The organism is Methylosinus sp. Sm6, assembly GCF_019802345.1.
Taxonomy (GTDB): Bacteria; Pseudomonadota; Alphaproteobacteria; order Rhizobiales; family Beijerinckiaceae; genus Methylosinus.
On sequence record NZ_JAINDZ010000008.1, the window covers coordinates 56,256 to 152,736 of the forward strand.

The 96,481-nt window shown below is 67.5% G+C and carries 86 protein-coding genes, 1 pseudogene and 2 riboswitches (1 of these 89 running past the window's edge); of the genes and pseudogenes, 36 read left to right on the forward strand and 51 right to left on the reverse strand.

Annotated features, from left to right (window positions below; genetic code table 11):
• Positions 1–360, reverse strand: the 5' portion of a protein-coding gene (locus tag K3F48_RS07530) for an RluA family pseudouridine synthase (RefSeq protein WP_222574807.1). The gene continues 345 nt to the left of window position 1, outside the view; 360 of the gene's 705 nt are visible here — the first part of the coding sequence; it begins with the start codon at positions 358–360; the stop codon falls past the left edge of the window.
• A gap of 147 nt (positions 361–507) precedes the next feature.
• On the opposite strand from K3F48_RS07530, the gene K3F48_RS07535 reads away from it, so the two are divergent.
• The gene (locus tag K3F48_RS07535; protein WP_222574808.1) at positions 508–690 is read left to right on the forward strand and encodes a hypothetical protein; all 183 of its coding nucleotides are present in this window, start codon (positions 508–510) and stop codon (positions 688–690) included.
• A gap of 49 nt (positions 691–739) precedes the next feature.
• On the opposite strand, the gene K3F48_RS07540 is transcribed toward K3F48_RS07535, so the two are convergent.
• On the reverse strand, positions 740–1,849 hold the full coding sequence (locus K3F48_RS07540; RefSeq protein ID WP_222574809.1) for a HupE/UreJ family protein: 1,110 nt from the start codon (positions 1,847–1,849) through the stop codon (positions 740–742).
• Between the two features lie 170 nt (positions 1,850–2,019).
• On the opposite strand from K3F48_RS07540, the gene nikR reads away from it, so the two are divergent.
• The 10 genes from nikR to serA all read left to right on the forward strand — a co-directional run bounded on the left by nikR (position 2,020) and on the right by serA (position 15,072).
• Positions 2,020–2,475 carry a nickel-responsive transcriptional regulator NikR gene (nikR, locus tag K3F48_RS07545; protein ID WP_222574810.1) on the forward strand — a complete coding sequence of 152 codons (456 nt, stop codon included), beginning with the start codon at positions 2,020–2,022 and terminating at the stop codon, positions 2,473–2,475.
• Positions 2,476–2,590: 115 nt separating this feature from the next.
• Complete coding sequence (locus K3F48_RS07550) at positions 2,591–4,864, forward strand: TonB-dependent receptor domain-containing protein (protein WP_222574811.1); 2,274 nt, start codon at positions 2,591–2,593, stop codon at positions 4,862–4,864.
• A 186-nt stretch (positions 4,865–5,050) separates the two neighbouring features.
• Positions 5,051–6,145 carry a choloylglycine hydrolase family protein gene (locus tag K3F48_RS07555; protein ID WP_222574812.1) on the forward strand — a complete coding sequence of 365 codons (1,095 nt, stop codon included), beginning with the start codon at positions 5,051–5,053 and terminating at the stop codon, positions 6,143–6,145.
• A gap of 161 nt (positions 6,146–6,306) precedes the next feature.
• Positions 6,307–7,293, forward strand: coding sequence for a GDP-mannose 4,6-dehydratase (gene gmd, locus K3F48_RS07560; RefSeq protein WP_222574813.1), 987 nt, complete (start codon positions 6,307–6,309; stop codon positions 7,291–7,293).
• Positions 7,293–8,309, forward strand: coding sequence for a GDP-mannose 4,6-dehydratase (locus K3F48_RS07565; RefSeq protein WP_222574814.1), 1,017 nt, complete (start codon positions 7,293–7,295; stop codon positions 8,307–8,309). Before gmd ends, K3F48_RS07565 begins: the two co-directional genes overlap by 1 nt.
• 264 nt (positions 8,310–8,573) lie before the next feature.
• Positions 8,574–10,046 carry a glycosyltransferase family 1 protein gene (locus K3F48_RS07570; protein ID WP_255608598.1) on the forward strand — a complete coding sequence of 491 codons (1,473 nt, stop codon included), beginning with the start codon at positions 8,574–8,576 and terminating at the stop codon, positions 10,044–10,046.
• 259 nt (positions 10,047–10,305) lie between these two features.
• Positions 10,306–10,857, forward strand: coding sequence for a hypothetical protein (locus K3F48_RS07575; protein WP_222574815.1), 552 nt, complete (start codon positions 10,306–10,308; stop codon positions 10,855–10,857).
• Between the two features lie 133 nt (positions 10,858–10,990).
• Positions 10,991–11,929 carry an outer membrane protein gene (locus tag K3F48_RS07580; RefSeq protein WP_222574816.1) on the forward strand — a complete coding sequence of 313 codons (939 nt, stop codon included), beginning with the start codon at positions 10,991–10,993 and terminating at the stop codon, positions 11,927–11,929.
• Positions 11,930–12,240: 311 nt separating this feature from the next.
• The gene (locus K3F48_RS07585; RefSeq protein WP_222574817.1) at positions 12,241–13,413 is read left to right on the forward strand and encodes a phosphoserine transaminase; all 1,173 of its coding nucleotides are present in this window, start codon (positions 12,241–12,243) and stop codon (positions 13,411–13,413) included.
• A gap of 72 nt (positions 13,414–13,485) precedes the next feature.
• Positions 13,486–15,072 (forward strand): phosphoglycerate dehydrogenase, encoded by a 1,587-nt coding sequence (gene serA, locus K3F48_RS07590; RefSeq protein WP_222574818.1) that lies wholly within the window; start codon positions 13,486–13,488, stop codon positions 15,070–15,072.
• A gap of 239 nt (positions 15,073–15,311) precedes the next feature.
• On the opposite strand, the gene K3F48_RS07595 is transcribed toward serA, so the two are convergent.
• Positions 15,312–15,494, reverse strand: a complete 183-nt coding sequence (locus tag K3F48_RS07595; protein ID WP_222574819.1) for a hypothetical protein — start codon at positions 15,492–15,494, stop codon at positions 15,312–15,314.
• A 215-nt stretch (positions 15,495–15,709) separates the two neighbouring features.
• Complete coding sequence (locus K3F48_RS07600) at positions 15,710–16,594, reverse strand: tetratricopeptide repeat protein (protein WP_222574820.1); 885 nt, start codon at positions 16,592–16,594, stop codon at positions 15,710–15,712.
• 476 nt (positions 16,595–17,070) lie between these two features.
• Here K3F48_RS07600 and K3F48_RS07605 point away from each other — a divergent pair, with 476 nt between their 5' ends.
• Together K3F48_RS07605 and K3F48_RS07610 are read left to right on the forward strand one after the other, a co-directional pair.
• Positions 17,071–18,405: an Nramp family divalent metal transporter gene (locus K3F48_RS07605; protein ID WP_222574821.1), complete on the forward strand. Its 1,335-nt coding sequence runs from the start codon at positions 17,071–17,073 to the stop codon at positions 18,403–18,405.
• A gap of 75 nt (positions 18,406–18,480) precedes the next feature.
• The gene (locus K3F48_RS07610) at positions 18,481–18,648 is read left to right on the forward strand and encodes a hypothetical protein (protein ID WP_222574822.1); all 168 of its coding nucleotides are present in this window, start codon (positions 18,481–18,483) and stop codon (positions 18,646–18,648) included.
• A 125-nt stretch (positions 18,649–18,773) separates the two neighbouring features.
• On the opposite strand, the gene thrS is transcribed toward K3F48_RS07610, so the two are convergent.
• Positions 18,774–20,705 (reverse strand): threonine--tRNA ligase, encoded by a 1,932-nt coding sequence (gene thrS, locus K3F48_RS07615; protein WP_222574823.1) that lies wholly within the window; start codon positions 20,703–20,705, stop codon positions 18,774–18,776.
• Between the two features lie 285 nt (positions 20,706–20,990).
• Between thrS and K3F48_RS07620 the strand changes: the two genes are divergently transcribed.
• Entirely contained in the window at positions 20,991–21,668 is a 678-nt protein-coding gene (locus K3F48_RS07620; RefSeq protein ID WP_222574824.1) for a Spy/CpxP family protein refolding chaperone, read from the forward strand.
• Positions 21,669–21,720: 52 nt separating this feature from the next.
• On the opposite strand, the gene phoB is transcribed toward K3F48_RS07620, so the two are convergent.
• The 10 genes from phoB to K3F48_RS24250 form a co-directional block, all read right to left on the reverse strand.
• Positions 21,721–22,464, reverse strand: coding sequence for a phosphate regulon transcriptional regulator PhoB (gene phoB, locus K3F48_RS07625; RefSeq protein ID WP_222574825.1), 744 nt, complete (start codon positions 22,462–22,464; stop codon positions 21,721–21,723).
• On the reverse strand, positions 22,461–23,183 hold the full coding sequence (gene phoU, locus K3F48_RS07630; RefSeq protein ID WP_222574826.1) for a phosphate signaling complex protein PhoU: 723 nt from the start codon (positions 23,181–23,183) through the stop codon (positions 22,461–22,463). Before phoU ends, phoB begins: the two co-directional genes overlap by 4 nt.
• Positions 23,184–23,216: 33 nt before the next feature.
• Positions 23,217–24,002 (reverse strand): phosphate ABC transporter ATP-binding protein PstB, encoded by a 786-nt coding sequence (pstB, locus tag K3F48_RS07635; protein WP_222574827.1) that lies wholly within the window; start codon positions 24,000–24,002, stop codon positions 23,217–23,219.
• Positions 23,999–24,838, reverse strand: a complete 840-nt coding sequence (pstA, locus tag K3F48_RS07640) for a phosphate ABC transporter permease PstA (RefSeq protein WP_222574828.1) — start codon at positions 24,836–24,838, stop codon at positions 23,999–24,001. The genes pstB and pstA overlap by 4 nt, the downstream gene beginning before the upstream one ends.
• 3 nt (positions 24,839–24,841) lie before the next feature.
• Positions 24,842–25,762: a phosphate ABC transporter permease subunit PstC gene (gene pstC, locus K3F48_RS07645; RefSeq protein WP_370631375.1), complete on the reverse strand. Its 921-nt coding sequence runs from the start codon at positions 25,760–25,762 to the stop codon at positions 24,842–24,844.
• Positions 25,763–26,039: 277 nt separating this feature from the next.
• On the reverse strand, positions 26,040–27,086 hold the full coding sequence (gene pstS / locus K3F48_RS07650) for a phosphate ABC transporter substrate-binding protein PstS (protein ID WP_222574830.1): 1,047 nt from the start codon (positions 27,084–27,086) through the stop codon (positions 26,040–26,042).
• A gap of 159 nt (positions 27,087–27,245) precedes the next feature.
• Entirely contained in the window at positions 27,246–28,304 is a 1,059-nt protein-coding gene (locus tag K3F48_RS07655) for an ATP-binding protein (RefSeq protein WP_222574831.1), read from the reverse strand.
• A gap of 102 nt (positions 28,305–28,406) precedes the next feature.
• Entirely contained in the window at positions 28,407–29,606 is a 1,200-nt protein-coding gene (locus K3F48_RS07660) for a lysylphosphatidylglycerol synthase domain-containing protein (protein ID WP_222574832.1), read from the reverse strand.
• 142 nt (positions 29,607–29,748) lie between these two features.
• Positions 29,749–31,305, reverse strand: coding sequence for a DNA polymerase Y family protein (locus tag K3F48_RS07665; protein ID WP_222574833.1), 1,557 nt, complete (start codon positions 31,303–31,305; stop codon positions 29,749–29,751).
• Positions 31,235–32,221, reverse strand: a complete 987-nt coding sequence (locus K3F48_RS24250; protein WP_255608608.1) for a hypothetical protein — start codon at positions 32,219–32,221, stop codon at positions 31,235–31,237. Before K3F48_RS24250 ends, K3F48_RS07665 begins: the two co-directional genes overlap by 71 nt.
• Before the next feature lie 163 nt (positions 32,222–32,384).
• Between K3F48_RS24250 and K3F48_RS07680 the strand changes: the two genes are divergently transcribed.
• The gene (locus K3F48_RS07680; protein WP_222574834.1) at positions 32,385–33,059 is read left to right on the forward strand and encodes a helix-turn-helix domain-containing protein; all 675 of its coding nucleotides are present in this window, start codon (positions 32,385–32,387) and stop codon (positions 33,057–33,059) included.
• Here the strand turns inward: K3F48_RS07680 and K3F48_RS07685 are convergent.
• Both K3F48_RS07685 and K3F48_RS07690 read right to left on the reverse strand, forming a co-directional pair.
• Positions 33,050–33,481: a phasin family protein gene (locus tag K3F48_RS07685; protein ID WP_222574835.1), complete on the reverse strand. Its 432-nt coding sequence runs from the start codon at positions 33,479–33,481 to the stop codon at positions 33,050–33,052. The genes K3F48_RS07680 and K3F48_RS07685 overlap by 10 nt on opposite strands.
• A 124-nt stretch (positions 33,482–33,605) precedes the next feature.
• The gene (locus tag K3F48_RS07690) at positions 33,606–35,555 is read right to left on the reverse strand and encodes a potassium transporter Kup (RefSeq protein ID WP_222574836.1); all 1,950 of its coding nucleotides are present in this window, start codon (positions 35,553–35,555) and stop codon (positions 33,606–33,608) included.
• A gap of 286 nt (positions 35,556–35,841) precedes the next feature.
• Between K3F48_RS07690 and K3F48_RS07695 the strand changes: the two genes are divergently transcribed.
• Genes K3F48_RS07695 through hpnE form a run of 4 tightly spaced genes read left to right on the forward strand, consistent with a single transcriptional unit; the run spans position 35,842 to position 40,013 of the window.
• On the forward strand, positions 35,842–36,993 hold the full coding sequence (locus K3F48_RS07695; RefSeq protein ID WP_222574837.1) for a glycosyltransferase: 1,152 nt from the start codon (positions 35,842–35,844) through the stop codon (positions 36,991–36,993).
• Positions 36,994–37,012: 19 nt separating this feature from the next.
• Entirely contained in the window at positions 37,013–37,894 is an 882-nt protein-coding gene (gene hpnC, locus K3F48_RS07700) for a squalene synthase HpnC (protein ID WP_222574838.1), read from the forward strand.
• Positions 37,891–38,772 (forward strand): presqualene diphosphate synthase HpnD, encoded by an 882-nt coding sequence (gene hpnD / locus K3F48_RS07705; protein ID WP_222574839.1) that lies wholly within the window; start codon positions 37,891–37,893, stop codon positions 38,770–38,772. Before hpnC ends, hpnD begins: the two co-directional genes overlap by 4 nt.
• Complete coding sequence (hpnE, locus tag K3F48_RS07710; protein ID WP_222574840.1) at positions 38,769–40,013, forward strand: hydroxysqualene dehydroxylase HpnE; 1,245 nt, start codon at positions 38,769–38,771, stop codon at positions 40,011–40,013. The genes hpnD and hpnE overlap by 4 nt, the downstream gene beginning before the upstream one ends.
• 23 nt (positions 40,014–40,036) lie before the next feature.
• Here the strand turns inward: hpnE and K3F48_RS07715 are convergent, their stop codons facing one another.
• From K3F48_RS07715 to cbiE, 8 genes are all read right to left on the reverse strand, one after another.
• Entirely contained in the window at positions 40,037–40,654 is a 618-nt protein-coding gene (locus K3F48_RS07715) for a histidine phosphatase family protein (protein ID WP_370631371.1), read from the reverse strand.
• The gene (locus tag K3F48_RS07720) at positions 40,651–41,364 is read right to left on the reverse strand and encodes a CbtA family protein (RefSeq protein WP_222574841.1); all 714 of its coding nucleotides are present in this window, start codon (positions 41,362–41,364) and stop codon (positions 40,651–40,653) included. The genes K3F48_RS07715 and K3F48_RS07720 overlap by 4 nt, the downstream gene beginning before the upstream one ends.
• A 16-nt stretch (positions 41,365–41,380) precedes the next feature.
• Positions 41,381–41,569: a CbtB domain-containing protein gene (locus tag K3F48_RS07725; RefSeq protein WP_222574842.1), complete on the reverse strand. Its 189-nt coding sequence runs from the start codon at positions 41,567–41,569 to the stop codon at positions 41,381–41,383.
• A gap of 31 nt (positions 41,570–41,600) precedes the next feature.
• Positions 41,601–41,733: riboswitch (cobalamin riboswitch) on the reverse strand.
• A 70-nt stretch (positions 41,734–41,803) separates the two neighbouring features.
• Positions 41,804–42,595: a precorrin-6A synthase (deacetylating) gene (cobF, locus tag K3F48_RS07730; RefSeq protein ID WP_222574843.1), complete on the reverse strand. Its 792-nt coding sequence runs from the start codon at positions 42,593–42,595 to the stop codon at positions 41,804–41,806.
• Positions 42,592–43,908 carry a cobyrinate a,c-diamide synthase gene (locus K3F48_RS07735; protein WP_222574844.1) on the reverse strand — a complete coding sequence of 439 codons (1,317 nt, stop codon included), beginning with the start codon at positions 43,906–43,908 and terminating at the stop codon, positions 42,592–42,594. The genes cobF and K3F48_RS07735 overlap by 4 nt, the downstream gene beginning before the upstream one ends.
• Positions 43,905–44,687 (reverse strand): precorrin-4 C(11)-methyltransferase, encoded by a 783-nt coding sequence (cobM, locus tag K3F48_RS07740; RefSeq protein WP_222574845.1) that lies wholly within the window; start codon positions 44,685–44,687, stop codon positions 43,905–43,907. The genes K3F48_RS07735 and cobM overlap by 4 nt, the downstream gene beginning before the upstream one ends.
• Positions 44,684–45,058, reverse strand: coding sequence for a cobalamin biosynthesis protein (locus tag K3F48_RS07745; RefSeq protein WP_222574846.1), 375 nt, complete (start codon positions 45,056–45,058; stop codon positions 44,684–44,686). The genes cobM and K3F48_RS07745 overlap by 4 nt, the downstream gene beginning before the upstream one ends.
• Positions 45,055–46,248 (reverse strand): precorrin-6y C5,15-methyltransferase (decarboxylating) subunit CbiE, encoded by a 1,194-nt coding sequence (gene cbiE / locus K3F48_RS07750; protein ID WP_370631372.1) that lies wholly within the window; start codon positions 46,246–46,248, stop codon positions 45,055–45,057. Before cbiE ends, K3F48_RS07745 begins: the two co-directional genes overlap by 4 nt.
• On the opposite strand from cbiE, the gene K3F48_RS07755 reads away from it, so the two are divergent.
• On the forward strand, positions 46,241–46,984 hold the full coding sequence (locus K3F48_RS07755; protein ID WP_222574848.1) for a cobalt-precorrin-6A reductase: 744 nt from the start codon (positions 46,241–46,243) through the stop codon (positions 46,982–46,984). The two genes, cbiE and K3F48_RS07755, sit on opposite strands and share 8 nt — an antisense overlap.
• Here K3F48_RS07755 and cobJ read toward each other — a convergent pair.
• The 4 genes from cobJ to K3F48_RS07775 form a co-directional block, all read right to left on the reverse strand.
• Positions 46,960–47,694, reverse strand: a complete 735-nt coding sequence (gene cobJ, locus K3F48_RS07760) for a precorrin-3B C(17)-methyltransferase (RefSeq protein WP_222574849.1) — start codon at positions 47,692–47,694, stop codon at positions 46,960–46,962. The genes K3F48_RS07755 and cobJ overlap by 25 nt on opposite strands.
• Positions 47,691–48,422, reverse strand: a complete 732-nt coding sequence (gene cobI, locus K3F48_RS07765) for a precorrin-2 C(20)-methyltransferase (RefSeq protein ID WP_222574850.1) — start codon at positions 48,420–48,422, stop codon at positions 47,691–47,693. Before cobI ends, cobJ begins: the two co-directional genes overlap by 4 nt.
• Positions 48,422–49,051 carry a precorrin-8X methylmutase gene (locus tag K3F48_RS07770; RefSeq protein ID WP_222574851.1) on the reverse strand — a complete coding sequence of 210 codons (630 nt, stop codon included), beginning with the start codon at positions 49,049–49,051 and terminating at the stop codon, positions 48,422–48,424. The genes cobI and K3F48_RS07770 overlap by 1 nt, the downstream gene beginning before the upstream one ends.
• Positions 49,048–50,364 (reverse strand): precorrin-3B synthase, encoded by a 1,317-nt coding sequence (locus tag K3F48_RS07775; RefSeq protein WP_370631373.1) that lies wholly within the window; start codon positions 50,362–50,364, stop codon positions 49,048–49,050. Before K3F48_RS07775 ends, K3F48_RS07770 begins: the two co-directional genes overlap by 4 nt.
• Positions 50,328–50,544, reverse strand: a riboswitch (cobalamin riboswitch). (Overlaps the previous gene by 37 nt.)
• Before the next feature lie 51 nt (positions 50,545–50,595).
• On the opposite strand from K3F48_RS07775, the gene K3F48_RS07780 reads away from it, so the two are divergent.
• Both K3F48_RS07780 and K3F48_RS07785 read left to right on the forward strand, forming a co-directional pair.
• Positions 50,596–51,102, forward strand: coding sequence for a carboxymuconolactone decarboxylase family protein (locus K3F48_RS07780; protein WP_255608611.1), 507 nt, complete (start codon positions 50,596–50,598; stop codon positions 51,100–51,102).
• Between the two features lie 99 nt (positions 51,103–51,201).
• A complete protein-coding gene (locus tag K3F48_RS07785) occupies positions 51,202–52,254 on the forward strand; it encodes an acyltransferase family protein (protein WP_222574852.1) in 1,053 nt (350 codons plus the stop codon).
• A gap of 203 nt (positions 52,255–52,457) precedes the next feature.
• On the opposite strand, the gene K3F48_RS07790 is transcribed toward K3F48_RS07785, so the two are convergent.
• Entirely contained in the window at positions 52,458–53,336 is an 879-nt protein-coding gene (locus K3F48_RS07790; RefSeq protein ID WP_222574853.1) for a hypothetical protein, read from the reverse strand.
• A 151-nt stretch (positions 53,337–53,487) separates the two neighbouring features.
• Here K3F48_RS07790 and K3F48_RS07795 point away from each other — a divergent pair, with 151 nt between their 5' ends.
• Positions 53,488–56,343, forward strand: a complete 2,856-nt coding sequence (locus tag K3F48_RS07795) for an AMP-binding protein (protein WP_222574854.1) — start codon at positions 53,488–53,490, stop codon at positions 56,341–56,343.
• 38 nt (positions 56,344–56,381) lie between these two features.
• On the opposite strand, the gene K3F48_RS07800 is transcribed toward K3F48_RS07795, so the two are convergent.
• The 5 genes from K3F48_RS07800 to K3F48_RS07820 all read right to left on the reverse strand — a co-directional run bounded on the left by K3F48_RS07800 (position 56,382) and on the right by K3F48_RS07820 (position 60,325).
• Positions 56,382–56,696 carry an HPr family phosphocarrier protein gene (locus K3F48_RS07800; RefSeq protein WP_222574855.1) on the reverse strand — a complete coding sequence of 105 codons (315 nt, stop codon included), beginning with the start codon at positions 56,694–56,696 and terminating at the stop codon, positions 56,382–56,384.
• On the reverse strand, positions 56,693–57,094 hold the full coding sequence (locus K3F48_RS07805; RefSeq protein WP_222574856.1) for a PTS sugar transporter subunit IIA: 402 nt from the start codon (positions 57,092–57,094) through the stop codon (positions 56,693–56,695). Before K3F48_RS07805 ends, K3F48_RS07800 begins: the two co-directional genes overlap by 4 nt.
• Before the next feature lie 185 nt (positions 57,095–57,279).
• On the reverse strand, positions 57,280–57,777 hold the full coding sequence (locus tag K3F48_RS07810) for an HPr kinase/phosphorylase (RefSeq protein WP_222574857.1): 498 nt from the start codon (positions 57,775–57,777) through the stop codon (positions 57,280–57,282).
• A complete protein-coding gene (locus tag K3F48_RS07815) occupies positions 57,774–59,609 on the reverse strand; it encodes a sensor histidine kinase (RefSeq protein ID WP_222574858.1) in 1,836 nt (611 codons plus the stop codon). Before K3F48_RS07815 ends, K3F48_RS07810 begins: the two co-directional genes overlap by 4 nt.
• A gap of 17 nt (positions 59,610–59,626) precedes the next feature.
• On the reverse strand, positions 59,627–60,325 hold the full coding sequence (locus tag K3F48_RS07820) for a response regulator transcription factor (RefSeq protein WP_222574859.1): 699 nt from the start codon (positions 60,323–60,325) through the stop codon (positions 59,627–59,629).
• Positions 60,326–60,956: 631 nt separating this feature from the next.
• Here K3F48_RS07820 and K3F48_RS07825 point away from each other — a divergent pair.
• Entirely contained in the window at positions 60,957–62,672 is a 1,716-nt protein-coding gene (locus K3F48_RS07825) for a hypothetical protein (protein WP_222574860.1), read from the forward strand.
• Positions 62,673–62,689: 17 nt separating this feature from the next.
• Here K3F48_RS07825 and glpK read toward each other — a convergent pair whose 3' ends face one another.
• Positions 62,690–64,171, reverse strand: a complete 1,482-nt coding sequence (gene glpK, locus K3F48_RS07830) for a glycerol kinase GlpK (protein WP_222574861.1) — start codon at positions 64,169–64,171, stop codon at positions 62,690–62,692.
• 100 nt (positions 64,172–64,271) lie between these two features.
• Entirely contained in the window at positions 64,272–64,589 is a 318-nt protein-coding gene (locus K3F48_RS07835; protein WP_222574862.1) for a hypothetical protein, read from the reverse strand.
• A gap of 226 nt (positions 64,590–64,815) precedes the next feature.
• Between K3F48_RS07835 and K3F48_RS07840 the strand changes: the two genes are divergently transcribed.
• The 5 genes from K3F48_RS07840 to K3F48_RS07860 all read left to right on the forward strand — a co-directional run bounded on the left by K3F48_RS07840 (position 64,816) and on the right by K3F48_RS07860 (position 71,617).
• Positions 64,816–66,432, forward strand: coding sequence for a SagB/ThcOx family dehydrogenase (locus K3F48_RS07840; protein ID WP_222574863.1), 1,617 nt, complete (start codon positions 64,816–64,818; stop codon positions 66,430–66,432).
• A complete protein-coding gene (locus K3F48_RS07845) occupies positions 66,429–68,147 on the forward strand; it encodes an ATP-binding protein (RefSeq protein WP_222574864.1) in 1,719 nt (572 codons plus the stop codon). The genes K3F48_RS07840 and K3F48_RS07845 overlap by 4 nt, the downstream gene beginning before the upstream one ends.
• Before the next feature lie 196 nt (positions 68,148–68,343).
• On the forward strand, positions 68,344–70,128 hold the full coding sequence (locus tag K3F48_RS07850) for a glucan ABC transporter ATP-binding protein/ permease (protein ID WP_222574865.1): 1,785 nt from the start codon (positions 68,344–68,346) through the stop codon (positions 70,126–70,128).
• 155 nt (positions 70,129–70,283) lie between these two features.
• Positions 70,284–71,141 (forward strand): 2,3,4,5-tetrahydropyridine-2,6-dicarboxylate N-succinyltransferase, encoded by an 858-nt coding sequence (gene dapD / locus K3F48_RS07855; protein ID WP_222574866.1) that lies wholly within the window; start codon positions 70,284–70,286, stop codon positions 71,139–71,141.
• Positions 71,141–71,617 carry a hypothetical protein gene (locus K3F48_RS07860; protein WP_222574867.1) on the forward strand — a complete coding sequence of 159 codons (477 nt, stop codon included), beginning with the start codon at positions 71,141–71,143 and terminating at the stop codon, positions 71,615–71,617. The genes dapD and K3F48_RS07860 overlap by 1 nt, the downstream gene beginning before the upstream one ends.
• Positions 71,618–71,622: 5 nt before the next feature.
• Here the strand turns inward: K3F48_RS07860 and K3F48_RS07865 are convergent, their stop codons facing one another.
• Complete coding sequence (locus K3F48_RS07865) at positions 71,623–71,862, reverse strand: zinc ribbon domain-containing protein (RefSeq protein WP_222574868.1); 240 nt, start codon at positions 71,860–71,862, stop codon at positions 71,623–71,625.
• Positions 71,863–72,021: 159 nt separating this feature from the next.
• Here K3F48_RS07865 and K3F48_RS07870 point away from each other — a divergent pair, with 159 nt between their 5' ends.
• Positions 72,022–73,224 carry a GNAT family N-acetyltransferase gene (locus K3F48_RS07870; protein ID WP_222574869.1) on the forward strand — a complete coding sequence of 401 codons (1,203 nt, stop codon included), beginning with the start codon at positions 72,022–72,024 and terminating at the stop codon, positions 73,222–73,224.
• An 81-nt stretch (positions 73,225–73,305) separates the two neighbouring features.
• Here K3F48_RS07870 and K3F48_RS07875 read toward each other — a convergent pair whose 3' ends face one another.
• Both K3F48_RS07875 and galE read right to left on the reverse strand, forming a co-directional pair.
• Positions 73,306–74,805, reverse strand: a complete 1,500-nt coding sequence (locus tag K3F48_RS07875; RefSeq protein WP_222574870.1) for a phosphomannomutase/phosphoglucomutase — start codon at positions 74,803–74,805, stop codon at positions 73,306–73,308.
• 264 nt (positions 74,806–75,069) lie between these two features.
• Complete coding sequence (gene galE / locus K3F48_RS07880) at positions 75,070–76,059, reverse strand: UDP-glucose 4-epimerase GalE (RefSeq protein ID WP_222574871.1); 990 nt, start codon at positions 76,057–76,059, stop codon at positions 75,070–75,072.
• 125 nt (positions 76,060–76,184) lie between these two features.
• On the opposite strand from galE, the gene K3F48_RS07885 reads away from it, so the two are divergent.
• A complete protein-coding gene (locus K3F48_RS07885; RefSeq protein ID WP_222574872.1) occupies positions 76,185–77,066 on the forward strand; it encodes a UTP--glucose-1-phosphate uridylyltransferase in 882 nt (293 codons plus the stop codon).
• A 319-nt stretch (positions 77,067–77,385) separates the two neighbouring features.
• On the opposite strand, the gene irrA is transcribed toward K3F48_RS07885, so the two are convergent.
• Positions 77,386–77,877, reverse strand: a complete 492-nt coding sequence (gene irrA / locus K3F48_RS07890; RefSeq protein WP_255608614.1) for an iron response transcriptional regulator IrrA — start codon at positions 77,875–77,877, stop codon at positions 77,386–77,388.
• Positions 77,878–78,081: 204 nt separating this feature from the next.
• Here irrA and K3F48_RS07895 point away from each other — a divergent pair, with 204 nt between their 5' ends.
• The gene (locus K3F48_RS07895) at positions 78,082–79,251 is read left to right on the forward strand and encodes a lytic murein transglycosylase (protein ID WP_370631376.1); all 1,170 of its coding nucleotides are present in this window, start codon (positions 78,082–78,084) and stop codon (positions 79,249–79,251) included.
• A 70-nt stretch (positions 79,252–79,321) separates the two neighbouring features.
• On the opposite strand, the gene K3F48_RS07900 is transcribed toward K3F48_RS07895, so the two are convergent.
• From K3F48_RS07900 to K3F48_RS07925, 6 genes are all read right to left on the reverse strand, one after another.
• The gene (locus tag K3F48_RS07900) at positions 79,322–79,543 is read right to left on the reverse strand and encodes a formate dehydrogenase subunit delta (protein WP_222574873.1); all 222 of its coding nucleotides are present in this window, start codon (positions 79,541–79,543) and stop codon (positions 79,322–79,324) included.
• Positions 79,533–80,363 (reverse strand): formate dehydrogenase accessory sulfurtransferase FdhD, encoded by an 831-nt coding sequence (gene fdhD, locus K3F48_RS07905; protein WP_222574874.1) that lies wholly within the window; start codon positions 80,361–80,363, stop codon positions 79,533–79,535. The genes K3F48_RS07900 and fdhD overlap by 11 nt, the downstream gene beginning before the upstream one ends.
• 216 nt (positions 80,364–80,579) lie before the next feature.
• Entirely contained in the window at positions 80,580–83,450 is a 2,871-nt protein-coding gene (gene fdhF, locus K3F48_RS07910; RefSeq protein WP_222574875.1) for a formate dehydrogenase subunit alpha, read from the reverse strand.
• A 12-nt stretch (positions 83,451–83,462) separates the two neighbouring features.
• Entirely contained in the window at positions 83,463–85,016 is a 1,554-nt protein-coding gene (locus K3F48_RS07915) for an NADH-quinone oxidoreductase subunit NuoF (protein WP_222574876.1), read from the reverse strand.
• Positions 85,013–85,489 carry a formate dehydrogenase subunit gamma gene (locus K3F48_RS07920; protein ID WP_222574877.1) on the reverse strand — a complete coding sequence of 159 codons (477 nt, stop codon included), beginning with the start codon at positions 85,487–85,489 and terminating at the stop codon, positions 85,013–85,015. Before K3F48_RS07920 ends, K3F48_RS07915 begins: the two co-directional genes overlap by 4 nt.
• A 126-nt stretch (positions 85,490–85,615) precedes the next feature.
• Positions 85,616–86,518: a LysR family transcriptional regulator gene (locus K3F48_RS07925; RefSeq protein ID WP_222574878.1), complete on the reverse strand. Its 903-nt coding sequence runs from the start codon at positions 86,516–86,518 to the stop codon at positions 85,616–85,618.
• A 143-nt stretch (positions 86,519–86,661) separates the two neighbouring features.
• On the opposite strand from K3F48_RS07925, the gene K3F48_RS07930 reads away from it, so the two are divergent.
• The 4 genes and pseudogenes from K3F48_RS07930 (at position 86,662) to K3F48_RS07945 (ending at position 89,901) form a co-directional block, all read left to right on the forward strand.
• The gene (locus K3F48_RS07930; RefSeq protein ID WP_222574879.1) at positions 86,662–87,114 is read left to right on the forward strand and encodes a DUF29 domain-containing protein; all 453 of its coding nucleotides are present in this window, start codon (positions 86,662–86,664) and stop codon (positions 87,112–87,114) included.
• Between the two features lie 72 nt (positions 87,115–87,186).
• Positions 87,187–87,615, forward strand: a pseudogene (locus K3F48_RS07935) (DUF29 domain-containing protein).
• 121 nt (positions 87,616–87,736) lie between these two features.
• Positions 87,737–89,281, forward strand: a complete 1,545-nt coding sequence (proS, locus tag K3F48_RS07940; RefSeq protein ID WP_222574880.1) for a proline--tRNA ligase — start codon at positions 87,737–87,739, stop codon at positions 89,279–89,281.
• Positions 89,282–89,520: 239 nt separating this feature from the next.
• A complete protein-coding gene (locus tag K3F48_RS07945) occupies positions 89,521–89,901 on the forward strand; it encodes a hypothetical protein (RefSeq protein WP_222574881.1) in 381 nt (126 codons plus the stop codon).
• Positions 89,902–89,911: 10 nt separating this feature from the next.
• Here the strand turns inward: K3F48_RS07945 and K3F48_RS07950 are convergent, their stop codons facing one another.
• The 4 genes from K3F48_RS07950 to K3F48_RS07965 form a co-directional block, all read right to left on the reverse strand.
• Positions 89,912–91,135 (reverse strand): dicarboxylate/amino acid:cation symporter, encoded by a 1,224-nt coding sequence (locus tag K3F48_RS07950; protein WP_222574882.1) that lies wholly within the window; start codon positions 91,133–91,135, stop codon positions 89,912–89,914.
• Positions 91,136–91,196: 61 nt separating this feature from the next.
• Positions 91,197–94,718: a transcription-repair coupling factor gene (mfd, locus tag K3F48_RS07955; RefSeq protein WP_222574883.1), complete on the reverse strand. Its 3,522-nt coding sequence runs from the start codon at positions 94,716–94,718 to the stop codon at positions 91,197–91,199.
• A complete protein-coding gene (locus tag K3F48_RS07960) occupies positions 94,715–95,008 on the reverse strand; it encodes a succinate dehydrogenase assembly factor 2 (protein WP_222574884.1) in 294 nt (97 codons plus the stop codon). The genes mfd and K3F48_RS07960 overlap by 4 nt, the downstream gene beginning before the upstream one ends.
• A gap of 275 nt (positions 95,009–95,283) precedes the next feature.
• Entirely contained in the window at positions 95,284–96,096 is an 813-nt protein-coding gene (locus K3F48_RS07965) for an alpha/beta fold hydrolase (RefSeq protein ID WP_222574885.1), read from the reverse strand.
• Between the last annotated feature and the right edge of the window lie 385 nt (positions 96,097–96,481).

Sequence of the window (96,481 nt, forward strand, 5' to 3'; positions counted from 1 at the left end):
CCAGCCGCGCGTCGAATCGAGGTGGCCGAGCGCCATGTCGATCTCGCCCTCCTCCGCCTGCGGCGCGCCCTCCACCACCGCCCAATAGGTTTTCTCGATGCGCCCGTCGCGAAACAGCTTGCCGAGCCGCTCCAGCGACTTGCGGTGCCGCCCGAGCACCAGGCAGCCGGAGGTGTCGCGGTCGAGCCGATGCGCGAGCGCGGGCGGACGCGGCAGGCCGAAGCGCAGCGCGTCGAAATAATCCTCGAGATTCTCGCCGCCCTTGGGGCCGCGATGCACGGGAAGGCCGGCCGGCTTGTCGACGACGAGCATCAGTCCGTCCCGATAGAGAAGGCGAGAGAGCATGTCTTCTGGCGTCATGGCGCGCCGATCCTATGCGAAGAGCGAAGCGATTTCTTCCCCTTGGGCATGCGCCGCCCTTGCCGCCGCGGCGGGCGCGCTAGCTAGAGTCCGACGGCGGCCTCGTTGCGAAGGGCTCGCCTCGGAGAACCAACAGGGAGAGCAACCATGGCGGACGAAGACCAGGTCGACCGCATGATGTCGGCGAATGCGTATATATTCGGCGGCGTGGGCGCTGTGCTCGGCGCTCTCACGGGAGCCGCCGTCGTGGGATTTCCCGCCGCGATCGGCGCGGTCGTCATCGGCGGCCTGCTCGGCGGAATCCTCGGCTCGTTCATCCCGGGCAAATGACATCGCTCGGGAGCGGGGCCGGAGTGGGCCTCGCTCCTCGAACCGAACCTCAACCGCCGAGGCCGACCATAGCAAGAAGGCCGACCCGCTCCAGCAGCCAATAGGTCCCGAACAGCGCGATCACGGTCGAAGCGGCGTAGACGAGCCGCTTGTCGCGCTTGCCGCCCGTCTGCTTGTCGATGACGAGCAGCGTCGGCACGAGCAGCAGCACGATGGCCACCTGTCCGAGCTCGACGCCGATGTTGAAGGAGGCGAGCGCCGGGACGATGGCGTTTTGCGGGACGCCCAGCTCCTTCAGGCTGCTGGCGAAGCCGAAGCCGTGGATGAAGCCGAACAGGAATGTGTCGCGCCAGCGGCCGTCGACTCGCCGCGAGAAGAAATTTTCGACCGCGACATAGATGATCGAGGCGGCGATCGCCGCCTCCACCCATTGCGAGGGCAGAGTGACGATGTCGAGCGTCGCCAGCGACAAGGTCACCGAATGCGAGACGGTGAAGGCCGTGACGATCTTCACCACTGGCCAGACGCGCGTCGCCCACAGCAAAATCGCGATCAGGAAGCAGAGGTGGTCATAGCCAGTGAGGATGTGCTCGACGCCGGCCATCACGAATTTGCCCATCAGCTGCCAGATCGTCTCCAGCGGCTTGGAGAGATCGAGCGGCGGATCGGACGGGTAGAGCATGGTCTGCCCCGCGTCGGCGCCCTCGCCGAGCGTGACGAGATGCTTGCCCTTGGTCCCCTGCGCGGCGAGCAGCCTGGTCGCGTCGTAGAACAGGTTGCCGGGCGCGCCGGAGCAATCGAAGCGCAGAGTGACGAGGGCGCTGTCGGCGTTGGTCGGGTCCTCGCCGGCAAAGGCGACGCGGCTCGCGCATTCGCGTCCCTCTGCGTCGCGCATCGCGACCCGGCGCTGAATCAGGCGGCCGATCTCCGTCTCCAGCACGCCCGGCTGCGACAGCTCGGCGCCGGAGCGCTCCGACATGGTCTCGGAGAAGATGCGCTCGAGATCGGTCGCGAGAAAGCCGACGTCGACGCGATAGGCGCGATCCTGTTCCGGAACGATCTTGCCCGTCGAAATATCCGCCGTATGGGCGAAGGCCGGCGCGAGGAGGGTGAGCGTCCAGGCCAAGAGGATCGCCAGCCGTTTGATCGAGCGTTTCATTTTTTGTCCCTCGGGGCGCCTCGCATCGAGGCGCGCACAATGCCCGATGACGCCAAAATGGACAAGATCATGTCCAGGGCCGATTGCGGCGTCGCTGCAGCCTCGCTAGAACAATGAGATAGGAGCCGTCACCCGACGCGGCTGCCGCTGTCACGGGGAGCTATTTCATTATGCAGCGCGTCACCCTGACGATAGACGACGACCTCATGGCCCGCCTCGACCGTTACATGGAGGCCGGCGGACATCAAAATCGCTCGGAAGCGGTGCGGGACCTCGTGCGCGCCGGCCTGCTCGAACGACCGCGCAGCGAGGACGCCGATCGTCCCTGCATCGGCGCCCTCGTCTATCTCTACGACCACGACACGCGGCAATTGTCGAAGCGGCTGACGAGCGACCATCACAGCCACGCCGACCTCTCCATCGCCGCTCTGCATGTGCATGTCGACGCCGAGACCTGCCTCGAGGTTTCGCTGCTGCGCGGGCGCAAATCCGAGGTCGAGCATTTCGCCCAGCATGTGATCGGCGAGCGCGGCGTGCGCTACGGCCAGCTGGTCGTCGCCCCGGCCGAAGCGCATGCGCCTTCGCGCCATCATGTGGAGCACGGCCGCGGCCACGGCCACGGCTGAGCGAATGCGCGACTGTTGCGGATGCGCAACATCTGCGGCAATTTCTTACGTGGGCTTGACGAGACGCTCGTTCGTATGATGAAAATAAGAAAAAAACATACGACCGGGGGGATCGATGGGCGTCGGGCTTCGCACAGGCATTTCGGCGCTGGCCTTGGCGGCCGCGCTTCTCGAGGGCTCGGCCATCGCTCACGAGGCTCTGCCCGATATCGACATCGCGGCGCCGATCGCTGCGGCGACTCCCGCCGCGGCCGCGAGACGGGCCGAAGCCGAGAAGAAGGAGCAGCCGCGGATCGAGGCGGCCAGCGAGACGGTCTATAGCGGCCAGGCCATCAACGCCGTTCCCTTCTCGCGCCCGGGCGAGGCGCTCGAGGTCGTCCCCGGCCTCTCGGTGACCCAGCACAGCGGCGAAGGCAAGGCCAATCAATATTACCTGCGCGGGTTCCAGCTCGACCACGGCACCGATTTCTCGCTGACGCTGGACGGCATGCCGATCAACATGCGCACCCATGGCCATGGCCAGGGCTACGCCGACGCCAATTTTCTCATTCCCGAGCTCCTATCGTCCGTGGTCGCGCGAAAGGGCCCCTATTACGCGGACAAGGGGGACTTCTCCTCCGCCGGCGCCGTCGACATGCAATATATCGACAAGCTCGATTCCGGCCTGATCCGGGCGACGGGCGGCAGCTTCTCCTACGCGCGCCTGCTCGGCGCCAAATCCTTCGAGGTTCACGGCGGCAACCTGCTGGCGGCGGTGGAGTCGAGCGTCTATGACGGCCCCTGGACGCGGCCGGACGAGGTCCGCAAGATCAATTCGGTGCTGCGCTGGTCGCGCGGCACGCAGGAAGACGGCGTCTCCATCACCGCGATGGCCTACGCCAACCGCTGGTATTCGTCCGACCAGATTCCGTCTCGCGCCGTTTCTAGCGGCGTGCTTCCGCTATGGGGCAATGTCGATCGCACCGACGGCGGCGATGCGTCGCGCTTCAGCCTCTCGGCGCGCTGGAGCCAGGTCGAGGGACCGCACTCTTCGCGCGTGGAGGCCTTCGCCATCCGCTCCACGCTCGATCTCTACAACAACTTCACCTATTTCCTGTCGAATCCCGATCTCGGCGACCAGTTCCGCCAGTTCGACCGCCGCACCGTGCTCGGCGTCAATGCGCAGCACGCCTATAAATACGAGCTCGCCGGCCTGCCGATCGAATCGCGCATCGGACTGCAGAGCCGCTATGACAATATCCGGGTCGGCCTGCAGGACAGCTATCAGCGCCAGCCCTATGACACGCTCACCAACAGCCATGTGGCGGAAGGCAGCGTCGGCCTTTGGGCCGACACCACGGTCCGCTGGACCCCCTGGCTGCGCACCACCGGCGGCGTGCGCTTCGATTATTTCGCCGCCAGCGTCGGCAGCCTGCAGGGCCCGCTGTCGGGCCCGCTCGACGACAATGGCAATCCGATCTGGACGGGGCCATGGAACACCGGCTCCAAGAGCGGGACGATGGGCAGCCCGAAGTTCGGCCTCGTCCTCGGTCCGTTCGAGCAGACGGAGCTCTTCCTCAACTACGGCGAAGGCTTCCATTCGACCGATGCGCGCGGCACGGTCACTCGTCTCAGCCCCGCCGACGGCTCGGCGCTCTCGCCGGTTCCGCTGCTCGTCAAGCAGCGCGGCGCCGAGGTCGGCGTCCGCACCACGCGCATCCTCGAAGGGCTCGAATCCCAGGTCGCCTTCTGGTGGCTCGACTCCGATTCGGAGAATATGTTCGAAGGCGATTCCGGCAACACGACCTTCGGTCGTCCGAGCCGACGCTATGGCGTGGAGCTGATAAACCATTACGCGCCCACCTCCTGGCTGCGCGTCGAGGGCAATGTGTCGCTCTCGCATGCGCGTTTCCGCGGCTATGACTGGGAAACCGCGGCCAGCTACGCCGAGCTCGTCGCCGCCAACGCCGGCGCCTATGGGGCGCTGATCGGCAACGCCCCCGGCAATTACCTCACCGACGCGCCCAATATCGTGGCTATGGGCTCGGTCGAGGTCGGCGAGGCGATAGGGCTTTTCGCGGCGCTGCGCTACCGCTATTTCGGCGAGCGGCCGCTCTCTGAGGACGGCCAGATCAAATCGCCGGCGACCGGCACGCTGAACCTGCGCCTCGGCTACCGCTTCGACAATGGCTGGAGCATTCAGGCCGACGCCTTCAACATCACCAATTCCCGTTCGGACATGATCACCTATGGCTATGGCTCGCTGCTTCCGTCCGACAAGCTCTATGGCCTCTGCCAGGCGGGCGCCGCGCCGAGCAAAGTCTGCGAGGTCGGCGTGATGGGCCGGCACTTCAAGCCGATGGAGCCCCCGGCCGTGCGTGTGACGGTGAGCGGCCCGCTGCCGTTCTGAGCGTCCTTCGGGGGAACGCTGCTTCGACTGGGATCGTCTCGCGGGCCGTCGCCCGCTTTTGACGAAAATCGCGCCCTTTGCGGCCACTCCGCATCAATCGCGTCGCTGAAGAGTCTTCACGCGCCGCCGCCACACGGCGCGGCGCGCCCCAGATGTCGCTTCGGAACTCTTTCGGAGACGACGCTCGTGACGTTCCGAACTCGCCGCCTCGCCGGGGTCCTCGCCGCGCTTCTCGGCTGCCTCGCTCTCTCGCCGGCTTCGGCCTGCACCAGCTTCCTGCTGAAGGCGGCCGACGGCTCGCGCGTCTACGGCCGCACGCTCGAATTCGGCTTTCCGCTCGAGTCGCAGGCCGTCGTCATGCCGCGCCATTTCGCTTCGCACGCCACGGGCGCGAATGGAAAGTCGAGCTGGAGCTGGACGTCGCGCTATGCGATCGCCGGCATGAACGCCTTCGGCCTGCCGATCCTCGTCGACGGCGTCAATGAGAAAGGCCTCGCCGGCGGCATTCTCTATTTTCCGGGCTTTGCCGCCTATGCCGATTCGGCTCGGGCCGATCCCGGCCATTCCCTCGCGCCCTGGGAGCTGCTCACCTGGGCGCTCGGCAATTTCGCGAGCGTCGCCGAGGTCCGCGCCGCGCTCGCGTCGATCGTCGTCATCGACGTGGTCCAGCCGACGCTCGGCATCGTCCCGCCCTTCCATTACACGCTGCACGACGCGAGCGGCGCGTCGATCGTCGTCGAGCCGATCGGCGGGACGCTGAAGATCGCCGACAATCCGCTCGGCGTCCTCACCAACGCTCCGCCCTTCGATTGGCATCTCACCAATCTGCGCAATTATGTGAAGCTCTCGCCGACGGAGGCGCCGCCGCTCGAGATCGGCGGCGCGAGCTTCGCGCCGCTCGGCTCGGGCTCCGGCATGCTGGGCGTTCCGGGCGATCCGACGCCGCCCTCGCGCTTCGTGCGCGCGCTCGGCCTCGTGCTGTCCGCCGCGCCGCAGAAGGATGCGGCCGAGACGGTGCGGCTCGCCGAGCATCTGCTCAATAATTTCGACATTCCGATGGGCCTCGTGCGGCCGTCCCCGCATGAGACGGCGCGCTTCGAATTCACCCAATGGTCGTCGATCGCCGATCTCTCGAGGGGAATCTATTACGTGAAGAGCTACGAGGATCAGGTTTTGCGCAGCATCGATCTGTCGAAATTCGATCCCGACGCGCGCGGCCTGCGGATCGCGCCGCTGCGGCCCTCGCCGCGCCCGCCCACGCTCGAGTTTCCGCGTCGCTGACGGCCGCGGACGCGCAAACCCCCCGCAGGAGCGCGCAGCAGGAGCACGCTCTTGCCAGCCGAGCGGCCTTTGGGTAAGCCCCACGAAGCGAGAACTCGCCCACGCGCCGGCGGGCGTCCGTGGGGTTTTCCCGGCGCGCGGTTTTCAAGGGGAATTCGTCGATGACGAGACGTGCGCTGCTGACGGGGATTACCGGACAGGACGGAGCCTATCTCGCACAATTGTTGCTGGGCAAAGGATATGAAGTTTGCGGCGTCATTCGCCGCTCGTCGCATCGCGGCGTCGAGGATCATCGACTGCGCTGGCTCGGCGTCGCCGACAAGGTGCGGCTGATCGACGGCGATCTCGCCGATCTGTCGAGCCTGCTGCGCATCGTCCAGGAGGTGCAGCCGCACGAGATCTATAATCTCGCGGCGCAATCCTTCGTCGCCTCGTCCTGGCGCCAGCCGGTCCTCACCGCCAACATCACCGCGGTCGGCGTCGCCAATATGCTCGAGGCGACGCGCATCGCCGCGCCGCAGGCGCGCTTCTATCAAGCGTCCTCCTCCGAGATGTTCGGCCTCATCCAGGAGCCGATGCAGAGCGAGAAGACGCCGTTCTATCCACGCAGCCCCTATGCCGTCGCCAAGCTCTACGGACATTGGATCACGGTGAACTATCGCGAGAGCTTCGGCCTGCACGCCTCCTCGGGCATTCTCTTCAATCACGAGAGCCCGCTGCGCGGCGTCGAGTTCGTCACGCGCAAGGTGAGCGACGGCGTCGCGCGCATCAAGCTCGGCAAGGCCAAGGAGCTGCGCCTCGGCAATATCGACGCCAAGCGCGACTGGGGTCATGCGCGCGACTATGTGCGCGCCATGTGGATGATGCTGCAGCAGGAGACGCCCGACGATTATGTCGTCGCCACCGGACGCACGACCACGGTGCGCGACATGTGCCGCATCGCCTTCGCCCATGCGGAGCTCGATATGGACGCGCATGTGGTGATCGATCCGGCGTTCTACCGCCCGGCCGAGGTGGACATTCTGCTCGGCGACGCGACCAAGGCGCGCGCCAGCCTCGGATGGGAGCCGCAGGTCCGCCTCGAGGAGCTGATTTGCGAAATGGTCGACGCCGATCTGGCGCGCGTCGCGCGCGAGTCGGAGAGCTGATGTCGCCGGCGCCCGACGCGACGCCGCAAGTCGAGGGAAGCGGCTATTCGCGCATTCTGCTGACCGGGGGCACCGGCTTCGTCGGTCCCTATCTGCGGAATGCGCTGGCCCGCGCCTATCCCCGAGCGCAGCGCTTCGCGCTGGTGCGGCCGGGCGAGACGTGTGCGGACGCGGCATGGCGGCCGCTCGTCGGCGACATCGTCGACGCGGAAGCGATGGAGCGCGCGATCGACGCCACGCGGCCCGATCTCGTGCTGCATCTCGCCGCGCAAGCCTCGGCCGCGCAGTCGCTGCGCGCCGCGGAGGCGACATGGCGCGTCAATTTTCTCGGCTCCTTTCATCTGGCGGCGGCCCTCGCCCGCCACGCGCCGACAGCGGTCGTGCTGTTCGTCTCCACCGCCGACGTGTACGGATCGCATCTCGGCGAGAGCCCGGCGAACGAAGACACGCCGGCAAGCCCCCTCAGCGCCTATGCGCGATCGAAGATCGCCGCAGAAGCGATGCTGACGGATGTGCTGCCGTCCTCGTCGCGGCTCGTCGTGGCGCGACCGTTCAATCACGCAGGGCCGGGACAGGATTTGCGCTTCGCTCTGTCGTCCTTCGCCGCGCAAATCGCGGCGATCGAGGCGGGACGCCTCGCGCCGCGAATCGACGTCGGCGATCTTTCGGTGCGGCGCGACTTCCTCGACGTGCGCGACGTCGTCGACGCCTATGTGCGGCTCGTCGCGGCCGCGCCCGGCCTGCCGCCGCGCAGCGTCTTCAACATCGCTTCGGGCGCGCCGCGCTCGCTGTCCTATATGCTCGACGCGCTGCGCGCCTGCGCGACGCGAAATTTCGACGTTGTCGTCGATCCGGCGCGGCTGCGCCCGGCCGATATTCCGGTCGCGGCCGGCGACGCCTCGAAGCTGCGCGCCGCGACCGGCTGGCGTCCCTCTCATTCCATCGAGGACACGCTCCGCGCCTTGCTCGACCATTGGCGCGCGCAGGAGTCGCCGGCCAAAGACGCCGCGCGCTAGTGGTCTGCTTCATCCGAATGAATGCTCGAAGGCCCCTCCCTCTCCCGCGAAGCGCGGGAGGGCTGGGGCGTGGACACATTCACTTTCATCGACGAGAGACCACTCTGCTCGCTCGTCCGCGCGCCATCGTAATCTCACGGATCGGGTCTTACGAATTGTGCGGGCGATCCGCTCACGGGCAGGATCGGCGCGTTCCGTCGAAGACCGAACGCCTCACGACGGAGACTGCGCGGCGTCGCCGCGCCCCAGCAATGGAGCCGTCGATTGTCCATCACGCCCGCGCTGCAATCGAATCTACGCGAGCGCGAAAGCGCGCCGTCGTCGCTTTCCGTCGAGGAGCGCTCCCTGCTGGAAGCGCATGTGAGGCTGCTCGAGCATCAGCTCGATTATGTGCGCGCCGAGATGCTGCATCTCGTGCATGAGCGCGATCTCATGACCTATTCGGCCGCCGGAAAGATCTATAAGCCTCTGCGACGCCTCGAGGCGCGGCTCGTCGACGGCTTTCAGGCCTTGCGCGGCGCGCGCCCCGAGCGCGCCGCCGCCACGGAGAACGCGCGCGCCAATGTCTCGCGCATCGCTCCCGCGGTCCGCCGCCTCGATGCGCGCCGGCTGCTCGTCGATGTCACCGCCACCGCCAAATATGACGCCGGCACCGGCATTCAGCGCGTCGCCAAGAAGGTCACGCAGGCGCTCTATCGCGACGACGCGCTGCCCATTCCCGCCCTCGCCGTGCGCTGCGAAGGCGGGCGGCTCTTCACCTGCCGGCGCTTCGTCGCCTCGCTCTGCGGCGGCGGCGCCGCGGAGGACGAGGAGGTCCGCATCGAGCCGGGCGATCGCTTCCTCACTCTCGCCGACAGCTGGAACGTGTTCGACGAATATGCCGGCGTCTTCGATCGCATTCATGAGGGCGGCGGCGCCGTCGTCTCCTGCATCTTCGATCTCATTCCGGCGCTGCATCCCTACGCCTGCCACGAGACCACGCCGCCGCGCTACAACGCCTGGCTCGCCCGCGCGCTCGTCGAGAGCGACGCCTTCCTCGCCATCTCGCGCACGGTCGCGCAGGAGCTCGCCGATTTCGTCGAGAGGCGCGGCGCGCCGCATCGGCGCGGGCTGAAGATCGGCTCCTTCGAGCTCGGCTCGGATATTTGCTCGGGTCCGGCTGCGGCGCCGCGCGAGAAGATCGCCGCGGCAGTGGGCGCGGCGCCTGTGTTCCTCTGCGTCGGGACGATCGAGCCGCGCAAGGGGCAGCGGGTGGCGCTGCGCGCCTTCGAGACGCTGTGGCGGGAAGGGCGCGACGCGCGGCTGGTTTTCGTCGGGCGGCGCGGCTGGTTCGATGAGGCGGTGATCGCCGAGATCACGGGCCATGCGGAGTTCGGCCGCCGGCTGTTCTGGTTCGAGGACGCGAGCGACGACGAGCTCGCCTTTCTCTACGATCACGCGACGGCGGCGCTGGCGCCCTCTTTCGCGGAAGGCTTCGGCCTGCCGATCGCGGAGGCGGCGCGGCGCGGCCGGCCGACGATCTGCAGCGATATTCCGGTGTTTCGCGAGGTGGGCGGCGAGGGCGCGCTCTATTTCGCGGTCAATGAGCCGCCCGCGCTGGCGTCCCGCATCGCCGACCTTTTGGACGGGCGCGCGAGCGGCGACCCGACGGCGACGAGCCGCTCCTCCTGGTCCGAGACCGCCCGCCGCATCGTCTCGGTGATCGCCGAGGACGGCTGGAGTCACAGCCTCTCCTGATCTTCAGGGTTCGACGAGGAAGATCCGCGCTCGATCTCCCCCTTTCTAGCGGACTCGAGAGCGGCGCCTCTCCGGCGCCGCTCTCGTTCGCCCGATGGCGCCGCGCGGCTCGCTGTTCCGTCGCGCCCCGAACCATGGTAGAGACGGGCGCAGCGTCAGCGACGCCTGCCCGAATGGCCGGCGACCCGAGCCTCGCGCGCTGCGACGGAAGAACCCTCGCGTTCTTTCGGCCGCGCTCCAACCAAGAATAGGCCGCCACATGTCGCTCTCTCTGCCCACGCTCAGCCTGCCGCCCGTGCCGAAGGCCGTCATCGACATCATGCGGCTCGAGGCCGGCCCCGCCGCCCTGCCGACCTCTCGGCTCTTCCTCGCCGCGAGCCTCGTCGCTTATACGGCGGGCGAGATCGGCCAGCAGCTCGTGAGCCAGGATATTCTTCCGGCGATCGCCTACGGCCTCGCCAGCGTGGTTCTGCTCGTCGGGGCGACCTTCATCGCTCTGCTGCTGGCCGGCGCCCGCGATCGCCTGTTCCAGACGCTCGCCGCGCTGGCGACCATCGGCGTGGTGCTCGCCGTCGTCGTCGTCGTCCTGCACTCCATCGTCGCCCAAGTGTTCCCGCCGCCGCTGCCGACGGCGCGGCTGGTCAACTTCCTGCTGTTCCCGCTGGTGTTGTGGAAGGTGACGCTGTTCATGTGGATCTATCGCCACGCGTCGCTGCGCTTCGTCCCGTCGCTCGCGGTGTCGGTCCTCTATGTCGGCTTCACCGTGTTCGTCCTCGCGCCGCTGCTGGCCCGCGCCTTCTCCTTCCTCTAACGGGAGAAGCGCGCTCCGAGAGAGGGAAGCTCGGGCGGCGGCATTAAGCCGCCATTAAGTATGATCCCTCATCCTTTGTTCATCTTCGCGCGAAACGCCGAGCGGTCGGCCGGCGCGAAGCGAGGATGAGCAGATGAAATTTCCCGCTTTCCGCGCCCTGCTGTGTTGCGCAGCGCTCGGCGTCGCCGCCGGCCCGGCGCGCGCCGCGGACATGCCTTTCTTTTCTCCTCCCGATGCGCCCATCGACGCGCAGGCCGAGCTCGGGACGGGCTGGTATCTGCGCGGGGACGTGGGCTACGCCAACATCACCTCCCCGCAGGTCATCGCCGACATCATCAACGCGACCGCGCGCACCGGCTCGATCTCCGGGTCGATCGGCGCCGGCTATCAATATAATTCCTGGCTTCGCACCGAAATCGCGCTCGACCGCTCGGTGATCCGGCCCAACGCCACCGGCAATCCGATCTGGTGTCCCTACACGGCGCGTCCGTTGAATTCGCCGACGATATACGATAGCGACACTGGCGAGGTGAAAATTCCGAGCCATCCGGCAGGCTACTCTTACGACCCGAACGAGACCTGTCAGGCGCGCACCACCGGAAACATGAGCCGGATCACGGGCCTCTTCAACGCCTATATCGATCTCGGCAGTTGGTTCGGTTTCACGCCCTATGTCGGCGCGGGCCTCGGCGCGAGCTATGTGCGGACGAGTGGGGCAGTTAGTTACTACAAGACCTCGGACGGTAGCCCCTACGCCGCCGATCTGTCTCCCACCGATGGCTATCCACTCGCCTGGATCAATCTCCAGAACGGCAACTATGAGAATCCCAACTTGGCCTGGGCGCCGCAAAACTGGAACCGCAATGTCAGCAAGAGCAGCTGGAAATTCGCCTGGGCGCTGTTCGCGGGCGCGAGCTACGACCTTTCGGAGAATTTCAAGATCGACATCGGCTATCGTTTCTTGAACTCCGGAAAATATACCGGGCTCGCGGGCTTCAGCGGCGCGACCCCGAAGAGCTATGACCTGATTTCGCACGAGGTGCGGCTCGGCGTGCGCGTCACCACCGACTGACCGGCCGGCCGCGACGCTCGCGGCGGCGCGGGTTTTGCCGGGTAATCGGGAGAAGGACTAAACACCCATCACCCTCGTCCTGAGGGGCCCGCGAAGCGGGCGTCTCGAAGGACGGCGACGGGGAGAAACCTTTGATTTCGCCCTGCGGCCGTCCTTCGAGACGCCGCCTCCGCCGGCTCCTCAGGACGAGGGTTGGGGATTTTATCCTTCACCCGATAGCCCCGGCGGGTTTTGCCCTCCGGCTTGACGCGAAGGCGTGTTGCGCGTAGCGCAGGCTCGAAAAATTATGCGCCCCGGGAGGCAACACCGAGATGTCGATCCAGAAGCCCGGCGTGAAGCCGGCCAATCCGCGTTTTTCTTCCGGCCCCTGCGCGAAGCATCCGGGCTGGTCGCTGGATAATCTCGCCGACGCGGCGCTGGGCCGGTCGCATCGCGCCCCGGCCGGCAAGGGCAAGCTTCGCCAAGCGATCGATCTCACCCGTGAGGTGCTGCGCGTCCCGGCCGACCACCGCATCGCCATCGTCCCCGCGTCCGACACCGGCGCGGTGGAGATGGCGCTGTGGTCGCTGATCGGCGCGCGCGGCGTCGACGTCGCCGCCTGGGAGAGCTTCAGCTCCGACTGGGTGACCGACGTCGTCGAGCAATTGAAGCCCGGCGCGGCGCGCAGCTTCGTCGCGCCGTTCGGCGAATTGCCCGATCTGTCGAAGATCGACTTCGACAATGATTTCGTCTTCGCCTGGAACGGCACCACCGCCGGCGTGCGCGTGCCGAACGCCGATTTCATCCCGGCCGATCGCAAGGGCCTCACCATTTGCGACGCGACCTCGGCCGCTTTCGCGCAGCCCCTGGATTTCGCCAAGCTCGATGTCGTCACCTATTCCTGGCAGAAGGTGCTGGGCGGCGAAGCGGCGCACGGGATGCTGATCCTCTCGCCGCGCGCGGTCGAGCGCCTCGAGAGCTACACGCCCGCCTGGCCGCTGCCGAAGATTTTCCGGCTGACCAAGAACGGCAGGCTCAATGAGGGCATTTTCGAGGGCGAGACGATCAATACGCCTTCGCTGCTCTGCGTCGAAGATTATCTCGACGCGCTGCAATGGGCTCAGTCGATCGGCGGCCTCGACGCGCTGTTCGCGCGGGCGAACGCCAATGCCGCCGCGGTTTCCGCCTGGGTGGAGACGACGCCCTATTTCGCGCATCTCGCCAAGGACCCGGCGACCCGCTCCAACACCGGCGTCTGCCTCGTCTTCGGCGATCCGGCGGTGGCCGCGCTCTCGCGCGAGGCGCAATGGACGCTGGCCAAGCAGGTCGTCGCCCTGGTCGAGAAGGAGGGGGCGGGCTTCGACTTCGGCGCCTATCGCGACGCTCCCCCCGGCCTGCGCATCTGGTGCGGCGCGACGGTCGACGCCGGCGATGTCGCGGCGCTGACCCGCTGGATCGACTGGGCCTATGCCGAGGCGCGCTCGCAAATGGCCAAGGCGGCTTGAAAGCGGGCGGCAGGATCGCGATTTCTAAACGTGGGGACGAAGCGGGTCTGACGCTCGCCGCAGGAGGCTGCGATGCCGCCGCGCGTGCTCATATCCGATTCGCTCTCGCCTTCCGCGGTGCAGATTTTCGCCGCGCGCGGCTTGGATGCGGATTTCCGGCCCGATCTCGGCCGGGACCGCGAGACGCTGCTGCAGATCATTCGCGACTATGACGCGCTGGCGATTCGGTCGGCGACGCGGGTCGACGCCGGTCTGCTCGCGCGGGCCGGCCGGCTGAAGGCGGTCGGCCGCGCCGGCGTCGGCGTCGACAATGTCGATGTCGCGGCGGCGACGGCGCGCGGCGTCGTCGTCATGAACACGCCCTATGGCAATTCGATCACCACCGCCGAGCACACGATCGCGCTGATGATGGCGCTCGCCCGGCAGATCCCTGCCGCCGACGCCTCCACGCGCGCGGGAAAATGGGAGAAGAGCCGCTTCATGGGCGTCGAGCTCGCGGGCAAGACGCTCGGCGTGATCGGCTGCGGCAATGTCGGCGCCAATGTCGCGACGCGGGCGCTCGGCCTTTCTATGCGCGTCATCGCCTATGATCCGTTTCTCACGCCCGAGCGCGCCGAGGAGCTCGGCGTCGAGCCGGTGGCGCTGGACGCGCTGCTCGCCCGCGCCGATGTCGTCACGCTGCATACGCCGCTGACGACGAAGACCCGCCATATTCTGAACGCCGAGAGCATCGCGGCCATGAAGCCCGGCGCGCGCATCGTGAATTGCGCGCGCGGCGGACTCGTCGATGAGGCGGCGCTCGCCGCGGCGCTCGATTCGGGCCGCGTGGCGGGCGCCGCGCTCGATGTGTTCGAGTCCGAGCCGGCGCGCGACAACCCGCTCTTCTCGCGCGCCAATGTCGTCTGCACGCCGCATCTCGGCGCGTCGACGCTCGAGGCCCAAGAGAAGGTCGCGCTGCAGATCGCCGAGCGCATCAGCGATTTTCTCACCCGAGGCGAAATCGTCGACGCGGTGAATTTCCCCTCCGTCGGCGCCGAGGAGGCGCCGCGGCTCGCGCCTTACATCGTGCTCTCCGAGCGGCTCGGCTCTTTCCTCGGCCAGTCCGCGCGTGGCCCGTGCGAGCGCGTCTCCATCCTCTATGAGGGCGCCGCCGCCGAGCGAAATGTGAAGGCGCTCACCGCTGCGGCGCTCGCCGGCCTGCTGCGGCCGATTCTCACCGAGGCGAACATGGTCTCCGCGCCGGCGCTCGCCAAACAGCGCGGCATGATCGTCGACGAGGTGACGCGCAGCGCCAGCGGCGACCATGAAGCGCTGATAACGCTGACCGCCTGGACGAAAGAAGGAGAGCGCTCGCTCACGGGAACCGTGTTCCAGCATGGCGAGCCCCGCATCGTCGCGATCGACGGCGTCAGGCTGGAGACGGCCTTTTCGCCGCGCATGATCTTCGTGTCCAGCGAGGACAAGCCGGGATTCATGGGGCGCTTCGCCGGCCTGCTGGGCGAGGCGGGAGTGAATATCGCGACCTGCGCTCTGGGGCGGGATCGGCCGGGCGGCTCGGCTCGCGCGATCGTAGGGATAGACGAGCCGGCGCCGGAAAATGCGATTGCGCGGATCGCCGCCCTGCCGGGCGTGCGCTTCGCCGCCCGTCTCGAATTCTAGCAGATCGGGGAGCGCTTTGGAGAGCGAGCCTGCAGGCTCGCGGTCCGACCGAGGCCCAGGACGCGAGCCTGCAGGCTCGCACCGGGGAAAACGTCTTCCTCCTCACTCCGCCCCGCTGTCGCGACAACGAGGCGGAGGAGGCGGATCGAGTAGCGACTTTTCTTTAAAAAAAGTCGGCGATCAACGCCAAGCCGCGAGCTTCCGAAGAGAGCCGCAGTCGGATGGGCGAAGGATCGTCGTTACTGAATCATCTTCACAGTGCGGCCGACGCCGGCATCCGGGCCGTTGCCCGTGCCGTTGGTGCCAGCCGGAGAAATCCAGTCCGGAACCTTCGTCAGCATGATGATGACAAAGGCGACAATCCCGACCAGCCACAGGACGGTCTTGCCGATCTCCGAGCTGTTGTGTCCGATGGTTGACATGTGACGATCCTCCGAATTTGCTGTGTTATTTTGTTGTACTTGATGCGCCGCATCGGCTATCAGCCTACACCAACTCTCCGGGGGATACAATGTGGCATGAGGGCGCGCGACGAGATTTCACAGGGTGGGCTTCGGCGCGAGCGCAGCGCGCGACAGCTTGCTCCGAAACGGCGCAGAGGGCACGGGTCGGGCGGCTTTCATCATGGAAACCGGGCTCAGTCGCGGTGGGCGAGGTAGAATTCGAGCAGAGCGACAGCCGCCTTGCGGTCGGCTTCGCTGGCCCGCGCCAGGGCGCTCGCGTGCAGATCGACGATCCATTGGTCGGATTGCCGATCACCCGCGGTCTCGCGCGCCAGCGTGAGATACATGAGGCCGCGGGCGCGCTGCGGCGGGCCGCCGGCCTCGCCGTTGAACAGCAGATGTCCGAGCAGCGCTTGCGACGGGGCGTGGCCCTTGCGGGCCGAGAGATCGAGCCAGTTCGCCGCCTGGCGCGCATCCTTAACGACGCCATTGCCGTCCAGATACATGCGCGCGAGGTTATATTGCGCGTCGGCGTTGCCGAAATAGGTGGCCGCATAGCGGAACAAATCGAAGGCGCGGCTGATGTCGGGCGCGACCTGCGCCGAGGCGATGCCCTCGAGATAATAGACGCCGACGGCGACGAAGGCGCCGGCCGCCATCAGCCGCTCGCGCGGGCTCGGCTCGTCCTCGGCGAAATGCTCGACGAGCTTGGAGAAATAGGAATAGGCCTTGGCGTCGTCGCGCGCGACGCCGTCGCCGTCCGCATACATGCGGCCGAGCTTCCATTGCGCGAGCGATTCTCCGCCGTCCGCCGCATAGCGCAGCGCCTCCAGCGACTTCTTCGTATTGCCGGCGTGATAATTCTCGAGGCCGATGCGCAGCGCCGCGCGCGGGTCCTTGAACATCGGCAACGGCGCGGTCACCGCGGCGACATTGCGCTGCTCGGACGCGTCGAAGGCCGACGCGCGAGGCCCGACGAGAAACAGGCTGGCGACGCAGCAGCCGAGCGCGATCCCGCGCTTTCCGCGACGCCCGCCGGGCCGCATCGTCGACGCAATCCGATGAAGAAACGCCATCATATCCGGCTTCGACTTTCTGACACGGCAGCCGCCCGCAGACGACCCACTCGAACGCTTTTCCAGGGCGCCGCGTCCCGAAACGGGGCGCGGCGGACATCGAAGCGAACGCGCCCATCCCTCCGTTGCGATGAGCGCCCCGGAAGTCGTCTACGTGTCCTCGATGACCTTGTGACGGCGCCGAGATTAGCGCAGCGTTTATGGCTGAAAAGGGGCGTCTGGCTGTTATCGCCGCGTGCGAAAACTTATCTCGGCGACTGTTGCAACAAGGTCACAAATTTCACGGCGGCGCCGCATGTTTTCGCTTCCGTCCTGCGCTCGCGGCTACGCGTTGCGCCGCCCCCCGACGCCGAGTGTCCGCCCTTGCGTGCTCGAGTTGCTGGCGCTCACGGCGCGGGCGACCTATATGATCGCGCCAGATCGCGGAGGCGCCCGGCCGAGCCGAGACGAGCCGCGCGCGTCCGTCGGAGCCGAGCACGATGCGATCCGCAGCCGCCACCCCTGCTCTCGACAAAACATTCGCCGCGGCGAGAGGCGACATGCGCCGCTCCGTGAGCGTGCCGTCCGATTCCGCCGGGCTGCGCCGCCTGTTCATTTTTCTCGGCCCCGGCTATCTGGTCGCCACCGGCTATATGGACCCGGGCAATTGGGCGACCGCGCTGGCCGGCGGATCGAAATTCGGAACGGCGCTGCTGTTCGTCGCCGTGCTGTCGAGCCTGATGGCGATCGTGCTGCAATCGCTGACGGCGCGGCTCGGCCTCGGCGCCGGGCTCGATCTCGCCTCCGCCTGCCGCGCGCGCTTTCCGCGCCGCGTGACCTTCGTGCTGTGGCTGCTCGCCGAGGCCGGCATTCTCGCCACCGACCTCGCCGAGGTGATCGGCACGGCGATCGGCCTGCAATTGCTGTTCGGCCTGCCGCTCGCCGCCGGCGTCGTGGTGACGCTGCTCGATACTTTCCTCGTTCTCGCCTTCGAGCGGGCGGGCTTCCGCATGATCGAGCTGTTCGTCGTGGCGATGCTCGGCGTCATCGCCCTCTCCTTCGGCGCGCAGCTGGCGCTCGCCGAGCCCAGTCTCACGGAGATCGCGGAAGGGCTCGTCCCGACGCGGGCCTTCTTCGAAAATCCCGAGATGCTCTATATCGGCCTCGGCATTCTCGGCGCGACGGTGATGCCGCACAATCTCTTCCTGCATTCTTATATCGTGCAGACCCGCGCGGTCGGCGCCTCGCTCGCGGAGAAGCGCGAGGCCATCGATTTCGCCGTCGTCGACAGCACCCTCGCCTTGATGATCGCGCTCGTCATCAACGGCTCGATCCTCGTGCTGGCGGCGGCGGCCTTCCACGCCGCCGGCCATACCGAGGTCGCCGAGCTCGGCGAGGCCTATCGGCTCCTCGCGCCGCTGCTCGGCGCGCCGATCGCCGCCAAGCTGTTCGCCGTGGCGCTGATCGCCTGCGGCCTGAACTCCACGGTGACGGCGACCCTCGCCGGGCAGATCGTGATGGAGGGCTTCGTCCATATTCGCATGAGGCCGGCCCTGCGCCGACTGGCGACACGGCTCATCGCGCTCCTGCCCGCCGTCGCCGTGACGATCGTCGCCGGCGAAACGGCCACCGCCCGGCTGCTGGTGCTGAGCCAAGTGGCGCTGAGCCTCACTCTGCCCTTTGCGGTCGCGCCGCTCGTCTGGTTCACGGCTTCGCGGCGCATGATGGGCGAGCTGACCGCGCCACGCGCGACCACCGCCGTCGCCGCGATCATCGCGGCCGCGATCATCGCGCTCAACGGAAAGCTGCTGCTGGACGCGGCGACGGGGCGATAGGCGACGCATCTCCCGGCCGCCGCTCTGGCGCCCGCTTCGCATGTCGCCCGATCATCCTGTGACGAAGGCGGTCAGATGACAGTGGCGCAACTGCTCGAAGCTCTCAAAGACATGCCGGCCGACGCCGTGGTCGTGCTGGAAGGCGACGGGGCCTTCGCCCGCCTCGCGCGCATCAATTTCGAGAAGAGCCCGATGGCGGGCCTGCCGGATGAGGTCGTCCTCTCGACGGATGCGGAGGAATGAGCGAGCCTGCTGCAATCACAGGCGTCTCCTTCCCCCGCGTCGCGCACGGCTCCGCGGAGCCGCGCCGCACGCAGATGTCGTGAAGGGAATGGGCGGAGCGGGCGAAGGAGCGCGCCCCTCGCGCCTTATTCCTTCACATCCGGCGGCGTCGCCTCGGCGGCGAGCGCGGTCAGCGCGTCTCCGAGGCTCGCAGAGCTTTGCGCCTGCGAGCCGAGGCGGCGGATCGAGACGGTGCGCTCGGCAGCCTCCTTCTTGCCGACGACGAGAAGAACCGGGACCTTCGCCAGCGAATGCTCGCGGACCTTATAGGTGATCTTCTCGTTGCGCAGATCGAGATCGACTGCGAGGCCGAGCTTGCGGGCCTCCGCAGCCAACTCCATCGCGTAATCGTCGGCGTCATGCGTGATGGTGCAGACGACGATCTGCAATGGCGACAGCCATAGCGGCAGATGGCCGGCGTAATGCTCGATCAATATGCCGGTGAAGCGCTCCAGCGAGCCGAACATGGCGCGGTGAATCATCACCGGCGTCTTCTTCTCGCTGTCCGCGCCGATATAGAAGGCGCCAAAGCGCCCCGGCAGATTGAAGTCCACTTGCGTCGTGCCGCATTGCCACTCGCGGCCGATGGCGTCGCGTAAAGTATATTCGAGCTTCGGTCCGTAAAAGGCGCCCTCGCCCGGATTGACGCCGGTCTTGAGGCCGCGGGCCTTCAGCTCGTCGAGCACCTTGTAGAGCGCCGCCTCCGCCTTGGCCCAGGCGTCATCGGAGCCGACATGCTTCTCCGGCCGGGTGGAGAGCTTCACCACCACATCGTCGAAGCCGAAATCCTTGTAGATCGTCAGGATGAGGTCGTTGATCTTCAACGCCTCCTCCATGATCTGATCCTCGTTGCAGAAGATATGCGCGTCGTCCTGCGTGAAGGCGCGCACGCGCATCATGCCGTGCAGCGCGCCCGACGGCTCATAGCGATGCACAATGCCGAATTCGGCGATCTTCACCGGCAGGTCGCGGTAGGACTTGAGCCCATTCTTGAAGATCTGCACATGGCCGGGGCAGTTCATCGGCTTCAGCGCGAAGATGCGCTCGTCCTCGGTCTTGGTGAGGAACATGTTCTCGCGATAGGTCTGCCAATGGCCGGAAGTCTCCCACAGGGCGCGGTCGAGCACTTGCGGCGTGTTCACCTCGCGATAGCCCGCGGCCTTCTGGCGCCGGCGCATATAGGAGACGAGGCTCTGGAACAGAGCCCAGCCCTTCTCGTGCCAGAAGATCGTGCCCGGCCCCTCCTCCTGGAAGTGGAACAGGTCCATCTCGCGCCCGAGGCGCCGATGGTCGCGCCGCTCGGCCTCCTCCAGCCGATGCAGATAGGCGTCCAAGTCTTCCTGCTTGGCGAAGGCGGTTCCATAGATGCGCGAGAGCATCGGATTATTGTGATCGCCGCGCCAATAGGCGCCCGCCACCTTCATCAGCTTGAAGGCGGTTCCGACCTTGCCGATCGACGGCAAATGCGGCCCGCGGCAGAGATCGAGCCAATGCCCCTGGCGGTAGATTTTCAAATCCTCGCCGCCGGGAATGCTTTCGATCAGCTCGCGCTTGAACGCCTCGCCCTTGGCGGTGAAGTAAGTCTTGGCCTGATCGCGGCTCCAGACTTCCTTGGTGATCGCGGCGTCGCGCGCAACGATCTCGCGCATCTTCTTCTCGATGGCGGGAAGATCATCCGGCGTGAAGGGCTCGGCGCGATAGAAATCATAGTAGAAGCCGTTCTCGATCACCGGGCCGATGGTGACCTGCGTGCCGGGGAACAGCTCCTGCACCGCCTCCGCCAAAAGATGCGCGCAGTCGTGGCGGATGAGCTCGAGCGCCCGCGGGTCCTCCCGGCCGACGAATTCGATTTTCGCGTCGCGGTCGATGGGGTCGGCGAGGTCGCGCAGTTCTCCGTCGAGCGCCATGGCTACGGTTCGCTTGGCGAGAGAGGGGGAAATGCTCTTGGCGACGTCGAGGCCGGAGACGCCCGGCTCGAATTGACGGGACGCCCCGTCGGGGAAAGTCACGGCGATCATGTCGTCTCCTTTGCGCCCACTCGCCGATACGAATCGGCGTAAGTCGCTGAAAACGGGCAGGGCCCGAACGGCGCCCTGATTACGAGCAGACGCGGCGCTTGGCAATGGAAAAGGGCCGCAGGCGGGCGCCGCGCTGGGGCAAGATGCCACAGTAACGAGGCGCGATCACCGCCATTAAATCACAGATCGGCAATGTTGAACCATCGGGAGCTCGCAGGAGGCCACAAGGATAATGCGCGAGTTCGAGGCGCAGTGAAGCGGTTTGCAGCAGAGGGAGGAATTCGAATGAGCGCGATCTCTAACCGCAAATGGACCGCCGCGACTGCGGCGCTGTTGCTGGCCCTCGGCGGAACCGCCGCGGCGCAGCAATGGGGGGCTGCGCCCGGCGCAACGGATCACAGCGCGTCGGGCCATGATCATTCCAGCGGCGGAGCGGATCAAGGCGGCGGAGAGCACGGCGGCATGGGTCACGGAGGAATGGGTCACGGGGGAATGGGCGGCTGCGGCATGGGGCATGGCGGCATGAGTCACGGCGACGCCGCCAAGGGCGCCGATGGCGAGCCGAAGCGCGAAGGACAGGACAAGCACGGCGGCATGATGATGAGGCGCCTGTGCGGCGCCGGCGAGCACATCGAAGGCCGGCTCGCCTATCTGAAGGCCGAGCTGCAATTGACCGGCGCGCAGGCGCCGCAATGGACCGCCTTCGCCGACGCCTATCGCGCGGCCGGACAGAAGGTCGCTCAATATTGCGCCGCTGCGAAGGATCACAAAATGCCGAGCGGCGTGCTGGAACAGTTCGGCATGATGGAGCGCAACATGACCGCCCATCTCGATTCGGTTCGCGCGATCAAATCGGCGGCGGAGCCTTTGTTCACCGTGCTGACCGATGAGCAGAGGAAGACCGCCGAGGAGGTCATGACCGGCGAGATGGGCCTCGGCACGGGAGGCATGGGCAAGCTCTGAGCTGCCGGCGCGCCCGTGCGACGACGCAAGCGCGGCGCCCCTGCCGCGCGCGTCAATTGCGCCCGAAAGTCTCGTCGAAGGAATAGCCCGTTCCGCGCACGGTCCGGATCGGGTCCTTCTCGCGGCCGCGGATGATCGCCTTGCGCAGCCGGCCGACATGCACGTCGACGGTGCGTTCGTCGATCTCCGCCGAAAGGCCCCAGACGCTGTCGAGCAATTGCGCGCGGGAGAACACGCGGCCGGGCTTCTCCATCAGATATTCGAGCAGGCGGAATTCCGTCGGCCCGAGATGGATCTCGCGGCCCGCGCGCTTCACGCGGCGCGTCTCGCGGTCGAGATCGATGTCGCCGGCGACGAGCCTGGTCGCGACGCGCTCCGGCCGCGCGCGGCGCAGCAGCGCATGCACGCGCGCCATCAGCTCCGGCGTCGAGAAGGGCTTCACCACATAGTCGTCGGCCCCGACTGAAAGCCCGCGCACGCGCTCGTTCTCGTCGCCGCGCGCGGTCAGCATGATGATCGGCATGGTGCGCGTGTCGTCGCGGGCGCGCAGGCGCCGGCAGATCTCGAGGCCGGAGACGCCCGGCAGCATCCAGTCGAGAATGACGAGGTCCGGCAGAGATTCCGAAAGGCGGATCTCCGCCTCGTCGCCCCGCTCCACATGCTCGACCTGAAACCCCTCAGCCTCGAGATTATAGGCGAGCAGGAGGGCGAGCGCCGCTTCGTCCTCGACGACGAGAATGCGCGGCGCCCGGTCGTTTGGCGCCTCGCGAGACGCCGAGACGCGGACTTCATTCATAGCGACTGCTCTTTCGCCTCGTCGGCCGGCGTCGCAGGCTTGCCGCCCTTGGGCCGCTCGGTCGGCATGGATTCGCCGGTCACGAGATAGACGATGGTCTCGGCCACATTGGTGGTGTGGTCGCCGATCCGCTCGATGTTCTTGGAGCAGAACAGCAGATGCGTGCAGAAGGAGATGTTGCGCGGATCCTCCATCATGAAGGTGAGGAGGTCGCGAAACACCGAATCCTCGAGCGCGTCGAGCTCGGTGTCATTGGCCCACACGGTCTTGGCCCGCTCCACGTCCCGCTGCGCATAAGCGTCGAGCACGTCCTTGAGCTGCAGCGAAGCCACTTCCGCCATCGTCTTCAGCCCGATGATGGCGCGCGGCACGCGCGCCTCGGCGAGGATTTTCACCGTGCGCTTGGCGATGCTCTTGGCGAGGTCGCCGACCCGCTCGAGGTCGGCGGCGATGCGCATCGCCGCTATGCATTCGCGCAGGTCGACGGCGAGCGGCTGCCGCCGCGCGATGGTGAGGATGGCGCTCTCCTCGATCTCGCGCTGCAGCGCGTCGAGCCTGGTGTCGGTGGCGACGACGCGATGCGCGAGCTCCGTGTCGAAATTGGCGAGGGCGTCCATCGCCTCGCCCAACATCTTCTCGGCGATACCGCCCATCTCGGCGATGCGGCGGCCGAGCGCCTCGAGATCCCGGTCGTAGGAACTGACGATATGTTCGCTCATGGTGTCGTCCTCATGCGCGTTGCGGCGCGCGCGTCAGCCGAAGCGGCCGGTGATGTAGTCTTGCGTCTTTTTGTTCTGCGGAGCGGTGAACAGAGTGTTCGTCTCGCCGAATTCGACGAGGTCGCCGAGATACATGAAAGCGGTGAAATCCGAGACGCGGGCGGCCTGCTGCATGTTGTGGGTGACGATGGCGATCGTGTAGCGCTCCGACAATTCGTCGATGAGCTCCTCGATCTTGGCGGTGGAGATCGGATCGAGCGCCGAGCAGGGCTCGTCGAACAGGATCACCTCCGGCTGAATGGCCACTGAGCGGGCGATGCACAGGCGCTGCTGCTGGCCGCCCGAGAGGCCGAGGCCGCTCGAAGTGAGCTTGTCGCGCACCTCGTCCCACAGCGCGGCGCCGCGCAGCGCCGCTTCGACTCGGCCGTCCATCTCGCTGCGCGAGAGCTTCTCGTAGAGGCGGATGCCGAAGGCGATGTTGTCGTAGATCGACATGGGGAAGGGCGTCGGCTTCTGGAACACCATGCCGACGCGCGAGCGCAGCAGATTGAGGTCGATGCCCGGGTCGAGAATATTCTCGCCGTCGAGCAGCACCTCGCCCTCGGCGCGCTGCCTCGGATAGAGGTCGTACATGCGGTTCAGAACGCGCAGCAGCGTGGATTTGCCGCAGCCCGACGGGCCGATGAAGGCCGTCACCTTATTGGTGTAGAGCGGCAGCGAAATTTTCTTCAGCGCGTGCGACTGGCCGTAATAGAAGTCCAGATTGCGCACCGAGACCTTGGTGGAGGTTTTCGTCTCGATCACCGGCATGGCGGTCATTTGTAATTTCCTCGGCTGCTGAGCGCGCGCGCGCTGATCGACAGGAGAAGAACGGCGATCGTGACCAGCAGGGCGCCGGTCCAGGCCAGCTGCTGCCAATCCTTGTAGGGCGAGAGCGCGAATTGGAAGATGACGACGGGGAGGCTCGACAGGGGCGCGTTGAGGTCCGTGCTCCAGAATTGATTGTTGAGAGAGGTGAACAGCAAGGGCGCCGTCTCGCCGGAGACGCGGGCGACCGCCAGCAGCACGCCAGTGATGATGCCCGATTTCGCCGCGCGATAGGCGACGCGCAGCAGCATATGCGAGCGCGGCAGGCCGAGCGCCGCCGCCGCCTCGCGCAGCGGGCCGGGCACCAGCAGCAGCATGTCCTCCGTGGTGCGCACGACGACCGGCACGACCAGCACCGCGAGCGCGATCGCGCCGGCAACGCCCGAGAAATGTCCGACCCGCGCCACCACCACCGTATAGACGAAGAGGCCGATGACGATGGACGGCGCGCTGAGCAGAATGTCGTTGATGAAGCGCACGACTGTCGAGAGCTTCGAGTAGCGGCCGTATTCGGCCATATAGGTGCCGGCCAGCATGCCGAGCGGCGTGCCGACGACGACGCCGATGGCGGTCATCACCAGCGAGCCGGCGATGGCGTTGAGCAGGCCGCCGCTCGAGCCGGGCGGCGGAGTCATTTCGGTGAAGACGGCCGGCGTGAGGCCGCGCGCGCCCTCATAGATCAGCGCGCCGAGGATCAGCACGAGCCAGCTCAGCCCGAACAAAGTGCCGGTCCAGCACAACGCCTTGGCGACGGCGTCGACGCGGCGGCGGTGGGAATAGAGGGACAAGGGTCAGGCTCCCGATTTCTGCTCGATGCGCATCAGCATGAAGCGCGCCGCCGCCAGCACGAAGAAGGTGATGACGAAGAGGATGAGGCCGAGCTCGATCAGCGCCGAAGTATAGACGTCGCCGACCGCTTCGGTGAATTCATTGGCGATGGTCGCCGAGATCGTCGTGCCCGGCGCGAGCAGCGAAGCCGACACCCTGTGCGCATTGCCGATGACGAAGGTGACGGCCATGGTTTCGCCGAGCGCGCGGCCGAGGCCGAGCATGACGCCGCCGATCACGCCGACGCGCGTATAGGGGATGACGACATAGCGCATCACCTCCCATGTCGTGCAGCCGACGCCGGACGCCGCCTCCTTGAGCACGGGCGGCACGGTGTCGAACACGTCGCGCGAGATGGAGGTGATGAAGGGCAGCACCATGATCGCCAGGATGAAGCCCGCCGTCAGCATGCCGATGCCATAGGGCGGGCCGGCGAAGAGGCTCGACAGCACAGGAATGTCGCCGGTCAGCGAGATCAGCGCCGGCTGCACATGCTGCTGCAGGAAGGGCGCGAGCACGAACAGGCCCCAGATGCCGTAGATGATGGAGGGAATGCCGGCGAGCAGCTCGATGGCGACGCCGATCGGACGTCGCAGCGCATGCGGGCACAGCTCGGTGAGGAAGATGGCGATGCCGAGGCCGAGCGGCACGGCGATGAGCATGGCGATGGCGGATGTCACCAGCGTGCCATAGATCGGCGCGACGGCGCCGAATTTCTCGGTCACCGGATTCCACGATTCCGTCGTCAGAAATCCGAGCCCGAACGCGCGGATCGCCGGCAGCGAGCCATAGATCAGCGAGAAGATCACGCCGCCCAGAATGAGCAGGACGAGGATCGCCGCCGAGCGCGTGAGATTATGGAAGAAAAAGTCGAAGAGAGCCATGCGGCGCAGAACTTTGCCGCGCTCGACTTCGGCTGCGCGAGGCTGCGCTGCCACGATTGCCAGGTCTGACACGCTGTCGTCTCTCGTTTGGCGGTTGAAGCCGACGTTCATTTCGCGCTCCCGGGGCCGGAATCGCCCGATCTCTCGATAGCCCGGCTCCCGGCCGGCCGCATCGTCCGGCGTGACGGCGTCCACGAGAACCTGTCGCGCTCGGGCCGCCTCGAGGGGCGCCGCCCGGGCGGGACTAGTTCCGTCCCGCCGGGCGGCGCGCCGAGATTTAGTTCGACGCCAGCGGCTTGCCGCTCGCATCGGTGACACGCGCCCAGCTCTTCTTGATCAGAGCCGTGACGCTCGCCGGCATCGGAATATAGTCGAGCTCCTCGGCCGCCTTGCCGCCCTTGGCGAAGGCCCAGCCGAAGAACTTCAGCGCCTCGACCGCGGCGGCGGCGTCCTGCGGCTGCTTGGGCAGCAGGATGAAGGTCGCGGCGGTGATCGGCCAGGACTGCGCGCCCGGCTGGTCGGTCAGGATCTGGTAGAAGCCCGGCGCATTGGCCCAATCGGCGTTGGAGGCGGCCGCCTGGAAGGTCGGGGTCGTCGGCGCGACGGTCTTGCCGTCCTTGTTGACGAGCTTGGTGTAGGTCAGCTTGTTCTGCTTGGCGTAGGCGTATTCGACATAGCCGACCGCGCCCTTGGTGTTGGCGACATTGTTGGCGACGCCTTCATTGCCCTTGGCGCCGATGCCGACCGGCCACTCCACCGAGGCGTTCTCGCCGACCTTGCCCTTCCAATCCGGGCTCACCTTGGAAAGATAATTGGTAAAGTTGAAGGTGGTGCCCGATCCGTCCGAGCGATGCACGACGGCGATCGCGGTCGACGGCAGCTTCGCCTTCGGATTGAGCTTCTTGATCGCGGCGTCATCCCATTTCGTGATCTCGCCGAGGAAAATCGCGGCGAGGGTCTTGCCGTCGAGCGTGAGGTCGCCGGAGGCGACGCCGTCGAGATTGATGACCGGCACGATGCCGCCGATCACCTGCGGCCATTGGATGAGGCCGGCGGCCTCGAGGTCCTCGGCCTTCAGCGGCTGGTCGGACGCGCCGAAGGTCACGGTGCGCGCCTTGATCTGCTTGATTCCGCCGCCCGAGCCGATCGACTGATAGTTGAGGCCGTTCCCCGTCTCTTTCTTATAGGTGTCGGCCCATTTGGCGTAGATCGGATAGGGGAAGGTCGCGCCGGCGCCGGAAATGTCGATCGCGAGCGCGGCGCTCGTCGTGGCCACGGCCACGGCCGCCGCCAGAGCGACGCTGGTGAGGAATTTGGAGATCATTGCATGTCTCTTTCGAGCTCGAGGTCCACTGTGGCGGCGCGGGTCGAGCGCCCCAGCGGCGCGCAAGCTAGTCGTGCGCGGCAAGGGTTTTACGACGTCGGGATGACAGTCGCATGACACAACAAAGCCTTGAACTTGCCGTCACAACGGCGGATCGCCTCAAGCGCTTTCGATTTTGTCCGGATCGATCAGGGGAAGGAAGACGCGAAATGTCGCGCCCTTCCCGGGCGCTGAATCTATGGCGAGCCGGCCGCGGTGGCGAGCCACGATGTGCTTGACGATGGCGAGTCCGAGGCCGGTTCCTCCCTTGGCGCGGCTCTTGCCCGCGTCGACGCGATAGAAGCGCTCGGTGAGGCGCGGCAGATGCTCCGGCGAGATGCCCGGACCGTGGTCGCGCACGGAGAAGACGGCGGAGGCGCCGAGCGGGGCGAGCGAGATCTCGACCGGGCCGGCGCCGTATTTGATCGCGTTCTCGATCAGGTTTTCGGCGACGCGGGCGAGCTCGTCGCGATCGCCCGGCACGACGACCGAACCGGCCGCGTCGAGCTGCAGCTCGATCCCGCCGTCTTCCGCCATCGGGCCGAGCGTGTCGACGATATGCGCGACGAGAATGGCGAGATCGACCGGCGTGTCGGGCCGAAGATGCAGATGCTGCTCGATGCGCGAGAGCGACAGCAGATCGTCGACGAGGCGCGACATGCGCTGGGCCTGCTCGCGCATGATGGAGAGAAAGCGTTCGCGCGCCTTCTCGTCGTCATGCGCCGGGCCTTGCAGCGTCTCGACGAAGCCGAGCAGCGAGGCGAGCGGCGTGCGCAGCTCGTGGCTGGCGTTGGCGACGAAGTCGACGCGCATGCGCTCGACCCGGCGCGATTCGGTGAGATCGCGCAGGCTCGCCACAGCGGCGTTCTCATAGCCCTCGAGCCGCAGCGGCGCGATATGCACCTCGAACCAGCATTCGACCGGCAGGCGTTCGACCCAGATCACCTTCTCCGGCGCGCCGCCGCGCAGCACGCGGTCGAGCGCGTCGAGCACGTCCGGCGAGCGCAGGCTGCGCGCCAGCGGATCATTGACGCGCAGCGACGGCAGCACCGAGCGCGCGGCCCGATTGGCGGCGACGATGCGCGCTTCCGAATCGATGACGAACACCGCCTCCGGCAGCGCGTCGATGACGAGGCCGAGAAGGGCTTCTCCCTGATAGCGTCGGCGCAGATCGGACATCGTTTCTCTTTGTCGAGCTCGCCGTGGACGGGCGCGCGGGCGAATGGATGCGCGTCGAGAGCGAGCGAGGCTCGCTCCGCCGACGATCGCCGATTCGCGCCGCTACTCACGGGCCTCCATGATGCGGGTAATGGTTTCGCGCAGGCTGTTCCAGCGGCGCGAGCCCTCGTCCGCGCCGAGCAGCGCGAGCGCGAGGATGAAAGGCAGAAAGTAATAGATCACACGGAACAGCAGCAGAGAAGCGAGCAGGCTCTCCTGCGAATGGCCGGGCAGCGCGTTCAGCATCGTCGCTTCGAACACGCCGATCCCGCCCGGCGAATGGCTGACGACGCCGAGCACGCAGGCGAACACATAGACCGAGGCGAAGGTGAAGAAGTCGAGGCTCGTGTCCTGCGGCAGCAGGACGTAGAGGGCGGCGGCCGCGCAGCAGAGATCGGCGACGCCGAGAATGGTCTGGCCGAGCGAGGGAATAAAGCCCGGCAGCTCGAACTTATGGCCGCGCAGCCGCACTTGCCGCCGTCGCAGCGCCACCCAGACGAGGTAATAGCCGATGCCCGCGCAGATGAGCAGTCCGAGCGCGAAATTGACGAAAGCCGGCAATTTGTCGATGGCGCCGAGCTCGCCGGCTCGCGCCATGAGGCCGGCGCCGACGACCGAGGCCATGCCGAGCCAAAAGGTGACGCCGGCGATCACCGTGACATTGGCCACCTGCACCGCGCTCACGCCGCCGCGCGAATAGATCCAATAGCGGACCGCCGCCGCGGTGACGACCGGGAAGCCGAGGTTGAACGTGAAGGCGTAGCTGGTGAAGGAGGCGAGCGCGGCGACGCGGTAGCGAACGCGCAGGCCGAGCTGGCGCAAGGCCAACGCGTCGTAGCCGGTGAGCGCGAGATAGGAGAAGGCGGTGAGCAGCAGCGCGGCGAGCACCTGCTCGGCGCTCATGGCGCCGATGGCGGCGCGCACATCGGCGAATTTGACGCTGGAGACGGTTCCCGCCAGGATGAAGCCGGCGAGAGCGAAGACGGCGAGGCTCGCCAGGCCGGCGAGCGCCTTGCCGAGGTTCGGCGCGAGGCGTCGGCGCGTCGTCTCGACGAAATCAGCGATCGCCTCGGATTTGAAAGGCGTCGGCCGCCCGCTCGCGGACGCGGCCGGAGCCGGGTCGATCCCGGTCGGCTCGCCCTCCGTTCGCTCGGCTTTTTCGCGGGCCTCGCGCTGGCGGCGAAAATGCGCGGAGGCCTCTTCGATGCGGCGGCGCGCGGAAGGGTTCAAAATCGGCCGGCGGGCCTCTCGGCGTCCGTTCATAGGGTTTTCGATCCCGCTTTTTTAAGCCGTATGGCCCCGAGACGAGACGCCGCTTCAGGAAACGTCGCGGGGCAGGGATGGTTCGGTTTCCTCCCGAACCGTGACGACAAGATGACAGGGCGCCGCAGGGGTCGGCGAAGCGTCAGAACAGGCCATGCATGAACCAGCGCGGATGCGCGCATTCATGACCGGGCAAGCCTTTGCGGAACAGCCAGAAGCGCAGGCCTTCGCGGTCTTCCACATAAAAATAGTCGCGCGTCTCCTCTCCGTCCGGCGCGCTCCACCATTGCGGGGCGATGCGCTCCGGCCCCTCATAGGCCGCGAGTTCATGCAAGGCGCGCCGCCAGCGGAAGCGCAGCGGCGGCCCGTCCGGCATCAGCGCGACGGCCTCGATCGGCTCCGGCCGCTCGAACAGCCGCAAGGGGCGCGTCGGGGCGGGAAGGGGAGGGTCGGGCCGCGCAGCGGTCCGGGGCGGCGGCGCGGCGGCGGGAAGGGCGGCGACGGCAAATTCGGGAATATGGCTGGCCTGCGGATAGAGCCGCAGCACGCGGCGCAGGCCGAGCCGCGCGCCGAGCCGGTCGACGAGATCGGAGAGGTCGGCGCCGGCGCTCTCCTCCGGGGCGAGGCCGAGATCGGCCTGCGGCGTCGCGCAGCGCTCGGTTCGCGTCGCGCCGAGGCGGATCACATCGAAGCCATAGCCGGTGTCGAGCCCCTCCTCGGCGAGGACGGCGAGGCGCTCGCGCAGCAGCAGGGCGAGGAGCCCGGGATCGCGCAGCGGCCGGCTCGTTCCCGTCTCTATATGGGCGACCGCGCCGTCGACCCGGTAGAATTCGGCCGCGACATGGCGCACGCCGGCGCCGTGGCGCTCCAGCAGCAGGCAGAGTTCGCGCGCCAGCGCGGCGAGGGTCCGCTCCATGTCCTCCCGCCGCGTCAGCCCCTCCGGGAAACGCCGCTCGGCCATGAAGTCCGGAGCCTCGAAGCGCGGCGAGATCGGCTCGCGCCGCCGGCAGGCGACAGCGTCGAGCCGCGCCATTGCGTCCGGCCCGAAGCGCGCGGCGAGCGGCGCGCGCGGCCGCGACAGGAGGTCGCCGAGCCTGTGCAGTCCGGCGCGCTCCATGCGGCGGCGCGCCGGCTCGTCGAGGCGCAGCGCGGCGACGGGCAGGCGCGCGGCGATCGCCTCGACATCCGCCCGCGGCGTTTCGGCCGGAACATGGCGCGGCGCCCGGACCGCGGGCGCGAAGCGCGCCAGAGCGCCGGCCAGAGCGGGGCCCGGCGCGAGCGCCGCCTGCGCGGCAAACCCCTGGCCGGCGAGGCGGCGCTCGACCTCCGCCAGCAATGCGGCCTCGCCGCCGAACAAATGCGCCGCGCCCGACACATCCATGACGATGGCGTCGGGCGGATCGATCGCGGCGAGCGGCGTGAAGCGCCGGCACCAATCGGCGATTTTTCCCAGCAGGGCGGCGTCGGCCGCCGCATCGGCCGCGGCGAGCCGCAGCGCCGGGCGCATGGCGCGGGCGTCGGCGACCGCCATTCCGGGGACGAGCCCGGCCCGCTCGGCGCGCGCGTCGACGGCGGTCAGGCGATCGCCGCCCGTGCCCGCGGCAAAGACGGCGAAGGGCGCATCCGCGTCAGAGCGCGCGCATGCGCGCAAAATCCGGTCGGTCGGAAGGCGCGGAAGGAACACGGCGAGGCAGCGCATGGCGGAACTCGGCTCTCTCATGGTCGAAGACAATGTCGCGCCAAGCCTGCGGATCGAAGGCGCCGAAGAGGCCGCGCGCCTTGGCGACGCGCAGGCGAAAGGCCCAAGGACCGGGCGGCGGCCGCGCCGCGCCCTCGCCGCCTTTGATCCGCGGGCCTGGAGCCGTTTCCGATCCGAGTGGATCGAAAACGGCTCCAGCTTTTTTGATCTGGAGCGAATTCTGATCGATCGAACGATTCCGTTCGATCGGAACGCGCTCTCGCGCGAAGGGGGCGGCGATCTCGAAGCGCGCCTCGGCGGCGCTCACGAGGCGCAGGGCCTCGCCGGCGGCGCGCGGCAGCAGCAAGAGGCCGGCCGTCCCGCCCCGCCGCGCGGCGAGGACGAGGCGGCGCGAGGCGACGAGGCCATAGGCGCTCATGCCGGCCCAGCTCTCGGCGACGACCGCCGCCGGCGCGCTTCTGAGCGCCTCCTCCATGGCCCAGAGCGTGTCGCGCGGGCGGCGCGTGCGCGCCAGCACCAGCCGCTCGGGCGGAAGGCCCGCCGCCTGCAGGGCGCGCCCATAGGGGAGGCCGATCTCGCGCGCGACCATGTCCTCGACGATCCAGACGATCCCCGCCTCCGGCCGCAGCCGGGCGCAGCGCAGAGCGAGGGCGAAGGCGAAGCCCGCCGCGGCGGCGGCGTCCTTGGGCCGCGCCGGCACGATCTCGCAGGCGCCGCGCCGGCAATGGGCGAACAGCCGCTCGAGATCGGAGGGCTCTGGGCGCATGGCGGCCCCGGCCGGCGCGCGCGGCTCCGGCTCCCGCCCGCCCTCGCCCGAAAGCGCGGCGAGCTGCCGACGCAAAAAGACGATCCGTTCCGAAACGCCGCCCTGCGACATCGGTCCTTCGGCCCCTTCATGTTCGATATTTGTTCTCATGCTGACTCCGCCGCGGACAAGAGTCAAGCGCAGCCGGACCACTTCGAAAAAGGCGCCGGGAGCGCGCTTCGCCCGCTCTTTTTCCACGACCGCTCCGCCCTAGAAATCAACGGCGGAACGTCGATCGGGAAACGGCGGAGCGCCGACCGGGAGAGGAGTTGGAATGAGTCCGCGCAGCGCCTCGCTCGCGCCTGTCGCCGCGCCGCCGAGCCCGCTCGCCGGCATCGAGGCGCTGGCGACGCCGCTGCGGCGCCGGCGCGGCGAGATCGTCTGCGACGGCGAGCGCAGCGCGCCTTTCCTCTATCGCGTCGAAGCCGGCGCCGCGCGCCGCTGCGCGCTCAGCGCCGACGGACGCCGGCGCATCGTCGACCTGCTGTTCCCGGGCGATTTCTTCGGCTTCGACGGCGAAGGCCGCGCCGGCTCGAGCATCGAGGCGCTCACCGAAGGCACGATCGTGCTGCGCTATCCGCGCCGCGAGGTCGAAGCGCTCGCCGACGCCGATCCGCAGGCGGCGCGCGCCATTCGCGAGATCGCCTTCGCCGCCATCGCGCGGCTCGAGACGCAGATCTCGCTGCTCGGGCGCGTCAATGCGGTGGAGAAGGTCGGCGCCTTTCTGCTCGCGCTCGAGGAGCGCCAGAGCGCGGGGGAGCGCGCCGGCCCGCGTCGGGTGACGCTGCCTGTGTCGCGCTGCGATATCGGTGATTTTCTGGCGCTGGCGCCGGAAACGGTCAGCCGCTCCTTCGCCGCGCTGGAGCGGCGCGGCGCGATCAGCCTCTCGGCGCCGCGCGACGTCGCCATTCTCGACCGCGCGGCCTTGCGCGCGCGCGGTCAGCGCTGACCCGTGGCGGCCTGTTGCGCCTTGGAGACGAATTGCTCGGTCTGCTCGCCGAAGCCCGAAATCGCCTTGCTCGTCGCCTCGGACGCGGCCTTGGTCGCGTTCTCGCTCGTCGCCTGCGCCGTGACGAACGCTTCCTTGGCGAGATTGGAGCAGAGCTCGCCGACCCGCGAGGCGCGCGCGAAGAAGTCGCCATAGGCCGCGCGGTAGAACTCCGACTGCAGCTCGATGACGTCGTCGATCTTCTGCACGCGCAGCAGCTTCTCGAAATAGGCGCGGCTATTGTCGAGCGACTGCTTGGAATAGTCGGTCGCTTCGGCGGCGATCGCCTTCAGGCCTCTCGTTGTCGTGGTCGTCGCAGAATTCAAGGCTTCGAGCTGAAATTTTCCGAGCTCGCGAAAATCGTCGAAGTTCAGATTCGCCATCGGACACCCTCCCCCGTCGGCGGCGGCCGACGCGCACGCGACTTTGCTCGCCCCGCGATTGTCGGAAACGAGCCCGATGATGGCAAATCGGGGAAATCACGTAGGCGCGGCGTCGCGACTTCGTTCAGATCGTGAGCCGAGCGCCGAGCTCGACGACGCGATCGGTCGGGATGGAGAAGAAGTCCGTCGCATTGGCCGATTGCCTCGTCAAGGCGACATAGAGCTTGTCCTGCCATGGCGGCATTTCGGAGCTCGGGCTCTCCTTGATCGAGCGACGGCCGAGGAAGAAGGAGGTCGTCATGATGTCGTATTTGACGCCCGCCTTGCGCATGGCGGCGAGCGCCGCGGGCACGCGCGGGCTTTCCATATAGCCGTAATGGAGCGTCGCGCGCGTGAAGTCGTGCGAGAGCTTTTCGATCTCGAACCGCTTTTCCGCGGCGACGCGCGGCATGTCCTCCGTGTGCACGCTGATGACCAGCACGCGCTCGTGCAGCACCTTGTTGTGCTTGAGATTGTGCATGAGCGCGGTGGGCGTGACCTCCGGATCGCTGGTCAAGAAGACCGCCGTGCCGGGAACGCGCGTCGGCTTCGATTTCTCCAGCATGGCGATGAGCTCGAGAATCGGAATGGAGTCGCGATGGGTCTTCTCCGAGAGAAGGGCGGTGCCGCGCACCCAGGTCCACATCACGATCATCGAGGCCCCGCCGAGCAGCAGCGGAACCCAGCCGCCGTCGACGACCTTCATCAGATTGGCGGCGAGGAAGGCGAGATCGACAGTGAGAAAAGCCATGATGAACAGCGTCGCGGCGCCGAGCGGCCAGCGCCATTTGCGCCACACGACGATGAAGGCGAGCGCGGTCGTCGTCACCATGGTGCCGGTGACCGCGATGCCATAGGCCGAGGCGAGCGCGCTCGAACTCTTGAAGGTGACGACGAGAATCAGCACGCCGATCAGCAGCAGCCGGTTGACGCGGCCGATGTAGATCTGCCCTTCCTGCGTCTCGGACGTATGGGTGATCTCGAGGCGCGGCAGCAATCCGAGCTGGATCGCCTGCCGCACGAGCGAGAAGGCGCCGGTGATGACCGCCTGGCTCGCGATGACCGTCGCCAGCGTCGACAGGATCACCAGCGGCAGCAGCCCCCACTCCGGCGCGAGCAGGAAAAATGGATTCTCGATCGCTCGCGGATCGGCGAGGATCAGCGCGCCCTGGCCGAGATAATTGAGCAGCAGCGCCGGCAGCACGAAGAAGACCCAGGCGATGCGGATCGGCCTGCGGCCGAAATGGCCCATGTCCGCATAGAGCGCCTCGGCGCCCGTCACCACCAGGAACACCGAGCCGAGCACGGCGAATCCGATCCAGCCGTGATGCAGGAGAAACGAGAATCCGCGCCGCGGATCGAAAGCGTGCAGCACCTGCGGCGCATCGCCGATGTGCGAGGCGCCCAGCGCGGCGATGACGATGAAGAAGAGAGCCATCACCGGGCCGAACAGAGCGGCGACCCGCGCCGTGCCATGACTCTGCGCCCAGAATAGCGAGACGAGGATGACGAGCGTGATCGGAAAGACGAACTCGCCGAAGCGCGGGTTCACGACCGAAAGTCCTTCGACGGCGGACAGAACCGAGATCGCCGGAGTGATGATGGCGTCGCCGGAAAACAGCGCCGCGCCGGCGACGCCGAACAGGAACACCGGCGTCGCCCGCCGGCCGAGCGCGTTCTGCGCGAGCGCCATCAGCGAGAGAATGCCGCCCTCGCCGCGGTTGTCGGCCCGCATCAGGAAGATCACATATTTGACAGTGACGGTGAAGATCAGCGCGAAGATGAGCAGCGAGATGGTTCCGACCACCGCCTCCTCGCTCAGGCCGCTCGGCTTGGCGTGGGCGAGCGACTCGCGCAGCGCATAGAGCGGGCTCGTGCCGATGTCGCCATAGACGACGCCGATCGACCCGACGATGAGCGACAACAGGCCCGGAGGGCGCGGCGGCTCCGCCGGCGCGGGCTCGCCGCTCGCGGACGCTGCGCCGTCGCGTCGCGGCGACGGGCTCGCCGGATCCTGCGCTGTCTTGGGGTCCATGCAGCAAGCCCTGAGAATTTGACGAGGACGCCCGGCGACGCTGCGGCGCGGGAAGCGCCGCTGTCCGACCCGCGACCGATTCCGCCTCCGCCCACGACGATCCGGCGCGGCGATATACGCCAGGAGGCGCGGGAAGAGAAGCGGCTGTCGGAAGTTTCTGGCGAAATTCGATTTTGGCGGCCTCCCGAGGCGCGCGCCTCTGGCCAGCGGGGCCGCACGATGCTATGGCGTCGCCGTCAGTCCCGGCTCCGCCAAAGGCGGACGGGGACGCGAACGCTCTCGAGAGATGATCGTCACACTCCTCGCCGGCGCAGGCCTCCTCATCTGGCTCTATCTCCTCGTCGGGCACGGCTCCTTTTGGCGCCTCGCCGAGCATGACCGACGCTTCGCCCCGCCCGGCGCGCGCGCGTCGGCGATAATCCATGTCGTCGCCATCGTCCCCGCGCGCGACGAAGCCGAGGTGATCGCCGATTCGCTGCGCTCGCTGCTGCGGCAGCGGTTCAGCGGCCGGCTCGACATCGTCCTCGTCGACGACGAGAGCTCGGACGGCACCGCCGAGGTCGCCCGCGCCACGGCGGAGCAGGAAGGCGCGCCGGACCGGCTCGCCGTGCTGCAGGGGTGGCCGGAGCAGGGCTGGACCGGCAAGCTCGCGGCGATGAACCGCGGCTTCGTCCATGTGACGTCGCTGCCGCAGCGGCCAGACTACGTCCTCTTCTGCGACGCCGACATCGGCTTTGCGCCGGACCTGCTCGAGCGGCTGGCGGCAGGGGCCGAGGCGCGCGGAACCGTGCTCGCCTCGCTGATGGTCAAGCTGCGCTGCGAGAGCCTCGCCGAGCGCTGGCTCGTGCCCGCCTTCATCTTCTTTTTTCAAAAGCTCTATCCCTTTTCCCGGGTCAATGATCCGGAGAGCCGGGTCGCCGCGGCGGCGGGCGGGGTGATGCTGGTGCGGCCGTCGGCGCTGGAGCAGGCCGGCGGCCTCGCGCAGATCCGCGGCGCGCTGATCGACGATTGCGCGCTCGGCAAGCTGCTGAAGCGAGAGGGGCCGATCTGGCTCGGCCTCACCGACGACGCCTGGAGCCTGCGCCCTTACGCCAGCTACGTCGACATCGAGCGGATGGTGACGCGCTCGGCCTATGCGCAGCTGCGCTACTCGCCTTGGCGCCTCGCCGGCGCGGTCGCCGGAATGGGGCTCGTCTATCTCGCCCCGCCGATCATCGCCTTCTCGGGGCGCGAAGCCTCGGCCTTTCCGGCCCTCGTCGCCTATCTGCTGATGGTCCAGGCCTATATGCCGACGCTGCGCTTCTACGGGCGAAGCCGTATCGGCGCCTTCGCCTTGCCCATCGTCGCCGCCTGCTATACGTGGTTCACATTGCTGTCCGCTTGGCGGCACGGCCGCGGGCGCGGCGGCGCCTGGAAGGGGCGGTATCAGGCGCCGTGACGAGCGAGGACGATCTCAAATGAGCGACATCGCCGCCGCTGGGTCGGGCAAGGGCCACAGGGACGAGAATTTCCCCGTCGCCTCGGTGTTCATCACTCCGCGCCACCGCGCGCCGATCCTCGCCTTCTATGATTTTGTCCGCGCGGCGGACGACATCTCCGACCATGCGGCTCTGTCCGGCGATGAGAAGATCGCCATGCTCGACCGAATGGAGGCGGCGCTGCTGTCGGGCGGCGAGCCGATCGCCGTCGCCCTGCGGCTGCGCGAAGCGCTCGCCGAGCGTGGGCTCGAGCCGCGTCATGCGCAGGACCTGCTCATCGCCTTTCGCCGCGACGTGACGCAGACGCGCTATCGCGATTTCGACGATCTCATGGACTATTGCCGCTATTCCGCAATGCCGGTCGGCCGCTTCGTGCTCGACGTTCACGGCGAGGACCGCGGCGCGACATGGGGCGCCAATGACGCGCTCTGCGCGGCGCTGCAGATCATCAATCATCTGCAGGACTGCGCGAAGGATTATCGGAGTCTCGATCGCGTCTATCTGCCGCAGGACCTGCTCGCCGCGCAGGGCGCGAGCGTCGACATGCTCGCCGAGACCGCCGCTCCGCCGCCGCTCGCGGCCTCGCTGCGCGAGCTGGCGCGCCGCACGAGCGAGCTGCTCGCGCAAAGCTCGCCTTTCGCGGACCGCATCGCCGATATCCGGCTCGCCATGGAGGTCGGCGCCATTCAGCGTCTCGCCGAGACGCTGACGCGGCGGCTGCTTGTCGCCGATCCGCTGAGCGAGGCGGTTCACGCCGGCAAGGGCCAATTCCTCGCCACGGCGCTGTTCGGCGCGGGCGCGGTTCTGCTGCGGCGGCTGACGCGGCCGCGCTCGCGCGCATTGGCGGGCGAATCGGCATGAGCGTCGACAGCCCCGCTCTGCTCGCCGACGGCGCGGCGAAGCCCGTCGCCGCCAAGAGCTCCTTCTATCTCGCCATGCGCGTGCTCGAGCCCGAGCGGCGCGACGCGATGTATGCGATCTACGGCTTTTGCCGCGCCGTCGACGACATCGCCGACGAAGACGGCGACCGCGCCGCGCGCCTTGCCGCGCTCGACGACTGGCGCCGCGATCTCGACGAGCTCTACGCCGGCCGCACGCATAAGCGCTGCGCCGACCTCGCCGCGCCGGTGCGGCGCTTTGCGCTCGATCGCGTCGATTTCGAGGCGGTGATCGACGGCATGGCCATGGATGTCGTCGAGGATATTCGCGCGCCCGAGTGGGAGCGGCTCGACCTCTATTGCGATCGCGTCGCCAGCGCGGTGGGGCGCCTCTCGGTGCGCGTCTTCGGCCTCGCGGACGACGCCGATTGCGGCGGCGAGAACGGCGGCCTGCCGACCAAGGCGCGGCTGCTCGCCTTTCACATGGGCCGCGCGCTGCAGCTCACCAACATATTGCGCGACCTCGACGAGGACGATCGGAGAGGTCGGCTCTATCTGCCGCGCGAGGCGCTGGAGGCGGCGGGCGTCACGGATGTCTCGCCCGGCGCCGCGCTCGCGCATCCCGGCCTCGCCGAGGCCTGCGGGTCGGTCGCCGATCGCGCGCGAAAACATTATGCGGAAGCCGAGCTCATCATGCGCGTCTCGCCGCCGAGCGCGGTGAAGGCGCCCTATCTGATGGCGACCGCCTATCGCTCGATTCTCGACCGTCTCGTCGCTCGCGGCTTCGCGCCGCCGCGCGCGCCGGTCTCGGCTTCGCGCGCCAAGATTCTTCTGGCGCTGCTCAAATATGCGCTGACGTGACGCGGACCGTTCATGTCATCGGCGCGGGCCTCGCCGGCCTCGCTTGCGCGTTGCGCCTTTCCGGCGAGGGGCGCCGCGTCGCGCTCTACGAGGCCGCGCGCATGGCGGGCGGGCGCTGCCGCTCCTATCATGATCCGAGCCTCGATCTCGTCATCGACAATGGCAATCATCTGCTGCTGTCCGGCAATGGCGCGGCGCTCGACTATGCGCGGCGCATCGGCGCCATGGGCGAGCTGGTCGGCCCGAAGGACTGCGTGTTCGATTTTTTGGACACGCGCAATGGCGAGCGCTGGCGCCTCAGGCCCAACGCCTCGCGCCTGCCCTGGTGGATTTTTGTCGCGGATCGCCGCGTCCCCGGCTCCTCGCCGGGCGATTATCTGGGCGCGCTCGGACTGTTGCGCGCAAAAAGAGGCGCGACCATCGGCGAGGCGATGGATTGCTCCGGCCTGCTCTATGAGCGGTTGTGGGGCCCCGTGCTGCTGTCGGCTCTGAACATGGATCCGCGCGAGGCCTCCGCCGAGCTCGCCGGCGCCGTGCTGCGCGAGACGCTCGGAGCCGGCGGCGCCGCCTGCCGCCCGCTGGCGCCGCGCCGCGGACTCGGCGCGGCCTTCATCGAGCCGGCGCTGGCGACGCTCGCCGCGGCGGGCGTCACGCCGCGCTATGGCGCGCGGCTGCGGGCGATCGAATTTTCGGGCGAGCGCGCCGTTGCGCTGGATTTCGGCGAGGAGCGCGTCGCGCTCGGCGATGACGACGCGATCACGCTCGCCGTTCCGCCCTGGACGGCGCAGGAGCTGCTGCCGGAGATCGTCGCGCCCGATGATTTCCGCGGCATCGTCAATGCGCATTTCAAGATCGCGCCGCCGCCCGGCCAGCCGCCGCTCATCGGCATGATCGGCTCGCTGACCGAATGGCTGTTCGCCTTCGGGGATCGCCTGTCGGTGACGATCAGCGGCGCCGACCGGCTGATGGACGAGCCGCGCGAAAGCCTCGCCGAGCGCATCTGGACCGAGGTCGCCGCCGCGACCGGCCTGCCCCGTGCGCTGCCGCCATGGCAGATCGTGAAGGAAAAGCGCGCGACCTTCGCCGCGACGCCGGCGCAGCAGCGCCGCCGGCCGGATGCGGCGACGCGCTGGCGCAATCTTTTTCTCGCCGGCGACTGGACGGCGACCGGCCTTCCGGCGACGATCGAAGGCGCGATCCGCTCCGGCGACCGCGCCGCGGCGCTCGTTACGCGAATGTGAGACCGAGGAGGGGCCCTCGGCGCTTACCCGCACCGCGAGGATGCGAGCTCGCGCTCTTCGAACGTGCGAGGCGGAGGGCGACTCGCATGAAACGACCATCGGCGCTCGTTGCGGCGCAGCTCCACCGCCGACAGAGGCGACGCGTCGATTCGCCAGAAGGCGTTGGCGGAAGCGCCTATGGCGTGAACGACCGCGGCGCGGATCACACTGGCGTGGGTGATGGCCAGCGCAGGACCGACCAAAGCGTCGTCGTCCATCCACTCGGCGACGCGGCGGAGCAGAGCGGCGATCGACTCGCCGCCATGCGGCGCGGCCTCGGGGTCGGTCAGCCATTGCTCGACCGCTGCGGGCTCGCCGCGGGCGATGTCCGTCAGCTTGCCGCCGGCCCATCGGCCGTAGTCGCAATCGCGCAAGGCCGGCTCGGGGCGCGCGGTCAGGCCGGCCGCGGCGGCGGTTTCGAGGGCGCGCCGGGCCGGGCTGCAGACGATCGCCCGCATGGAGGAAAACGCGCCGCCGAGCGCCGTCGCCGACGCATGGCCCGTCGCGTCGATCGGCTCGTCGAGAGGGAAAGCCGCGGTCCTCTGTGCGTTCGTGGACGCGTGGCAGAGCAAGAGCAGGATCAGCCTCGTCCGCCCGGTCACGTTTCGACGGCCGGCGCCCGGCTCTCGCACAGGGCGCCGAAGACGAGGCCGATCGTCAGCCACAGGACCGTATTGACGCCGAGCGACGCGAGCCGGAAACGCCACAAAGTCGTCGCCGCAAAATTCCGCGGAACCTCGTCGATCGGCGGCAGGATCGACATCACGCCCGCCATGATGGCGATATAACCGCCGACGCCCAGGATCGCGGCGTTCCATGCGCCGAGCCTCCGCCTCGCGCCGCCGACGGCGCAGGCCGCGGCGACAGCCGCGAGGAGCGAGACCGCGAGCATGCCGAAATGGAGAAAGGTGCGCGTCCCGATCGTCGCCGGATCGCCGACCGCCGGGGGATTGGGCGGATATTCGAGCGCCGGAACAATGACGAAGATGAAGAGACCGAGCGCGGCGAGCAGCAAAGCGGTCGTTCGGGCGTCGAGCCGTCCCATACGGCCATTGGCGAAAGCGAACGCCAGCGCGAATAGGCCTCCGAGCGCGGCGCCATAGGCGAGCGTCGCGGTGAGCAGGCCCAGCGTGCTCTGTATCGCGCGGCTCACCAGCTCGGGTTCGGGCGCCTCCTCCGCCTTCGACATCCCGGCCTCGAAGGCGATGGCGAGATCGATCTGGGCCTCGCCGAAAAGCGAAGCGAATAGGAAAGCGGCGACGCCCGCGAGGACGCCGGACAGCATCCCGCGAAGCAGGAGTTTCGCGACCATTGGAGAGGCCCCCGACTCAGTGGCAGGGGAAGCCGAGCAGATGGCGTCCGTCGTGCACGAGCTCGTGGACGTAAGCGCCTTGCTCGGCGCCGACGAAATAGATCGCGAGAAGGCAGAGGAGCCCGAACCAGATCGCAAAGGGCAGAATATCGCGCACCGGAATAGCGGCCGGTCGAACGTCACGGACGAGAATTTCTGTTGTCATCACGCCTCCTCGGGATCCTGCGTCCCGCTGGATTGCAAAGCCCGTCTTTGGAGGTCTGACTCCCTGCCGAACAGGCAGATCACAGTGGCGCGACCGCGCCGGAGTTTCACCGGCTTCTCCAAGCGAGCAGAACCAATTTGTGCGCCGAGGCGGCCCATGTCAATCGGAAATCGCACGTTCGCATCGGCGTCGCTTCGCGCGTCGGCGCATTCGCGCGCGATCGAGGAGCTTCGATCACGCCGGTCCTTCGGGCGCGCCCTCCGGTCGATCGATCCGCCGCATCAGATAAATGTCCATGATCCACCCGTGGCGCGCGCGCGCTTCGGCGCGTTTCACGACGATTTCGTCGCAGACGGCCTCGAGCGGGCCGTGAACCAGGATCTGCGCCTCCATTCCGAGATAGGCGCCCCACCAGATCGCGAACTCGCCACGGAGAGTGCGGAATGCGCAGGCGCCGTCGAGGAAGACCGCAATGGTGTCGGCGTCCGCCGGCCATCCCCGCTCCGTGAGCTTTCGGCCTGTCGTGAGGAGCACCGGCTTCCCGATCTCGTTGAGCGGGATCCGGTGGGCGGCCGTCAGAGCCTGCAGCGCCGTGACGCCGGGAACGACTTCGATGGTCAAATCGAAGTCGCTCTCGAGCCGCTCGGCGATCCGCAAGGTGGAATCGAACAGGGACGGATCGCCCCAGACCAGCAGCGCCGCCCGGCCGCCGTCCGGCAGGGCTTCGGCGATGCAATGTCGCCAGACCGCCGCGATGTCGTCGTGCCATTTCTCCACCGCCACGCCGTAATCGGCCGCCGCGGCGTCGCGCGACGGCGTCCGGTAGGCGACGATCCGAGTCGCCGGATTCGTCAGAACGGTCGCGAGGATGCGACGCCGCACCTCGGCCAGCATGGCCTTTTCGGCCCCCTTGTCGGGCACGAGCACGAGGTCGGCGCGATTGATCGCGTCGACGCCCGCGAGCGTCAGATGCGCGGGACTCCCGGCGCCCATGCCGACGAGGAGCAGCTCGACGGAATTCTTCATCGCGCTTCCTCCGCGACGAGATGGAAGAAGGTCCCGCTCACCGCGCCGCGCCGCGAGCCGGTCTCGGGAACCGGCGCGCCCGCCGCATCGGTCATCGCGGCGAGAGCCTCGTCCGGCTGGGCGAGAACGGTGGCGTAGCGGAACTCGTGGCCTCGGACCACGGCGCCCGCGGCATGGCCCGGAATCGGCGCCTGAAGAGTCGCCCGGCGGTAGCCGAGGGTCAGGGACCGCGCGGCGAAGCTCGTCTCCAGGCCGAGCAGGCCGGTCATCTCGCGCCTGACGCCCTCGGCGTCCACGAGGCCGGCGCCGAGAACCATGTAGCCGCCGCATTCTCCATGGACCGGCCTGGTCGCGGCAAAGGCGGCGAGCCCGGCCCGGAACCGTTCCGCGGCGGCGAGCCGGCCGGCGTGCAGCTCCGGATAGCCGCCCGGAAGCCAGCAGAGTTCCGCCGTCGGGTCGGGCCCCTCGTCGGCGAGCGGCGAGAACGGCAGGATGGTCGCGCCGTCGGCGCGCCAGCCGGCGAGCACATGCGGATAGACGAAGGAAAAAGCGACGTCGCGCGCGAGCGCGATCCGCCCCGCCGGAGCGCGCGGGAGGCGACCGCCCGGCGCGAAGGCGCGCGTCATCGGGCGGGCGGCTTCGAGGATGGCGCCGAGGTCGAGATGGCGCTCGACGAGGTCGGCTACCCGCTCGATCATCGCCTCGAGATCGGCCCTCTCCACCGCCTGAACCAGTCCCAGATGGCGCTCGGCCGTGGCGACGCCGGCCGAGCGCGGCAGGGCGCCGAAGACGCGCAGACCCGCCTCGGCGAAGCCATCCCGCACGAGCGCTTCGTGGCGGGGGCTGGCGACGCGGTTCAAGATGACTCCCGCGACGCGCACATCCGCGCGGAAATCCGCGAGCCCCTTGGCGGCCGCTGCGGCGGTCTGCGCCTGCCCGGCCGGATCGACGACGAGAATGACCGGCCATCCTGTGCGGGCGGCGAGGTCGGCCGTCGCGCCCCTGCCCCACGCGCCGCATTCGGGCGCGCCGTCGAAGAGCCCCATGGATCCTTCTGCGACGACCAAATGCGCGGTCGCCGCGTGGTCTAGGATGGCGCCGGCGAGTTCCGCCGGCATCGCCCAGCTGTCGACGTTGAACGCCGCTCCGCCGGCGGCGGCGGCGAGGAAAGCCGGGTCGATGTAATCGGGTCCGGACTTGAACGCCTGCACGACGAGGCCGCGGCGGCGGAAGGCGCGGGCAAGGCCGAGCGCGACGGTCGTCTTTCCGCCGCCCGACGCGAAGGCCGATATCAGGAGGCCGGGCGCCGTCATGTCCCCTCCGGAAAGCGCGGCGAGGGCCCGAGGGGACGGAAGCGTCGGTCATAGTCCGCGGCATAGAGGCGGCTGTCCGCGAAGTCGTGCGCGCCGAGCGTGCGGCCGACGAGGATCAGCGCGGTGCGCTCGGGATCGGCGCCGACGGCCTCCGCGAGGCGGCCGAGCGGCGCGCGGACGATGCGCTCGTCGAGCCCGCTCGCCCGCCAGACAACGGCGGCGGGACAATCGGGTCCATAGTGCGGGAGCAGTTCGGCGACGACGCTGTCGAGGACATGGATGGAAAGATGGATGGCGAGCGTGGCGCCGGTCGCGGCGAAGGTGGCGAGCGCCTCCGCCTCGGGCACGGGCGAGGCGCGGCCGGAAGCTCTGGTCAGCACCACCGATTGCGCGAGCCCCGGCAGCGTCAGTTCAGCGCCGAGCGCGGCGGCGGCGGCGGCGAAGGACGGCACGCCCGGCGTCACGGTGTAGGGGACGCCGAGCGCCTCGAGCCTGCGGATCTGCTCGCCCATCGCCGACCAGACCGACAGGTCGCCCGAATGCAGCCGGGCGACATCCTCGCCCCGGGCGTCGGCGTCGACGATCACCGCCATGATCTCGTCGAGCGTTAGCGGCGCTGAATTGACGAGCCGCGCCCCGGGCGGCGCGAAAGCGAGGATCGCTTCCGGGATGAGCGAGCCGGCGTAGAGGCAGACCGGCGCCACCGAAATGATGTCGCGGCCGCGGAGCGTGAGCAGATCGGACGCGCCGGGGCCGACGCCGACGAAGTGAACGGTCATGGTCCTTCTCCTTCGGCGAGTGCGGCGACGGCCGTCCCATCGGGTGAAATGGCGCGCGGCGCGATCAGGCGCCCGCCGCGTCCGGCGACGATCAGCGCCGAGGCTTCGGCGATGCTGCGGCCGCCGTAGCGCGCCGGAATGCGGGGGCTCGTCGCGGCGCGGGTCTCGGCGGCGATGCGATCGAGGGGCGCGCCGACGACGGGCAGTCCGAGCTCTTCGGCGAGCGCGCGCATGGCCGGATGGCCGGCGAGGTCCGCGGCGGTCGCGAGCCGGTCGATGCGGTCCAATCGGCCGGACGCGGCCGCCTCCGCCGCGGCGCGAAGCGATCCCGGCGGCGCCGAGGCGCGAAAACCGAGGCCGAGGACCCTCATCGCGTGAGGCTCCATTGCACGATCGGCCGCGCCGGCCGCCAGCCGCGAAAACGCCCGAGCGGCGCCGCCTCGGCGAGGTCGATGCGGATCAGCCGCCCGCCGTGGCGGGCCGACATTCCGACGAGCAGCGCTTCGGTCTCGATCGTCACCGCATTGGCGACGAGGCGGCCGCCCCGGGGCAGACGAGCAACGATCCGCGCGATGAGATCGGCGTTCGCGCCGCCGCCGAGGAAGACGGCGTCCGGCCGTTCGAGCGCGTCGAGCGCCTCCTCGGATCGGCTGTCGATGACGATCGCACTCCCGGACAGGCCGAAGGCCGCAAGGTTCCGGCGCGCCATCTCCGCGCGGTCGGGGCGAAGCTCGACCGCCGTCGCCCGGCCGCCGGCGAGGAGCCATTCGATCGCGACCGATCCGGAGCCCGCGCCGAGATCCCACAAATGCTCCCCCGGCCGCGGCGCCAAAGCCGCGAGCGTCAGGGCGCGGATCGGGGCCTTGGTGATCTGGCCGTCGGTCTCGAAGAGGTCGTCCGGGCGGCCGGCGACGGCGGAGAGCCCCGCCGCTCCCTCGACCGCAATGGCGAGCGACAAGGGCGCCGCAACGTCGTTGGGGACGGCGTCCACGGCGATCATGGCTCTGATCCGCTCCCGCGGGCCACCGAGAGCTTCGAGCACATGCACCACGGAGCGGCCATAGCCTCGTGCGGTCAGAAAGGCCAGAAAGCGCGCCGCCGCCGCCGCGTCGCGGATGAGGACGAGCAGGCGCGCGCCGCGGCGAAGGTGAGGAATCGCCGTCTCGAACGGGGAGGCGTGGAGTCCGAGCGCGCGGATCGCTTCAACGCGCCAGCCGAGCCTCGCGGCGGCGAGCGCGAGAGTCGACGGCGCGGGGTGAGCGCGCCAGTCACGCGGGTTCAGGCGCTCGGCGAGAATGCTTCCGACTCCGAACCAGAAGGGATCGCCGGAGGCCAGGACGACGGTGCGGGCCGGCCGCGCGGCGAGGACCCCCGCCACATCGAAGGGAACGGGCCATGTCCGTCCGCGCGCGGCCCCTATCCCCGCGAGCGCGAGGTGACGGGCGCCGCCGAAGACCAGCTCGGCGCGGTCGAGCGCGTCTCGACTTGCCGAGGAGAGCCCGCTCGCGCCATCTTCGCCGAGCCCCACGATGGTGAGCCAGGGATCAGACGTCATGCGCATCCTCCTCCTCGGCGGCACGGCCGAGGCCGGCGCCATCGCCACCGCGCTCGCCGCCGCCGGCCTCGACGCCGTCTATTCCTATGCCGGACGAACGGCCTCGCCGAAGGCGCAGCCGCTGCCGACCCGCATCGGCGGATTCGGCGGCGCGGACGGCCTCGCCGCTTATCTCCGCACGGAGCGGATCACGCATGTCGTCGACGCCACCCACCCTTTTGCCGCCGGGATCAGCCGCAATGCGGCGGCCGCCGCCGCGGCGTCCGGCGTCGATCTCATCGCAGTGGAGCGGCCGGCCTGGACACCTGTCGCGGGCGACCGCTGGATCGAGGTCCCCTCGATCGAGGCCGCCGTCGCGGCTCTGCCGGAGGCGCGCGCTTCTGTCTTCCTCGCCATAGGACGGCAGTCGCTGGGAGCCTTCGCCGTAAAGCCACAGCACAGCTATCTGCTGCGCCTCGTCGATCCCATGGAGATCCTGCCGCTGCCCGACGCCATCGCCGTGGTCGATCGCGGGCCGTTCACGGAGTCGGGCGACCGGGCGCTGATGGAACGGCACGGCGTCGCCCTCGTCGTGGCCAAGAACGCCGGCGGCGTGGCGGCGGCGGCGAAGCTCTCCGCCGCCCGCGCGCTCGGCCTGCCGGTGGTCATGATCGGCCGCCCGGCCGTTCCCCCGCGAAAGGTCGCGCCCGATGTGGCCAGCCTCATGGAGGCCCTTCGTCATGGCGCCGATCTCGGCGTGTAGACGAAGCGCCCGACGCGGCGGGTCTGCGAATTGCCGATGAGGACGATCGTCCGCATATCCGCCATTTCCGGGCGCGCCTCGGCGAGCGTGGTCGTGGCGATCGTCTCTTCGGGGGTCGTCACGGCCCGAGCGAAGACGACGAGCCGCTCCCCGCCGCAGCTCTCCCGAAGAATGGCCAGAACTCGCCCGAAACCATCCGACCGCGCCGCAGAGCGGGGATTGTAGAGCGCGAGCGCGAAATCGGCGCCCGCCGCGGCCCTGAGGCGCGCCTCGACCAGCGCGAAGGGCTTCAGATTGTCGGAGAGGTTGATCGCGCAAAAATCATGGCCGAGCGGCGCGCCGATGCGGGCCGCGGCCGCCAGCATCGCCGTCACGCCGGGCAGGACCGCAATGTCGAGCGAGTCGGGATCGGGGATCTCTTCCAGGGCTTCGAACACGGCCGCCGCCATCGCGAAGACGCCGGGATCGCCCGAAGACACGACCACGACCCGGCGTCCCGACGCCGCCAGCGCGATCGCTCGGCGGGCGCGGCCGAGCTCCTCGCGATTGTCGGAGGCGTGGACGACGAGTCCCGGCCGCGCCGGCGCCCGCGCGGCATAGGGGCCGTAGCCGACGACGTCGGTCGCCTCGGCGAGCGCGGCCGAAACCTCCGGCGTGATCTGGTCGGGCGAGCCCGGCCCGAGGCCGACGACGGTGAGGCGGCCGGTCATTTCGGCCGTTCCGGGCGGCGCTCCTCGCCATGGACGATCACCGTCGCGAAATACGGGCAATCGTCGTCGCCGACCTCGGCGAGGCGGGCGACGCGCTCGCCGGGCATGGCGCCGTGAATGACGAGCCATGCGCGCTCCAGCCGGCCGGCGCGCCGCAGCGCGCGCCTGACACGGGCGAGATTGCGGCCGGTCTTCATGACCACCAGCGCATCGGCCGCCGTCATGTGGCGGACGAGGTCGTCCTCGTCCAGCGTGCCGGGGAGGACGGTCATCACATCGTCGGCCCAGGTGATCGAGACGCCCGTCGCCGTCCAGCAGCCCGCCATGCCGGGAATGCCCGGAATGATCTCGATTTCCACTCTCCCCTGCAGGCGCGTGTGGAGATGCATGAACGAGCCGTAGAAAAAGGGATCGCCTTCGCAGAGCACGACGACGTCGCCCGTCTTCGCGAGCGCCACGAGCCGTTCAGCCCAGTCGTCGTAGAACCGCGCGAGCAGGGATTTGTAGTCCGCCCCGCCAGAGGGCAGCTCGGTGGTGACGGGATATTCCATCGCATGCTCGACCACATCCGGCGCGAGCAGGCCTTCGACGATCCGCCGCGCCTGTCCGGGCCGACCCGCCTTGCGGAAAAAAGCGAGCTGGCGCGCGCCGCGCACCGCCCGGTCGGCTTTCACACTGAGAAGCTCGGGATCGCCGGGGCCGAGCCCGGCGCAAATGATGCGGCCCATCACATCTCGCTCCGGCTGGCGAGCGCGTTGAGCGCCGCGACGGCGATCGCCGAGCCGCCGAGACGGCCGAGCACGGCGAGCGCCGGCGCCGGCGGCGCGGCCATCAGCTCGTTCTTGGATTCGGCCGCTCCGACGAAGCCGACCGGGCAGCCGATGATGGCCGCCGGCCGCGGCGCGCCCGGCTCGGCGAGAATGTCGAGGAGGCGGAAGAGCGCCGTCGGGGCGTTGCCGATGGCGACCACGGCGCCCGCGAGACGGGGACGCCACAGCTCCACCGCGGCCGCCGAGCGGGTGTCGCCGAGCCGGGCGGCGAGTTCCGGCACGGTCGGATCGGCGAGAGCGCAGAGGATCTCGTTGCGGGCCGGCAGGCGCGCCCGAGTGACCCCTTCGGCCACCATGCGCGCGTCGCACAATATCGGCGCGCCCGCCTCTAGCGCGCCGCGGGCCGCGGCGACGAAGCCCGAGGAAAAGCGGACGCCGGCTTCGAGACCGATGAGCCCGGCGGCGTGAATCATCCGGACGACGATCGGCTCCTCCTCCACGGAAAAGCGGGCGAGATCGGCTTCGGAGCGGATGATGGCGAAGGAGCGGCGGTAGATCGCCGCGCCGTCGGTTTCGTAGCGCTTCACGCGAGCGCCTCCCGGAACAGCGCGCCATCGGCGAGATCGGCCGGCCGCAGATCGCGGACGCGCGGCGCGTCGGCCGCCGCGCCGCGCGCGACGAGGTCATAGCCGCGCGGCGTCGCGACGATGGTGAGATCGGCGGGCGCCGCATGGGCGCAGCCCTTCGGGCAGCCGGCGACGTGAAGATGCGAGCCCGCCGGGACGGCCGGCGCCAACGCGCGGGCGAGGTCCCTCGTGGAGCCTGCGGCCTGCGGGCAAAAGGGCGCGCCGGAACAAGCGCTCACCTGCGTCAAGGGATCAGCCGCGAGCAGGACGCCGTCGAGCGGCGGCGGCGCGAGGCTCGTCTCCACCGCGAGCATCCGCCAGGGCGTGACGCGGACATCGCCCAGACGGCCCAGCGCCAGCAGCGCCGCCGCCGGCGCCGCGCCGAACGGGAAGCCGACGAGATGGCCGCCCGGGATCGGCCCGGGCGTGGGAGCGGCGGCGGAGGGCGCGGGCTCGGCCTGTTCCGGGCCGACGGGCGGCCGCCTGCGACGGACGAGCGCCGCCATGCGTCCACGGCCCGCGCGGACGCCGCCGGCCGACAAGAACCAGCGCGCGAGATCGACCGCCGCGCCGGCCGCCGCATCCGCTCGGACAGGGCGGCCGGTCCCGGCGCCATCCGCGCGCAGGATGATCCCGCCGTCGGCGGCGCGCTCGATGCGGATATCGGCCGGCGTCTCGGCGAGGAGCCGGACCCGCCCCGTGTCCACGGCGAAGCCGAACTTTGCCGGAAGCGTCGGGAGATCGGCGAGCGCCGCGGTCAGCGCGGCGGCAATCCGCGCCGTCTCCCCCGCCTCGTCCGGGAACGGCGTCACGATGACGTTGCGGCGCCGCTCGGCGCTCTCGTCGGGATCGACGAGGCCGTGTCGGTCGAGCTCGGCGAGAAGGGCGGGGTGATCGGCTGCGGCGACGCCGCGGATTTGCAGATTGGCTCGGTTGGTGAGTTGGACCTCACCATCGCCGAACCGTTGCGCGGCGGACGCGACCGCGATGAGCTGGCCGCCGGCGATCCGCCCCAGCCGCGGCCTGACGCGCACGACGAGGCCGTCGCCGGAGACCATGGGCCGCAAGGCGCCCGGGCACCAGCCGCGGAGCTGCGGCGCTTTTGCTCGCTCGTCCGAACATGCATGGCGCAAAGCCGGCCCTCCTCTGATGAGGCGGCCAGCCGAAGCCGGCGCGTCGTCGACCTCGATGAGAAGGCGAACGGGAGCCGGCTCGATCGGTTGCGGCGCGCCCCGTCCGCCCGTCGTCTTGCGCTGGCAGGTCTCCCGGCTCACGGATCTGGGGATCGCAATCCACCTCGGCCCTCCACCTTCCCAGCCTTGTCGGCCAGTGGCGTCGGAGGGCCTCTCCGTTCACGGTCGCGGGGGCGGCTGCGTTCGGGCTGCTTTTCGGGCGGCCCGCCGCATTCCCTCTTCGCCTGTCGCAAGACAGGAACCAGCGCCGGCCGAGTAGGCGCACCCGAACGCGCCGCTGTCAAGACAGGCCCGCCAGCCTGTCGATAGCACATGATATGTCCCTCGATCTCGCGCCCGCGCTATTGGGAATGCGCCTCGAGCCCTTTATCGCGGCCACCGCGATCGGCATCTTGCCCGGCACATTGGTTTATACGGCGTTCGGAGCAAGGCTCGGAGACATATTCGACGCCGGCGCTGCGCTCATCGGCGACCGTGCGCGTCTCTCAAATCAACCAATGCGCCTTTTGCGTCGACATCAACTCTGCGACGCTGGCGAAGCGCGGCGTCGCGATGGAGAAGATCGACGCGCTCGCGAATTGGCGCGATAGCCCGCTGTTCGCTGCGGACGAGCGGCTCGCGTTGGAATATGCCGAGGCGACGACATTGACGGAGCCCGGCGTGAGCGACGGCTTGCGCGCCAGATTATCTGTCCTCGAAATTCAATGCGGCGTCTCGCCGCCGTCGCCCGAATCGCGCCGGACGGCGGCGCGCGTCGACAATGAGGTTGACGACGCGCCGGCGCCGATCGAGAATTTCCGAGGAACTGTCGTGGCCTAACGCATCGCAGAATAACTTCTGCGTGCGTTTCCAGCGAAATTCAATCAATGAAGCGCGCGCGTCCTGCGGCGCCTGCCAACCGAATCGAGGGCGGCGTCGATGCAAGAACGTCGGATCGCGTGGGTGGATAATGCGAAAGGAATATGCGTTATCCTCGTCGTCATGATGCATTCGGCGCTCGGGGTCGGAGACGCCATGGGCGGCGAGGGTCTGCTGCATTGGATCGTGGCCTTCGCGAAGCCTTTTCGCATGCCCGATTTCTTTGTCATCGCCGGTCTCTTTCTGTCACGAACCATCGACCGGGATTGGCGAACGTTTCTCGACCGAAAAGTCGTGCATTTCGCTTATTTCTACTTCCTGTGGCTGTTCATACAATGGATCTTCAAGAGCCGCGTGTGGGCGGGAGGCGATCCGCTGGCGGCGTTGCGACAGCTGGCGCTCGCCTGCATCGAGCCGTTCGGAACCTTGTGGTTCATCTATCTGCTGCCGATCTTTTTCGTATCGACGAAGCTGCTCCGCAATGTTTCGCCGGCGATCATGCTGTCGGCGGCCGGGCTGATGGAGACTGCCCGCGTCGCGAGTGGTTGGACCGTTCCGGATGAATTCGCGGCCCGATATTTCTACTTTTTGTTCGGCTATGTGTTCGCGCCGCACGTCTTCGCTCTGGCCGATGCGGCGAGGCGGACTCCAGGCGAGGCGCTGCTTCTCCTCGTCCTCTGGGCTGCGGCGAATGCGACGCTGGCGTTCTCGCCCTCGCCATTCGCCGGCTTTCCGACGCTCGCAGCGCTGCCGCTCGTGAGCCTCGCGGCCGGCCTCGCCGGAGCCGCGGCCGTCGTCGTCCTCGCAGCGCTTGCCTGCGATCTCGCAGGGATGGGCTGGCTTCGATATTGCGGCGCCAACTCGCTGGCGATCTATCTCGGCTTCTTCCTTCCGATGGCGGCCGCGCGCAAGGCCATTGTCGACTTCGACCTCATGGCGAGCGTGAGCTCGGCGTCGGCCACAGTCACCTTTATCGGAGTCGTCGGGCCTCTGCTTCTGCATCGGTCGACGAGACGCGGAACATTTCGCTTCATCTTCCAAAGGCCAGCGTTTTTCCGGCTGCGGACGCCAGCCCCTCGCGCGGATGGCGTGACGCGGCAGAACGCTCTCTGAGCGTCGGTCTCGAGGCGAGCCGGCGGGAAAGCACAACGATGACTGCCGCAGTCCTCGCCGTGGGCTGACAAATGAGGAGACGGCCGAGGGTCGTTCGCAGGCGATCAAATATCGCTCGTGGTCTGCTTCGTCGAATTTGATGGCTTCGAGAGCGAGCCTGAAGGCTCGCGGTCCGGGGGCCGCGCGTGGACCGCGAGCAGCTCTCAGCCTCGACGGCGCATGAGAAGCGCGGCGGCGCCGACGCCGGCGCTGGCCAGAGCCGCGACGGGCCGCTCCGCCGCCAGCGCGACGGCGACGCCGAAAAGCGTGGCGCAGGCTAGCGCCAACGCCGCGGCGAGCGCCAGCATGGAAGCTCGGCCACCGCCGGCCGTGAGCGGCGCCGGCGCGGGCGAGCCGGCCGCGGCCGCGATCAATGCCGCGGCCGTCGGATCGAGCAGCAGCCGATCGATGGACAGGGGCGGCGCCGAATAGGGGAAGCCGCCCGAGCCCGCGGCGAAGTCGCGGTCATAGACCACCGCCTCGAAAGCGCGCGGTCCGGTCTTGGCGACATAGACGTCGAGCGTCGTCGTCTCATGTCCGCCATCGCGGGCGAGCAGCGAGAGACGCAACGTCGTTTCGGCGTCGGCGGCGTTGCGAGAGGGGCGTCGCGCCTCGGCGACGATCGGCGCCGCATCGAAAAATTCGTTCGAGGTCTCCCCACGCGCCTCGGCGCGGGCGAGCGCCGCGGCCTGCGTCTCGCGGAGAATCGTCCGCATCGGCAGACGGGCGCCGATGAGCCGCGGAAGCTCTGCGAGAGCCGCGGCCGTGGGCCCATAGGCGGCGGCGAGCGGCGAATCGGCTTCCGTCGTCGCGGCTGCCGATTGCGCGAGCGTGTCCGCCGCGCCGACCGGGAGATTGAGGTTGCGATAGCCGGCCGGCAAGGCGTCGCGCAGGCCGGGTCCGGGCGAGGGCGCGGCCGGCGCGGAAGCGGGAGCGTCGTCGAGCGCCGGGACGGACTCGGCCTTGGCGGCGACCGCGGCGACGCGGGACAGCGCCCGGACGCCGGGGGAGCTGGAGGTGAGAGCGGAAATCGGAGAAACCATTTTTCGGCAATTCCGTTACGCTGCATCTAACGAGCAACGCTAGGCCGAGTCGGCTTGCGCCGGGCTTGCGGCGCGCAATCTTCATCGCACTATTTATGCGTGCAGCCGGGCGGCGGGCGGGCCGATCGCCCATTCGCATGGGACGGCCGTCGTGCCAGTTCGAGCCCGAGGCGCCGGATCGCATCCGCAATCCTCCGAGGCGGCGCAGCGCGAGCTCGTCGCCGTGGTCGCCGCCTTTGCGCGCGAGCTGCACCCGAGCCGCGCGCAGCCGAGCGGCGTCGCCCTGTCCAGCCGGCTCGAGCAGGATCTGGGCGTCGACAGCCTGGCGCGCGCCGAGCTGATCCTGCGGCTCGAGCGACGCTTTCGCCGGCGCCTGCCGATCGAGGCCATGGGGCGGGCGGAAACCGTCGAAGACGTGCTCGCCGCGCTCGAGGACTCGTCGGGCGAGCCGCTGCGCGTCGAGCGCGCGCAAGCCGCCGCATTGCCGCCGGCCGAAGCCGCGGCCGAGGCGCGCACGCTCGTCGAAGCGCTGGAATGGCACGTCGCGCGCCATCCCGATCGGCTGCATCTCACCTTTCTCGCCGATGCGACGACGGCGGCGGGCGCGCTGACCTATGGTCGCCTCGCGGCCGAGGCGCGGCGCGCGGCGGCGGGACTCGCGACGATGGACATAGAGCCGGGCGATCGCATCGCCTTGATGCTGCCGACGGGGCTCGATTTCTTCATCGGCTTCTTCGGCGCGCTCTATGCCGGCGCGGTCCCCGTCCCGATCTATCCTCCCATGCGGCTCTCGCAGATCGAGGATCATCTGCGGCGGCAGATCGGCATATTGCGCAACGCCGGCGTCAAAGTGCTGATCACCGCGCCCGAGGCGGCGCGGCTCGCGGCTCTCGCGCGCAGCCGCGTCGAGACGCTCGAGCGAATCGTCGTCGTGGACGAGCTGACGGCGGCGGGCGGCGGCGCCGCCGCGCCGCTCCCCCGCGACGAGCGGGCGACCGCGATGCTTCAATATACGTCCGGCAGCACCGGCGATCCGAAGGGCGTCGTGCTGAGCCACGCCAATCTGCTCGCCAACATCAGGGCGATGGGCGCGGCCCTGCGCGCCTCCTCCGCCGACGTCTTCGTGAGCTGGCTGCCGCTCTATCATGATATGGGGCTGATCGGCGCCTGGTTCGGCTGCCTCTATTTCGGCGCGCCGCTCTATGTGATGTCGCCGCTCACCTTCCTCGCTCGCCCGGCCGCCTGGCTCTGGGCGATTCACGCCCATCGCGGGACCCTGAGCGCCGCGCCGAACTTCGCCTTCGAGCTCTGTCTCGACAAGATCGACGCAAGCGAGCTCGAAGGTCTCGATCTTCGCTCATTGCGCTTCGTCGCCAATGGGGCGGAGCCGGTCGGCCCGCGCACGATCCGCCGCTTTGCGGAAAAATTCGCGCCGTTCGGCTTTCGGCCCGATGCCATGGCGCCGGTCTACGGTCTCGCGGAAAACGCGGTCGGCCTCGCCTTTCCTCCGCTCGGCCGGGCGCCGCCGATCGAGCGCGTCGACCGGGACGCTCTCGCCTTGCGCGGGGCGGCCGAGCCGGCCTTGCCCGGCGCCCCCCATGCGCTCGAGCTCGTCGCCTGCGGCCAGCCTCTGCCCTTGCACGAAATCCGCATCGTCGACGAGGCGGGGCGCGAGCTCGGCGAGCGGCGCGAGGGCCGGCTCGAATTCCGCGGGCCGTCGGCGACGGCCGGCTATTTCCGCAACGAGGCGAAAACGCGCGAGCTGATCCGGGGCGGCTGGCTCGACAGCGGCGATCGCGCCTATCTCTCCGGCGGCGACGTTTTCGTCACCGGCCGCATCAAGGATATTCTGATCCGCGCCGGCCGCCATCTCTATCCGCAGGAGATCGAGGCGGCCATCGGCGAGATCGACGGAATTCGCAAGGGCTGCGTCGCCGTGTTCGGCGTCGCCGATCCCGGCTCGGGCACGGAGCGGATCGTCATCGTCGCCGAGACCTATGCGACCACCGGTCCGGACCGTGCGGCGCTCGCGGCCAAGGCGCAGGAGACGATGAGCGCGATCGGCGGAACGCCGGCCGACGACATCGTGCTGGTTCCGCCGCGCACGACGCCCAAGACGTCGAGCGGGAAGATTCGGCGCAGCGCCGCCCGCGAGCTCTATGAGCAGGGCCGGCTCGGCGCGCCGCCGCGGGCGGTGTGGCTGCAGCTCGCCCGCCTCGCGCTCGCCGGGCTGCGGCCCGGCCTCGGCCGGCTCGCCGGCCGCGCGGGTGATTGGGCCTATGCGGCCTGGTGGTGGCTCGTCATCGCCTGCGGCTATGCGGCCGCCTGGATCACGGTGATGGCGACGCCCGGCCTCGAGCGCCGCTGGACCGCGACGCGGCGCATCGCGCGCGCCATGCTCGCGGCGCTGGGCGCGCCCGTTTCCGCCGAGGGATCGGAGCGCCTCCCGGACGGCGGGGCGATGCTCGTCTTCAATCACTCGAGCTATATGGACGTGGCGCTGCTCGCGGCTTTTCTGCCCGGCGCGCCGGCCTATGTGGCCAAGCGCGAGCTGGCGCGCCAGCTCTTCGCCGGCCCGTTCCTGAGCCGGCTCGGCGTCCTCTTCGTCGAGCGCTTCGACGCCGTCGCCGGCGCCGCCGACGCCGAGAGGCTCGCCGCGGCCGCCCGCGGCCGCAATCTCGTGTTCTTTCCGGAGGGGACGTTCACGCGCCGGCCGGGCCTCGGCGGCTTCTATCTCGGCGCGTTCAAGATCGCCGCCGCGGCCGGCCTGCCGGTCTATCCGGGCGTTTTGCGCGGCACGCGCTCGATGCTGAGGAGCGACCAATGGTTTCCGCGCCGCGCCGCGCTCTCGCTGCGGATCGAGCCGCCGATCCGGCCGGAGGGGACGGATTTTTCCGCCGCGCTGAAGCTGCGCGACGCCGCTCGCGCCGAAATCCTCGCCCGCTGCGGCGAGCCGGATGTGGATGAGCTGGTCAAGCCTCGAGGGCAGTCGGCAACACGGCAGTAGGCAGTAGAAGGGCTTCTGCCGAGCTCGACTGCGACGGCCTACTCGTCCTCTCCGAACCTGTTCCCGACCAGCGCCGTCAGCGCCTCGATCGCCTCATGCGCCTGGGGCCCGCTGGCGGTCACGGTGATGGTCGCGCCTTTGGCGGCGCCGAGGGTCAGAATGCCCATGATCGAGCTGCCGCCGACCGTGTCGCCGCATTTGGAGACCGTGATCTCGGCCTCGTAGCGTTCGCAGCACTGGACGAATTTGGCCGTCGCGCGGGCGTGCAGCCCCTTGCGGTTCACGATGACGAGATCCCGAACAATGCGCGCGCCGGCGTCGGAAGCGTCGGCGGAAAGACTCTCGGTGGTCATTTGGCGTTGAGCACTCGGCTGGCGATATAGACATATTTACGCCCGGCGTCCTGCGCCTGCAACACCGCCTGCTCGAGCGGCGCCGTCTCGCGGACGGAGGCGAGCTTGATCAGCATGGGCAGGTTGACCCCGGCCAGAACCTCGACCTTGCCGCCATTCATGACGGAAATCGCGAGATTGGACGGGGTGCCGCCGAACATGTCGGTCAAGACGACGACGCCATCGCCGCTGTCCGCTTCGGCGATGGCGTCGATGATCTCGCGGCGCCGGCGCTCCATGTCGTCCTCCGGGCCGATGGATATGGAGACGAGCTGTTTTTGCGGGCCGACCACATGCTCCAGCGCCGCGCGAAACTCCGTGGCGAGGTGCCCATGGGTCACCAGGACCATTCCGATCATTCGCAGCTACCGCTCATGAACCGTCTCGCGAGAGAACGAGAACGTCGAAACCCAGGGGGGCCGACAAGGATCGACATGACGGCTCCCGACGTTAATAACGCGAATGTCGTCTCGACGTTCGCTGCGCCTCGGGGGGCATTTTGTGCGATGCGGCGAAATTGGCAAGCAAAAACCTCCGTCCGACGCTAAAATGCTACAAGATCATGAATAAATGAAAATATCTTGCGCCCGGCCGCGGTCTCGCCGGCGTCCGCCGCGAGCCGCGGAAGGATCACGCCGCAGATCTCGGCGAGGGCGGATTCGGGATCGGGCAGCCGCGGGAGCGGGCTTTCGCTGCGGCCACGGAGGTCGACCACGCATCGGATCACGCCGCGCGATTCGTGCGAGGCGGGGAGAATGCCGACGCCGCGCTCCTCGATCGCTCCCGCTATGGCCGGATGCGGACGCGCCAGCAGACGGCCGTGGCGGTTCTCGATCTCGACGCGATCGTCGCCGATGAGGCGCGCGAAGCGGCCCTCGCTCCGGGCCAGGGCGATCAGCTCGAGGGTGAGCGCGCTCTTGCCGCTGCCGGAAGGGCCGCGCAGAAGCACGCCGGCGGCGCCGACGAGCAGGGCGTTGGCGTGGATCGTCCTCCGTCGTCCCTCGGCGCTCCCGGCGGGGAAGGGGAGGGCGAGGTCGGTCATTTGGCCGCCGGCAGCCAGATGACGAAGCGAGCGCCGATGGTCTCGTCGCCCGGGCGGGCGGAATCGGTTCCCTCCGGCTCCGCTCTGGTGCGGTTCATCGCGCGGATGCGGCCATTGTGCGCCTCGACGATCTGGCGGGAGATCGACAGGCCGAGGCCAGAGTTCTGGCCGAAGCCCTGCTCGGGGCGGTCGGTGTAGAATCGCTCGAAGATGCGCTCGAAGGCGTCGGCCGGAATGCCCGGCCCGTCGTCGTCGACGATGATCTCATAGCCGTCGACCGCCTGCCCGCCCATTCCGATCGCCTGCTCTCCCCGCAGGGTCACCCGCACGCCGGCGCCGGGCGCGGAGAAGGAGCGGGCGTTGTCGATCAGATTGTCGAACACTTGGGCGAGGCGGGAATCATGGCCGAGAATGCGCCAGCGCCGGCGCGCATCGCTCGAGGCGCGGATGTCGAGCGTCACCTCGACTCCATCGCCGCGGTCGACCTCGCGCGCCATGCCGACCACGGTCTTCAGCACCGCAGCGATATCGACCGTCGCCATATCGGCGCGGGCGAGCTCGGCGTCGAGCCGCGAGGCGTCGGAAATATCGGTGATGAGGCGATCGAGCCGACCGACGTCATGCTTGATGATCGTCAACAGACGCGCGCGCGCGTCGTCGTCGCGCGCGATCGGCAGAGTCTCCACCGCGCTGCGCAGTGAGGTCAGCGGATTCTTCAGCTCATGGGCGACATCGGCGGCGAAATGCTCGATCGCCTCGATGCGATTGTAGAGCGCCGCGGTCATGTCGCGCAGCGCGCCGGACAAATGGCCGATCTCGTCCTGGCGCTGCGAGAAGTCGGGAATTTCCTGCCGCGATTTGACGCCGCGCCGCACGCGCTCGGCCGCTTCGGCGAGGCGCCGCATCGGCTCGGCGATGGCGCCGGCGAACAGCAGCGAGAGCAGCAGCATCACGCCGGCGGAGACGAGGAAGATGCGGATGATGCCCCAGCGCTCCTGGGCGAGGATGGCGTCGATGTCGCCGCCGAGCGTCGACAGCAGCAAGGCGCCGCGCACCGAGCGGAAACGCTGCACCGGCACCGCGACGGAGATGATCGTCTCGCCCTTGGCGTTGGCGCGCACCACCGACAGCGCGCCGCCGGAGAGCGCGCTCGCCACTTCCGGATAGGCCTTGCCATTGCCGGCGCCGATGTCTTCATAGAGCGGCAACTCCGGCCGGCGCGTCCAGCGCCGCACCGCGTCGAACGCCTGCTCGAGCCGACCCGTCGCGCCCTGCGCGCCGCCGGACGGGCCGAGCTCGAAGCGCAGAATGTTGGAGCGGCCGCTGACGGAGCGCGAATCGAGCAGCAGATAGCCGTCGCGATCATAGATGCGCGCGCGTGTGCGCGTCGGCGACACGAGGCGGCGCAGCAGCGGGCCGATGCGCTCGGGATTGAGCGAGAACTCCATCGACGGCTGGCTGCCTTCCTCGACGCTGTAGCTCTCGCCAGGCGCGAGACGCAGCAGCTTCTCGGGATCGATGGTGATGGCGTCGGTGTCGACAGTGGCCGAGGCGGCGATCGCCGCGGCGATGATCTCGCCCTGCGTCTGCAGGCTCTGCACGCGCGCGTCGATCAGGCCTTCGCGGAATTGATTGAGATAGAGGAAGCCGGCGAGCAGCGCCACCAGCCCGCCGAGATTGAGCACGACGATGCGGCGCGTGAGCGATGACGAGAGGCGCGACTGCGCCGCGCGCGCGAGACGCAGCAGCTTGATCGAGGCGACACGCCCGACGCGATTGCGGCGCGCCGATGTGTCGGCGGCGACGTTCTCGTTGTCGGCGGCTATGGTCATGGACGGCCGAATCGCTGTCACGCTTCCTTGAATCTATAGCCCACGCCGTAGAGCGTCTCGATCATTTCGAACTCCGGATCGGCCACTTTGAACTTTTTCCGCAGGCGCTTGATGTGGCTGTCGATGGTGCGGTCATCGACATAGACCTGATCGTCATAGGCCGCGTCCATCAGCGCGTTGCGGCTCTTCACCACGCCCGGCCGCTGCGCCAGAGCTTGGAGAATGAGAAATTCGGTCACCGTGAGCACGACCGGATCGCCGCGCCAGGTGCAAGTGTGGCGCTCGGGGTCCATGACCAGCGCGCCGCGCTCCAGCACCTTCGCTTCGGATTCCTTCTGCGCCGCCGCTTCCTTCGGATTGGCGCGGCGCAGGATCGCCTTCACGCGCTCGACCAGGAGACGCTGCGAGAACGGCTTATGGATGAAATCATCGGCGCCCATCTTGAGCCCGAACAATTCGTCGATCTCCTCGTCCTTCGAGGTGAGGAAGATCACGGGAAGATCGGATTTCTGGCGCAGGCGGCGCAGCAGCTCCATGCCGTCCATGCGCGGCATCTTGATGTCGAAGATGGCGAGATCCGGCGGATTGGCGCGCAGCCCGTCGAGCGCCGCGGCGCCGTCGGTGTAGGTCTGAACGCGATAGCCTTCGCCCTCCAAGGCGATCGAGACGGAAGTGAGAATATTGCGATCGTCGTCCACGAGAGCGATGGTCGGCATAGTCAACCTTTGCTGTCTGCGCCCGCTCCAAGTCCCGGGCTGCGTGATGCTTTCGAGACGCCGCGGCGTTCAGGGCTCGTCCCGTAGGTCCGCGCGCGCCGCCGTCACTGTTTGTCGTCCGCCGATTTTTTACGGCCGGCGTCTCTGCGCCGCCACGTTCGCGAATATCGGCGGCCGAAATGTGGCCTGCTCATGCGCTCGGCGCGCGACCGCCCGAAAGACGGCTGCTTCGCCGTTCTGTCGCCCTTATATACATATTCGCGTCACAAATCACCAACTTGCGAAATCGAGGCGGAATGCCGCGCGCTGCGCCGAAGCTCGAGGCGGGAGCGCGACGCGCGCCTCGGACGCGAGCCGAGCGGCGCCGCCGCTTCCGTTGCCGAACTGTCGCACTTCTTTTCTAGCGTAGCGCAGCCGGATCGAATCGGCCAGAGAGGCGCCGACGCCTCCGATTGCCGATCGCGCAAGTCGCTTTGTGGCGTATCCGTTTTTCATCATCTCGTTTTTCAGCACGCATTCGCGTCGCCGAGAGGCGTTCCGTCTCGATCGAGCAAGAGATCGTCGCCGCGGCCCGAGCGGCTGCGCGCATGTTCCGCTCGTTTGGCGCGGCGCGGGAACAAAGGATTGCGGCATGGATTTGACCCGCTGCTTCGCCGCAGCTCCGACAATGGCCTCGATCGTCGCGCTCACGCTCGTGAGCGCGCCGGCGCGCGCCGAGCAGGAAGATTTGCGCGCGGAGATTCGGTCCTTGACCGAGAGGCTGCGCAAGCTCGAGACGAAGCTCGACAAGGCGCAGAAGTCGGCGGCCGCCGATAAAAAGAAGGAGAAGGAGGAAAAGGAGAAAGAAAAGGAGAAAGAAAAGGAGAAGAAGGAGGAGGCCGAGAAGATCGGGCCCGACAAATTCCGCTTTCGGGGCATCACGATCACGCCGGGCGGCTTCCTCGCGCTGGAGAGCGTCTGGCGCAGCCGCTGGATCGGCGCCGACGTCAACACGCCGTTCCAGAATATTCCGTATAATTTCTTCGCGACGGCGCATTCGAGCGAGTTCCGCTTCAGCGCCCGCCCGAGCCGCTTCACTTTGCTCCTCAAAGGGGACGTCGATCCCACCACCAACATATTCGCTTATGTCGAAACCGATTTTCTCGGCGCCGCCCAGACCGCCAACTCCAATCAGAGCAATTCCTATAATTTGCGCCTGCGCCAGGCCTACGCCAATATCGATTGGGATATTTTCGGAACGCATTTCATGGCCGGACAGGCCTGGTCGCTCGTCACCTTGAACAAGGTCGGCATCCGGCCGGACACGTCGGTGCAGCCGCTGACCATCGACCATCAATATGTCCCCGGCTACACTTGGGCGCGCCAGCCGGGTCTGCGCCTCACTGTGGATTACAACAAGGAGTTCTGGGCCTCCTTCGCGGCCGAAGGCGCCGCCACCACTTTCGCCGGCTATGGCGTGCTGCCGCCCGGCTTCGCCGGCACGACGAGCCTGCCGCTGCAAAATCCGATTCTGTTCGGACAGCCGGCGAATGGCGGTCTCTTCAACAGCGTGAACAGCTATTCGTTGAACCGCGCGCCCGATCTCATCGGCAAGGTTGCCTGGGACGCGAATGTCTTCGATCGCAAGGTGCATGTCGAGGGCTTCGGCCTGATGCGCAATTTCACCACCCGCGCCTATTGGGGCAATCAGAACGCCTGGGGCGGCGGCTTCGGCGGCGGCGTCTACGCGCAGATCATTCCCGATTATCTCGATTTCCAAGTCTCCGGCGCCGTCGGCCGCGGCATCGGCCGCTATGGCAGCGCGCAGCTCCCGGACGCCACATGGTCGATCTTCGGCGGCGGTCCGCTGCCGATCGGCCAACGCATGCTCCTCGTCGGCGCGATCCTGCACCCGACGCCGCAGACCGACATCTACGCCTATGCCGGCGGCGAATTCGCCCAGAGCAATCCTCAATACGCCTCATGGGGCAACAGTCTGATCTATGGGGGCTACGCCAATCCGTTCTTCAACAATCTCGGCTGCAACATAGAGAATGACGCGCTCACCACGGCGCCGTTCCTCTCGGCGGGCACGGCGGCCAATGTCGCGCTCGGCGGCGCCTACGGCTGCTCCGGCCAGATCAAGGCTATTCGGCAGATCACCGGCGGCGTCTGGCACACCTTGTACGAGGGCAAGTTCGGCAAGATCAGGGGCGGCGTGCAATTTTCCTACACGATCAAGGACGGCTTCTTCGGCTATGGCGGCGCGCCCCGGGCGCGGGACAGCATGGCGTTCACCAGCTTCCGCTATTATCCGTTCGAGGGCGGCGGCCCCGCGCCGACCGTGCCCGTGCTGGCCAAATACTGAAATCGCGACGCGGCGCGTCAGCCGGTCCAATCGAGCGAGCGCGCCACCGCCTTGCGCCATTTGGCGAGGCGGCGATCGCGCTCCTCGCGGGGCATGAGCGGCTCGAAGCGCCGGTCCGCGCGCCAATGCGCGGCGAGCTCCTGCACATTGCTCCAGAAGCCGACGGCCAGCCCCGCCGCATAGGCGGCGCCGAGCGCGGTCGTCTCGATGCAGCGCGGCCGCACCACCGGGGCGCCGAGCAGGTCGGCCTGGAATTGCATCAGCAAGTCATTCGCCGCCATGCCGCCGTCGACGCGCAGCTCTTCCAGAGCGACGCCGCTGTCGGCCTCCATCGCCTCCAGCATGTCGACGGTCTGGAAGGCGGCCGCCTCCAGCGCCGCGCGCGCGATATGAGCTTTCGTCGAAAAGCGCGTGAGGCCGGCGATCAGCCCACGCGCGTCCTCGCGCCAATAAGGCGCATAGAGTCCCGAGAAAGCTGGCACGAAATAGACGTCGCCATTGTCGGGAACGCTGCGCGCGAGCGCTTCGATCTCGCCGCTCGATGCGATGAGTCCGAGATTGTCGCGCAGCCATTGCACCAGCGCCCCGGCGATGGCGACCGAACCCTCGAGCGCATAAGAAGGTTTGGCGTCGCCGAGCTTGTAAGCGAGCGTCGAGAGCAATCCCTTGGTCGAGGCGCGCGGCGTCTCGCCGACGTTCATCAGCAGGAAACAGCCCGTTCCATAAGTGTTCTTGGCGTCGCCCGGCGAGAAGCAGGCCTCGCCGAAGAGCGCCGCATGCTGATCGCCGAGCGCGGCGGCGAGCGGGACGCCCGCGAGCGCGCCGCGGCACAGGCCATAGATTTCGCTCGACGAACGAATCTCCGGCAGGCAGGCGCGCGGAACGCCGAACAGCCGCAGCAGCTCATCGTCCCATTGCAGCGTCGCCAGATTCATCAATTGCGTGCGCGACGCATTGGTGGCGTCGGTGAAATGGCGCCCGGTCAGATTCCATGCGATCCAGGAGTCCATCGTGCCGAACAGAACCTCGCCCGCTTCCGCCCTTTCTCTCGCGCCCGGAATATTTTCGAACAGCCACACGAGCTCGAGGCTGGAGAAATAAGTGGAGAGCGGCAGACCGGTCTTCGCGCGCAGCCGATCCTTGCCGCCCTCCGCAGCGAAGCGGGCGACGAGCGGCTCGCTGCGCGTGTCCATCCAGACGAGGGCGTGATGCAGCGGCTCGCCCGTGCGGCGATCCCAGAGCAGCGTCGTCTCGCGCTGATTGGTGAGGCCGACGCAAGCGAGATCGCTCGGCGAGAGATGCGCTTTTGCGAGCGCGCCGTCGATGGTCGCCTGCGTGTTGCGCCAGATTTCCAGCGCGTCATGCTCGACCCAGCCGGGACGCGGGCAGATTTGCGCATGCTCGCGCTGATCGAGCGCGACGATCTCGCCTCGCCGGTCGAAGACGATGAAGCGTGTGCTGGTCGTTCCCTGATCGACCGCACCGACATATCCGCCCATCCACGCCTCCCTGGCCGGTCGGCGCGCAGGATGGCAGGTCCGCAGGCATGCGTCATCTTGGGAAGAGCAAGCCTTCCGACTCGCCCTTCACTCGGGTTTCTCACCCGGCGAATTCGGACAGCACGGCGGCAAGGGTCCGCGTCTGCGTCCAATCGAGCAGAATGTCGGCGCAGCCCGCGGCGCGCAGGGTCACGCCGTCGTCGCGCACCTCGGCCTCGAATTCGTGATCGCTGGCGATGGGGCTCATGAAAATCTGCCGCTCCGCGCTCGCGCCCTCGGCGACCGCGGTCAGCGCCCGCGAGAGGATGCCCGCCTCCTGCCGCGTCAGCCGGCGGGGCGGATGGTCGCCGGCGCTTATGGTCGCCAATGCGCCAAAAGCGCGGTGCTCGGCGGCGGCGACTTCGACGATTTGCGACATTTTCCGTCCTCTTTGTCTCGAGCCGTTCCCTCAGCGATATGGGTGAGTCAATGAACATATTGAAAAATAAATGTTATCATAATTTATTGCGGCGCAGCGAAGCAGGCATGATCCTTGAATCCCCTTCGGTCATGTCAGGGAGTTGGAACATGGCGCATCCGCTGCGGCCGGCAATCAAGAATCATACCCGGGCGCGGGCCTCCGCCGGCCGCGGGGGAGGACGGCCGTGAGCTTCGATCGCGACGCTATTCCGGAAGATATCCGTGGCTATCACCGCCGCACCAAGCATGCGCCCAATCGCTATGCGATGGGGCCCGGCTTTCTCGATTGGGCGTCGCAGCCCAATCCGTTCCGCCGTTTCGCCGGGGCGCGCCTCGCGCCGCTGCCGCTGCTCGACCATGAGGAAACGGCGGCCTTCCCCGGCCCCGCGGCCGCCGCGGCGCCCGTCGATGCGGCGGCGCTCGGCTTGTTCCTCGAGCTCGCCTTCGGCCTCAGCGCCTGGAAGAGCTATGAGAACTCGACCTGGGCGCTGCGCAACAATCCCTCCTCCGGCAATCTCCACCCGACCGAATGCTATGCACTGCTCGACTCCCTCGCCGGGGTGAGCGAGGCGGCCGGGCTCTATCATTATGCGCCGGCCGAGCATGCGCTGGAGGAGCGCGCGGCCTATGAGGCGGCGCACGTGCTGCCGCGCGGGGGCTTTCTCTTGGCGCTCTCCTCCATCGCCTGGCGCGAAGCCTGGAAATATGGCGAGCGCGCCTATCGCTATTGTCAGCTCGACGCCGGCCATGCGATCGGCGCGGCAGCTCAAGCCGCCTTTGCGCTCGGCTGGCGGGCGAGCGCGCTCACCGAGCCGTCGGACGCCGAGATCGCGGCTCTCATCGGCCTCGATCGCGAGGACGCCGCGCATCGGCGCGAGCCGGAGCATCCCGATCTCGTGATGTGGATCTCGACCGAGGCCGCGCCCGCGGCGCCGGCGCTCGATCTCTTTGCGCTCATCGACGCGCCGCGCGCATTTCACGGACAAGCGAACCGGTTGAGCGAGGATCACGACGGTTGGCCGGTGATCGATCTCGCCGGGCAGTTCTGCCGCAAGCCGCGGCAGGCGACGAAACCAACGCCGACGCGGGGTCAATGGCCGGCGCCCATAGCCCCGCGCGTCTCCATCGGCCGCGCCGTGCGCAAGCGGCGCAGCGCGCAGCGCATGGACGGCGCGACCTCCATGCCGGCGGAAATTTTCGCCGCAATGCTCGCCGCGACTCTGCCGAGCGAGAGCAATCTTCTCTCGGCCTTTCCCTGGGCGACCTCTCTGACCTTGATCCTGTTCGTGCATCGCGTCGACGGCGTCGAGCCGGGCATTTACGCGCTGCAACGCGACAGCGATGTCGCGGCGCGGCTGCGCGCCGCTTGCCGCAAGGAATTCGAGTGGTCGCTCATCGATCTTTCCGGCCTGCCGCTCTATCGGCTCTATGCCGGCGCGGCGGAGAAGGCGGCGACGAAGCTCGCCTGCCTGCAGCCGATCTCCGGCAAGGGCTGCTTCAGCCTCGCGATGATCGCCGATTTCGACCATGCGCTCGAGGAGGACGGGCCCTTCGCCTATCGACGCCTGCATTTCGAGGCCGGCCTCATCGGTCAGGCCCTCTACCTCTGGGCGACGGCCTGCGGCTTCGCCGGAACCGGCATCGGCTGCTTCTTCGACGACGAGGCGCATGAGCTGCTCGGCCTCTCGCAGGACGCGACGCAGTTCCAGGATGTCTATCACTTCACCGTCGGCGGAGCGATCGACGACGCCCGCATTCTGACGCTTCCCCCCTATCCGGACGAGAGACGAGATCGGCGATGAACATTCAGATCGAACGCCAATATGTCGAAGCGCTGATGCAGCGCTATCCGGCGCATGCCGGGCTCGCCGAGCAATTGCGCTTCAGCGACCGCGTCGAGATGGAGTTCTCGCATCTTTCCGACGAGGAATTGACCTTCCTCGAAGGTCTCTATCGAGAGGCGGGCCCCGACATGCGCGCCCGCGCCGCGCAGCTCGCCACCTTGCGCGAGGCGCTGAAGGCCGGCGGCAGGCGTTTCGAGGCCTCGGAGCTCGAGCAAGTGCTGCCGGCGATGGTGAAATACCTCACCGCCGACGCCATTCGCGGCTGGCTGTTCACGGCGAGCGTCGCGTCGAAGCCACTGCCCTATGTCATCACCCGCTTCGATTATGTGCCGGCCTCCAACGACGAGGCGGGCAAGGTGATGATCGAGCTGAAGTCCAACGCCAAGGGCGTGCTGACGACCAACGCCATCCGCATCATGGCCGCGGATGCGAACGGGCGGACGATCAACGAGATTCTCGCGGCGAAGGGATATATTCGCGAGACGGCGGAGCTGGTCGAGGCCTTCGACGCGGCGACCGAGACCTATTTCGACTGGCGCGGCCGCTATGGCCAGCAATTCACCGGCCGCGGCACCGGCTTTCACGCGGAAGACCCCAATTCCTCGCATCGCGACACCGACTGGTCGCGCAAGGATGTCGTCGTGCTGTCGACGAGCGGCGGCGACGCGCGCCTCGTCAATGACGAGGCGATCCTGACCGCGCGCAGCCTGACGCTGGAATCGCCCGGCGACGTGCTCGGAAATTTCATCCGCAAGGCGGCCAAGAGCAATAAATATTCGGTCGAGGACGAGCTGGCCGAGCTGCAGACGCAAATCCCCGAGGGATTGTTCAAGCGCATTCCGGTGCACCCTTACATTCTGATGTTCCATCTCGATCTGCATCACCATGTCTGGGTGCATGTCGACGAGATGAAGCTCTATGAATATAAGCCGGCGCTGAAGCAGAAGCTGGTGCTGCCGGCCGAGCAGACCGATCTCATCGACATTCTGACCGCCGAGATGGACGTGCTGATGGACGACATCGTCGCCGGCAAGTCCGGCGGCACCACCGTGCTGTGCGCGGGCCCGCCCGGCGTCGGCAAGACGCTCACCGCCGAGGTCTATTCGGAGATCATTCAGCGCCCGCTCTATCGCGTGCATTCGGGCCAGCTCGGCCTCAATGTCGCGACGATGGAGACCGCGCTGAAGGAGATTCTGACGCGCGCGCAGCGCTGGGGCGCGGTGATGCTGATCGACGAGGCCGATGTCTATATCAAGCGCCGCGACGACAATATCGCCATGAACGCCGTGGTCGGCGTGTTCCTGCGCGTGCTCGAATATTTCAACGGGCTGCTGTTCCTCACCACCAACCGCGTCGACGATATCGACGAGGCGATCGTCTCGCGCTGTATCGCGCTCATCAAATACAACCCGCCGGACGATGACGCCAAGCGTCGCATCTGGCGCGTGATGGCCGAGCAGTTCGCGCTTTCGGTGAATGAATCGCTGATCGATGATCTCGTTGCTGCGTTCCCGCAGGCGACAGGTCGCGACATCAAGGGCCTCGCCAAGCTGACGGCGAAATTCTGCCATCAGAAGCAGGTCGCGCCGGACCTCGCCGTATTCCAGCGCTGCGCCATCTTCCGCGGGCTGGATGTGATGCGCGTGGGGGAGATGAAGACCGCGGCGGAGTGAAGAGACGCGGCTCGCCCAGCGCCGTCATGGCCGGGCTCGTCCCGGCCGTGGATGGCCCCCCCCGCGGAGGGCGGTCGGACCCCGCGCGCTCTGCGGGAAGTGGGAGCGCTTCCCGATGCGGCTTCCCGATGCGGCTTCTTGCGCCTGCGCCCCGCCCGCTGTAGACGGCGCTGACCGCGCTTCCATCTAATCAGCCATGTCCGTCCTCTCCGCCTATGTTCGCGTGCTGACGCAGCTGAAGCCCGAGGCTCGGCTCGCGGCGAGCCTCGTCGCGGCCAATCTCGCCGTCGCCATCGCGCAATTCGCCGAGCCCATGCTGTTCGGCCGCGTCATCGACGTGCTCACCAAGGCGCAGGTCGCCGGCCAGCGCCTCGCCTGGAGCGCTCTTTTGCCGCTGCTCGCGGCGTGGGCCGGCTTCGGCCTGTTCTCCATCGCCGCTTCGGTGCTAGTCGCGCTGCACGCCGACCGGCTCGCCCATCGCCGCCGTCTCGCGGCGATGGCCGGCTATTTCGAGCATGTGCTCGATCTTCCCTCGAGCTTTCATTCCGGCGCGCATTCGGGGCGTCTGCTCAAGGTGATGCTGGAAGGCGCCGGCGGCATGTTCGGCCTGTGGCTGTCCTTCTTCCGCGAGAATTGCGCCTCTTTCGTCGCTTTGTTCGTGCTGCTGCCGGCGACGCTCCTGGTCAATTGGCGGCTCGCCCTGCCGCTCATCGTCCTCGTCGGCGCCTTCGGGCTGCTCACCGCTTTCGTCCTGCGCCGCACGCAGGAGCTGCAGAGCGCGGTCGAGCGGCATCATTCCGATCTCGCCGAGCACGCTTCCGACACGCTCGGCAATGTCGCCGTGGTGCAGAGCTTCACCCGCATCGACACCGAGACGCGGGCCCTCCGCCGCATCATCGACGAATTGCTGGCCGCTCAAATCCCCGTGCTCTCCTGGTGGGCGATCGCCGCGGTGGCGAGCCGCGCCTCGGCCACGCTCACTCTGCTGGTCATCTTCCTGCTCGGCGCCTGGCTGCATCTGCAGGGCCTCGCCTCGATCGGCGAGATCGTCGCCTTCATGAGCTTCGCCACGATGCTGATCGGGCGGCTCGAGCAGGTCGTCGGCTTTCTCAACGTGCTGTTCCTGCTCGCGCCCAAGATCGGCGAATTCTTCTCTATCCTCGACACGCATCCCGACGTCGCCGACCGCGCCGGCGCGCGCGAGATGGCCCGGCTCGAGGGCGCCGTCGTCTTCGACACTGTGAGCTTCTCCTATGGCGGCGGCCGGCTCGCGCTGCGCTCCGTCTCCTTTTCCGCGCGGCCGGGCGAGACCATCGCCCTCGTCGGCGCCACGGGATCGGGCAAGTCGACGACGCTCGGCCTGCTGCATCGCGTCTTCGATCCGAAAGAGGGGCGCATCCTCATCGACGGCGTCGACATTCGCGACATGACTCTGGCGTCGCTCCGCCGCAATATCGGGGTCGTCTTCCAGGAGCCGATGCTGTTCGCCCGCTCGATCGAGGAGAATTTGCGCGTCGGCAAGCCGGATGCGACGCAAGAGGAGATCGCGCGCGCCGTGGAGCTGGCGCAGGCGCAGGGTCTGGTGGCGCGCCAGAGCGACGGGCTCGCGACGCGCATCGGCGAGCGCGGCCGCACGCTCTCGGGCGGCGAGCGTCAGCGCCTCTCGATCGCTCGCGCGCTGCTCAAGGACCCGCCGATCATGATCTTCGACGAGGCGACCAGCGCGCTGGACGCGACCACCGAACGGCTGCTGCAGAAAGCGCTGGAGGCGGCGACGCGCGGCCGCACCACCTTCATCATCGCCCACCGTCTCTCCACCGTGCGTCACGCGGACCGGATATTGGTGCTGGACCAGGGCGAGATCGTCGAGAGCGGGACCTTCGACGAGCTGGTGGCGCTGGGCGGCATATTCGAGACTCTCGCCCGCGCGCAATTCATCGGGGCGCAGGAGGCGGGGGCGGATGCGGGGCGCATCGAATGACGGGTTTGTGGAGAGGCGAGCCTGAAGGCTCGCGGTCCAGGGGCGCGCTTTGAACCGTCGCTCCTGGACGCTTCGAAATGCATATTCCATTTCCGCGATTGACAGGGCCGCGCCCTTGCCGCCTATAGCCGGCGATCCTTGGAGCCAGACCTTTCATGCCCCACACCGGTCTCGAGAACATCATCACCACCGCCTTCGAGGACAGGGCCAATATCGACGCCTCCACGCAGGGCGACGTCCGCCACGCCGTCGAGAGCGCGCTGCGGCTGCTCGATTCGGGCAAGCTGCGCGTCGCCGAGAAGATCGACGGCGAAACCGGCCCTTCCTCGTGGAAGGTCAACCAATGGCTGAAAAAGGCCGTGCTGCTGTCCTTCCGGCTCAATGACATGAGCGTGATCGAGGGCGGGCCGGGCGGCGCCACCTGGTGGGACAAGGTCCCCTCCAAATTCGCCGGCTGGGGCGCGGCCGAGCACAAGACGGCGGGTTTCCGCTCCGTGCCGGGCGCCATCGTGCGGCACTCGGCCTATGTGGCGCCGGGCGTCATTCTGATGCCCTCCTTCGTCAATCTCGGCGCTCATGTCGACGCCGGGACCATGGTCGACACCTGGGCGACGGTCGGCTCCTGCGCGCAGATCGGCAAGAATGTGCATCTCTCCGGCGGCGTCGGCATCGGCGGCGTGCTGGAGCCGCTGCAGGCCGGCCCGACCATCATCGAGGACGATTGCTTCATCGGCGCGCGCTCGGAGATCGTCGAGGGCGTGGTCGTGGGCAAGGGCTCGGTGATCTCCATGGGCGTGTTCATCGGCGCCTCGACCAAGGTGGTCGACCGCGCCACCGGAGAGATCCATATCGGCTATGTGCCGCCCTATTCGGTGGTCGTCTCCGGCAGCCTTCCCGGCAAGCCGCTGCCGGGCGAAAACTGGGGCCCGTCGCTCTATTGCGCCGTCATCGTGAAGACGGTGGACGCGCAGACGCGCGGCAAGACGGCGATCAACGAGCTGTTGAGGGACTGATGGCGCTCCCCGGACGCGACCGGCTCGTCTTCCTGTTTCGGACCGAGGCGGGCCGCATCGACCGCGCGAGCTGGCGGCTGGGCGTCGTGATTCTCGCCGCGCCGCTCGTCGTGCTGACGCTGGCGATGTGGGCGCTGCTGCCCTACACGGTCCACGATCTTTCGACGAGCCCGCTGTTCGTCTGGCAGACGATGGTCGCCTATTTCTACCTCTGCCTCTATGCGCTGGCGCTGCTGGTGATCGCGGCGAGCTATGTCAATCTCTCGGCCAAGCGGTTTCGCGCGCTCGGGCGGCCGGCGCCCGCCGGCCTCGCCGCTCTGCTGCCGCTGGCGGCGCTGCTCGCCGCCTCGGCGCATTTTCTGCAGCCGCATGTGGCCGACGCCATGCCGCGCTGGCAGGTGACGATCTTCGACGTGATCCTTGCTGCGGCGGCGCTGTGGAGCGCCTATGAGCTCGGCGTCCGCGAGGAGGGCTGAGGGCGTCAGCTCTTTTTCGGCGCCGCAATCTCCTTCTTGCTGAAATTGCTGAGATCGCCCTCCGCCGCCGCGGCGCGCCGCCAGGATTTGGCGATGGCCGGATATTTGATCTCGACTTGGATTTTCGCGACCGCCTGAGTCAGCTTCTCGCTGCCGCAGGAAGGGCACGCCGGCGTGTCCGAGGCGCGAACCAGAAGCTCGAATTCCGCGTGGCAATTCTCGCATTCATAGGAATAGAGCGGCATCCTGTTCCTCTTATCCGTATTTGTCGGGCGCGCCGCCCGGCCGGGGGCGGCGCCTAAATTTGATGCAAGCGTCGTGCCGCCGATTGCCGCCGCGCTCCGCTTCTGGAACGTCTTTCGCTTAGGGTAGTATGGAGCGCCCTCACCCCGCACACGCCGCCCATGACCACCGCCCGATACAAAGCCCGCTTCATCCCCTCGCTCGATCAGGTCGACGCGGGCGAATGGGACGCGCTCGCCAATCCGCCGGGCCTCGCCGCCGAGGAGGCCGAAGGGGAGCGCTATAATCCCTTCATCTCCAGCGCCTTTCTGCTCGCGCTCGAGCGCTCGAAATCGGTCGGCGCGCGCACCGGCTGGACGCCGCTCTACACGCTGCTCGACGATCCCGAGGGGCGGCTCGTCGCCGCCGCGCCCTCCTATGTCAAAATGCACAGCATGGGCGAATATGTCTTCGATTTCGGCTGGGCGCAGGCGTATGAGAACGCCGGCGGGCGCTATTACCCCAAGATTCAGGTCGCTGTTCCGTTCACGCCGGCGACCGGCCGCCGCCTGCTCGTCGCCCGCCACGCGCCGGAGGGCGCGCGCGAATCCCTGATCGCCGCGCTGCGCGCCTTGCGGCAGGCGGCCGAGGCCTCCTCGCTCCACGTCACCTTCGGGACGAAGGCCGAGACGCGCGCGCTCGAGGCCGCCGGCTTCGCGCCGCGCGTCGGCGAGCAGTTCCATTTCCTCAATGAAAACTATCGCGATTTCGACGATTTCCTCGCCGCGCTGTCCTCGCGCAAGCGCAAGACCATCAAGCGCGAACGCCGCGACGCGCTGGGCGACGATCTCTCCATCGATCTGCTCAGGGGAGCCGACATAAAGCCCGAGCATTGGGACCGCTTCTTCGCCTTCTACATGGACACGGGCGCGCGCAAATGGGGGCGGCCTTATCTGACGCGCGAATTCTTTCATCAGATCGGCGCGACCATGGCGGAACGCGTCCTGCTGGTGATGGCGCGGCGCGGCGACGAGCATATCGCCGGCGCCATCAATTTCCTCGGCGACGACGCCATTTATGGCCGCAATTGGGGCGCGCTGGAGGAGCGGCCCTTCCTGCATTTCGAGGTCTGCTATTATCAGGCGATCGAATACGCCATACGCCATGGCTACAAGCGTGTGGAGGCGGGGGCGCAGGGCGAGCACAAGCTGGCGCGCGGCTATCGGCCGGCGCCGACGCGCTCGGCGCATGATTTCGCCGATGCGCGGCTGCGCACGGCGGTCGACGAGTTTCTCTCCCGCGAGAAGGTCGCGATCGACGAGGCGGTCGCCGATTACGAGGCCGGCCTGCCGTTCCGCCGAGACGGCGCGGCGGAGAGCGGATGAATCGATCAGATGCGAGCCTGAAGGCTCGCGGTCCAGGGACGCCTATGGACCGCGAGCCTTCAGGCTCGCTCTCGACCCCGATCAGATCGTCTGATTATAGGCGCCGACGCCGTCGCTCTGGCGCAGCACGGCGTCGATCGCCTGGAACATCTCGCGCATCCGCGCTTCCGACGCCGGGCTCTCGACGACGACCACCAGCTCCGGCTTGTTGGAGGAGGCGCGCACCAGCCCCCAGGTGCCGTCCGCGACCGTCACGCGCACGCCGTTCACGGTGACGAGATCGCGAATTTTCTGGCCGGTGAAGGCCTCGCCATCGGCCGCCATCTTCTGGAAGCGCGCCGTCACCTCTTCGACGACCTGATATTTGCGCTCGTCGGCGCAATGCGGCGACATGGTCGGCGAGCCCCAGGTCTTGGGCAGATCGGCGTAGAGGTCGGCCATCGACTTGGTCGGATTGCGGTCGAGCATCTGCAGCACATGCACGGCGGTCAAAATGCCGTCGTCATAGCCGCGGCCGATCGGCGAATTGAAGAAGAAGTGCCCCGACTTCTCGAAGCCGGCGAGCGCCTTCAGCTCGGTGACGCGGCGCTTGATGTAGGAATGGCCGGTCTTCCAATAATCGGCCTTGACGCCGCGGGCGATCAGCTCCGGATCGGTGGCGAAGAGGCCGGTCGATTTCACATCGACGACGAAGGTCGCGCCCGGATAGAGCTTGGCGAGATCGCGCGCCAGCATCACGCCGATCTTGTCGGCGAAAATCTCGTCGCCCTTGTTGTCGACGACGCCGCAGCGATCGCCGTCGCCGTCGAAGCCGAGCCCGACATCGGCGCCGCTCTCGCGCACCTTGTCGGCCATCGCGTGCAGCATGTGCAGATCTTCGGGATTCGGATTGTAATGCGGGAAATTATAGTCGAGCTCGATGTCGAGCGGCACGACCTCGCAGCCGATCCGCTCGAGCAGCTTGGGCGCGAAAGCGCCGGCGGTGCCATTGCCGCAGGCGGCGACGACCTTCAGCTTGCGCGACAGCGTGACATTGGAGGCGAGATCGTCGAGATAGATCTGGCCGAAATTCTCGACATAGCGATAGGAGCCGCCCTCGGCGAAGCGGAAGGCGCCGGAGAGCACGATCTCCTTCAGGCGGCCCATCTCCACCGGGCCGAAGGTGACGGGCCGCTGCGCGCCCATTTTCACGCCGGTCCAGCCATTGTCGTTATGCGAGGCGGTGACCATGGCGACGGCCGGAACGTCGAGCGCGAACTGCGCGAAATAGGCCATGGGCGAGAGCGCGAGGCCGATGTCGTGCACGCGCACGCCCGCCGCCATCAGTCCGGAGATCAGCGCCAGCTTGATCGAGGAGGAATAAGCGCGATAGTCATGGCCGGTGACGAGCTCGGGCACGACGCCCATCTCGTGGATCAGCGTGCCGAGCCCGAGACCCAGCGCCTGCACGCCCATGAGATTGAGCTCTTTCTCGAACAGCCAGCGCGCGTCATATTCACGAAAGCCCGTGGGCTTGACCAGCGGCGTCTGCTCATAGGCGAACGTATTGGGCGACAATTCGGCGACGGGCTTCGGGAACATCGTTTCTCCTCAGGCGTGACCTCGCTGCGCCAGCACATAAGCGAAAAGCGGCCCGACGCCAAACGCATTCGGCTTGCGCCGCTCCCGCGCGCGGCGCCATACGGGAAAATTGCGACATTCAAATTCCGTTCAGGCGCGATGATGCTGTATCCGGCGAGGCGAAAGCCGTTCATCCGAACCTGACCGCCACTTTTCGATCAGAACACTGGAGCCTTTCACTTTTTCAACACTTTGCAGCGTCTCGACCTGCGCGCAGGCAAAGCTTCAGGTCGGGGGCCGCTCGGCGATGCGCCGTTCCCAGTCCAGCGCCTGGCGCACGATCGTCGCGAGATCGTCGTAGCGGGGCGTCCAGCCGAAAGCGGCCTTGATCCGCTCATTGGCGGCGATGATCGCCGCCGGATCGCCGGGGCGCCTGCCGACGAGCTCGACCGGGAAATCGACGCCCGAGACGCGCTTCACCGTCTCGATCACCTCGAGCACGGAGAAGCCATGACCATAGCCGCAATTGCAGACGAGGCTCGTGCCGCCCGCGCGCAAATGGCGCAGCGCGTCGAGATGGGCGCGGGCGAGATCATTGACCTGAATATAATCGCGCACGCAGGAGCCGTCTTGCGTCGGATAATCCGTCCCGAACACTTGCAGCTTGGGCCGTAGGCCCAGCGCCGCCTGTGCGGCGACCTTGATGAGATGCGTGGCCTCGGGCGTCGACTGGCCGGAGCGGCCGAGCGGATCGGCCCCGGCGACATTGAAGTAGCGCAGGACGACATAACCGAGCCCATGCGCCCGGCTCGTGTCCTCCAGCATCCACTCGACCATCAGCTTGGAACGTCCATAGGGCGAGACCGGGGCGAGGACCGCATCCTCGGCGACGGGATTCGCCTGCGGATCGCCATAGACGGCGGCGGTGGAGGAGAAGATGAAGCGCTTCACGCCCGCAGCGACGGCGCTCTCCAGCAGGCTGCGCGCTTTCGCCGTATTGTTGAGATAATAGCCGAGCGGATCGGCGACGGATTCGGGAACGACGATCTTGGCGGCGAAATGGATGATGGAGTCGATCTGGTGATAGGCGAGAATGTCGCGCACCAGAGCTTCATCGCCGAAATCGCCGACGATCAGCGGCACATCGGCGGGAACGGCCGAGCGAAAGCCGGTGGAGAGATCGTCGAGCGCCACGACCTCTTCGCCGGCGTCGCGAAGCTCGAGCGTCATATGGCTGCCGATATAGCCCGCGCCGCCGGTTACGAGAATGGTCATGCGGCCATGCCTCTGCTGGAGACTTCCCTCGAGCGGAAATAAAGGGCAAAAGGGAGGACGCGCTCGAAAGCGAGCGCCGGGCGGCGACGGATCGCCGCAATGGCTACCGATGCAACGGATTACACATGAGCAAGCGCATTCGCAAGGCAGTTTTTCCCGTGGCCGGCCTCGGCACGCGTTTTCTCCCCGCCACCAAAGCCGTGCCGAAGGAAATGCTCACCGTGGTCGACCGGCCGGTGCTGCAGCATGTCGTCGACGAAGCGCGCGAGGCGGGCATCGAGCATTTCATCTTCGTGACCGGACGCAACAAGGCGGTCATCGAGGATCATTTCGACATTTCATACGAACTCGAAGACACCTTGCGCCGGCGCGGCAAGACCAAGGAATTGGAGGCGCTGGCCGCGGACCTGCCGCCCGCCGGCGCCACCAGCTTCACCCGCCAGCAGGCGCCGCTGGGCCTCGGTCACGCCGTCTGGTGCGCGCGCGACATCGTCGGCGACGAGCCTTTCGCCGTGCTGCTGCCCGATATGGTGACTTTGCCCAATGGCGCGAAGAAGACGCGCTGCCTGGCGCAGGCCGTCGCCGCCTATCAGACGCATGGCGGCAACATCATCGCGGTGGAGGAGGTTCCGCCGGAGGAGACCCATCAATATGGCGTCGTCGCCGTCGGCAAGGATTATGGCGACAGCTTCGAGATCGCCGGAATGGTGGAGAAGCCGCCGCGCGGAACGGCGCCGAGCAATCTGATGATCTCCGGCCGCTACATCCTCCAGCCCGAAATCTTCTCCATTCTCGAGAAGGGGGAGAAGGGCGCAGGCGGCGAGATCCAGCTCACCGATGGAATGGTGGCGCTCCAGGCGGCCCAGTCCTTTCACGGCGTGCGCTTCGACGGCCGGACCTATGACACGGGATCGAAGCTCGGCTTTCTCGCGGCCAATATCGCTTTCGGACTGGCGCGGCCGGACATCGCCGACGGGCTGCGCGCGGAGCTGAAGAAGCTGTTGTGATCGAGGGCGGTCGGATGACGACCCAGAGCAATCGGGTGAAGGATAAAACCCCAACCCTCGTCCTGAGGAGCCGCCGCGGGCGGCGTCTCGAAGGACGGCCGCGGGGCGCAATCAAAGGCTTCTCCCCGTTGCCGTCCTTCGAGACGCCCGCTTCGCGGGCCCCTCAGGACGAGGGTGATAGGGCTATAGTCATTCACCCGTTTGCCCTAGAGCGCTTGCCGATCGAACGGAATCGGTCGATCGATCAGAATTCGCTCAAACGAAAGAATACCGGAGCGCTATCCGATCCAATCGGATCGAATAGCGCTCTAATGCCCCCTCACCCTTTCCGCTTCGGCCGCAGGCGGATGATCACGTCGCAGCCGACGATCTCCATGCCCTCGGGCGGCGGCGGCAAATTGGCGAATTGGACGCTGCCGTCGGCCACGTCGAACATCTTCTTGCTGACCTCGTCCATGAAATGGTGATGCGGCGAGGTGCGCGTATGAAAATAGGTGCGCGGACCCTGCACGGCGATCTCGCGCAAGAGGCCGGCGTCGGCGAATTGGTTCAGCGTGTTGTAGACGGTCGACAACGACATTTGCAGGCCGGCTTCGCGCGCTTCGGCGTGCAGCGCCTCGGCGCTGACATGGCGGTCGCCATTGCCGTAGAGCAGCTTGGAAAGCGCGATGCGTTGCACCGTCGGCCGCAGGCCGGCGCTTCTCAGCTTGGCCTTCAGCTCTTCGTCGCCTCGCGTCGAGGCGGTCTTGGTGGGCCGCGTTCCCAGCTGGATCGGGGCGCGAAAATTCGTAATCATGGGTTGATGCGTCATTTTCGGTTCCGCCTCGGTCGTGCGTGCGGCTCCTTTTGGGGAAGTCGAATTATGTCAATAGAAAACGCCACGGCGCCGGCTGTCAAACGAAATGGCCAAAGGTGTAAAGATTCCAGAAAATGGCCCGCTGGCGAGAACTCGGCCCGCGTCGGCGGCAAGGGCGCATGGGCGCACCGCCTATTTCTTTCAGTTATAGCTGTTTTTATTGGTGTTCTCGGCCTTTGCTGCAGCGCCGCTGCGGCGCCGGAGGGCGCTGGTTTCGGCGCTTTCGTGCAGGATTTGTGGCCCGCGGCGCGCGACGCCGGCGTATCTCGCGAAATCTTCGACAAGGCCGTCGAAGGCTTGAGCATAGAGCCGGGCGTCTTGCAGCGCCCGCGCGCGCAAGCCGAATTTACTGTGACTATACCGTCATATTTATCCGGCGCGATCACGTCCGCCCGCGTCGCGCGCGGCCGCGCCCTCTCCGCCGAGCTCGCCACGCCGCTGGCGCGGATCGAAGAGCGCAGCGGCGCTCCTTCGGAAACGCTGCTCGCCATTCTCGGAGTGGAAAGCAATTTCGGTTCCGCGACGGGCGCGGCCGACACGCTGCGCGTGCTCGCGACGCTGGCCTATGGCGGCCATAGAGGCGCGGTCTTCGCCGACGAATTCGTGGCGGCGCTGGTGATGCTGAAGAACGGCTATGTCACGCGCGAACGGCTGCGCGGCTCCTGGGCCGGCGCAATGGGTCAGCCGCAATTCCTGCCCTCCGCCTATCTGAAATATGCGCAGAGCTATGACGGCGAGCGGCCCGCGGATATTTGGACCAACCGGCTCGATTCCCTCGCTTCGATCGGCAATTTTCTGAGACAGTCCGGCTGGGTCGCCGGCCTGCCCGCCGTCATCGAGGTCGTCGTGCCGCGCGACTTCGACTATGCGGCGCTCGATCACTATCTCTCGCAATGGCGCTCATTGGGGTTTTCGCGCGCGGATGGAGCCGCCTTGCCGGCGAGCGGCGCGGCGAGCCTGTTCCAGCCGGCGGGCGCCGCCGGGCCGGCCTTTCTCATCACCGAGAATTTCGAGGCGATCCGACAGTACAACACCTCGGACGCCTATGCGCTATCGGTGGCGCTGCTCGCCGAGCGCATCGGCGGGCGGCAGGCGCCGATCGCGGCCTGGCCGAAAGTCGCCGCGCTGTCGACGGCCGATTGCATGGCGATGCAGAGGCTGCTCGCCGCGCGCGGCTTCTATCACGGAACCATCGACGGCAAGCTCGGCCGCACGAGCCGCAACGCCGTTCATGCTTTTCAGCTGAGCGTCGGCATGCAGCCGGCGGATGGATTTGCGACGAAAGACGTGCTGGAGCGGTTGCAGCGCGGGAGGGCGAATAGCGAGTAGGGAGTAGCGAATAGCGAATAGAAAGCCGAGCTACGATCTATTCGCCATTCGCTACTCGCCACTCCCACCTCTATTTCCCCGCGAGCTTCAGCACCGCCTCGAGCGGCACCTTGTCGAGGCCTTCGCCGCCATGCTCGACATGGGCGATGATGCCGGCGCGCATGCGCGGGTCCCAGAATTTCTTCAAATGCTCCGCCGTGCCGGCGACCGCGTCCGAATGCCTTTGCGCGGCGAAGAACATGCCGATCTGATTGGCCATTTTGACGAGCTTGTCGGCGGTGCTATGCGACATGGGACGAGACCTGCTCCAGAATGCGTTCGGGATGGGTGAAGATTTCGAAGTCGCGGCCACGCACGACGGCGACCAGCGTCATGCCACATTTTTCCGCCGTGCGCACGGCGAGAGCGGTTGGGGCGGACACCGCGGCGATGATCGGCGCGCCGATGCGCGCGGCCTTCTGCACCAGCTCCACCGAGATGCGGCTCGTCATCAGAACGACGCCCTGCGCGGCGGGGACGCCCTGCCGCGCCAGCGCGCCGGCGAGCTTGTCGAGCGCATTGTGCCGGCCGACATCCTCGCGCACGACCAGCGCGTCATCGCCCGGCGCCCAGAAGGCCGCCGCATGGACCGCGCGGGTCTCGCGATTGAGCGGCTGCGCGCCGGGCAGGCGATCCATCGCCGCGATCAGCGCTGTTGCCGGAATGCGCAGCGCATTGTCGAGAACCGGCAATGGCCGGCTCGCCTGCTCGAGGCTCTCTATGCCGCAGAGCCCGCAGCCGGTCGGCCCGGCCATGGTGCGCTTGCGCGCCGCATAGAGGTCTTGTCGTCCCCCGCCGAGCCAGCTGCGCAGCTCTATGCCGGCTTCGGAGGAAATAATCTCGAACTCCCCGGCTTCATCGACGCTGTCGATCAGTCCTTCGGTGAGAGCGAAGCCGAGCGAGAAATCCTCGAGATCGGCGGGCGTCGCCATCATCACGGCATGGGTGGAGCCGCCATAGGTGAAGGCGATCGGCGTCTCCTCGGGAATGACGCGGGCGCTGTCCGACGCCGCGTCATTGCGCCGTGCGATGCACGGAACGCGGACGCTGGGCGCGGGCAGCTCCTCGGTCATCCTCGAATCTTTCTCCAGCACGCGCTCCTTCTCCCGCTTGCGGGAGAAGGTGGCCCCGCGAAGCGGGGTCGGATGAGGGTCCTTCGATCCGACCCGTCAGACGTGGACATCATTGAACAAAGCGCAATATTTGCCGGCGCCCTCATCCGACCCTCGCTGATGCGAGGGCCACCTTCTCCCGCCATGCGGGAGAAGGAGGGCACCCGGCGACTCGCCTTACTCCGCCGCGACGCGACGCGCGTTCTCGGCCATCTCGCGATATTGCTCCTGCCATTCGGTCGGGCCGTTGGAGGGCGAGATCTGCACCGCCGTCACCTTATATTCGGGGCAATTGGTCGCCCAATCCGAATTATCGGTGGTGACCACATTCGCCTGCGACAGCGGGTGATGGAAGGTGGTGTAGACGACGCCCGGCGCCACGCGGTCGGTGACCTTGGCGTGCAGCGTGATCTCGCCGGCGCGGCTGGCGATGCGCACCCAATCTCCATCGCGCACGCCGCGCAGCTCGGCGTCATGCGGATGAATCTCGAGCACATCCTCCTCGTGCCAGCGGCTGTTCTCGGTGCGGCGCGTCTGCGCGCCGACATTATACTGGGACAGGATGCGGCCCGTCGTCAGCAGCAGCGGGAAGCGCGGTCCGGTCTTCTCGTCGGTCGGGACATATTCGGTGATGACGAACTTGCCCTTGCCGCGCGTGAAGCCCTCGATATGCATGATCGGCATGCCTTCCGGCGCGGCGTCATTGCACGGCCACTGAACCGAGCCGTCTTTTTCGAGCTTCTCATAGGAGACGTTCTTGAAGGTCGGCGTCAGCCGCGCGATCTCATCCATGATCTCGCTGGGATGCGTATAATTCCAGTCGAGGCCGAAGGCTTTGGCGAGCATTTGGGTGATTTCCCAATCGCCATAGCCGTTCTTCGGGCTCATCACCTTACGGATGCGCTGGATGCGGCGCTCGGCGTTGGTGAAGGTCCCGTCCTTCTCGAGGAAGCTCGCGCCCGGCAGGAACACATGGGCGTAGTTCGCCGTCTCGTTCAGGAAGAGGTCCTGCACGATCACGCAGTCCATCGCCTCGAGCGCCCGCGACACATGCTTGGTGTCCGGATCGGACTGGAGAATGTCCTCGCCCTGGCAATAGAGGCCGCGGAACTCGCCCGCGATCGCCGCGTCGAACATGTTGGGGATGCGCAGGCCCGGCTCATTGTCGAGCGTGACGCCCCAAGCCTGCTCGAAGGCCTCGCGCACGGCGTCGTTGGAGACATGGCGATAACCCGGCAGCTCGTGCGGGAACGAGCCCATGTCGCAGGAGCCCTGCACATTGTTCTGTCCGCGCAGCGGGTTCACGCCGACGCCGCGGCGGCCGAGATTGCCGGTCGCCATGGCGAGATTGGCGATGGCCATGACCGTCGTCGAGCCCTGGCTATGCTCGGTGACGCCGAGGCCGTAGTAGATCGCCGCGCGGCCGCCGGTGGCGTAGAGACGCGCCGCGGCGCGAATGTCTTCTGCCGGAACGCCCGAGAGCTTCTCGACCTCTTCGGGGCTGTTGCGATCGTCGGAGACGAAGGCCGCCCAATCCTGGAACTCGTCCCAATCGCAGCGCTCGCGCACGAAGGCTTCGTTGACGAGGCCTTCCTTCACGATCACATGCGCGAGCGAGGTGACGATCGCGACATTCGTGCCGGGCTTCAGCGCCAGATGGTGATTCGCCTCGATATGGGGCGAGCGCACCAGATCAATGCGGCGCGGATCGACGACGATCAGCTTCGCGCCTTCGCGCAGGCGCTTCTTCATGCGCGAGCCGAACACCGGATGCGCGTCGGTCGGATTGGCGCCGATGACGAGAATGACGTCGCTGTCGTCGACCGAGTCGAAGTCCTGCGTGCCGGCCGAGGTGCCGAAGGCCTGATTGAGGCCATAGCCGGTCGGAGAATGGCAGACGCGCGCGCATGTGTCGGTGTTGTTGTTGCCGAAGCCGGCGCGGGTCAGCTTCTGAACGAGATAGGTCTCCTCGTTCGAGCAACGCGAGGAGGTGATGACGCCGACCGAGCGCTTGCCATGCGTCTCGATGATCTTCTTGAAACGGTCGGCGGCGAAGGCGATCGCCTCTTCCCAGGAGACGACGCGCCAGGGGTCGGTCGCCTTGTCGCGGATCATCGGCGTCGTCACGCGCTCCTTGTGCAGCGCGTAGCCGTAAGCGAAGCGGCCCTTGATGCAGCTGTGGCCGTGATTGGCCTTACCGTCCTTCCAGGGAACCATGCGGACGATTTCCTCGCCGCGCATTTCCGCCTTGAAGGTGCAGCCGACGCCGCAATAGGCGCAGGTCGTGACTTCCGAATGCTCCGGTTGGCCGATGGCGATCACCGACTTCTCGGTGAGCGTTGCGGTCGGGCAGGCCTGCACGCAGGCGCCGCAGGAGACGCATTCCGATTCCATGAAGGCTTCGGCCATGCCGGGAGAGACGCGGCTGTCGAAGCCGCGGCCGTCGATCGTCAGCGCGAAAGTGCCTTGCGTCTCCTCGCAGGCGCGCACGCAACGATTGCAGACGATACATTTCGATGGATCATAGGTGAAGTAGGGGTTCGACTCGTCCTTCGGCATCCATTCGAAATTGGCCGCGCCGTCCTTGCGGCTGCGCGCGAACACATGGTTCGCGCCGTCATAGCCATAGCGCACGTCGCGCAGGCCGACCGCGCCGGCCATGGTCTGCAGCTCGCAATCGCCATTGGCGGCGCAGGTCAGGCAGTCGAGCGGATGGTCGGAGATATAGAGCTCCATCACGCCGCGGCGGATCGCCTTGAGGCGCGGCGTCTGCGTATGGACGCTCATGCCCGGCAGCACTGGCGTGGTGCAGGAGGCCGGCGTGCCGTAACGGCCGTCGATCTCGACGACGCAGAGGCGGCAGGAGCCGAAAGCCTTGAGGCTGTCGGTGGCGCAGAGCTTCGGAATCTCGGTCCCGACCTCCATCGCCGCACGCATGATGGACGTGCCCTCGGGCACGGTGACCGATACGCCGTCGATGGTCAGAGTGACTTCTTTTTCCGACTTCGAGGCAGGCGTGCCGTAATCGGTTTCTTTGACGAGGCTCATGGCTCTTGCTCCTCACTCGGCGGCGGCGGGAAGCGTCGCTTTGCGGAAATCTTCCGGATAATGACGAAGAGCGCTCTCGACAGGATAGGGCGCAAAACCTCCGAGCGCGCAGAGGGACCCGAATTTCATCGTGTGGCAGAGATCGGACAGAAGCTCGATATTGGCTTCCACATCGACGCCTTCGACGATTCTGTCGATCGTCTCGACGCCGCGCGTGGAGCCGATGCGGCAGGGCGTGCATTTGCCGCAGCTCTCGATCGCGCAGAACTCCATGCCGAAGCGCGCCATCTGCGCCATGTCGACGGTGTCGTCGAACACGACGAGGCCGCCATGGCCGATCAGGCTGTCATGCTTCTGGAACGCCTCATAATCGAAGGGCGTGTCGAACAGAGACGGCGGCACATAGGCGCCGAGCGGGCCGCCGCATTGCACGGCGCGCACGGGACGGCCCGAGAGCGCGCCGCCGCCGATTTCATTGACGATCTCGCCGAGCGTGAGGCCGAAGGGCGTCTCATAGAGGCCGCCATATTTCACATTGCCGGCGATCTGCAGCGGCATGGTGCCGCGCGACCGGCCGACGCCTAGGGAAGCATAATATTCGCCGCCCTTGGCGAGAATGGCGGGCGCGGTGGCCAGCGTCAGCACATTGTTGACGACGGTCGGCCGGCCCATGAAGCCGACATGCGCCGGCAGCGGCGGCTTGGCGCGCACGATGCCGCGCTTGCCCTCGAGGCTCTCGAGCAGCGAGGTCTCCTCGCCGCACACATAGGCGCCGGCGCCGATGCGCAGCTCGATGTCGAAAGCAAAGCCGGAGCCCCGCACATTCGGACCGAGCCAGCCGGCCTTGCGCGCCGCCTCCAGCGCCTCGGTCAGCACTTCGGCGCATTGCGGATATTCCGCGCGCAGATAAATGAAGCCCTTGCTCGCGCCGATGGCGTAGCCGCAAATGGTCATGCCCTCGATGAGGACGAAGGGATCGCCCTCCATCACCATGCGATCGGCGAAAGTGCCCGAATCGCCCTCGTCGGCATTGGTGACGACATAGCGACGGTCGGCCGGAGCGTCGGCGACCGTCTTCCATTTGATGCCGGCCGGGAAGCCCGCGCCGCCACGGCCGCGCAGGCCCGACTTCGTCACTTCCTCGATCACCTTGGCCGGACCGATCTCGAAGGCCTTGGCGAGGCCCGCGCCGCCGCCATGGGCGACATAATCATCGAGATTCACCGGATCGATCACGCCGACGCGCTCGAAGGTGACGCGCGTCTGCTTGGCCCAATAGGGATGCTCCTCGACCTTGCCGATCGAGAGCGGATGCGCCCCGCCCTTCAGAAAGCCGGCGTCGAACAGCGAGGGCACGTCGGAGGGCTTCACATTGCCGTAGCCGATGCGCCCCGCGGGCGTCTCGACCTCGACCAGCGGCTCCAGCCACAGCAGGCCGCGCGAGCCATTGCGCACGATCTGAATGGTCTCGCCGCGCGCGGCGGCCTCTTTCTCGATCGCGGCGAGAACGCGCTTGGCGCCGACCGCCAGCGCGGCCATATCGCGGGGAACATAGATCTTTGTCATGAGTTGCGCGCCTCCGCCGCCAGCTCGTCCAGCATTTCGGCGTCGACGCGGCCGATCGGCTCATTGTCGTAGAGCGCGCCGGGGCTGTGGGCGCAGAGACCGAGGCAATAGACCGCCTCGACTGTCAGCGAGCCGTCATTGACGGTCCCGCCCCATTCGAGCTTCAAGCGCTCGAGGAAATCCTTCGCGATCTTCTCGGAGCCCATGGACTGGCAGGACTCGGCCCGGCACAGCTTCAGCACATGCCGCCCGGCCGGCGCGCGGCGGAAGTCGTGGTAGAAGCTGACGACGCCATGCATCTCGGCCCGGGAGATGTTCAGCGACTGCGCGATCTGCGGCACCGCCGCCTCGGGCACATAGCCGAATTCTTCCTGAATGGCATGCAGGATGGGCAGGGCAGGACCCTCGAGCCCGAGATGGGCGTCGATGATCTCCTGCGCCCGCGCCTCGTTCCATGGAACAGCGCCAGACATTTCTTCCCCATTCTTATAGAGCGGATTCGGACGGCCGTCGTCCGCCCATTTTAGGTAATTGCCGTAACAGTGCAGCAAAACCCGCGTTCGATCAATAAGCTGGAATCGTTACACCATAGGCGGACCCTATAAATCCGCAGGCGACGGATTCCGCGCGAGTTTCTTCGCTTCCAGCACGAGCGCGGCCACTTGCGGGATGGTCGGCTCGCGGTGCGGAACCACCAATCCGATCTCGTGAACGGCCTCGGGCTCGACAATGGGGATAGAGCGCAAAGGGGCGGTGACGCGCAGGGAGTCGGCCAGCTTTTCGGGTAGGATGGTGGCCCATCTCCCGGTCTTCACATGGGCAAAGAGCACGATCACCGAATTGGACTCGAGGGCGGGCTCGGGCTCGCCGCCGGCGTCGCGGATCAGCCGCTCGACGATGCGGCGGTTCTGCATGTCCGGCGTCAGCAGGCAGAGCGGAATGCGGCCGACGTCGGCCCAGGTGACCTTGTCGCGATTGCCGAGCGGATTATCCGCAGCGGTCAGCAGCCGGTAGCGCTCGGAGAACAGCGGCACGGTGCGGACGCGGCCGAGCGGCTCATTGTCGAGATAGGTGAGGCCGGCGTCGATCTCGAGATTGTCGAGCATCGACAGAATATCAGTCGAGGAGCTGGTGAGGATGGTGAAGCGCACATTCGGGTGCTTCTCGCGAAATGGCGTCGTCAGCGCCGGCACCATTGTGAGCGCGGTCGGGATGGCGGCGATCTTCAGCTGGCCGCCGAGCCCCTCCTTCAGCGCGCGCACCTCCTGCCGCATGGCGCGTGCATCAGCGACGATGCGCTTGGCCCATTCCAGCACCCGCTCGCCCTCGGCGGTGAGGCCGTGGAAGCGCGAGGAGCGGTTGACCAGCAGCACGCCGAGACTGTCCTCGAGCTGCTTGACGCCGGCCGAGAGCGTCGGCTGGGTGACCCCGCACAATTCCGCCGCGCGGGAGAAGCTGCGCTCCTTGGCGACGGTGATGAAGAATTCCAGCTTGTCGATCACGTCGCGCCCGGCTCCCTTCGCGCCCTCGAAGGACCGAATGGGGACGCTTCGCGGAACTATATACCTAAAGCCTCCGCCCCGCGAATTCGTCGCACGAACGGGGGATTTCGTCTATTATGGCGCAGCAGCGAAGGAACCCCGCCATGCCCCAGAGCCCCCTCTATGAGACGGACTTCTACGCCTGGGCGAAGGAACAGGCATCCCTGCTGCGCGCCGGCAAGCTCACGGCCGCCGACATAGAGAACATCGCCGAGGAGATCGACAGCATGGGCCGCAGCGAGAAGCGCGAGCTGATCAGCCGGCTGACCGTGCTGCTGCTCCACCTGCTGAAGTGGCGATTTCAGCCGGACAGGCGGAGTTCGAGCTGGGAGGCGTCGATCAGCGTGCAACGCAATCGACTGGCGCGCCACCTCGAGGATAATCCGAGCTTGAAGTCGCAAATTCCGAAAGCTTTCGTCGACGCCTATCGAGACGCCATTCTCGAGGCGGTCGCCGAGACCAATCTGCCGCGATCGATCTTTCCGCCCGAGTGCCCATGGTCGTTCGAGGAAGCGACGACCGCTGATTTCTGGCCGGACGACGTCGATCGTCCCTGATTGCTCGGGATGATATATGCCGCAGCCGTCAGGGCTCGTGAACAGGCCCCCCGCCCGAGGGAGTTCCGAACAATGCCTCAGAGCCCGCTCTACGAGACCGATTTCTACGCCTGGGCGCAGGAGCAGGCGGCGCTGCTGCGCGCCGGCGCGCTCCAGGCCGCCGATATCGAGAATATCGCCGAGGAGATCGAGAGCATGGGCCGCAGCGAGAAGCGGGAGCTGACGAGCCGGCTGGCGATCTTGCTCGCGCATCTGCTGAAGTGACGCTTTCAGCCCGGGCTTCGCGGCAATAGCTGGCGGCTCAGCATTCGCGAGCAGAGGCTGCGCCTGAAGCGTCATCTCGAGGACAACGCCAGCCTGAAAGTGCTGCTGGACGCAGCAATGCTCGACGGCTACGAGCTGGCGGTCATCGGGGCGCAACGGGAGACGGGCTTCGGGGACGAAGTCCTCCCGGGCGTTTGTTCCTGGACTTTCGAGGAGATCATGGCGGCGGACTTCTAGCCTGACGACACGGTGGGATCGTGATCCGACGCGGCCCCTGAAAGCCTTCGCGTCCCTCGCCATCACGGCTCCCTTGGGCTATCTCTCCCCTCGGCCCAGAATCACATCCCCGAAGGCAAAGATGAAACGCGCCCTGTCGGTCACGAGAGACGAAAACTTCGCCCAATGGTATCAGGCCGTCGTCGCCGAGGCCGATCTCGCCGAGACCAGCCCGGTGCGCGGCTGCATGATCATAAAACCCTGGGGCTATGGCGTCTGGGAGCTGATTCAGGCGGCGCTCGACCGGCGCATCAAGGAGACCGGGCACGAGAACTGCTATTTCCCACTGTTCATCCCGATGAGCTTCATCGCTCAGGAGGCGAGCCATGTCGAAGGCTTCGCCAAGGAGATGGCGGTCGTCACCCATCACCGGCTGAAATCGGTGGACGGCAAGCTCGTCGTCGATCCCGACTCCAAGCTCGAGGAGCCGCTGATCGTGCGGCCGACCTCGGAGACCATCATCGGCGACGCCTTCCGCCGCTGGGTCTCCTCGCATCGCGACCTGCCGGTGCTGATCAACCAATGGGCCAATGTGGTGCGCTGGGAGATGCGCACGCGGCTGTTCCTGCGCACCAGCGAGTTCCTCTGGCAGGAGGGCCACACCGCCCATGCCGACGAGGCCGACGCGCGCGAGGAGACGCGCAAGATGCTCGAGGTCTATCGCCAGATCGTCGAGGATGTGCTGGCCGTGCCCGTCATCGCCGGCGAGAAGCCGGAAAACGAGCGTTTTCCGGGAGCCGTGAACACTTATTCCATCGAGGCCATGATGCAGGACGGCAAGGCGCTGCAGGCCGGCACCTCGCATTATCTCGGCACGAACTTCGCCCATGCGCAGAACATCCGCTTCCAGGGCGCGAGCGGCGAGCTCGAATATTGCCACACGACGAGCTGGGGCGTCTCGACGCGGCTCGTCGGCGGCGTGATCATGACCCATGGCGACGACGACGGGCTGCGCCTGCCGCCGGCCATCGCGCCCAAGCAGATCGTCGTCGTGCCCATGCTGCGCGAGAAGCCGGAGGACGCCGAGGTCCTCGCCTATTGCGAGGCGCTGAAGGCGGATCTCGACGATCTCGTCGCGCTGAAGGCGCCTTTGCGCGCCCATGTCGACAAGAAGCCGGTCCGCGCCGCCAATAAGCGTTGGGACTGGGCGCGGCGCGGCGCGCCGATCATTCTGGAGATCGGCCCGCGCGACGCGTCGAGCGGCATGGTGACGATGATCCGCCGGGACAAGCTCCGCGACGGCGACAAGATCGTTTCAGTCGGAATGCCGCGCGCGGAATTCCTCGGGCAGGCGCCTGCGCTGCTCGCCGAGATTCAGCTCAATTTGTTCGCGGAGGCGAAGGCGCGGCTCGACGCCAATATCCGCGCCGATCTGACGAGCTTCGACGCCATCGCCGAATATTTCGGCAAGGCGGCCGAGGACGACGAGGCCGCGGCCTTCAAGGGCTGGGTGCGCGCGCCCTGGGCGCGGCCGACCGGCGCCGAGCTGGAGGAGGTCGAGACGCGGCTGAAGGCGCTGAAGCTGACCTTGCGCAATATCCCGCTGGCCCAGGGCCCGGCGAGCGGAACCTGCGTCTTCACCGGCCGTCCGGCGGTGGAGGAGATTTTGATCGCCCGCGCCTATTGAGGCGCTGGCGGTGTGATTCAGCCGATTGACAGGGGAAAGTGCGAGCCTGAAGGCTCGCGGTCCAAGCGCGGCCCATGGACCGCGAGCCTTCAGGCTCGCTCTCGACGTCCATCAAATTCGATGAAGCAGACCACTTGGTCCGGGGCGCGGACGAAGCCGAAGCTCGGCGTATTGACCCCGCCGCCCGATCCGCTATCATTGCAATAGCTTATTGATCGGCTTGTGTTTCGAGGCCCCCTATGTTCAAGGCGCTTTTTCTTGCGGCAATTCTGGCGGCGGCAGCCGGGCCGGCCAGCGCCCAATCCATCTTCGACGGCTTCGGCGAGCCGGAAGACCCTGCCGAGGCCGAGACGTATCGATGGAAGCACGCGATCGTTCGTCAGATGAGAGACCATACGCCGCGCCTCAATCTCGGACATGGGCGGGCCGTTGTGAACTTCTGCGTGGACGGTGCCGGACGTATCGTCAAGGGGAAGGTCGATAAATATTCGGGCGACGCGCAGGCGCTCATCGCCGCGAGCGTCGTCTCCTCACTGAAGCTGCCGCCGCCGCCGCCCGCCTTCAAAGCCAAGCTCCGGGGGGACTGCTACTGGTTCCAAGTGAGTTTCTGGTTTCAATGAGCGCCCGCTCTCACCCCTCCCGCACCTTCCCATCCAACAAACAGCTCACCGTCACATCGCCCATCACATTGATCGCCGTGCGGCAGCGGTCGAGCAGCCAGTCGATCGTCAGCAGCAGCGCGATGTAATCGGTCGGCAAAGCCACGGCGCGGAACACCATGGTCATGGTCACAAGGCCGGCTTCCGGAATGCCGGCCGCGCCCACCGAGGCGAGCACCGAGGTCAGCACCACCATGAATTGCTGGCCGAGCGTCAAATCCAGCCCCAGCAATTGCGCGACGAACAGGGCCGACATCGCCTCATAGAGCGCCGTGCCGTCATTGTTGAAATTGGAGCCGACCAGCGCGCCCATGCTCGCCGATTGCTCGCGCAGCCCGACCTTATCGCGCAGGAGCTCATAGGTGAGCGGCATGGTCGCGGTGGAGCTGCCGGTGGAAAAGGCCATCAGCAGCGCGTCGCGGACGCCGGCGACGACATCGAGCGGCCGCGCCCATGAGCCGAGACGGATACGCAGCGCGTAATAGAGAAATTGCAGCGCCAGCGCCGTCAGCACGGCGATGAAGAAGCCGCCGAGCGCGATGAAGTCGCCGAAACCCTTGACGCCGACGATGCTGGCGACGAGCCCGAAGACGGCGATCGGCACGACGTCGATGATCCAATGCAGAATGACGATGAGGCTCGAAAGCGCCACATGCACGAGGTCCTCGACCGTGCGCACCTCATGCGTCTTGAAGCCACGCAGCGCGATGCCGAAGGCGACGGCGATGAAGATGACGCCCATCACCGCGCCATTGTCCGAGAACGGCCCGACGAGGCTCCTCGGCACGCTGTCGAGCAATTGCGAGAGCGGATCGAAGGCGGCGGCGGCTTTTGCCGGCGCGGCGCCGGGCGCGGCGGTCGTCCAGCGGCCGGGCCGCAGCACATTGACGACGGCGAGGCCGATGAGAATGGCGACCAGCGTATTGGTGAGCAGCAGGGTGACGAGGCGCAGCGCCTGCCGTCCGCCCAAATGCGCGCGCATGAGGGCCTGCACGATGGCGAGCAGGATCAGCGGCGGCGCCACAGCGCCGAGCAGGCGCAGCACCAGCTTGGCGGGCGTCTCGAGCACGTGCGCCTGCGCGCCGAGCGCAAGGCCCGTCGCGACGCCGAGAGCGACAGCGACGATGATGCGGATGTAGAGCGGGGTCGCGCGCCAGCGTGCGACGAGGCTTTTCGAGTCGTTCGGCGAATGCAAGTGACGTCCTCCGCAAGGGTCGGCGCAGAATGCGAGCCTTCAGGCTCGCATTTTCGAGAGGTCACGCCGCCTTCTTTTTCTCCGCGATCGACACCAGATTGCGCAGGATGCGGCGCGCGCCGTCGAGCCGCCCCTTCATATCGGCGAAGTCGCGGATGAAGACGATTCTCATATCGGGCCGCACCTTCGCTTGGCTGCCCTGCTCCATCACATAGCGGGCGAGGCCGGCGGGATCGGCGAAATTGCCGTCGCGGAAGGCGATGATGACGCCCTTCGGCCCCGCCTCCACCTTCTCCACATGGGCTCTGCGGCACAGCGCCTTGATGGCGACGATCTTCAAGAGCAGCTCCACCTCCGGCGGGAAGGCGCCGAAGCGGTCGATCAATTCTGCAGCGAAGGATTCGATGTCCTGATCCGTCTCCAGCGTGGAGAGGCGGCGATAGAGCTGCAAGCGCAAGGTGAGGTCGGGGACGTAATCCTCCGGGATCGTCACCGGCGCGCCGATGGCGATGGTCGGCGACCACGCCTCCTCCTGCGGCTCGTCGATGCCCGCCTTCAGCAGCGTGATCGCATCGCCCAGCATCTGCTGATAGAGTTCATAGCCGACCTCCTTGATATGGCCCGACTGCTCGTCGCCGAGCAGATTGCCGGCGCCGCGAATGTCGAGGTCGTGGCTCGCGAGCTGGAAGCCGGCGCCCAGCGTGTCGAGGCTCTGCAGCACCTCGAGCCGCTTTTGCGCCTGCGGCGTGATGGTCTTATTGGCGGGCGTGGTGAACAGCGCATAGGCGCGCGTCTTGGAGCGGCCGACGCGGCCACGCAGCTGATAGAGCTGCGCGAGGCCGAACATATCGGCGCGCCAGACGATCAAAGTGTTGGCGGTCGGAATGTCGAGGCCGGATTCGACGATCGTCGTCGAGAGCAGAATGTCATATTTGCCTTCGTAGAAGGCGGTCATGCGCTCCTCGAGATCGCCGGCCGCCATCTGGCCATGCGCCATGACGAATTTCGCCTCCGGCACATTTTCGCGCAGGAAGGCGGCGGCGTCCTCGAGGTCTTCTATGCGCGGACAGACGAAGAAGGCCTGGCCGCCGCGATAGCGCTCGCGCAGCAGCGCCTCGCGCACGATCAACGGATCGAAGGGCGATACGAAGCTGCGCACGGCGAGGCGGTCGACCGGCGCCGTGGCGATGAGCGAGAGCTCGCGCACGCCGGTCATGGCGAGCTGCAAGGTGCGCGGGATCGGCGTCGCCGACAGCGTCAGCACATGCACCTCGGCGCGCAGCTCCTTCAGGCGCTCCTTGTGGCCGACGCCGAAATGCTGCTCCTCGTCGATGATGACGAGGCCGAGATCCTTGAACGAGATCGCCTTGCCGAGCACGGCATGGGTGCCGACGACGATGTCCATCGTTCCGTCGGCGAGGCCGCTCTTGGCGAGCCGCGCGTCGGAGGCATGCGTCATGCGCGACAATTGCGCGATGCGGATCGGCAGGCCGGCGAAGCGCGTCGAGAAGGTCTTGTAGTGCTGGCGCGCGAGCAGCGTGGTCGGCACGACGACGGCGACCTGCCGTCCGTTGATCGCCGCGCAGAAGGCGGCGCGCAGCGCCACCTCGGTCTTGCCGAAGCCGACATCGCCGCAGACGAGCCGATCCATGGGACGGCCGGAGCTGAGATCGTCGAGCACGGCGTCGATCGCTCCGGCCTGATCCTCGGTCTCGTCATAGGGGAAACGCGCGCAGAATTCGTCGTACAGCCCTTCGGGCGGAACCAGCTTCACCGCCTGACGCAGCATGCGCTGGGCCGCGATCGCGATGAGGCCCTTGGCCATCTCGCGAATGCGGTTCTTCATCCGCGCCTTGCGCGTCTGCCAGCCGACGCCGCCCAATTTGTCGAGCTGCGCCTCCGTGTCCTCGGAGCCGTAGCGCGATAGGAGCTCTATGTTCTCGACCGGCAGATAGAGCTTGTCGCCGCCGGCATAGTGGATCTCGAGGCAGTCGTGCGGCGCGCCGGCGGCGGTGATCGTCTCGAGGCCGATGAAACGGCCGATGCCGTGATCGACATGCACGACGAGATCGCCGGCCGACAGCGCCGCGATCTCGCCGAGCAGATTTTCCGTGTGCTTGGTCTTGCGGCGGCGGCGCACCATGCGGTCGCCGAGAATGTCCTGCTCGCCGATGACGGCGAGGCCGCCGGTCTCGAAGCCGTGCTCGACGCCGAGCACGGCGAGCGCCACCGCGCTCTTGCCCAGCGCCAGCGCCGCCGGCAACGAGGCGACGGTCGCGACGTCGCGCAGCCCGTGCTCGGCGAGCACATGGCCGAGACGCTCGCAGGAGCCGTCCGACCAGCCGGCGACGACCACCGTCTTGCCGGCGCCGCGCAGCGCCTTCACGTGAGCGACGGCGGCCTCGAACACATTGGCCGCTTCGTCATTGCGCTCGGGCGCGAAATCGCGCCCCGCCCGCGCGCCGCAGTCGATCGCCGCCGTTCCGGAGCCCTCCGGCGCGGCGAAGGGCGAGAAGCGCGCCTGGCCCCGCGCCGCGATCTGCCCGCGCCACTCGTCGAGCGAGAGATAGAGCGCCTCGGGCTCCAGCGGCTTGTAGCTCGACTCCGACGGCGCGGCGTCATAAGCGAATTTGCGCGCGTCGTAATAATCGGCGATCTGCGCCGCGCGCTCGCCGGCCGCCTCGTCGACGAGCTGGTCGAGCATCAAGGGAACGGCGCCGACATAATCGAACAACGTGCCCATGCGCGGATAGAACAAGGGCAGCCAATGCTCGGCGCCCTGATAGCGGCGGCCCTCGCTGATCGCCTCATATAGCTGATCGCCGCGCGTCTGTCCGCCGAAGCGCGTCGTGTAGGCCTGGCGGAAGCGACGCATGGACTCGCTCGTCAGCCGCAATTCGCTCATCGGCACGAGATCGAGCGCGCGCAGCTGGCCGACGGTGCGCTGGCTCTCGGGGTCGAAGCTGCGGATCGATTCCAGCGTGTCGCCGAAGAAGTCGAGCCGCACCGGCGTCGGCATTCCCGGCGCATAGAGGTCGAGAATGCCGCCGCGCTGGGCGTATTCGCCGGTCTCGCGCACGGCGGAGGAGCGCAGAAAGCCATTGGCCTCGAGCCAGCGCGCCAGCTCGTCCATCTGCACGACATTGCCGGGCGCGGCGGAGAAAGTGTCGGCGGCGACGGCCTCCAGCGGCGGCACGCGCTGCAACAGGCAGTCGACCGTGACGGTGACGACGCGCGGCCGCTCGGCCGAGGATTTGGAGCGGGCGAGACGCGCGAGCGCGGTCATGCGCCGCGCGGAAACCGCGGCGTTGGGCGAAACGCGATCATAGGGCTGGCAGTCCCAGCCCGGCACGTCGAGCGTCTCGACCTCGGGCGCGGCGAAGCGCAGCGCCTCGCGAAAGGCGGCCGAGCGCAGCGCGTCGCGCGCTACATGGACGAAGACGGCGGCCTTCCCCTCCGCGCCGCGCGCCAGCGCCCGCGCCAGATCGGCGCAGACGAAAGCGTCGAAGCCGTCGGGAACATTGGCGAAGGCGAGCGCGTCGCCGGCCTCGATGCGGGCGATCGCTTTGTTCAGATCGGTCACTCGCGCCCTCGCTCGAACGGCCCGTTCGCGTGGAAAGCCGCAATCTTGTGGAACAACGGCGTGTCATAGCCGGGCGGAACCGGAACCGCGCGCGAAAGCCAGAGATAGACGGCGTCGTCATCGGCGTCGAGCAGCGCCTCGAGCTGGTCGAGCTCGCCGTCGCCGAGCTCGCGCACGCGCGCATCGACGAAGCCGCCCATGATCAAATCCATCTCGCGCATGCCGCGGCGCCAGGCGCGGAAACGGATGCGCCGGCGGCGGATGTCGAGATCGTCGAAGGGCAGGTCCATGGTGGTCAGCGTGGCGTGGCGTAAGAGGCCCGCGGCGTATCCCCGCGGTACATGCGACGAGGCGCCGCACGCCGTTTCCGACGCCGTCGCTCGCGCGCGATGTAGCGCAACCTTGGAGCAAAAGAAAGCGAGACGGTCGCCCGGCAATGGGTGAATTCTGCATCCGGAGCACCGGCTCGCTTCCCACTTCCGGATCGAGTCGACGGCTGGAGCGAATTCTGATCGATCGAACATTCCGTTCGATGGGAAAGCGCTCCGACCTTGTACGGACGGCGTCAAATCGTTCCCGTCGCGCGGTCCTGGCGCACCCGTCGAATCCACTCCGAAATGCGGCGATTCACGTCCGCCGCGTGGGTCGTGTGCAACATATGTCCGGCTCCTGAAATCACCTCGAACGACGCCCCGCCGCCAGCGCCTTGTATGGCCGCAAAAAGCGTATGCGCGTAAGCGACTGGCGTCAGAGCGTCATCCTCGCCGTGCAGGAAGAGCGCAGGCGCACGGATTTTTTCCGCGCCATGCAGGAGCTGCTCGCTCGGCCCTCCGCATGCGGCGTCGGCCATCGAAACGAGGATATGCGGATGCTCCACGACGTCCCGAAGCCGCTGATCTACGAGTTCGCCCGAAAGCGGAGCGGGCTGGTAAATCGGCCGCATGATCCGGGCGAGCAGCCGACGAAACAGCGAAATAAGCCACCGGTGTCGAAGAAGCGCGGCGATGATCGCCAAGCCGCTCGCGACGCCGGGGAAAGCCAGCAGTCGATAGGCCGAGTGAGCCGGTGAGCCGAGTGTTGCTATCAAAGCGACGCCTTCGATCCGAGCGGGATAGCGAGCGGCGACGACCTGTGCGACAGCCGCCCCATGACTGTGACCGACTATAAAAAATGGATCATGCCAACCGAGCCTATCCGCGAGAGCGACGATGCATCGTGCGCTCACGTCCAGCCGAGATTCTCCCGCTCGTCGCAGAATGGGTTTGCTTTTCCCGAATCCGGGCAGGTCGATCGCCACGATCTCATGCTCTTTATCGAGAAGAGGCGCGAGAGCGCTCCAGTCGTCGAGATTTGCAGGGTTGCCGTGCAGTAGGAGCATGCGCGCGCGCTCCGCGCGAGCGTGGCCTCCAATTCTTGCTGCTTGGAGTTCTATATGCTCTCCGTCCATCGAGACATCGACAGCGCTTGCCGACGCGTAAAGCGATCCGCTCCGAGTGAAAGTCTGATGCAAAGCGGCGGCTCCTCCACCTTCGTCGATATGATCTCTGTCTAATTCGCATAAACCATTATGGACGTCGCGGCGGCAACCCGACGGGTGAACGCGAAGTGGCGCCGAAAGAGGAGTTTTCACCTCCCCCTCGAGGCAAAGGGAGTCACATATTTCCAGGAGGCCGTCATGGCCGGGCGTGTCCCACGGCTGTCCGGCACAAAAATTGGTTGTACAAGCGCATGACATTGATTCTAATCCGGTCCTGAGTTTGGCG

Excerpts from the sequence above, each read along its gene's own strand:
- phoU (WP_222574826.1), bottom strand. The coding sequence starts at position 23,183 with ATGAGCGAACATATCGTCAGTTCCTACGACCGGGATCTCGAGGCGCTC.
- galE (WP_222574871.1), bottom strand. The coding sequence starts at position 76,059 with ATGACCATTCTCGTAACCGGCGGCGCGGGCTATATCGGCAGCCATATG.
- K3F48_RS07915 (WP_222574876.1), bottom strand. The coding sequence starts at position 85,016 with ATGACAAAGATCTATGTTCCCCGCGATATGGCCGCGCTGGCGGTCGGC.
- hpnC (WP_222574838.1), top strand. The coding sequence starts at position 37,013 with ATGAGCGACATCGCCGCCGCTGGGTCGGGCAAGGGCCACAGGGACGAG.
- cobI (WP_222574850.1), bottom strand. The coding sequence starts at position 48,422 with ATGGGCCGCATCATTTGCGCCGGGCTCGGCCCCGGCGATCCCGAGCTT.
- K3F48_RS24250 (WP_255608608.1), bottom strand. The coding sequence starts at position 32,221 with ATGAGAACAAATATCGAACATGAAGGGGCCGAAGGACCGATGTCGCAG.
- K3F48_RS07610 (WP_222574822.1), top strand. The coding sequence starts at position 18,481 with ATGACAGTGGCGCAACTGCTCGAAGCTCTCAAAGACATGCCGGCCGAC.
- K3F48_RS07850 (WP_222574865.1), top strand. The coding sequence starts at position 68,344 with ATGTCCGTCCTCTCCGCCTATGTTCGCGTGCTGACGCAGCTGAAGCCC.
- irrA (WP_255608614.1), bottom strand. The coding sequence starts at position 77,877 with ATGACGCATCAACCCATGATTACGAATTTTCGCGCCCCGATCCAGCTG.
- K3F48_RS07540 (WP_222574809.1), bottom strand. The coding sequence starts at position 1,849 with ATGAAACGCTCGATCAAACGGCTGGCGATCCTCTTGGCCTGGACGCTC.
- K3F48_RS07815 (WP_222574858.1), bottom strand. The coding sequence starts at position 59,609 with ATGACCATAGCCGCCGACAACGAGAACGTCGCCGCCGACACATCGGCG.
- K3F48_RS07805 (WP_222574856.1), bottom strand. The coding sequence starts at position 57,094 with ATGATCGGAATGGTCCTGGTGACCCATGGGCACCTCGCCACGGAGTTT.
- K3F48_RS07780 (WP_255608611.1), top strand. The coding sequence starts at position 50,596 with ATGATATGTCCCTCGATCTCGCGCCCGCGCTATTGGGAATGCGCCTCG.
- K3F48_RS07825 (WP_222574860.1), top strand. The coding sequence starts at position 60,957 with ATGGATTTGACCCGCTGCTTCGCCGCAGCTCCGACAATGGCCTCGATC.
- cobJ (WP_222574849.1), bottom strand. The coding sequence starts at position 47,694 with ATGACCGGCCGCCTCACCGTCGTCGGCCTCGGGCCGGGCTCGCCCGAC.
- K3F48_RS07865 (WP_222574868.1), bottom strand. The coding sequence starts at position 71,862 with ATGCCGCTCTATTCCTATGAATGCGAGAATTGCCACGCGGAATTCGAG.
- serA (WP_222574818.1), top strand. The coding sequence starts at position 13,486 with ATGCCGCCGCGCGTGCTCATATCCGATTCGCTCTCGCCTTCCGCGGTG.
- K3F48_RS07605 (WP_222574821.1), top strand. The coding sequence starts at position 17,071 with ATGCGATCCGCAGCCGCCACCCCTGCTCTCGACAAAACATTCGCCGCG.
- K3F48_RS07680 (WP_222574834.1), top strand. The coding sequence starts at position 32,385 with ATGAGTCCGCGCAGCGCCTCGCTCGCGCCTGTCGCCGCGCCGCCGAGC.
- K3F48_RS07620 (WP_222574824.1), top strand. The coding sequence starts at position 20,991 with ATGAGCGCGATCTCTAACCGCAAATGGACCGCCGCGACTGCGGCGCTG.
- pstS (WP_222574830.1), bottom strand. The coding sequence starts at position 27,086 with ATGATCTCCAAATTCCTCACCAGCGTCGCTCTGGCGGCGGCCGTGGCC.
- K3F48_RS07695 (WP_222574837.1), top strand. The coding sequence starts at position 35,842 with ATGATCGTCACACTCCTCGCCGGCGCAGGCCTCCTCATCTGGCTCTAT.
- K3F48_RS07875 (WP_222574870.1), bottom strand. The coding sequence starts at position 74,805 with ATGTTCCCGAAGCCCGTCGCCGAATTGTCGCCCAATACGTTCGCCTAT.
- K3F48_RS07920 (WP_222574877.1), bottom strand. The coding sequence starts at position 85,489 with ATGTCTGGCGCTGTTCCATGGAACGAGGCGCGGGCGCAGGAGATCATC.
- nikR (WP_222574810.1), top strand. The coding sequence starts at position 2,020 with ATGCAGCGCGTCACCCTGACGATAGACGACGACCTCATGGCCCGCCTC.
- K3F48_RS07835 (WP_222574862.1), bottom strand. The coding sequence starts at position 64,589 with ATGTCGCAAATCGTCGAAGTCGCCGCCGCCGAGCACCGCGCTTTTGGC.
- K3F48_RS07685 (WP_222574835.1), bottom strand. The coding sequence starts at position 33,481 with ATGGCGAATCTGAACTTCGACGATTTTCGCGAGCTCGGAAAATTTCAG.
- K3F48_RS07535 (WP_222574808.1), top strand. The coding sequence starts at position 508 with ATGGCGGACGAAGACCAGGTCGACCGCATGATGTCGGCGAATGCGTAT.
- K3F48_RS07790 (WP_222574853.1), bottom strand. The coding sequence starts at position 53,336 with ATGGTTTCTCCGATTTCCGCTCTCACCTCCAGCTCCCCCGGCGTCCGG.
- dapD (WP_222574866.1), top strand. The coding sequence starts at position 70,284 with ATGCCCCACACCGGTCTCGAGAACATCATCACCACCGCCTTCGAGGAC.
- K3F48_RS07755 (WP_222574848.1), top strand. The coding sequence starts at position 46,241 with ATGCGCATCCTCCTCCTCGGCGGCACGGCCGAGGCCGGCGCCATCGCC.
- cbiE (WP_370631372.1), bottom strand. The coding sequence starts at position 46,248 with ATGCGCATGACGTCTGATCCCTGGCTCACCATCGTGGGGCTCGGCGAA.
- K3F48_RS07660 (WP_222574832.1), bottom strand. The coding sequence starts at position 29,606 with ATGAACGGACGCCGAGAGGCCCGCCGGCCGATTTTGAACCCTTCCGCG.
- K3F48_RS07595 (WP_222574819.1), bottom strand. The coding sequence starts at position 15,494 with ATGTCAACCATCGGACACAACAGCTCGGAGATCGGCAAGACCGTCCTG.
- cobM (WP_222574845.1), bottom strand. The coding sequence starts at position 44,687 with ATGACCGTTCACTTCGTCGGCGTCGGCCCCGGCGCGTCCGATCTGCTC.
- K3F48_RS07655 (WP_222574831.1), bottom strand. The coding sequence starts at position 28,304 with ATGTCCGATCTGCGCCGACGCTATCAGGGAGAAGCCCTTCTCGGCCTC.
- hpnD (WP_222574839.1), top strand. The coding sequence starts at position 37,891 with ATGAGCGTCGACAGCCCCGCTCTGCTCGCCGACGGCGCGGCGAAGCCC.
- K3F48_RS07745 (WP_222574846.1), bottom strand. The coding sequence starts at position 45,058 with ATGAGGGTCCTCGGCCTCGGTTTTCGCGCCTCGGCGCCGCCGGGATCG.
- K3F48_RS07665 (WP_222574833.1), bottom strand. The coding sequence starts at position 31,305 with ATGCGCTGCCTCGCCGTGTTCCTTCCGCGCCTTCCGACCGACCGGATT.
- K3F48_RS07725 (WP_222574842.1), bottom strand. The coding sequence starts at position 41,569 with ATGACAACAGAAATTCTCGTCCGTGACGTTCGACCGGCCGCTATTCCG.
- K3F48_RS07900 (WP_222574873.1), bottom strand. The coding sequence starts at position 79,543 with ATGTCGCATAGCACCGCCGACAAGCTCGTCAAAATGGCCAATCAGATC.
- fdhF (WP_222574875.1), bottom strand. The coding sequence starts at position 83,450 with ATGAGCCTCGTCAAAGAAACCGATTACGGCACGCCTGCCTCGAAGTCG.
- cobF (WP_222574843.1), bottom strand. The coding sequence starts at position 42,595 with ATGAAGAATTCCGTCGAGCTGCTCCTCGTCGGCATGGGCGCCGGGAGT.
- pstC (WP_370631375.1), bottom strand. The coding sequence starts at position 25,762 with ATGGCTCTCTTCGACTTTTTCTTCCATAATCTCACGCGCTCGGCGGCG.
- K3F48_RS07800 (WP_222574855.1), bottom strand. The coding sequence starts at position 56,696 with ATGACCACCGAGAGTCTTTCCGCCGACGCTTCCGACGCCGGCGCGCGC.
- K3F48_RS07585 (WP_222574817.1), top strand. The coding sequence starts at position 12,241 with ATGTCGATCCAGAAGCCCGGCGTGAAGCCGGCCAATCCGCGTTTTTCT.
- K3F48_RS07735 (WP_222574844.1), bottom strand. The coding sequence starts at position 43,908 with ATGACGGCGCCCGGCCTCCTGATATCGGCCTTCGCGTCGGGCGGCGGA.
- K3F48_RS07690 (WP_222574836.1), bottom strand. The coding sequence starts at position 35,555 with ATGGACCCCAAGACAGCGCAGGATCCGGCGAGCCCGTCGCCGCGACGC.
- K3F48_RS07785 (WP_222574852.1), top strand. The coding sequence starts at position 51,202 with ATGCAAGAACGTCGGATCGCGTGGGTGGATAATGCGAAAGGAATATGC.
- K3F48_RS07930 (WP_222574879.1), top strand. The coding sequence starts at position 86,662 with ATGCCCCAGAGCCCCCTCTATGAGACGGACTTCTACGCCTGGGCGAAG.
- K3F48_RS07575 (WP_222574815.1), top strand. The coding sequence starts at position 10,306 with ATGTCGCTCTCTCTGCCCACGCTCAGCCTGCCGCCCGTGCCGAAGGCC.
- phoB (WP_222574825.1), bottom strand. The coding sequence starts at position 22,464 with ATGAATGAAGTCCGCGTCTCGGCGTCTCGCGAGGCGCCAAACGACCGG.
- K3F48_RS07565 (WP_222574814.1), top strand. The coding sequence starts at position 7,293 with ATGTCGCCGGCGCCCGACGCGACGCCGCAAGTCGAGGGAAGCGGCTAT.
- K3F48_RS07820 (WP_222574859.1), bottom strand. The coding sequence starts at position 60,325 with ATGCCGACCATCGCTCTCGTGGACGACGATCGCAATATTCTCACTTCC.
- glpK (WP_222574861.1), bottom strand. The coding sequence starts at position 64,171 with ATGGGCGGATATGTCGGTGCGGTCGATCAGGGAACGACCAGCACACGC.
- gmd (WP_222574813.1), top strand. The coding sequence starts at position 6,307 with ATGACGAGACGTGCGCTGCTGACGGGGATTACCGGACAGGACGGAGCC.
- K3F48_RS07945 (WP_222574881.1), top strand. The coding sequence starts at position 89,521 with ATGTTCAAGGCGCTTTTTCTTGCGGCAATTCTGGCGGCGGCAGCCGGG.
- proS (WP_222574880.1), top strand. The coding sequence starts at position 87,737 with ATGAAACGCGCCCTGTCGGTCACGAGAGACGAAAACTTCGCCCAATGG.
- K3F48_RS07810 (WP_222574857.1), bottom strand. The coding sequence starts at position 57,777 with ATGACCGACCTCGCCCTCCCCTTCCCCGCCGGGAGCGCCGAGGGACGA.
- K3F48_RS07965 (WP_222574885.1), bottom strand. The coding sequence starts at position 96,096 with ATGCTCCTACTGCACGGCAACCCTGCAAATCTCGACGACTGGAGCGCT.
- K3F48_RS07845 (WP_222574864.1), top strand. The coding sequence starts at position 66,429 with ATGAACATTCAGATCGAACGCCAATATGTCGAAGCGCTGATGCAGCGC.
- K3F48_RS07600 (WP_222574820.1), bottom strand. The coding sequence starts at position 16,594 with ATGATGGCGTTTCTTCATCGGATTGCGTCGACGATGCGGCCCGGCGGG.
- K3F48_RS07860 (WP_222574867.1), top strand. The coding sequence starts at position 71,141 with ATGGCGCTCCCCGGACGCGACCGGCTCGTCTTCCTGTTTCGGACCGAG.
- fdhD (WP_222574874.1), bottom strand. The coding sequence starts at position 80,363 with ATGACCGAGGAGCTGCCCGCGCCCAGCGTCCGCGTTCCGTGCATCGCA.
- K3F48_RS07580 (WP_222574816.1), top strand. The coding sequence starts at position 10,991 with ATGAAATTTCCCGCTTTCCGCGCCCTGCTGTGTTGCGCAGCGCTCGGC.
- K3F48_RS07550 (WP_222574811.1), top strand. The coding sequence starts at position 2,591 with ATGGGCGTCGGGCTTCGCACAGGCATTTCGGCGCTGGCCTTGGCGGCC.
- K3F48_RS07870 (WP_222574869.1), top strand. The coding sequence starts at position 72,022 with ATGACCACCGCCCGATACAAAGCCCGCTTCATCCCCTCGCTCGATCAG.
- K3F48_RS07960 (WP_222574884.1), bottom strand. The coding sequence starts at position 95,008 with ATGGACCTGCCCTTCGACGATCTCGACATCCGCCGCCGGCGCATCCGT.
- thrS (WP_222574823.1), bottom strand. The coding sequence starts at position 20,705 with ATGATCGCCGTGACTTTCCCCGACGGGGCGTCCCGTCAATTCGAGCCG.
- pstB (WP_222574827.1), bottom strand. The coding sequence starts at position 24,002 with ATGACCGCCATGCCGGTGATCGAGACGAAAACCTCCACCAAGGTCTCG.
- K3F48_RS07885 (WP_222574872.1), top strand. The coding sequence starts at position 76,185 with ATGAGCAAGCGCATTCGCAAGGCAGTTTTTCCCGTGGCCGGCCTCGGC.
- K3F48_RS07720 (WP_222574841.1), bottom strand. The coding sequence starts at position 41,364 with ATGGTCGCGAAACTCCTGCTTCGCGGGATGCTGTCCGGCGTCCTCGCG.